Raw genomic sequence first — 115,343 nt, 5'->3', positions numbered from 1 at the left:
CTCCGTGAGGTCGGACTCCCTGAGGTCGGGCTCCCGGAGAGCGGCGAGGTGGGCCAGCACGGTGTCCGCGGCGGCACGGCGGCGGACCATCGCCGTGGGGTCGAGTGGCAGCGGCCATGCATGCTCCGCCGCAGTCTCCCTGAGTGCCGGGTTCTCCGCGTCCTCGTCCGGCTCGTCGGCCCATGCCTCGATCTCGCCGAAGCCTGCCACGCAGTGGTCGTACAGGGCGTTCAGGAACGCGGACGGGCCCCGGCGGCGCTTCTGGGTGGGCCCCCACCAGTGGGACGAGCCCAGAAGGAGGGAGCGGGGGCGGGTGAAGGTGACATAGCCCAGGCGGAGTTCCTCGATGTGCTGGTGGTCCTTCATGTCCGCCTTGAACGCCTTGAGGCCTTTCGCGTCCCAGGACGTGATGACCGGAAGCGTGTCGGCGTCGCCGCGCAGCGCATGCGGCAGGACCTTCGCCTGGGCGGTCCAGGATTCACGGGAGCGGGTGCTCGGGAACTGGTCCGCGACGAGCCCGGGGACGGCGACGACATCCCATTCGAGCCCCTTCGACTTGTGGGCGGTGAGGACCTTCACCGTGTTCTCGCCACCGGGCAGCGCGTTGTCCAGGCCCTTCTCGTACTGCTCGGCCGTGCGCAGGAAGCCCAGGAAGGCGAGCAGGGTCGCCTCGCCGTCCAGGGAGGCGAAGGATGCCGCGGTGTCCATGAAGTTCGCGAGGGTCTCACGGCGGCGCGCGGCCAGGGCGTGCGGGGAGGCGGAGAGTTCGACCTCCAGACCTGTGGTGGCGAGGACCCGGTGCAGGATGTCCATGAGGGGGTCGGCGAGGGAGCGCCGCAGGTCGCGCAGTTCCTGCGCGAGGCGGGCGAAGCGGACGCGGGCCTCGGCCGAGAACGGAAGACCGTCGTCCGGTCCACCGGGCTCCAGAAAGGTGTCGAGAGCGTCGGCCAGCGAGACCACTTCGGCGGGGTCGGTGCCTTCGACCGCGGCGGCCAGTCGCCGGTCGGGGTCCGTGCCGTCGTCCTCCTCCCGCGCGCGATGGACCAGGATGCGCGCGCGGCGGCCCAGCAGCGCGAGATCGCGGGGGCCGATGCGCCAGCGCGGACCCGTGAGCAGCCGTACGAGCGAGGCGTTCGCCCCGGGGTCCTGCAGCACCTCGCAGACGGCGACCAGGTCGGCGACCTCCGGCAGGTGGAGCAGCCCGGAGAGACCGACGACCTCCACGGGGACGTCACGGGCGACGAGCGCGCCCTGGATCTCGGCGAAGTCCCCGGCCGTGCGGCACAGGACCGCGATCCCGCCCGGCTCCTTGCCCGTACGGACGAGGTGGGCGATCGAGTCGGCGAGCCACTCGATCTCCTCCTCGTGGGTGGGGAGCAGCGCGATCCGCACGGAACCGTCACGCTCGGCGCCGGGCGCGGGCCGCAGGGCCTCGACTCCTTCGTGCATCGCTCTCAGCGGCTCGGCGAGGCCGTTCGCGAGATCGAGGAGACGGCCGCCGCTGCGGCGGTTCTCGCTGAGGGAGAAGCGGGTGGCGGGGCTGCCGTCCGCGAACGGGAAGTGCTCCGGGAAGTCGTCCAGGTTGGCCACGGACGCACCGCGCCACCCGTAGATGGCCTGGCAGGGGTCGCCGACCGCGGTCACTGCATGGCCCGTGCCCTCCCCGAGGGCTCCGTCCTGGGGAGACCTCTTGCCGAACAGGCCCGAGAGCAGCAGCCGCTGGGCAACGGAGGTGTCCTGGTACTCGTCGAGCAGGACGACCCGGAATTCGTCGCGCAGGATGCGGCTCACCTCGGGGCGGGTGAGCGCGAGCTCGGCGGACAGTGCGATCTGGTCGCCGAAGTCCAGGAGATCGCGCGCCTGCTTCGCGGCGCGGTAGCGGACGACGAGGTCCAGCAGCTCACGCCGGGCGGCTGCGGCCTCGGGGACCTTGCGCAGGTCGGCGTTGGTGAGTTCGGCGGACTCCAGGGCGCGCAGGAGCTCGGAGTCGTGGGCGGAGAGCAGCTCGGGACGCACAAGGTGTTCGGCCAGCTCCGCGTCCAGCGCGAGCAGATCGCTGACCAGCGCGGGGAAGGACTTGGTCAGCGCGGGATACGGCCCGGGGGCCTCGCGCAGCACACGGGCGGCGAGCTGGAAGCGGGTGGCGTCCGCGAGGAGCCGCGACGTGGGCTCCAGGCCGATGCGCAGGCCGTGGTCGGTGAGGAGCTGCCCGGCGAACGCGTGGTAGGTGGAGATGCGCGGTTCGCCCGGGGGGTTGTCCGGGTCGATGACGTCCGGATCGGTGACGCCGGCCCGTACGAGCGCCGTACGGACGCGCTCGGCGAGCTCACCGGCCGCCTTGTTCGTGAACGTCAGGCCGAGGACCTGCTCCGGGGCGACCTGTCCGGTGCCCACGAGCCACACCACACGGGCGGCCATCACCGTCGTCTTTCCCGAACCGGCTCCGGCCACGATGGCCTGCGGGGCAGGCGGTGCCGTGATGCAGGCCGTCTGCTCCGGGGTGAACGGGATGCCGAGGAGCTCCTTGAGCTGCTCGGGGTCGGTGATACGTGCGGACACCCCAGAGAGGCTAACCGGCCCCGCCGACAGTCCCGCCCGCTCCTCACTCCACGACGTGACGCCCTTCGGGCTGCGCACTGCACGAGGCCCGGAAGGCGCACCGACCGCAGTGGGTGCCTGCCGTGGGGGTGAACCGTTCGTCGAGGACACGTCCGGCCGCGGTGGCGAGCAGGTCGCCGATCCATTCGCCGGAGACGGGTTGCTGCGCCTGGATCCTCGGCAGGGCGTCCCCGCCCTCCTTCTTCGGGGCGGGCTGGCGCAGCTGGACGAGCTCGGCCCCGCCGGGCTCGGGGCGGCGGCCGTCGAAGGCCTCGTCCACCGCGCCCTCGCGGACCGCGAGTTGGTAGACGGCGAGCTGCGGATGGTGCGCGACCTCGTCCCTGGTGGGAGCCTGCTTCCCGGTCTTGAAGTCGACGACGTAGGCACGGCCCTGCTCGTCCAGCTCCACCCGGTCCATGGAGCCGCGGATCCGTACCTGGTACCCGCCCGCCTCAAGGGTGACGTCGAAGTCCTGCTCGGTGGCGGCGGGGGTACGGCCTCCCCGGTCCATCACATGCCAGCGCAGGAAGCGTTCGAGTGCGGTGCGCGCGTGCTCCTTCTCCTGCGCGGATTTCCATGGGGCGTCGAAGGCGAGGGCGTCCCAGACGGAGTCGAGGCGCTCCATCAGGACGGCGAGATCGGCGGGCGTGCGACCGGATGCGACCTCGTCGGCGAGCACATGGACCACATTGCCGAAACCCTGGGCGGCGGTGGCGGGGGCGTCGGCCCTGACCTCGCGGCCCAGGAACCACTGCAGCGCACAGGTGCCGGCCAGCTTCTCGAGCGAACTGGGCGAGAGCGCGACCGGATGGTCCCGGTCACGGAGCGGCACGCTGCTGCGGGTGGGTTCGTGCAGGCCCCACCAGCGGTACGGATGTGCCGCCGGGACCAGCGGCTGGCCCTCGTCGTCGGTGAGGGCGGCGAGGCGGGCAAGACGCCGGGCCGCCGCATCACGCAGTTCCTCGGACGCTCCCGGGTCGACGGTCGTGGCGCGCAGTTCGGCGACGAGCGGGGCGACGGCGAGGGGACGGCGGGGGCGGCCGGTGATGTCCTTCGGTTCGGTGCCCAGTTCGGTGAGGAAGCGGGAGGGCTGGTCGCCGTCGTCGGCGGGCGCCTTGACGGCGGTGACGACGAGACGATGGCGGGCACGGGTGGCCGCCACGTAGAAGAGGCGGCGCTCCTCGGCGAGGAGGGCGCCGGGGGTGAGCGGTTCGGCGAGGCCGTCGCGGCCGATGCGGTCGGCCTCCAGGAGCGAGCCGCGGCGGCGCAGATCGGGCCAGAGCCCCTCCTGGACTCCGGCGACGACGACCAGACCCCATTCGAGGCCCTTGGAACGGTGCGCGGTCATGAGCCGCACGGCCGCGGGGCGGACGGCGCGCCGGGTGAGGGTGTCGGCGGCGATGTCCTGCGCCTCCAGTTCCTCGATGAAGTTGAGTGCGCCGCGGCCGCCGGTGCGCTCCTCGGCGCGGGCGGCGGTCTCGAAGAGGGCGCAGACGGCATCGAGGTCGCGGTCGGCGTTGCGGCCCGCGGTGCCGCCGCGGAGGGAGGCGCGCTGGAGGCGCTGTGGCCAGGAGGTGCCGTTCCAGAGCTCCCATAGGGCCTCTTCGGCGGTGCCGCCGCCGTCGAGGAGCTCGCGTGCCTTGCGCAGGAGTGCGCCGAGGCGCTGTGCGCCGCGGGCGTAGGAGGGGTCATGTGTGGTGAGCCGCTCGGGCTCGGCGAGGGCACGGGCGATGAGGGTGTCGGACGGCGGTGGTACGCGACGGCCCGCGGCCCGCTCCTCGTCGCGGAGGGCGCGGCCGAGGCGGCGGAGGTCGGCGGTGTCCATACCGCCGAGGGGGGAGGTGAGGAGGGCGATGGCGGTCTCGGGGTCGAGGGGCGGTGCCGACCGGGTGCCGGACCCGTCTGCCGGCTGGTCGCCGTCCTCGCGTCGTGTTCCCCCGTCGCCGGGTGCGTCCGCGAGGTCGTCCTGCTGCGGTGCGTCCGCTCCCGGTCCGGGCTGCTGCGTTCGGAGCTCCGGTGCCGTGTGTGCGCTGTCGCCCCCCTCGCCCCGCGCCCCCTCGCCGCCCGGCCCCGTACCGGTTGCTGCGCCCTCGGCCGACGCAGCACCGTCACCGCCCGGGGCGGCCGGAGCCGGCCCGGACGCGGACGGCTCCTCGGCCTCCCGGACGGCCGGGCCGGGTACGGCCGCGGTGCGCAGGGCCGTCAGAAGGGGGGCCACCGCGGTCTCGTGGCGCAGGGGGATGTCGTCGCCGTCCGTCTCGACGGGGACCCCCGCGGCCATGAGTGCCCGGCGGGTGGCGGGGATGGTGCGGGCGCCGGCGCGGACGAGGACGGCCATGTCGTCCCAGGGGACGCCGTCCTCGAGGTGCGCGCGGCGGAGGATGTCCGCGATGTTGTCGGCCTCGGTGGAGGCCGTGGGATACGTGTGCACCTCGACCCGGCCGCCCTCCCGCACGGCGGTCAGCCCACGGTGGGCACGGACCTTGTCGGCAGGCAGCCGGGGCAGCGGCATACGCTGGGTGAGCAGCCGGGTCGCGGACAGGAGCGCCGCACCGGAACGCCGGGACGTGGTGAGCACCGCGACCGGCGCCGGGCGGCCGTCCGTACGCGGGAACGCCTCGGGAAAGTCGAGGATGCCGTTCACGTCCGCGCCCCGGAACGTGTAGATCGACTGGTCCGGGTCGCCGAAGGCGAGCAGGGTGCGTCCGCCCCCGGCGAGCTCCCGTAGCAGCCGGACCTGGGCCGGGTCGGTGTCCTGGTACTCGTCCACGAAGACGGCGTCATAGCCGGGAAGGGTGACGTTCCGGGCCAGCAGCACGGCCCGGTGGACCAGTTCCGCGTAGTCGATCACGCCCTGCATGTCGAGCACGTCCAGGTACTCGGCCAGGAACGCGGCCGCCGCCCCCCAGTCGGGCCGGCCCGTGCGCGCGGCGAAAGCGGCCAGGGAGTCCGGGCCGAGGCCCAGCTCCCGGGTGCGGGCGAGCACCGCGCGCACCTCGTCGGCGAACCCTCGTGTGGTGAGACAGGCGCGCAGTTCGTCGGGCCAGCGGACCCGCCCGGGCAGGCCGCCGCGCTCCAGGTCCGGCTGCCCGGCCAGCAGCTCACGCACCGCCACGTCCTGCTCGGGACCCGACAGCAGCCGCAGCGGCTCGGCGAACAGCTCCGCTTCCTGGTGGGCGCGGACCAGCGCGTAGCAGTACGAGTGGAAGGTGGTTGCCTGTGGTGCCCGCGCCCCGCCCACCCGCCGGGCCATCCGGTCACGCAGCTCGACCGCGGCCTTGCGGCTGAAGGTGAGCACCAGCAGACGTTCGGGGTCGGCGCCCCGGGCGATCCGTGCCGCCACCGCCTCGACCAGCGTCGTGGTCTTCCCCGTGCCCGGGCCCGCCAGAACCAGCAGCGGTCCGCGCGCATGGTCAACCACCGCGCGCTGGGGTGCGTCCAGGAGAGGGGGATCCACCGGGGCCGGCGTGGTACGCACCAGTCGGTACGCGCCCGGAGTCCGCTCCCCGCGCCCTTGCGGGCGTGGGGGGACCCCCTGCCGTACCCGACGGTGCGGTGTACGCCCGGTGGTGGAGGAGGAACTCACGTGGATCGCCGGTCCTGGTGGGTGTGCTGGTGGTGAGGGGTCCGGGGCCGGTGCGCAAGCGCGGGCCGCGTGGGTGCGGAGGTGCCGAAGACGGTTCCGTCGACGCTACGCCAGGTGCCACCGGCGTCGCAGGGAGTCCGCCCCGGACCGCTGCGGGTACTCCGAACGAGGTTTGTACGAGTCATCGCACCGCCGAATGGCGGAAGCTGTCAGGTGTGAGCTCCTGTGTCCGTCGCGTCCGCGACGCCGTCCCAGCGCGCCCGCCGTATGTCGAGGCGGGGCGCATGGCCGCGCGGGGCCTCCCGCAGCGGAGTGCCCTCGACACGGTAGTGCTCCAGCGCGCTCGGCTCGTGCCCGGGCAGGAGTACCCCGTCCGCACGAACCACGCGCCACCACGGCACCCCGCCCCCGAACAGCGCCATGACACGGCCGACCTGGCGCGGACCGCCCTCACCGAGCCACTCCGCGACATCTCCGTAGGTCATGACGCGACCGGGCGGGATACGCTCGGCGGCGTCGAGCACCCGCTCCGCGTATTCCGGCAGTTCCGGCTCTTCCGGCACATCGCCGCCCGTCCGGTCCGGCACGTCATCGCTCATCCGGCCCATCCTGCACCATGGCTCCGACAACGGGCAGGCACCCTGATGCCCCCCTCACCCGTTGCGACATGCCACCATCATGCGGGCGGTGACTGGTGATACGAGATCAAGAAGAGACCGACACGGCGAAGGAGCGGGGCGTGCAGCCAGCGGCAGCGGCGAGCACCTCCGGCTCGGAGCCGCGCCCGGAAACGCGCCGGCGGGGCCTCGGTGAGGACGCCGGTGGCGAGCCGGACGCGCCCGGGGCGAGTGGCCCCGACGAGTCCGGCACCCCGGACACCACCCGGCAGGACGCAGTCGGCGAGGCCGCGCCCGGTGCACCCCGCACGACCGCCCCGGACCCGTCCGGCACCCTGAACCCGTCCGGCACGGGTGCCGGCGGTCCCGACGCGGCCGTCGCACATGCCCAGGACGGCCCCCAGGACGGCCCCCAGGACGGGCAGAGGACGCGTGGGACCGGTCATCCCGAGCCCGCCGAGGGCCCGCACACAGCCGCTCACCCGCCCGGCGCCGACCGCGGCGAGGCCACCGCCGCCGAACGCGTGTCGGGCGACGAGCCTCTGCTGCCCGCCCGTGTGCACCGCCCCTCCGATCTGACGCGGCTGCTGACCGGCGTTCTCGCGATCGTCGTCGTCCTCGGCGTCGCCGCCTTCGCCCACGGCACCACGACCGGCCTGGAATCGGACATCTCCAAGGGCACCGGCCAGGCCCCCGACGTGCTGGTCAAGCTCGCCGGCCTGGTCTCCAGCATCGCCGTGCTCCTCGTCCCCGTCGCCTTCGCCATCGAGCGGCTGATCAAACGGGACGGCCTGCGGATCGCGGACGGCGTCCTCGCCGCCGTGCTCGCTCACGGTGTGACCCTCGCCACCGACCTCTGGGTGGCCGAGGCCGCTCCCGGGCAGATCCAGGACGCGCTGACCCAGCCGCAGACGGGCGGTGGGCTCACCGACCCGGTCCACGGCTACCTCGCCCCCGTCATCGCCTACATGACGGCCGTCGGCATGGCCCGACGTCCGCGCTGGCGCGTGGCGCTCTGGGGCGTTCTGCTGCTCGACGCCTTCGCCATGCTGGTCGCGGGCTACACCACCCCGTTCTCGATCATCCTCACCGTGCTGATCGGCTGGACCGTCGCCTACGGCACGCTCTATGCGGTGGGCTCCCCGAACGTACGGCCCACGGGGCAGACCCTGCTCGCGGGTCTGCGCCATGTCGGTTTCCGCCCGGTCACGGCCATGCGGGCCGAGGACGTGCCGGACTCCCCCGCCGGCGCCGCCGGGGGGAGCGCCGGCGACAACGGCGACCGCGGCCGCCGCTACCTGGTCACCCTGGAGGACGGTCCCCCGCTCGATGTCACCGTCGTCGACCGTGAGCAGCAGGCGCAGGGCTACTTCTACCGGGTGTGGCGCCGGCTGACGCTGCGCGGCATCACCACACGTCGCTCCATCCAGTCGCTGCGCCAGGCACTGGAGCAGGAGGCACTGCTCGCGTACGCCGCGATCGCCGCCGGGGCCAACGCACCCAAACTGATCGCCACGTCCGAGCTCGGCCCGGACGCGGTGATGCTGGTGTACGAGCACCTCGGCGGCCACTCGCTGGACTCGCTGCCCGACGACGAGATCACCGACGACCTGGTGCGAGGCGCGTTCGTGCAGATGCGTGCATTGCAGTCGCGGCGTATCGCACACCGCAGGCTCACGGGCGACGCGATTCTGGTGGATCGTTCCGGCAATGTGGTGCTGACGGACCTGCGCGGCGGTGAGATCGCGGCCGGCGATGTGGTGCTGCGCATGGACACCGCCCAGCTGCTGACCACCGTCGGCCTGCGGGTGGGCGCCGAGCGCGCGGTGGCCGCGGCCGTCGAGGTGCTCGGCACGGATGCGGTGGCGGACTGTCTCCCGCTGCTCCAGCCGATCGCCCTGAGCCGTTCCACCCGGGCGACCCTGCGCCGACTCGGGCGGGAGCGTTCGCAGCGTGAGCGCGAGGCGGTGCTGGCGGCGGCCGAAGCGGCCAAGCAGACCAGGGCCGAAGCGGCCGCCGAAGCCGGTGAGGAGGACGGGAGCAGCAGGAAGGCCACCCGCAAGTCGCTGCGCGCCGAGAAGCAGGCCGAGAAGCGGGCCATGGACGAGGCGCTGGACGAAGCACGCGAGGAGGATCTGCTCGCCCAGATCCGTCACGAGGTGCTGCGGATCCGGCCGCAGGCACCCGTCGAACCGGCCAGGCTGGAGCGGATCAGACCGCGCACCCTGCTCAGTCTGATCGCCGGGGCCATCGCGGCCTACTTCCTGTTGTCGCAGCTCACGAGGACCGACCTCACGGTGGTCAGCCAGGCGCACTGGGGCTGGGTGGCCGCGGCGGTCCTCTTCTCGGCGCTGAGCTATCTCGCGGCCGCGATGAGCCTGCTGGGATTCGTACCGGAGCGGGTGTCCTTCCTGCGGACGATCGTGGCGCAGATCGCGGGCTCGTTCGTGAAGATCGTCGCCCCGGCCGCCGTCGGCGGAGTCGCACTCAACACCCGCTTCCTCCAGCGCTCCGGCGTCCGCCCCGGGCTCGCCGTGGCGAGCGTGGGGGCCTCGCAGCTCTTCGGGCTCGGCGCACACATCATGCTGCTGCTCGCCTTCGGCTATCTCACGGGCACGGAGAAGACCTCCTCGTTCACACCGTCCAGGACCGTCATCGCGGGTCTGCTGACCGTGGCCGTGCTGGTGCTGGTGGTGACCGCGATCCCGTTCCTGCGGAAGTTCGTCTCGACGCGGCTGCGGTCGCTGTTCGCCGGCGTCGTCCCCCGCATGCTGGACGTGCTCCAGCGGCCGATGAAACTGATCACGGGCATCGGCGGGATGCTGCTGCTGACGGGTACGTTCGTGATGTGCCTGGACGCGTCGATCCGGGCCTTCGACAACGGCACCCAGCAGCTCAGCTACGCCAGCCTCGCCGTGGTGTTCCTCGCGGGCAACGCCCTGGGGTCGGCGGCGCCGACACCGGGCGGTGTGGGTGCCGTCGAGGGCGCGCTGACCTTCGGTCTGATCGCCGTGGGACTGCCCCCCGAGGTCGCGGCCCCCGCCGTGCTGCTCTACCGCCTGATGACGCTGTGGCTGCCGGTGCTGCCGGGGTGGGTGTGCTTCAACCAACTCACCCGTAAGGGCGCGCTCTGACGACGGCCGGCCCTGCCGTGGGGAGGGGGCCGGCGCCGGCCGCGGACGTGCCGGCACGGGCCGCCGCCGACAGGCGGACCGCCGCGGAACGCCGCACGATGGGCTCATGCCGACCTCGTCTCCCGACTGCCCCGGTTCCGCCGGCTCCTCGGCCGCCCGGCGCGCCGGTACCGCCCTGGCCGCCGCGACCGCCGCGGTGCTGCTGGTCACCGCCGGCTGCTCGGACTCCGGCAGCGGAGGTGGCGGTGAGGAGGAACAGGGCCGCGACCTCGGCGCCCAGAAGCTGGACTGGGAACCGTGTCCGCCTCCCTCGGAGGCGGAGGGCGGTGGTCAGGCGCCCTCGCCGCTGCCCGGCGGAACGAAGTGGGAGTGCGCCTTCATGGACGTACCGCGCGACTACGCCGACCCGGACGGCGAGACCCTCGAGCTGGCCCTCATCCGTGCGAAGGCCCGTGACCAGTCCCGGCGGATCGGCTCCCTGATCTTCAACTTCGGCGGTCCCGGCGGCTCCGGGGTCAGCGCCCTGCCCGCCTCCGCCAAGGACTACGAGAAGCTGCGCGAACGCTACGACCTGGTGAGCTTCGACCCGCGTGGCGTCGGCCGCAGCGAGCCCGTCGAGTGCGCCGACAACAGACAGCTCGACGAGTACTACGCCCAGGACGCCACCCCGGACACCCCCGCCGAGGAGGCGGCGTACCAGGACCGGCTCCAGTGGTACGCATCGGGCTGCAAGAAGAACTCCGGCGAGGACCTGCCGTACGTCGGCACCACGAACGCCGCACGCGACATGGATCTGATGCGGCAGGTACTGGGTGACGACAAGCTCCACTACCTGGGGTTCTCCTACGGCACGGAGCTCGGCGGCGTGTATGCGCACCTGTTCCCCAAGAACGTCGGCCGGGCCGTCTTCGACGCCGTCGTCGACCCCACGGGCAGCGCGGAACAGGGCTCGCTCGGCCAGGCCAAGGGCTTCCAGCTGGCACTCGACAACTTCGCCGCGGACTGTGTTGCGCGCGGTGACGACTGCCGGCTGCCGGGCAGCACCCCGCAGGAGATCGAGCAGTTCGTCATCGACCTGCTCGCGCGGCTCGAGAAGAAGCCGATCCCCGCTGTGGGCGACCGCGAACTGACCCAGACCCAGGCGACGAACGGCATCGCGCAGACCCTTTACTCCAAGGAGTTCTGGCCGCTGCTGGAGCAGGGCCTCGACGAGGCGGACGGCGGCAACGGCGCGCTGCTCCTCGCCTTCTCCGACGCGATGAACGGACGCGACCCGCAGGGCCACTACAGCAACATCCAGGCGGCCAACGCGGCGATCAACTGCGTCGACTTCAAGGAGCGGTACTCCATGGAGCAGACGAAGGCCGCGCTCCCCGAGTTCCGCAAGGTCTCACCGGTGTTCGGCGACTATCTCGGCTGGGGCCTGATGGGCTGCAGCGAGTGGCCGGTGCCGGGCCAGTGGGAGAACCCGGACGTGAGCGCGCCCGGAGCGGCCCCCATCCTCGTCATCGGCAACACCGGAGACCCTGCGACGCCCTACGAGGGCGCCAGGGCCATGGCCGAGGAGCTCGGCAAGGGCGTGGGAATCGAGATGACCTACCGCGGCGAGGGCCACGGGGCGTACGGCAGCGGGAGCGCCTGTGTGCAGTCCGCCGTGGACAAGTACCTCCTGGACGGCAAGGTCCCGGCGGCCGGGACCGTGTGCCAGTGACCCGCTGCGGCCGGAGAACCGGCACACCCACCCCCTTCACCCCGGCTCTGTTCGCTGTCGTCCCCTGAACGGGAGCCGGTTCCCCGATCACCGACTGCTGCGCGAACTCATCGGTGGACGCGGTCCTTTGGAGCGCAGTCACTTCGCCCGACCTCACTGTCGGTGACACCACCTAGGATGGCGGAGCAGTGGGATCAGTCTCATGGTTCACGGGGGCCTGGAATGACATGGCGGACGAGGGCGGGCACTGCGGCTGTCGCACTGCTGGTGTGCGGGGCACTGACGGCCTGTGATGTGGCCGGCGGCCGCGACACGGGCCGGGCGACGCCCGGCCCGGTGCGGGAGGGCGATGCCGCGCACGGGCTGCCCCGGGCCCTCACCGAGCAACGGCCCGACTGGCAGCCCTGTGAGGGCGGCGGCTGGACCTGTGCCGCGATCAGGGCCCCGCTCGACTACGACGACCCGGACGGCGCGACGATCTCCATAGCACTGATCCGCCGTGAGGCGCGGGACCAGGACGGGCGCCTCGGCTCCCTGCTCTTCAACTTCGGCGGCCCCGGGGGCTCGGGGGTGGACGGTCTGCCGGGCTTCGCCGACGAGTACGAGAAGCTCAACGCCCGCTACGACCTGGTGAGTTTCGATCCCCGTGGGGTTGCGGACAGCTCCGGGGTGGTGTGCCGCGGGGACGAGGAGCAGGAGGAGGCCACGACCCGCGTCGACCTCACCCCCGACACCCCCGCCGAGGAGGCAGAGTACTTCGCGGACGCCGAGAGCTTCGGAGCGGGCTGCGCCGCCCGTTCGGGGAAGGTCCTCGCCCACGTCGGTACGGCGGACGCCGCCCGCGACATGGACCTCATCCGTCATGTTCTGGGCGACCGCAAGCTCAACTACTTCGGCATCTCCTACGGCACGGAGCTCGGCGGCACCTACGCCCACCTCTTCCCGGGGAACGTGGGACGCACCGTGCTGGACGCGGTCGTCGACCCGACGGCCGATGCGGTCGGCCACGCCCGCAACCAGACCACCGGCTTCCAGCGGGCTCTGGACAACTACCTCACCAGCAGGGGCGAGGACCCGAAGGCGGGCTCGCAGCGGATAGCCGGCCTGCTGGAGCGCATCGACCGGCAGCCGCTTCCCGCCGAGGGAGAGCGCGAGCTCACCCAGAGCCTCGCCCTCACGGGCATAGCCATGTCGCTCTACTCCAAGAGCCTCTGGCCCGAGCTGACCCGGGGTCTCGAGGAGGCCGGGCAGCGCGGCAGCGGGACGAAGCTCCTTGCGCTCGCCGATCGCTACAACGACCGTGACAAGAACGGGCACTACAGCACACAGAGCCACTCGCAGCGGGCGATCTCCTGCGCGGACAACAAGCAGCGCCCCACTCCGGCGCAGGCGAGGGCACTGCTGCCGGAGTTCCGCGGGATATCCCCGGTGTTCGGCGAGTTCCTGGCGTGGGACACCGCCGGGTGGTGTGCCGAATGGCCCGTGCCGGGCGAGCGAGTGACACCGGACGCGAGCGCGAAGGGGGCGGACCCGGTCCTCGTCGTCGGCACGACCGGCGACCCGGCGACGCCGTACGAGGGCGCCCGGCGGATGGCGGACGAACTGGGCGAGGGGGTAGGCGTCCTGCTCACCAACAAGGGTGAGGGACACGGTGGTTACAGCCCACAGAACGGGTGCGTGACGGAGATCGTCGACGCCTATCTGCTGGACGGCAAGGTCCCAGAGGACGGCAGGAGCTGCGGATGACGCGGAAGGGCCCGGCCTCCGCGGCCGGCCCCTTCCGGTGGATCTCCCTGGGATCCGTGCGATCCGCCCGCGGTGTGCGTGGTGCAGGCAGCGGTCGACACGGATCGTCGAAGGGCATGGCAACCGCATCAAGATGCTCCGGCGCCAGTGTTCGGCCGAGCCGGTTTCAGCCTGCTGCGCGAGCGCGTATTGCTGGCCACCTGATCCCCCGCCCGGCTCTCGCTGACAGGACTTCCCTCCACGGAAAGGTGACGGGGGCGACAGCGTGGACGCAGTAGTGGCGATCAGCCTGATCCGCATGGCCGCTGCAGACTTGACCATGGAACCCTGGCAGCGCCCCTCGGACGCCTATCTGGTCCAGCTGGGCCTGGACGCCCTGATGGCCGACATCGAGGCTCCTTCGCTTCCCCTGCTGGCTGGGCTCGCGCGCGGTGAACACCCGCAGGCCCGCGAGCTGTTCGACCTTGTGCTGGAAGAGCTGGGTCTGCTGCCGCTGGCGCCGGAAGATCTTGCCGAGGCGCAATGGACCGCGGCTCGTTGGTGGGCCGCCCAGATCGTGGCGTGCCGGCTCGATCCCATAGACGGAGCCAAGCTGATCCATCAGGAAGCAGCAGCCGAACTCGACTACCCCGACGCGCTGCAACCCATCGTTGACCTGGCGAGAGCAATCGACCTGCTGAACGATCAGCATCCGGACCAGCAGCCCATCCGCGACCGGGTCACCTCCGCGGCGCGAGACTTTCTCGCCACGGAAGCGCACCGGAATTACAGCCTTTGAACTACGTCGCACGACCCACCGTGACCGGTTCACGGAAAGCGAGCCAGAACCCGAGAACTGACGGCATGGGCCCGACAGGGTGTTCTGGCGTCAGTGGAGTTCGTAGGTTCGGGCGAGAACCCCTACGGTCTCTGCCATGGCCAGGCGCAGTTCCGCCGGTGTGACGACCTCGACGTCGACGCCGAGCCGCAGCAGCTCGCCGCAGGCGTGTTCGGTGCTCTCGGTCGGGATGACCGCCTCGACCCATCCGTCGTCGCCGACGGCGGTCGCGGTGGAGTCGACCGCCCGCACCACCTCCGGTGGCACGTTGTCGGGCAGGCGCCGGCGTCCCCGAGGGGACAGACGGATGGTGGCTGTACCCGTGTAGCGGCGTGCCTGGAAGTCGTCGAGGTAGGAGGTCCAGTACGTGCCCAGGTCGAAGTCGCCCGGCCGGTCGAACACCTCGTCGCTCAGTACCGCGTCGAGGACTTGGGCGACGCGGTATGTCGCGACGCCCTTCTCCGTGGCGGCCACGAGGTACCAGGTACCGGACTTGAGGACCAGTCCGTAGGGGCGCAGGCGGCGGTTCACCTCCTGCGGGGCGCGCCAGCGGCGGTAGCGTGCGTCCACCGCACGCCGGTTGAGCACCGCGTCGACGAGAAGGGGGAGATGCGGTGTCTGTTCGGGTTCTCGGTACCAGCCGGGAGCGTCCAGGTGGAAGACCGCCGCGGTCTGCGCCGCCTCTTCACGTAGTCCCGTGGGCAGCGCGGCCAGCAGCTTCAGCCGGGCTGCAGCCACCTCGCCCGCGAGCCCCAGGTCCGCCGCCGGCCCGGGCAGTCCGGCGAAGAACAGTGCCCGCGCCTCGCCCTCACTCATCCCGGTCAGCCGGGTGCGGTAGCCGTCGAGGAGTTGGTAGCCGCCCCCGCGGCCCGACTCTGCGTAGACCGGAACCCCGGCAGCCTGCAGGCGCGTCAGGTCACGGTACGCAGTCCGCACCGACACCCCCAGCTCCTCGGCGATCGTTTGTGCGGACAGGCGGCCACGGGATTGGAGCAACAGCAGCACCGACAGCAGTCGACTGGCAGACATGGATGCATTTTCCTCGGAAACCCTGACAGCCTCTGTCACACGGCTCCCCTACCGTCGGTCCGCGTCCCGGCTCGGACCGAACCCGCCGGGATCGCGTACCCGAAGATGCACCGAACAGGAGCCGTGCTGTGCCACCGACCAACCTCGTCGGCCTGCCTGCCGTGATCGAGCTTCGCCAGTACACCCTGCGTCCGGGCCGGCGCGACGAGCTCATAGCGCTGTTCGACCGGGAGTTCGTTGAGCCCCAGGAAGAGGTGGGGATGACCGTGCTTGGCCAGTTCCGGGACCTCGACGACCCGGAGCGCTTCGTCTGGTTGCGCGGATTCCGGGACATGACGGCGCGCCATCGGGCGCTCACGGACTTCTACGGTGGCCCCGTCTGGGCCAGGCACGGTCCCCGAGCGAACGACACGATGATCGACTCCGACAATGTCCTCCTCCTGCACCCTGCGAGAGTGCGCACCGTCGACACCTCACCGACATGCGGGCCCATCCCCTGACACGGGGCGAGCTCCTGCCGGCCATCGAGCGAGAACAGACAGCGGCGCCCCGGAAACTCCGGCTGACGCCCACGGGCCGCTCACTCATCTCCTGACTCGTGGGCGGTATCTCCTGACTCGTGGGCGGTCAACTCAGGAGAAACGCACCGGGTCACCGAGACCGGCGTGCGAGGAAGCCCGGTGCTGCCAGTTCTCGGTTCTGGCAGATGTCCGGTCGTGCCGGCTTCCGGATTCTCCGGAAGCGAGCCCGGCCGGCGTGAGCTGACCTACAGCGCGTGCGGCCGTGCCATTGTCGGTGGCCCGGCCTACGGTGGGGGCGACACAGGATCCGTGACGACAACAGGAGTTCCCCTTGACGACCCTGCCCGATCGGCCCAATACCGCGCTGCTCGTCATCGACGTCCAGAATGAGGTGGTGGCAGGCGCCCATGACCGTGACAGCGTGATCGCGAACATCAACACGCTGGTGGGCAAGGCACGTGCCGAGGACGTGCCCGTGGTCTGGGTGCAGCATTCCGACGACGATCTCGCCCGGGACAGCGAGCCCTGGCAGTACGTGTCGGAGTTGGTTCGCCGAGATGCGGAGCCTCTCGTCCACAAGACCTACGGTGACTCGTTCGAGGGCACTGCGTTGGAGGCGCTGCTCGCCGAGCGCGGGGTGGGCCGGCTCGTCGTGACGGGTGCCCAGAGCGACGGTTGCATCCGCTCGACTCTTCACGGGGCCTTCGTCCGCGGGTACGACGTGACGCTGGTCGGCGACGCGCATACGACGCAGGACCTCGGCAAGTACGGCGCGCCGGCCCCGAACCAGGTGATCGCGCACACCAACCTCTACTGGCAGTGGCAAGGCGCACCCGGGCGCTGCGCAAAGACCGTCGATACAGCAGAGGTGACGTTCACGCCGGACGCGGGCTGACCCGTCCCTGATCAGATCCTGTTCTGCACACTCGTCTCCGGGCAGCTTCCACAGTTGTCACTCGGCGTGCACCACCACAGAAGTTGAGCCAGAACCCGAGCTTCGACAGCACTGTGGTTCTTCCAGGGCAGCATCGGGATGCTCCTGGTGCAAGGTGCTGGTCCTGCCGCAGATGTCGAAGGTCGAGCTGTACGCGGCGATCGGCCTGACCACCGAGTCGGCAACTGTTGAAGGCCGGTCAGGCCGACGTCATCCGAGCAGGAAATGCCCTGCAACCCGGGGACCCGAGTCCAGATGAGCAGCGATGCGGGTGATCGTTCCGGCATTGTCCTCGAACAGATGCGCCTGCATGCCCGCCGCCTGGGCGGCCTCGATGTTGACGGCGAAGTCGTCGATGAAGAGACAGCTCTCCGGCTCCACCTCCAGGCCGGCGCATGAGGCCTCGAAGGCACGTGGGTCTGGCTTCTCGATGCCGATCTCGTGCGAGTAGACGATCTGCTCGACCAGTTCGTCGAAGTGATACAGCGCCTTCTCCTTCTCCCGGGCACCGACGAAACTGTTGCTCAGGATGCCCAGCCTGCAGTTTCCTCGGAGCCCTCGAACATAGGCGATGAGTTCCTCGTTCGGCGTCCCCAGGTATTCCGTCCAGAGATCAGTCATGAAGGCTTCGACCTGAGGCGCGTCGAGCCCCAGGCGTGCTGCCACTTGTTCGTGCACCTCTCGTTCGCTGATGCTCCCGACGCTCCCGGCCTGCCACACGTCGCGCATCCGCTCATGCACAGTGCCCGGCGGCAGCTCCAGCCGCTCTTCCCACCGTTGCACCCACCCCGTCTCCGGCGTGATCTCCAGCACGCCGCCGATGTCGAGAATGACGCAGGTCGCCGTCACGCGAATTCCCCCTCTTCGTCCGGCCTGGCCGGCGAGCGCACACCGCCCGCTCAGTGATCAATGGAGACACTGTTGTCGTTCCCCCTGGGGCAAGGTCAAGCGATCTTGGACCCCTGTGACCGCCCTGTCGCGATCCGTCGACGCGACTCGGCCGCATCAGCAGGTGCCTTGAGAACTCGGGACGATCCGGGCAGTCCTGGGCCCGTTGGGCTCCGCTGTACGGCACGCCAACCCCGATCTGCGGAGCTGTTCCCCTGACACCAGGTCCGGGCACGATGGTCGGGCCGTCCCCGGGCCGTGCGGGGCCACTGAACGTCAGGCAACAACGACAGAAGCCCATGACATCCGAGCTGGTCGGAGCCATGGGCTTCTTCTGTTCCGCTGGTCAGCAGAAGGGGTGATCAGTAGATCGGCTTCTCCGGCTCGATCTGGTTGACCCAGCCGATCACGCCGCCGCCGACGTGCACGGCGTCCGCGAAGCCCGCGGACTTGAGCACGGCGAGGACCTCCGCGCTGCGGACCCCCGTCTTGCAGTGCAGGACGATCTTCTTGTCCTGCGGCAGGTCCTGCAGGGCATTGCCCATCAGGAACTCGTTCTTCGGGATCAGCCGAGCACCGGGGATAGCGACGATCTCGTACTCGTTCGGCTCGCGGACATCGATGATGTCGATGTTCTCGCCGTCGTCGATCCACTCCTTGAGCTGCTTGGGAGTGATCGTCGAGCCGAGCGCCGCCTCCTGGGCCTCCTCGGACACGACGCCGCAGAAGGCCTCGTAGTCGATGAGTTCCGTGACGGTCGGATTCTCGCCGCAGACCGCGCAGTTCGGGTCCTTGCGGACCTTGACCTGGCGGTACTGCATCTCCAGGGCGTCGTAGATCATCAGCCGGCCGACCAGCGGCTCGCCGATGCCGGCGAGCAGCTTGATGGCCTCGTTGACCTGGATGGAGCCGATGGACGCGCAGAGCACGCCCAGCACACCGCCCTCCGCGCAGGAGGGAACCATGCCCGGCGGCGGGGGCTCCGGGTAGAGGCAGCGGTAGCAGGGACCGTGCTCGGACCAGAAGACGGAGGCCTGACCGTCGAACCGGTAGATCGAACCCCACACGTACGGCTTGTTGAGCAGCACGCACGCGTCGTTCACCAGGTAGCGGGTCGCGAAGTTGTCCGTGCCGTCGACGATCAGGTCGTACTGGCTGAAGATGTCCATCACGTTCTCGGCCTCGAGCCGCTCCTCGTGAAGGACCACGTTCACGTACGGGTTGATGCCCTTGACGCTGTCACGCGCCGACTCGGCCTTGGAACGGCCGATGTCCGCCTGGCTGTGGATGATCTGGCGCTGCAGGTTCGACTCGTCGACCTCGTCGAACTCCACGATGCCGAGCGTGCCGACACCGGCCGCGGCCAGGTACATCAGGGCCGGCGAGCCGAGGCCACCGGCGCCCACACAGAGCACCTTGGCGTTCTTCAGCCGCTTCTGCCCGTCCATCCCGACATCCGGGATGATCAGGTGGCGGGAGTACCTGCGGACCTCGTCTACGGTGAGCTCGGCAGCCGGCTCGACCAGCGGTGGCAGCGACACGGAGACCTCATCAATACAGCTGGTGATCATGACGTCAGTACGGTTGTTCTCGCTGTAACACTGCCACGCGCCTCCTCATTCCGAGACACCTCGTCCAATCCGCGAGACAATTTCGTCCCAGTAGCCGGGCAAGGCGTCAAATGCCCCACTGTGTTCCGTGCGGTCGGTGAAGAAGACCGTGCCCGCCCCCTGCCACCGGGCGATCCGCATCGCCTCTTCCAGATGTGTCCGCGGCACGCCATGCACAAAGTGCACGAATCGCTCGGGCGGATGGTTCGCGGTCCACTCCGCGACCTGCGACCAGCGGTAGTCGGTCCAGACACCGGAGAATGTGACCAGCTGGTCGGCCGCCTCCGCGTAACCCGGATACGGGTGGATGCCGTGGCCCAGGACCAGATGCCCGCCGTCCAGGACCGTCTCCAGCGTGGCCGTGGTGCGCCGTACGGCGGGCAGGTCCGCGCGACCGGCCGGGCAGCGGTCCAGGTAGAAGCCCCCGACCCGGTACCACTCGAGGTAGTGGTGGGCGTCGGAGACGACGTCGGCGAACGGGCGGGTGCCGTGGGCCAGGTCGAGATGGCCGAGCACCCGGACACCCGCATTGGTGAGCCTGCCCGCTGCCTCCAGACAGTGGGGGTCCGGCCGGGTGCCGGGGCCTCCGTTCGCGACATTGAGCACGGCCCAGTGCAGTGGGGTGCCGGGACGGGTCAGCTCGGCCCATTCGACCGGGGCGAGAAGCGGGTGGGCGTAGCCCGGGACACCGAGGCCCAGCGCCCCCCAGGTCTCGTCCGGGGGCGCCTGCGCGGGGCCGCCGGCCGGCAGCCGGGGGTCTATGGGGGTCAGATGCGGCATGCCGCCTCCATCCAGATGTCCGCGAGGGACTCCTCCAGGTTGATCCGTGGCCGCCAGCCCAGCCGGTCCCGGGCCGTGCGGACGTCCGCCTGCTGCCAACTGCCGCATCCGTCGGGATACGGGAACGGGGTGGCGCCCAGCTGTTCGGTGAGGGACTCGGGACCACGGGGGGCACCGATGGAGGCATGGCCGGGGCGGATGGGCGACGCATCGAGCTCATGGAGTGCGCCCGCGTATCCGGCGACCCTGGCGAGCACGGCGGCGGCGTCGCGCAGCCGTACGGCCCGGCCGGTGCCGATGTTGACCACGCCCTGGGCCGCGGAGAGGGACGCGGCATGCACGGCGCGCGCCACATCGCGTACGTCGACGAAGTCGCGCTGCACCCCGAGGCCGCTGAGTTTCAGCTCGCCGTCGCCGCCCTGCATGGCGCGGCGCATGGCCTCCGCAAGCCTCCCGAGGGGGGATCCTGCGGGAGTCCCCGGCCCGACGGGCGAGAAGACACGGAGCACGACCGCGTCCAGTCCGGAGCCGAGCACCAGCTCCGTCGCGGCGAGCTTGGACACCCCGTAGGGGCCGCCCGGGCGCGGCACCGCGTCCTCCGCCGTGGACGAGCCGGGCTGCGAGGGCCCGTACTCGGAGGCGCAGCCGAGCTGGACGAGGCGTGCGCCGCAGCCGCTGCGGCGCAGGGCCTCGCAGACGGTGGCGACGGCGACGGTGTTGTGGCGGGTGAGGTCACGCGCGCCACCGCGGGTCGCCCCGGCACAGTTGATCACCACACCGGGATGGACGGCGTCCAGGAAACGGGTGAGCGCCCCCGGGCTGCCGCCCGCGAGGTCGAACCGTACGTCCGCGTCGTCGCCCCGTCCCAGGGCGGTGAGGTGCACGGCCGGGTCGGCCAGCAGCCGGTCGGCGACGAAGCGGCCGAGGAATCCATTTGCTCCGAGCAGCAGCACTCTCACAGCGCGGCTCCTCGGCGCCGACGGGCCGAACCGGACGCGGCCGGTGCTGGGTGGTACGGGGTCATGTCGTGCGTCTCCTCAGGGTGTTGCTCGATGTGTCGTTCCGATACGCCCGCGGCGTCGGCTCCGCGGGAGCGCGTGGGGGGCATGTGGGGGGTCATGGGGTGTGGGCCGACGCCCGCGAGAGGGCGGCGGTCGCGCGGACCAGCAGGCCGAGCGCGGCGGCTCCGCAGGCGAGGGCCGCCACGGCTCCGGGCCCCCAGAGCGTGACGACGGCCTCGGTGGGCCCGGCCAGGAAGGCCCAGCCGGGGAGGCGGCCGACGAGGACGGTGGCCAGGGCGAGTGCTTCGACGACGGCAGCGGCGGCCAGGCCGCATGCGGCGGACCGGGCGAACCCGTGGACGGTGAGCAGCCGTGCGAGGAACAGCAGGATGCCGAGAGCGACAGCGGGCACGGGATCGACGGGCAGCACCAGACCGGTGACCACCAGGAGGGCGGTGAGGGCTGCGGCGTACAGCGCGACGGACGACAGCAGGAGGGGTCGTACCCCTGCGGCGAATTCCTCGAGGCCACGGCTGCCGCCGAGCCTGCGCCGTGCCCGTACGGCGAACATCCGGGCGGCCAATGCGGCGGGGACGACGGCGAGGGCGAGGCCCACCAGCGGTCCTGGCTCGAGCGACCAGAACCCGGCCCCTGCCTGCGCCACGGACCCCTTCGGACCGGCGTCGGCGAGACGCGCCACCGGGCCGCCGCCGGCCACGGCGTACGCGAGGAGCCAGCACACGCACAGACGGCCACCGGGCACCGTGCGTCCCACCACCCGCAGGGGCCCGTGCCGGAGCCCGTACACGAGCGCAACGGCGAGCCCCAGGGCACCGGCCGCCGCTGCGCCGAGTCGTAATCCGCCCGTCGTGAAGTGAAGCGCAACGGCCGCGACGACCGCGACGGCGCCCGGCAGAAGCGCGGGAAGGGCGGAGGCGACGGGCAGCCCCCGTACGCCGGTGCCCGTCAGGGGCTCGTCCTCCGCGGCGGGTCGGGGACCCGTTTCCCCGCGCGGCACCCGCGCGTACATCTCCTCGGCGAGCGAGAACACGTCACGGTGCCGGAATCGCGCGGCGGTCCGGTCGGTCACCCCGTGCGCCTCCAGTCCGGCGGCGATCTCCAGGGGATCGACGGCCCGTTCGCACAGGTCGCGGTGCCGGTGCATGAGCGCCTTGACGGGATCCGCGGGCCCCCGCCGGACCGTCGCCGGTCTGCGGGTCGCGGCCGGCTTCCTCGCGGCCGCCGCCCCTCCCTGTGCCGGATCCGGCTGTTCCTCCCGGGAGTCGGGCGTGGCGGTCACCGCGGCGGGTCTTTCGGATGTGGTGTCAGGCATCGGGAGCTCCTGGGGTGGCCGTGCCGGCCAGGGCCGCGTCCGCCCAGGCGGGACGGGCGCGGGAGCCGGTCCAGTGACCGGGGACGTGGGCCTCCGCGGGGGTGGCGAACGGATGGGGATCGGCGTCGGTGTCGCGGGACGGCGAGCTGTGGGAAAGAAGCTCCAGGTAAATGCCGCGAAATGCCGCCAGATTCTGCTCGACGGTGAAGAGTTCGAGTGCCCTCGCCCGCGCCGCCGCGCCGAGCCGCTCACGGCGCTCCGGGTCGCGCAGCAGCGCAAGACAGGCATCGGCCAGCGCGCGCGGGTTGCGCGGGGGCACCACGAGACCGGTACCGCCGATGACTTCGACGACCGCACCGACATCCGTGGAGACGGTCGCCCGCCCGCAGAACATTGCTTCGACGAGGCTGATCGGGAAGCCCTCGACGACACTCGACAGGACGATCACCGCTCCGGCGGCGTAGGCGTCGGCGAGCTCCGGTGCCTCGGGGCCGCCGATCTCCTCGAAGGAGACGGGGTTGTCCCCGACCGCATGTGCGTCCACGGCCTCGTCGGGGAAGAGCTGTGCGGCCAGCCCCCGGCAGTGCGCGAGATAGGTGGTGGCCTCCGGGCCCTGCGCTGGCGCACCGATGATCCGCAGCCGGGCGTCCGTCTCCTCCTTGCGCACCTCGGCGAAAGCGTGCAGCAGGGCGATCAGGTCCTTGGCGGGTTCGATCCTTCCCACCCAGACGAGGGTGTGTGGATCGCCGTCGAACTCTCCCTCCCCCACTTCGTTGAAGCGCCCTGCTTCCATCCCGGGGTAGACCGTGCGCAGCCGGGAGGGGTCGGCGCCGCACCGCTCCTGCCAGCGCCGGGCGTGGGTGTTGCCGGGCGTGATGGTCGCGGCCTGCCGGTACACCTCGGCGGCCAGCAGCCCGTGGAAGGCCGCCAGCAGGGCACGTACGGGCGGGCTGGCGGCGCCCGCCTCCTCGGACGCCGCGAGGTAGTGCGCCCTCAGCTGGACGCCGTACTCCGTGACCAGCAGCGGGACTCCGAAGAAGCGTTTGGCCAGAAGCCCGGGCAGCGCCGCGGAGCCACCGGACGTCGCATGGCAGAGGTCGACCGCGCCGAGCGAGTCGTTCCCGTACCAGTCGAGGGACAGCGGTCTCAGCGCCCGCTCCAGCTCGTCGGTGAACGCGAGGTAGTCGGGCACGGTCGCCGCGTGGAGTGCCCTGCGGGCGCCGGGCGCACGGCAAGTGGATTCCAGGATGCGCACGGCCAGTTCGGAGCGCAGGGCGGCGTACAGCCCTCCGTGCTCCCTGGCCAGCTCGGCAAGTCCGTACAGCCCGTCGGCGAACCGGCCCTCGTCGCTGCCGCACACCGCCGCCGCCAGGTCCCTGAAGTGCCCGGCGAACCGCTTCCGCTCGCGCCGGGCGTGGCTGCGGCCGTCGTCCTCGGGCGCCCAGAGCGGCGCCGTGTGCACCCGCTGCACGTGGGGCGGCAGCGCGATCCAGCCCTGGTCCTCCTGCTGGGCGCTGCGGCTGAGGGCGTAGACGTCGAAGTCGTGCTGTGCGAGCCCGCGCACGAGGCGGTCGCACCACAGCCTGGAATCACCCGTCGCATACGGATAACCACCATCCGTAAGCAGTCCGATCCGCACGAACGCACCCCCGATCTCCCTTGTGGGCGGCCACCGTAGGTCCGGCGGCTCGCGGCGGGACGACGTTATGCGGATACGAAGGTGGCGCGATGGACGGTTGTCCGTCGCGCCACCGGAAGGGGTGAATGCACGTAACTTTCCAGGCCCCGTGGCGTTCGATCGCGCTACGGCTCCGGCCCGTCACACCTCGTCAGTCGTCGGGGTGCACCCAGGGGTTGGGACGGCACTTGATCCCGTCGATGTCGAGGGACTTGGTCTGCTGCTGCATCACGGGAGCGAGAGCGCCCGGCGTTCGGCAGTTCACATGGCCGTACCCGAGCCGGTGGCCGACCTCGTGGTTGATCAGCATCTGGCGATACGTGAGCATCGCCTTGGGGCCGTACGACTCCGCACCCTGGGCCCAGCGGTACGCGTTGATCATCACGCGATCGGTGGACGCCGAGTTGCACGAGACGTTGTCGACGGCGGTGTCCAGATCCGACTTGGCGCACCAGATCGCGGTCGTTTTCGGACTGGCCAGGGTGATCACGAACTGCGGCTCCCCCGAGGAGATCCGCTCGAAGGTCATGGCACCGTCGTGCGCCCAGCTCCGGTCGTCGTTGAGGGTCTGCTGGACCGCCTGGGCGAAGAGCTTGCCGTCCAGGCCCAGCCCCTTCTCGACGTCGATGCGGTAGCGCACCGTCTTGCCCTTGCCCGGAGCCTTGTCGAGACCCGGCACCGCTGCGAAGGTCCCGGGGCCGGCCAGCTCGGGGTCGAGCGGGAACTGTCTGGCCATCAGCTGGGCGTAGGTGGGCGGCGCGGCCGGCGGGCGCTGCACGGCCGGTCCCTGCGGGATGGCCCGGTTGTCCGAGCGGGAGGCGGAGCCGTCTTCCGTGCCCCGGTCCGCCTCGCCGGTGGCCCGGGAACCGCTCGCATCGTCTCCGGCGTCCGTGACCTGCCCCGCGACGACGACCGCGAGGACCGTGGCGACGGCCGCGGCGGCGATCCCGGTGACGGTGCGGCCCTTGGGGGGCCTGGCCGGGGCCTCGGCGTCGAGCGACCCCTCCGGCGATGCCTGGCCTGCCGCGGACCGCTCCGCTCCCGTGGCCGGTGAGCGGAGGCCGCTCCGGGTGGCCTCGGACCCCGGTGCCCATTCCTGGGGCCCGGTCTCGTCGAAGGCGGCGACGAACTCCCGCCGCGGGCCGGGGATCCGGGCGCCGGCGCCCACCGGGGGACCCTGGCGCGGGGACTGCGGCGGGGTCACGACCGGGTGCTGGCCCGTGGTGGAGGCGGTCCTTCCACGGGGGACGCCCTGCCAGTCCCCGTATCTGGCACCGCCCTGCGGGTCGCCCCAGGCACCGCCGGGCTCACGCTGCTCGGGGTGCCCGCCGCGCACCTGGGGCACACCGTGGGCGGGGGTGCCGTACGCGGGTGTCCCGTGCGCCGGAGTGGCGTATCCCGCGGCCCCCTGGTGCTGCTCGGGCTCGGTGGCGGCGGACCGCCGGCGGCGGCCCGTGCCCGTGGGCGTCGTGGCGGCCGGCGACGCGCCCGTCGCGCCCGCCGCCCTGCCGTCGGTGGCCTTGGGTGCGGGGCCCTTGCGGCTGTGTCGTCCCACGCCCCGGATCAGCTCCTACCGCTGTCGTCGACAAGTTCCCTGACGGCCTGGGCGACCGCGTCCGGATACTCCATCATGGCGACGTGCCCGGCGTCCGGAAGCGTCAGCAGACGTGCGTCGCGGAACGCCGCGGCCGCCTTGCGCGCCATCCGGTACGAGACGAGCTGGTCCTTGCCGCCGTACACGAGCAGCGTCGGCGCGAGCACCCGCTCGGCCAGCCGCCACAGCCCGTGCTGTCCGCCGAGCGTATAGGCGTCGACGATGCCGCGGGAGGTACGCGCCATGACGTCCCAGAAGTAGGGCAGTTCCAGTCTGCGTTCCATCTCCTCGACGGCGTCGCGAAGGCCCTCGTCCGACACCCGGCCCGGGTCGCCGTAACAGAGTGCCAGCACCCCGCGGACACGCATCTCCGCCGTCCAGTCCCTCGTCAGCCGGGTGAACAGCCGCGCGGCCCCGGGCACCGCGAGCAGTGCGGTGGGCCATGCCGAGCGCTGTGCACGGAGCTCCGGCAGGGCCGGCGAGACCAGCGTGAGGGTACGGACGAGGTCGGGGCGTATGGCGGCGACGCGCGTACAGACGGCGCCGCCCAGGGAGTTCCCGATCAGATGCACGGGGCCGCGACCGCCGGCGTCGAGCAGCCGGATCACCGCCCGGGCATGTCCCCTGATCGAGTAGTTGCCGTCGTCCGGCGGCGGGGAGTCCCCGAAGCCGGGCAGGTCGACGGCCTCACCGTCCACCCGGTCCTCGAGCAGTCGCATCAGCGCGGACCAGTTCAGCGAGGAGCCGCCGAGACCGTGGACGTACAGCGCGGACGGCAGTCCCGTGCGGGCCGGGGGCCTGGCACGCACGGTGAGCGTCAGTCCGGACAGCGCGACCGAACGCAACTCCTCACCAGCCGCGACCCGTACGGCGCGGACCCGCGGAGCCGGTCCGGCGGCACGGGTTTCCGGCAGCTCGGTCGAAGACATGGGGGCAATGTTACGAGACGATCACGCCGCGAAACCTGTGTTCGCCGTCACACACCACACAAGCGCAGCGCTTTCCCCGGCACACCGATCGGCACCGAATCGGCACAGCTCACCGCATAGCGCCGGGGAGGCGAAACTCCTAGGCTCGTAGTACAAGGGCACCCGCCCCGGCCCCTGCTGCACCGAATCGCACAGGAGAGGGATCCAGATGGCTGTCGATCCGACGGACCCGGAAACCTTCGCAGAAGACGATCAGGGCCGAGCAAACGCTCGCGACGAGCTCGCCGAACTCGAGGAACTGGACCAGGAGGTCCCCGAGGCCGACGCCGCGGAGCAGCACACGGAGCTGCAGCAGCGGAGGGACGACCGTCTGACCCGTATCAATACGGGCGCCGCGAACGAGGCGGATACCGTGGAACAGGCCCGGGTGGTCACCATCGACGAGGACGACTACCGCTGATTCGTTCGGTTTACATGGGCCTTCGGCTACCGCGGGCGTCCGGTACGTGAAATTCTGCGCTCGCACCGCGCACACCATGGTTACCCAAAAGTACGATGGCGGACGCGGCGCACGGACCGCGGCACGGGACACTGTGCATGTGACATCGAACGTGGGAGGCGGCGTGACAGCCATCGAGCAGACAGAGGCGGCGCGCCCGAGAGGGACCCGCCTGCCACGCCGTGCCCGACGCAACCAGCTGCTGGGCGCAGCACAGGAAGTGTTCGTCGCCCAGGGCTATCACTCGGCGGCGATGGACGACATCGCGGAGCGGGCAGGCGTCAGCAAGCCGGTGCTGTACCAGCACTTCCCGGGGAAGCTCGAGCTCTACCTCGCACTGCTGGACCAGCACTGCGAGTCATTGCTGCAGGCCGTGCGCGGTGCGCTGGCGTCGACGACGGACAACAAGCAGCGCGTCGCGGCGACGATGGACGCGTACTTCGCGTACGTGGAGGACGAGGGCGGCGCGTTCCGTCTGGTCTTCGAGTCCGATCTGACGAACGAGCCGGCGGTGCGCGAGCGCGTGGAGCGGGTGTCGCTGCAGTGCGCGGAGGCGATTTCGGACGTCATCGCCGAGGACACCGCGCTGTCCAAAGAGGAATCCATGCTGCTGGCCGTGGGGCTGGGCGGGGTCTCCCAGGTGGTGGCGCGGTACTGGCTCTCGAGCGAGTCGGCCATTCCGCGTGAGACGGCGGTGCAGCTGCTGACGTCGCTGGCCTGGCGGGGTATCGCGGGATTCCCGCTGCTCGGGGCCGAGAGCCCCTGAGGCGCGGCGCGTGTTCGCTGCGGGCGTGCGCGGCCGAGCCGTGCGGCATCCCCTCACCGGGCTAATGTGTGCAGCGTACGGCGCGGCTGACCGCGCATCGCTGACCGTTCGGAGGGACATAGCCGTGGAGGTCAAGATCGGCGTGCAGCACGCGCCCCGGGAGATCGTTCTGGAGAGCGGCCAGACCGCCGAGGAGGTCGAGCAGGCCGTCGCGGACGCGCTCGCCGGCAAGGCGCAGCTGCTCAGCCTGACGGACGACAAGGGTCGCAAGGTGCTCGTACCGGCCGACCGGGTCGCATACGTCGAAATCGGCGAGCCGGCCACGCGGCGCGTCGGGTTCGGCGCGCTCTAGGACCCCAGCCATACGTGAAGGGCCCGGCGGGATCGACCGCCGGGCCCTTCACGTATCCGGGACTTCTCCGGACCTCTCCGGGACTTCGCGTATCCGGGCTCTCCCGCCCCGCGCCCGTCGCGACCTCTCCGTTCGTCCGGCCTCGTGCCCGACCTCTCCCGCCTGCATCAGGACTCACTGTGCCGGAGGGCACGGCCTGGCTCCCGGTCGCCGAGTTGCGGGGAGGGTTGCGCCGTGGTGGGTTCGGGTAGGACGGGCTACGACCCGATTTGCCCGGCCGGCGCGCACGTGAGGTGATCCGTGGTGATCCTGGAAGCTCTCGGCTCCGCCCTGCTCGGAATCGTTCTCTCCTGGGCGGCCGTACGACGGTTCTCCGACCGGCTTCCGGCGCCCCGTACGGTGTACACGACGGGGATGCTCGGTGCCCTTTTCGGGGCCTATCTGACGCACTCGGCGCTCGGGCCCGGCCATCTTCTCGGGACGCTGCTGGGTGCCCTGCTCGTCGGGGCCGTGACGCTTTCGCTGCTGATCCGCCCGGCGGCCCGCCGGCTGCGGCGATCAGCCGCCGCCTGACGCGGGCCCCGGGCAACGCCCGGCTTCGCCGGAGGGCCTGAATCAGGCCGCCAGTCCCAGCGCCGCCATCCGCTTGGTGTGCGCCTTGGTGATACGGGTGAACATCTCGCCGACCGCAGCCAGGTCGAACCCGTCCGCGACCCCGCCCACCAGCATCGTCGACAGCGCATCCCGCTCCGCGACGACCCGCTGCGCCTGCGACAGCGCCTCGCCCATCAGCCTGCGCGCCCACAGCGCGAGCCGGCCGCCGACCCGCGGGTCCGCCTCGATGGCGGCGCGCACCTTCTCGACCGCGAAATTGCCGTGCCCGGTGTCGTCGAGCACGGACAGCACCAGCTTGCGGGTGTCCGAATCCAGCCGTACCGCGACCTCACGGTAGAAGTCACTGGCGATCGAGTCGCCGACGTATGCCTTGACCAGGCCCTCCAGCCAGTCCGACGGTGCCGTCTGGCGATGGAACTCGTCGAGTGCGGCGGCGAACGGTTCCATGGCAGCGGTCGGCTCCGCCTCGATCGCGGCCAGCCGGTCCCGCAGCTGCTCGAAGTGGTGGAACTCGGCGGAGGCCATCTTCGCCAGCTCCGCCTTGTCCGCCAGTGTCGGCGCCAGCTTCGCGTCCTCGGCGAGCCGCTCGAAGGCCGCCAGTTCGCCGTACGCGAGCGCGCCCAGCAGGTCCACGACCGCGGCGCGGTACTGGGGGTCGGCGGAGGCCGCGGCCCAGTCCTGGGCGGCGATCCCGGTCAGTTCTTCGTTGGTGTCGGTCACCGCAGCGGTGGCGTTGTCAGGCGTCTCCATGCAGCGCACAATAGCCCGCCGCCGGGGCCGCCGAAGGGCCTGGTCAGCACCTGCCACGACATGCCTCCTGGGAATTCGCCCAACACACATGCGCGATTCCGGGGTACAGTGGTATTGAGCCTGCCAAATATTTCGGCGGGCCAAATGAATGAGGATGCCCGGTCGGTGGCCCGATCGGCTCCGACCCGACAGCCCTCTGTGCGCACTTCGCCACACGAGGGGCCCTCAGCGGCACGAGCGCTCGAGCGACGGCAGTGGTCCCGCGCCTTCCGGCCAATCCACGGCCGGCCACCAGTACCCCAGGTGCGGTAGGACCCCCAGCGTTCGCCTCGCGCCGCGTCTCACAGAAGAGGCAACACCCTGACTACGCAGCCCAAGACTTTCCGAGAGCTCGGGATTCTTCCCGAGACCGCCGAGGCCCTGGAGGCCGTCGGCATCACGTCCCCCTTCCCCATCCAGGAGATGACCCTCCCCGTCGCGCTTTCCGGCACGGACGTCATCGGACAGGCCAAGACCGGCACGGGCAAGACCCTCGGTTTCGGCCTTCCGCTTCTCGAGCGCGTCACGGTTCCCGTGGACGTCGAGGCGGGCCGGGCGAAGCCCGAGCAGCTGACCGACACTCCGCAGGCACTCGTGGTCGTCCCCACCCGCGAGCTGTGCCAGCAGGTCACCAACGACCTGCTGACCGCCGGCAAGGTGCGGAACGTCCGCGTTCTCGCGATCTACGGCGGCCGTGCGTACGAACCGCAGGTCGAGGCCCTGAAGAAGGGCGTCGACGTCGTCGTCGGCACGCCCGGGCGCCTTCTCGACCTGGCCGGCCAGAAGAAGCTGAACCTGTCGCACGTGAGGGCGCTCGTCCTCGACGAGGCCGACGAGATGCTCGACCTCGGCTTCCTGCCCGACGTCGAGAAGATCATCCAGCTGCTGCCGGCCAAGCGCCAGACCATGCTGTTCTCGGCGACCATGCCGGGCGCGGTCATCGGCCTCGCCCGCCGCTACATGTCGCAGCCCACGCATATCCGCGCGACCGCGCCGGACGACGAGGGCGCGACGGTCGCGAACATCACACAGCGCGTCTACCGCGCCCACTCCATGGACAAGCCGGAGATGGTCGCACGCATGCTGCAGGCCGAGGGCCGCGGCCTTGCGATGATCTTCTGCCGTACGAAGCGGACGGCCGCGGACATCGCGGAGCAGCTCGCCCGGCGTGGCTTCGCGTCCGGCGCCGTCCACGGCGACCTGGGCCAGGGTGCGCGCGAGCAGGCGCTCCGTGCGTTCCGCAACGGCAAGGTCGACGTCCTGGTGTGCACCGACGTCGCCGCTCGCGGCATCGACGTCGAGGGCGTCACGCACGTGATCAACTACCAGACGCCGGAGGACGAGAAGACCTACCTCCACCGCGTGGGCCGTACCGGCCGCGCGGGTGCGTCCGGCACGGCCGTCACGCTGGTCGACTGGGACGACATCCCGCGCTGGCAGCTGATCAACAAGGCGCTGGACCTCGACTTCAACGACCCGGTCGAGACGTACTCCACGTCCGAGCACCTCTTCGAGGAACTGGGCATCCCCGCCGGCACCAAGGGCGTCCTCCCCCGCGCCGAGCGCACCCGCGCCGGTCTCGAGGCGGAGGAGCTCGAGGACCTCGGTGAGACGGGCGGCCGCGGGTCGCGCTCCGCGGGGCGCACCAAGGCCACCGAGAGTGCGGAGCGTCCGGCCCGTACGCGTACGCCGCGTCAGCGGCGCCGCACGCGGGGCGGCACCGCCCTGGACGAGGCGGCCACGCCGGTGGAGGCCACGGAGCCCGTCGGCTCCGACGCCACCGGGGAGGCGTCCGAAGCCCCGCGCCGCCGTCGGCGCACCCGTACGGGTGCCGCCGCGGCGACCGCCACCATCGAGGCCGTCGAGGTTGTCGAGGCCGTCGCGGAGGAGCCCGCGAAGCCGCGCCGCCGGCGCACGCGTTCCGTCGCCAAGACCGCCGCTGTGGCCGTCCAGGCCGAGGCCGCGCCCCTGACTGCCGCTCCGGCCGAGGCCGTCGCGGAGGAGCCCGCGAAGCCGCGCCGCCGGCGCACGCGTGCGAAGGCCGTGACGCAGCCGGAGGCCTGAGCCGGTCACCGGCTCACCCGAGCGACGAGGGCCCGTACCCCTGGGGTACGGGCCCTCGCCTCGTCATCGGTAACCTCCTCGCATGAGTCGGCCGCCCACCTTCGTGCCCCCCGCCTGCGCCCGTTCCCGGATGCTCGAGACCTCGCGCGGAGCGTTCGCCGTGCTGGATGCCGAGCCGGCCGAGCCGGTCAAGGGCACGGCGATGCTCCTGCCGGGCTATACGGGGAGCAAAGAGGACTTCATCGCCATGCTGGAGCCGCTGGCGACCGAGGGGTACCGGTGCGTCGCCGTCGACGGCCGCGGCCAGTACGAGAGCGAAGGCCCCGAATCACAGGATGCCTACGCACAGAGCGAGCTGGCTCTGGATGTGCTCGCGCAGGCCGAGGCGGTCGGCGGCCCGGTCCATCTGGTCGGTCACTCGCTCGGCGGGCAGATCGCCCGGGCGGCCGTGCTCCTGGACGAGGAGCCTTTCATCACGCTGACCCTCATCTCGTCGGGGCCGGCCCGGATCACCTCCGGGCAGCGCAGCAAGGTCGAGCTGCTGAGCAATGCGCTCGGCGTCATGAGCATGGCCGAGATCTGGGATGCGATGCGTGCGATGGACCCCCCGGAGGAGGTCGAGGCGAACGGCGGCCGGGAAGACCTGCGGCGCCGCTGGATGCGTCACAACCCGGCCCAGCTCCTTGCCACCGGCCGTCAGCTGACGGTGGAGCAGGACCGTGTCGCTGAACTCTCCGCCGCGCCGCTGCCCAAGCATGTGCTGTCCGGCGTGCGCGATGACACCTGGCCGGTTCCGCTGCTCGACGAGATGGCGGTACGGCTCGGGGCACATCGTTCGGTCATCGAGGGGGCCGAGCATTCACCCAACACCGACCGGCCGGCGGAGACGGCTGCTGCGCTGGCCGGGTTCTGGAGCAGGTACTGACTCACCCGAGAGGCGGGGCGCCGGTTCTCGGCTCCCTGCCGTGCCCGGGACGCGGGTCGTTGCGCCAACGCCGTCAGTACTGGCCCTGGAGGTGCTGCCAGAAGCCGTCGCGCAGGGCGCGCCGGAGGTGTGCATAGCCGCGCAGCGAGTGCTGGAGCAGCTTCTCCGCCTCTATGAGCAGATCCTGGTCCACCGGGCCGGGCAGATAGGGGTGTCCGGGAAGCAGCTCCGCCATGGTCGCCCTGCCGCGTTCGGCGAGCCAGGTCGCCGCGATCTGTGCGCCGACGAAACGGACGTCCTCGCGGGACGGCGGCGGGGTGTCGTCCTCATAGGTGGTGACGGGCCGCCGGGTCACGTACGGGCGGCAGAAGTCGAGGTCGAAGGTGCGCTGGCTGTCGACCTCCCAGAGCAGCGGCTCCGCCTGGTTGCGGCCCTCGGCCGCCTCGATGCCCCAGAGGTGGACACGAGCGCCGTACCCCTGGGCGGCCTCGACGGCGGAGACGAGGTCCTCGTCCCCGCCGATGAGTGCCGCGTCGCTGATCGACCGGTGCCGGGCGAGTGACTCCAGGTCGGTGCGGATGAGGGAGTCCACACCCTTCTGCTGGTTGTTGGCGTTGAGGTTGCCCAGCCGGACCTTGACGTCGGGAAGCTCGGCTATGGCCTGCTGTTCGGCCGTGTGAATACGGCGTCTGGCGCCGTCGTACCAGTAGACGCGCAGCAGACGGCTGTCAGCGAAGATCGTGCGGGCCTTGTCGATCAAGGCCTCGATGAGCCCTTCGGCGTCGAGGTCGAAGGAGCGCCGGTCCTCGGTTCCCGCCACAAGCAACCCGGCCGCAGCATAGACGTAACCGGCGTCGACGAAGATGGCATGCGTGGACGGGGTCTTCGCGACCTCGGCGAGCATGCGCTGGAGCAGCTCGTTGGTGCGCTCCAGGCGGGCGCTGATGCGGATGAGCTCATCGTCGTCTCTCATATGGACCTCATTGTGGGCAGGCCCGGCGACACTCGCCAGTAGTTAGCCATCCAAAAATTTTCCTTAGCGTAGGGAATGTTTGCCCTCTACATCCCGTTGGAAGGGATGGAACAGAGACGGACAGAAGGGAGAAGCCCTTTATGCGCTTCGAGATCATGCGACTCGACGATGCGGACGGCACGGCCGTGGACAGCACCGTTGTGGACGCCGCCTCCGTCAACCGGATGGTGCTGCAGGCCGCAGCGGTCGGCCAGCGTATTTACATCCGCCCGACCATGGCGCCGGCCTCGTAACCCCCTGACAGCAGCCCTGCAGCGCGTCGCCCCCGTACGGAAGGAACGTACGGGGGCGACGTGCTGTCGGTCTCGAGCCGGCGACGTGCTGTCGGTCTCGAGCCGGCAGGGGTCAGGAGCTCTGGATCACCTGGGTGACACCGTTGATGATCTGCTGCACGGCGATGGCCGAGAGCATCATGCCCGCGAGCCTGGTCACCAGGACCACACCGCCGTCCTTGATGAGGCGGATGATCAGCAGTGAGTAGCGCATCGTCAGCCACAGGACGACGTGCATGGCGACGATCGCCGCCCACACCGAGATCTGCTCCCCGGCCCCTCTGGCGTGCTGCACAGCGAGGATCACCGAGACGATCGCACCCGGACCCGCCAGCAGTGGCATGCCGAGCGGTACGAGGGCCACATTGACGTCCTTGGTCTGCTGGGGCTCGTCGGTCTTGCCGGTCAGCAGATCAAGCGCGATCAGCAGCAGAAGGAGACCGCCCGCGATCATCAGGGCGGGAACGGAGACATGGAGGTACGCCAGGATCTGCTGGCCCAGGATGCCGAAGACGGTGATGACGCCGAAGGCGACCGCGACGGCCTGCCAGGCCATCCGGCGCTGGACCTTGGCGGGGCGGCCGGAGGTGAGGGCGAGGAAGATCGGAGTGATCCCCGGGGGATCCATGATCACAAAGAGGGTGAGGAAGAGGGAGCCGAAGACGGCGACGTCGAACACAGGGGAGCCTTGCAGGTGGTAGCGGGGTGTGAAGGGAAAGAGCGAAAGTGCTGGACGGGCACGGCGGCGCAAGGACGCCAGGCGTGGCCGGACGGACGGTCGGGCCCGGTGGGCCGCTCCGGGGAGACCCGGGTCAGCGTCGGGGCGCTCCACCCGTGCCGGGGACCGGGAACGCGCCGGTTGCACGGCGCGTGATCTCGCCGTAGATCTCCGGGTCGGTCGTGAAGTCACCGAGCCGGCAGGTCTTGCGGCTTCCGTGGTAGTCGCTGGACCCGGTGGCCAGGAGGCCGAGGTCGGCGGCGAGTCCGCGCAACCGGGCACGGGCCGGCTCGTCGTGGTCCATGTGATCGACCTCTATGCCGTCGAGGCCCGCCGCGGCCAGCCGGGCGATCGCGTCCTCGGGCACGACCTCGCCGCGCTTGACCGCGAGCGGGTGCGCGAAGACCGTGACACCGCCGGCCGCCTTGACCAGACGGATCGCGTCGAAGGGGTCGAGCTCGTGCTTCTCGACGTACGCGCGGCCGCCGTTCGCCAGCCAGTCGGGGGTGAAGGCTGCGGAGACATCCGGGACCACACCGAGCTCGACGAGCGCGGAGGCGACATGCGGACGTCCGACGGCCACCCCGCCCGACGCTCCGCTGCTTCCCCGGCCGGGCCCAGGCGCCGCTTCCGACGTCCCGCGCGACCCGGCCGCCTCGGCCGCGTCGTCCGGGACACCCGCGATCCGGGCCACCTGTTCCCAGGTGACCGGCACCCCCAACTCCTGCAACTTGGCGACCATGCCCTGGGCGCGTGGCACCCGGTCGTCCCGGACGAGCTCACGCTCGCGCGCAAGCTCGGGTTCCTCGGGGTCGAAGAGGTACGCCAGCATGTGCAGGCTCACACCGCCGAGACGGCAGGACAGTTCGGCACCGGTGACCAGGGTCAGCGGTGCGGGGAGCGCGGCGACCGCCTCGATCGCCTCGGCGTGACCGCCGACGGTGTCGTGGTCGGTCAGTGCGACGACGTCGAGGCCCGCGGCTGCGGCATTGCGGACCAGTTCGGCCGGGGTGTCCGTACCGTCCGAAGCCGTGGAGTGAGTGTGCAGATCGATGCGCACGACGCGTGACTCCAGAGCTCGGGGTGGACAGGGGGACGTTTCATCGTAACGGGGAATCGAACATTCCCCGGACCACCGCGTCCCCCCAAGGCCGTCACGACAGCAGCCGCGGCGACAGCGCACCGCAGGGCAGCAGGTCCACCTCCGAACCCGCGTCCCGCAGATCAGTGAGTATCAGCTCGTCGTACATCAGCAGGCCCGTCGACTCGGGCCAGACGATGGCCCACAGCCACAGCCCCCGCGCCTCGCCGGCGAAGACCGCGCGGTCCTCTGGTGCGTCGTCGACGTGCCACAGCGGTGTCGGCCGGCCGGCGGCGAGCACCTTGGCCTGCGGGGGCTTGTCCACGGTCATGTGCGGACCGGGGTCGGGTCCGTCGATCCCGGCGAAGCGTGCTCCGAGTCCGACGCCGAGCTCCTCGGCGACCAGCAGCAACTCCCCCACTCCGCCCAGCAGTCCCGGTCCCGAGCAGGCGACCGCGGTCGCACGGCCACCGCTGCGGTCGTCCCCCGCGTACGCGACGCCGGTGAAGAGCCAGCCGACCGGAAGCGGCCAGGGCATCCACACCGGGACCTTCGCACGGGCCACGACCACGCTCAGGGCTTCGACGCTTGGCGGGATCACCGGCTGCAGTGGGTGCACGGAACCGTGTACATCGCACTGCCACGTGTCGGCGAAGAGACCGGGCGCCCTGACCCGGCCACCGCACTTCGGGCAACTGGGTTCGCCCCTCATAGCGCTCAACGGTCCTACCCGCTCGGCGTCGCGTCAAGGACGATCACCCGTCCGGTACGGCGGTTTCACCCGGCTTCACCAGGGCCGAATGGATGTTCCATGCATTTATTGGGCCGGTCACCGTACGGACGGAGGCCCGTCCACCATGACCGGGACGCCGTCCACGGGCTTCGCCGAACCGGTCCCGTGCAAGATGCCTGGGGCACTCAACTCGGGCATGAGATAAGTCACTTCACAGCGTCTGACATCACGTCAGGGGCACGGACCGGCGCAGGGGGTCCCGGAGGTCGGTGCCGTGCTTCAGCCACCGCGCCTGGAGCTCCGCGGCGCCGTGCACCCGCTTCCACGCGGCCTCGTTCGCCGTCATCGGCAGCAGCGGCAGAAAGCGCACCGGATCCATGGGCTCGTCCAGTTCGAGGTCCTCGACCAGACCGCCGGGCTCGGCGACCAGGACCGAGGAGAACGGTGCCTGCGGCCACAGCGGTTCACCGGTGTCCATGGAATTGCCCGGCGCCACGACCAGCCCCTCCACCTGCGGCGACGATGCGAAAACGGCGAGCGGACGCAGCACCTTGTCGGTGTCGGCGAGCCCGGCCCGCACCGAGAGGAGGAGCTCCGCGCGGGGCCCCTTCACCGGGTCGGCGAGCGCATCGGTCGGATCGTTCATGGGCTGGGCGGACATGCCCAGCGTGGCGTACCGGACGATGTCCCCGTCGAGGAAACGGAGAACCTCCATCCGGTCCGTACCGAGAAAGGTCACCGCGGCGCGCGCGTCCGGTTCCCCCAGTGCGCTGAGCAGCCGGGCCTCGACCAGAGCAAGAACTTCTCCCATCCTGCGAGCATAGATCGCATCAGGAACGGGCAAAGAAAGGGATTGACCCTCAGTCGGCTGATAGGCTTGGCCGCCTGATCGGGGCAGCACGCAGACGGGAACAACTCCCGGCGGTGACTGTGGGAGTGACTCCCGGGACCCGATGACACGTCATCCCCCACGGGGGACCGGCCGGAGGAGGTGGGGCTGCGGTGGATCGAAGTCGACCGTGCAGTACTAACCGCTCTTCCGCGCGACCCCACACCGTCTGACAGACCCTCCGGCCTGTCCGACCCCAAGGGCCTCCCGCACCGTTTCATGGCACCGCGCACGACGGAAGAGCACATCGCCCTTGCCTGACTGTCTGTAGCGAACGCCGTCACCGCGTCCCGCGGTGCCGCCCGCTTTGCGGACGTGTGGAGACAACGTCCTCATTCCGGGCTGCGCCACGCCCCGCACCGGCGGCCTCTCCGTGAAGGAGCCTGCCATGTCGATGATCCGTGACCTGCGCGAAGCGGTCCGTCCCACGCTGCGCAAGAGCAGCGGCCCGTACAGCACCTACGACACCACCCGCGACCCCTCCGCCTCCAGCGCGGTCGTCGACTGCGCCGTCTACCGCGACGGCAAGCGTGTGCTGGACGAGCCGTGCCTCACGCCGCACGAGGCGATGCTGCGGGTGCGCGAGGGGGGCGGCTTCGCATGGATCGGGCTGCACGAGCCCACGGAGGAGGAGTTCTCCGGGATCGCCGCGGAGTTCGGACTCCACCCGCTGGCCGTGGAGGACGCCGTCCACGCCCATCAGCGTCCCAAGCTCGAGCGGTACGACGACACCCTGTTCACGGTGTTCAAGACCATTCACTACGTCGAGCACGCCGAGCTCACGGCGACCAGCGAGGTCGTCGAGACCGGCGAGGTGATGTGCTTCACCGGGCCCGACTTCGTCATCACCGTGCGGCACGGCGGTCAGGGCTCGCTGCGCAATCTCCGGCACCGGCTGCAGGACGACCCGGAGCTGCTCGCCAAGGGTCCGTCGGCGGTGCTGCACGCCATCGCGGACCATGTCGTGGACGGCTACATCGCGGTCGCGGACGCCGTCCAGGTCGACATCGACGAGATCGAGATCGATGTCTTCTCGGCACCCTCGAAGGGCAGCAGCCGCGGTACGGACACCGGTCGGATCTACCAGCTCAAGCGCGAGGTACTGGAGTTCAAGCGGGCGGTGACACCGCTGCTGCGGCCCATGCAGCTGCTGAGCGAGCGGCCCATGCGGCTGGTGGACCCGGACATCCAGAAGTACTTCCGCGACGTCGCCGACCACCTGGCGCGGGTGCAGGAGCAGGTCATCGGCTTCGACGAGCTGCTGAACTCGATCCTCCAGGCGAATCTCGCGCAGGCGACGGTCGCGCAGAACGAGGACATGCGCAAGATCACGTCCTGGGCCGCGATCATCGCCGTGCCGACCGCGGTCTGCGGCATCTACGGAATGAACTTCGACCACATGCCCGAGCTGCACTGGAGGTACGGGTACCCGATGGTGCTCGTCGGCATCGTCGGGATCTGTCTCACCATTCACCGCACGCTGAAGCGCAACGGCTGGCTCTAATAGGCTGCGGGCATGAACGACGCTCTGCTCGGCCAGGCCCTTGTCGAGGAAGCCACCAAGAAGTCCGGTCTCATCTGGGTTCGGGGAACCGAACCGGCCCGGGCACTGTGGCACGTGTGGCACGAAGGCGCGGCGTATGTCGTGGGCGACGGGCCGGGCGAGCAGCCGCTGCCCGGGCTGGCGGACGGTTCCACCGCCGAGGTGACCGTACGCAGCAAGGACAAGGGCGGCCGGGTGGTGTCGTGGACGGCCGGGGTGAGGGAACTGGCCCCGGGCACGGACGCATGGGAGGCCGCGGTCGCCGAGCTGAAGGGCAAGCGGCTGAACGCGCCGGACGGCGAGCGGATGACGGAACGGTGGGCACGTGAGTGCCGGGTGCTGTGCCTCGAGCCGCGCGAGTCGACGACCGAGCACCCCGATGGCTCTCTGGCGAGCACCCCGCTGCCCACGCCGGCCACGACGCGCCGCCCGATCCCGGCGGCACTGCCCCGCCTGCTGCTGCGCCGCGGCCGCAGGCGCCCGCACTGACCCGGCGATCGGACACCGGAGCCCCGGGCACCCCACACCCTGCACCGCCGGAACGCACGGTCGGCCGGGCAGCCCCGTGACCGCCGCCTGCGGGGATAGGGGGCGCGGGGTGCAAGGGCTTGCGGAGGAGGGCCGCCGCAGGTCACCCGGGCCAGGGCCGACCGGACATCAGTCGCTCGTGCGCGGCAGCTGGCGGCCGTAGTCGACCGTCTCCTCCTTCGTCGGGGGCGTCAGGTCGAAGTCCTTGTTCCATTCGGCGAGCGTCAGCACTCCCGCGCCTCCGGCGCGCGCGAACCGCAGCGGATAGGGCGTCTCCTCCAGGGACACGTCGAGCGTGCCGCCGCTGCCGTCGCTGCCGAGCACCTTGATGGTGCGGACGCCCCCGACCTTGTCCCGGTCGCCCTTGCTGCGCTTCCCGTGCAGTCCGAGCAGGCCGTCCAGCAGCACGTCCATCTCGGTGAAGCCGCGCAGCTGCTTGTACGAAGGATCGTCCTCCGGGACCTTGACGTACATGTCGTCGAGCTTGTCCGCGGCGGACTTGTCGTCCTTGCCCGACGGCTCCGAGCCGCCGTCGCCCTTGGAGTCCGCATGGCTCCAGAAGCCGGCGTCCGCCTTCAGATAGAGCGCGTCCTCGACCCGCAGCAGCTCGAAGGTGGAGTTCTTCGTGACGACCGAGCCGATCCCGCCGCTCTTCTTGAGCCGCATGTTCAGCTTGTACGTGCCGCCCTTGGAGACCAGTGTCCCGGCGAGCCGTACCGCCGCGGCCCCGTTCGCCGCCGATCTGGCCTTCGCCTCGATCGCGGTCGCCTCCAGCCTGCCCACCCCGTTCGTCCCCGCGTCCGGGTCCTCGCTGCAGCCCGTGAGAGCGGCGGCCAGCCCCACGCAGAGCGCGACGGGGAGTGCGGCCCGGCGGGCCCGGGCTGCGGCGGCCGGGGTGAGAGCGGTCACGTGCGCACTGCCTCTCGTACAGGTGGGGGGTGGCAAGAGGGCAGCGTACCTGTGGTCACCTCGCCGTCGAGAGGGGAGCCGTACGGACGGATCTCGGGGGCAGCATGGACCTGCACGGGCTAGCCTGAAGCCGTTGAAAAGCGGCATTTACGAATAATTACCGGCACGTAGGAGGCCCACGGAGCATGGCGGCAGGCGCCCCTCGGATCTTTGTCTCGCACCTCGCTGGAGTCCCGGTCTTCGACCCCAACGGCGACCAGGTGGGGCGGGTACGGGACCTCGTCGCCATGCTTCGGGTGGGCGGGCGTCCGCCCCGGCTGCTCGGCATCGTCGTGGAGGTGCACGGCCGCCGCCGGATCTTCCTCCCCATGACCCGCGTCACCGGCGTCGAGTCCGGCCAGGTGATCACCACCGGTGTCGTCAACATGCGGCGCTTCGAGCAGCGACCGACCGAGCGCCTCGTGCTCGGCGAACTGCTCGACCGGCGGGTCCGCCTCGTCGGGTCCGACGAGGAGGTCACCGTCCTGGACGTCGCCATCCAGCAGCTTCCCGCCCGCCGCGACTGGGAGATCGACAAGGTCTTCGTCCGCAGAGGCAAGGGCGGGGCCCTGCGGCGGAAGGGTGAGGCGCTGACCGTCGACTGGTCCGCCGTCACCGGCTTCTCACTGGAGGAGCACGGGCAGGGCGCGGAGAGTCTGGTCGCCACCTTCGAACGGCTGCGGCCGGCGGACGTCGCCAACGCCCTGCACCATCTCTCCCCCAAGCGGCGTGCCGAGGTGGCCGCGGCTCTCGACGACGACCGTCTCGCCGATGTGCTGGAGGAGCTGCCCGAGGACGAGCAGGTGGAGATCCTCGGGAAACTCAAGGAGGAGCGGGCTGCGGACGTCCTGGAGGCGATGGACCCGGACGACGCGGCCGATCTGCTCTCGGAGCTGCCGGAGGAGGACAAGGAACGGCTGCTCATGCTGATGCGCCCCGATGACGCCGCCGACGTGCGGCGCCTGATGTCGTACGAGGAGCGTACGGCCGGGGGCCTGATGACGACCGAGCCGATCGTGCTGCGCCCGGATGCGACGGTGGCCGACGCCCTGGCCCGGGTGCGCCAGCAGGACCTCTCCCCCGCGCTCGCGGCGCAGGTGTACGTGTGCCGGGCCCCCGACGAGACACCGACGGGCAAGTACCTGGGCACGGTGCACTTCCAGCGGCTGCTGCGGGATCCGCCGTTCACGCTGGTCAGCTCGATCGTCGAAACCGACCTGCCGCCGCTTGCCCCGGACACCCAGCTGCCCGCGATCACCAGCTATCTGGCCGCGTACAACATGGTCGCCGCACCGGTCGTGGACGCGAGCGGATCGCTTCTGGGGGCGGTGACCGTGGACGACGTACTCGACCATCTGCTGCCGGAGGACTGGCGCGAGGCCGAGTTCGACGGGACCGCTGCGGTGACGGGGGCCTCCGATGAGTGAGTACGGGCTGACCGAACGAGGCGAGGGCAGGGACCGGGAGCGGCCGGGGGGCCAGCGCCCGCGGGTCCGTCTCGACCTCCCGCGCGCCCCTCGGCGCAAGGTGCTGCCGGAGTACGACCCCGAGGCCTTCGGACGGCTCTCCGAGAAGATCGCCCGCTTCCTGGGAACGGGGCGCTTCATCGTCTGGATGACCCTGACGATCATCGTCTGGGTCCTGTGGAACATCTTCGCGCCGCCCGGGCTGCGCTTCGACGAGTACCCGTTCATCTTCCTGACGCTCGCACTCTCGCTCCAGGCGTCGTACGCGGCTCCGCTGATCCTGCTCGCACAGAACCGCCAGGACGACCGGGACCGCGTCAACCTGGAGCAGGACCGGGCGCAGAACGAGCGGTCCATCGCCGACACCGAGTATCTGACCCGGGAGATCGCCGCGCTGCGGATGGGTCTCGGCGAGGTGGCGACCCGCGACTGGATCCGCTCGGAGTTCGAGGACCTGCTCAGGGAGATGTCGGAGCGGGACCGGGTATTCCCGCCCGAAGCCCGACGCGGACGTGACGAAGGCGACCGCTGACAGGGGCCCCCTGGGCAGGACCGGGCGCCGTACCATCGTCCGTATGGTTACGGAAGACGCGGTGCGCGAAGCACTGGCGACGGTGAACGACCCGGAGATCAACAAGCCGATCACAGACCTCGGCATGGTCAAATCGGTGGAGATCGGGGACGACGGCGCGGTTGCCGTCACGGTCTATCTCACCGTCTCCGGCTGTCCGATGCGCGACACCATCACCCAGCGGGTCACCGACGCCGTCTCCCGCGTCGAGGGCGTCACCCGAGTCGATGTGTCGCTGGACGTGATGAGCGACGAGCAGCGGCGCGAACTCGCGGCCTCGCTCCGGGGCACGACCGCCGAGCGAGAGGTGCCCTTCGCCAAGCCCGGCTCCCTGACCCGGGTCTACGCGGTGGCGTCCGGCAAGGGCGGTGTCGGCAAGTCCTCCGTGACCGTGAACCTGGCGGCGGCGATGGCTGCCGACGGGCTGAAGGTCGGTGTCGTCGACGCGGACATCTACGGGCACAGTGTGCCGCGCATGCTGGGCGCCGACGGTCGGCCCACCCAGGTCGAGAACATGATCATGCCTCCGTCGGCGAACGGTGTGAAGGTCATCTCGATCGGCATGTTCACCCCGGGCAACGCACCGGTGGTGTGGCGCGGCCCGATGCTGCACCGCGCTCTGCAGCAGTTCCTCGCGGACGTCTACTGGGGTGATCTCGACGTCCTGCTGCTCGACCTGCCCCCGGGCACCGGCGACATCGCGATCTCCGTGGCCCAGCTGGTGCCCAACGCGGAGATCCTGGTCGTCACCACCCCGCAGCAGGCCGCGGCCGAGGTCGCGGAGCGAGCCGGTTCCATCGCCGTGCAGACCCATCAGAAGATCGTCGGCGTCGTCGAGAACATGTCGGGCCTTCCCTGCCCGCACTGCGACGAGATGGTCGACGTCTTCGGTACCGGTGGTGGCCAGGTGGTGGCCGACGGTCTGACGAGGACGACCGGCGCCACTGTGCCGGTGCTGGGTCAGATCCCGATCGACGTCAGGCTGCGCGAAGGCGGCGACGAGGGGAAGCCGGTCGTGCTGACGGACCCCGAGTCCCCGGCGGGTTCGGCGCTCCGTGCGATCGCGGGCAAGCTCGGCGGCCGTCAGCGCGGCCTCTCGGGCATGTCGCTAGGCATCACTCCGCGCAACAAGTTCTGATCCGGGCAGCGCGGCGGTCGCCGCGCCCCGCCCTGCGACGAAGGGGCACCGCTCATGGTGAGCGGTGCCCCTTCGTCGTTGCAGATCGCCGTCGCGGTCCGTCCTCGCGCATCCTCGCGCCGCAGTGGGGTCCGGCCGCCCGGACAGGACGCGACCGTACGGCTCGACCCGGCCGCCGCCGGCGAGGAGCCGTGGGCTGAGCTGCGGCGGGCCCTGGAACTACGTGTACGCCGCCAGGTCCTGCACCCTCGAGAAGCCCAGCCCGTATGCGCTCATCCCGCGCCCGTACGCCCCGATGTGGACGCCGCTGCCCCCCGCCGACCCGGCCAGCACCCAGCCGAACTCCGATTCGCGATAGTGGAACGGCATGGGCACCCCGTCCACCGGCAGCGAAAGTTCGGACCACGCGGGACCGGCCAGGTCGTCCGCCAGCTCGAACGCGGTCTCGGTCTGCTGGTTCAGCCAGTCGTCCCGCAGCGCATGGTCCAGCTGCGCGGGCCAGGTGTACGCCAGCAGACCCGAACCGGCCAGCCAGGCCGCCGAGGACGCCGTCGTGGCCTCCAGGACGCCCGTACCGTCGGCACTGTGCTGCACGGGGCTCGCAGCGATCGTCACGACCACCGCGAAGCGTTCCTTCTCGGCGCCCGAGGCGTCGGACTTTATCGACGGCTCGTCACCGTGCCCCATGGAGCCGTGCTGCACCGTGCCGTCAGCGGTGGCGCCGACCTGCATCAGCCAGCGCGGCCCGGTGAAGGCCTCGTCCAGTCCGTACCAGGGGAACGGTGCGCGCAGATAGCCGTCGACCGTACGCCGGGCCGCGGGCACCTCCTCGGTAGCGGATGTGCTGGGCGCGCTCTGCGCCGCCCCTACCCGACTCGTCGTCTCCATCTATCCGGCCGCCTCCTCGATCACCAAGGTCCGGAGCGGCCCGCCCCCCGCGGGCGTCCTCGCTTCCGGACAGATGGAGGATAGCCACCTCGCACCGGCTCGTAGGGATTGATGCCACTCGGGTGGCTCAGGTGGCGTCTGCGTCGAAGGGTGGACGCTCGCCCTTGTCGACGGTTTCGCGCTTCTTGAGCAGGTCCGCGGTTCCCCCGACAACGGCCGATGCGGAAGTGCCGGGCTCCTTGCCGTTGACCGCGTCCGCGACCTCGTCCAGGTCCTTCCGCAGATCGAAACCGTTGCGGATCTCCTTGAGATCCTGGTTCTCGGTGAGCTGCTTACGGACGAACGTCTTGGGATTCAGGTCCTCGAACTCGAAGTCCTTGAACTCCGGGCCCAGTTCGCTGCGGATGTCGTGCTTCGCATTGTCCGAGAACTCGCGGACCTTGCGGATGAAGCGCGAAACGTCCTGGACGACCTTGGGCAGCTTGTCGGGGCCGAAAACGAGCACGGCGAGGACCACGAGCGTGACCAGCTCGAGTGCGCCTATGTCGTTGAACACCTTGCTGCTCCTTGTGTTCGTGTTCTCCGTGCCCGCTGCCGGGTCGTCCCGTGGTGTCGGACCGACCGGGTGGAACCGGCTCCACGGTACCCGGCCAATCTGTCCGGGCGGTACCTTCGGGTGTCCGTCACGTGCCGCTCGACGACCCGAGCGTCAGCGTCTTGGTCTGCTCTTTACCGCCCCGCACCACGGTCAGCTCGAGCCGGTCGCCGGGCCGGTGGGCGCGGATCTTGACGATCAGCTCCTCACCGCTGTGCACCCGCTGGCCGTCGACCTTGGTGATCACGTCGCCGGGGCGGATACCGGCCTTGGCGGCCGGGCCGCCGGCGGTGACGGAGGGCGACTCGCCCTTGCCCTTCTCGCCGATCCTGGCGCCGTCGCCCGTGTACTTCATGTCGAGGCTGACGCCGATGACCGGGTGTGTGGCCTTGCCGGTGTTGATGAGCTCCTCGGCGACCCGCTTGCCCTGGTTGATCGGGATGGCGAAGCCGAGCCCGATGGAACCGGCCTGCCCCCCTCCTCCGTCGGGACCGGCGCCGCTGCCGGCGGCGCGGATGGCGCTGTTGATGCCGATCACCCTGGCCTTGGCGTCGACGAGGGGGCCGCCGGAGTTTCCGGGGTTTATCGGGGCGTCGGTCTGCAGGGCGTCGACGTAGCTGATGTCACTGCCGTCACCCTTCTCGCCACCCGCGGTGATCGGGCGCTCCTTGGCGCTGATGATTCCGGCGGTGACGGTGTTCTGGAGGTCGAAGGGGGCTCCGATGGCGACGACCGGGTCACCGACGCGGACGTTGTCGGAGTTTCCGAGCGGCAGCGGCTTGAGCCCGGAGACTCCGGTGACCTTGACGACGGCGAGGTCGTAGCCGCTGTCCTTGCCGATCAGCTTGGCGCGGGCGGTCTCCCCGCCGCTGAAGGTGACGGAGATGTCCCCGGAGCTTCCGGCGGGGTCGACGACATGGTTGTTGGTGAGGATGTGGCCCTGTTCGTCGAGGACGAAGCCGGTGCCGGTGCCCTGCTCACCGCTGCCGCTCACATGCAGCGTGACGACGCTGGGGAGGGCGCTGGCGGCAATGCCCGCGATGCTGCCGGGGGCGCGGTCGGAGTCCTCGGGACCGGCCTGGGGCAGCTCGATCGTGGTGAGGCCACCGTGCCGCTCCACATACGCGCCGACTCCGCCGCCGATTCCGCCGGCGAGCAGCGCGAAGAGCAGCGCTCCGGTAAAGACCGTTCCCCGCCGGGACTTCTTCTTCGCGGGCTCCCCCGGCCGGCTCAGGGCGGTCGCTCCGGGGGCGCTCCAGGGGTCGTAGTGGGTCCACTGGGCGGGCACGGTTGCGGGCGGGGCGGGCAGTGCCGGAGCGGGTGGGGCCGGTGTCGGATGGGGCGCGGAGTATCCATGGCCCACCGGTGGCTGCGCCGGCACGGGCGTCCCGTGCGCAGGAGTCCCCATGGGCCGCTGCACCGGCGGGGCGGGGGCCCACGGCCCGGGGCCGCCGTAGGGCGGCGTCCGGTACTCGTCGGGCTCATGGAGCGGCTGTACGCCGGTACCCAGGGCCGGTACGGATGCCTGATCGGATGCCGGGGCAGGTCCCGGTGCGGGTTCGGACGCGGGGGCCGGTTCGGCGGCGGGCCCGGGGACGGACGCAGTCGCAACCGTCGAGACGGGTGCCGGTGCCGCGAGGGTGTACTCGGACTGCTCGTCTGAGATGCCGACGCGCGTCGCCGGCCCCTCGTCGGCGGGCAGGGCAGCGGGGGCCTGAGCCATGCCGAGAACGCCGTGCTCCGGGGACGTGTCCGAGGACGTGTGGCGCGGTCGGCTCCACCACTTCGGCCTGGGACCCGTCTGCTTCCCGTTTTCCATGCTCTCCCCGCAACAGCCGTTCCGCGCGCGCCCCGCCGGACACTCTTCCCTGGATTCAATCAGGTTTGCGGACGGTGGCACACAGCACGGCGACCGCCGGCGTCATCGTCGGTCCGGGGCCGCAAGCTGGGTCGGGTACGGGGTGGGCGTGGGAGGCACGGAGGCCGTGGCGAACCGGAACTCCGGGCCCGATGGCCGTATCAAGGCCGGTGTGGCGCCCGTGAGCAGGCTCGATGCCGAGAACGGGTGCGCCGGTGACTCCACCTGCACCGCACTCCGGGGGACCGGGCCCACCGCCTGCTCGCCGCCGGCCACGTGGCCACGCCGACGGCCCTCCGTGCCCGTCCCGGTCGAGGCCGTCGCGCTCCGCTGCGGTGTCACGCTGTTCCCCCGCTGGTCCCCGCGGGCAGCGGCGTCGCCCGCGGCCAGCGGTAGCGTGCCGCCCAGGGCGATCGCCGCGAAGGAGACCGCGCTGGCCGCCGTGAGGGCGAATCTACGGCCGCGCCAGAGCGAACGCTCGGCCTCTTGCCGCCCCACGTCATGGATGCGGAACCCCGGGCCGTGCTCCGGGGCGTAACCGAAGTCGTCCGGGGTCACGCCGAAGGCGCCCTGGCCGAGGCGCCCCCCGTCGAACGGTCCCCGTCTGTCGTCGTCAGCGGCGGGACGCCCTTCGGGCGGCCCGCCGGGCAAGCCCTGCAGCCGGGCGAGAAACCCTTCGGACGGCGGCGGAGGTGCGGTCGCCGCGAACACGCTCTTCAGCCGGCGCTGCGCGTCGGCCTCGGCCTTGCATTTGGCGCAGGTCGCCAGATGCGCGAGGACACGCTCACGCGCATCGTGATTCAGCTCGCCGTCGATGAGAGCAGCGAGCCGGTCCCCCAGGTGCTGCTCTGCAGGGGTCGGGCCGATGCCACTCACGCCGTACCGCCCTCCCCGGCCACGCCCGCGAGCGCGCGCTGCTCCGCACGTGCTTCGGGAGAGCGGTGCTGGAGAGCCTTGCGCAGATGCGAGCGACCACGGTGGATACGACTGCGGACGGTGCCGAGCTTGACACCGAGCGTGGCCGCGATCTCCTCGTACGACAGTCCCTCGATGTCGCAGAGCACGACGGCCGCGCGGAACTCGGGCGCCAGGGTGTCCAGCGCCTGCTGGACGTCGGCGTCGAAGTGCGTGTCGTGGAAGACCTGTTGCGGCGAGGGCTCACGGCTGGGCAGGCGCTCGGCCGCGTCGTCGCCGAGCGCGTCGAAGCGGATCCGCTGCTTGCGGCGGACCATGTCCAGGAAGAGGTTCGTCGTGATGCGGTGCAGCCAGCCCTCGAACGTCCCCGGCGTGTACGTGGACAGGGAGCGGAAGACACGGACGAAGACCTCCTGGGTGAGGTCCTCCGCGTCGTGCTGGTTTCCGGTCAGACGGTAGGCGAGACGGTAGACCCGGCCGCTGTGCGTGCTGACGATCTCCTCCCAGGAAGGAGGAGTCCACGCCTGGGCTTCCGCATCCGATGCGAATGTCGCGGTGGCTGCGGAGTCGGCACGGAGAGAACGGGCGTCAGCGGTGTCTGTCACGGATTTCGGCTCACCCGCCGATCCGAGAAGGCGCTTCAGCAGCCCTCTCCGATCCACAGGCGCAGCCGCACCTCCCCTGTCGGCTCTGGTGGTGTCCAGTGGAGCCCCTACCATAGCCACCTCGCCCGTTAGCTCCGGATAAGAATCTTTACGCGAATTTGGGGCCGCTCCGGCAGCCGCCGTGAATTCCTTCGCGCCTCTTCTTAACGCCCGGTCCCATCTCCGGGTTCCCGGGCACAGCGGATACAGTCACCGTTGCGCCAACTACGGGGACAGGAGAGGGTCATCACCGCCAACCGGCAGACGAACTGGGCGTTCGCCGACGCCTTTGTCGCCGAGGACGAAGCACTGCACTGGGCCCGCGAGCGGTCCCGGGAGACAGCGCTGCCCTCGGTGTCACCGGGCACCGGCGCCGCGCTGCGACTGCTGGCCGCGGCGGCGGACGCCAAGGCGGTGGCGGAGATCGGCACCGGAACAGGCGTTTCCGGGATCTATCTGCTGCAGGGCATGCGGCCCGACGGTGTACTGACGACCGTGGACCCCCAGCCGGAGCGGCAGCAGTTCGCCCGGCAGGCGTTCCGCGCCGCGGGCTTCGCGGGAAACCGGGCGCGTTTCATCCCCGGCCGCGCCCTGGACGTACTGCCGCGGCTTGCGGACGGCGGATACGACCTGGTGTTCTGCGACGGAGACCGGATGGAGTCGCTGGACTACCTCGCTGAATCGTTGCGCCTGCTGCGACCTGGGGGGCTTGTCTGCTTCGAGGGTGTCTTCGCGGACGGCCGGACGGTCGATTCGGCGGCCCAACCGGCGGAGGTGCTGCGACTGCGGGAGCTGCTGCGGGCCGTACGCGAGAGCCAGGAACTGGTGCCCTCACTCCTGCCGGTGGGTGACGGGCTCCTCTGCGCGGTCCGCCGCGGCTAAGGGCTGTCCCGTAATCTCCGGTGGATCAGCGCGCGGCGTCAGATGCGGTGCATCGTAAGGCGGAGGGGTGTCCTCATACTGGGCGTATTCGGGCACTCCGACAACGCAGCGAGGTGCCGTAGCTGTCGTCGTGCGCCCGCCGGGGATTACGGGACAGCCCTTAGGCCGTCACCCGGGGTCCCGTACCCGGCACGAATACGACACTGCCCCAGCACGGTCGTAGCCGTGCCGGGGCAGTGCAGAAGAAAGGTGGTGGGCGCTCTCCGCGTCAGCCGACGACCTTCTTGAGGGCGTCGCCAAGGGCGTCGGCCTCGTCCGGAGTCAGCTCGACGACAAGCCGACCGCCGCCTTCGAGCGGAACGCGCATGACGATGCCCCGCCCCTCCTTGGTCACCTCGAGCGGGCCGTCGCCCGTCCGCGGCTTCATGGCCGCCATGCTCGTTCCCCTTCCTGAAACCAGCTCATCGTCAGCCGACGGCCCCCTGGGTGGGCACACGTCACCGGCATCGAACACATTGCTTCCCAGCCATTATCCCGCATGTCGGGACCCGATGACCAACATCGGTCTGCATCGCTTGCGCAACGCGCTCTCTCAAAACCACCCAATTCGGCGATCCGGCTGAGATACTTCGCCGTCGCACTCGCCCCGCGCACCGGCATTTCTTTGACGCAGGTCACATACCGGTGCGTATGTCGGGCTCGGCGATCTCCGCCATGCTGGGCTCGACACGAGCACATCGCCCGAGCCGCAAAGGGGACACCACATGGCCGACACCGTGCTGTACGAGGTGAAGGACGGACTCGCGACCATCACGATCAACCGGCCCGAGGCCATGAACGCGATGAACATCGAGGCCAAGGAAGCCCTCAGGGACAGCGTGCGTGCCGCTGCGGCGGACGAGGCGGTACGGGCGGTGCTGCTGACCGCGACGGGACGCGCATTCTGCGTGGGCCAGGACCTGAAGGAGCACATCTCCCTGCTCGTGTCCGACCGTGAGAAGGGCACCAGCCACACGATGAACACGGTGCGCGATCACTACAACCCCATCGTGCAGGCGCTCACCGAGATGCCGAAGCCGGTCGTCGCCGGGGTGAACGGTGTCGCGGCCGGCGCCGGGTTCGGCTTCGCACTGGCCGCGGACTACCGGGTCGTCGCCGACTCGGCGAAGTTCACGACCTCCTTCGCCGGGGTCGCCCTGACCGCCGACTCGGGCGTCTCCTGGACGCTGCCACGGCTGATCGGGTCGAGCCGTGCCGCCGACCTCCTGCTCTTCCCGCGTTCGATCTCTGCCCAGGAGGCCTTCGACCTGGGCATCGCGAACAAGCTGGTACCGGCCGACGACCTCGCCGAGGAGGCGGCCGCGGTCGCCCGTGCTCTCGCCGAGGGCCCGACCCTCGCCTACGCCGCGATCAAGGAGTCCCTCGCCTACGGCGCCGGTCACACGCTCGGCGAGACGCTGGCGAAGGAGGACGAGCTGCAGACCAGGGCGGGCGCCTCGGAGGACCACGCGATCGCGGTCAAGGCGTTCGTCGCCAAGGAGAAGCCCAAGTACCTCGGACGGTAGCCCGGCCGACGGGTGGTCGGGGCGCCGGTGACGCGGACGTCGCCCGCCCCGACGTGCCCCCGCCGCCCGGGCGGGGTCATTGCGCCCGGGGCGTCATGCTGCTCCGGGCGCCCTGCGGGCCACGCAGTCGGCGAGGTGGTCGTCGACCAGGCCGCACGCCTGCATCAGGGCGTACGCCGTGGTGGGGCCGATGAAGCGCAGACCCCGCTTCTTGAGGTCCTTGGACAGAGCCGTCGACTCGTCCGTGACCGCCGGGACGTCCGCGAGGGTGCGCGGCGCCGGCCGGTTTGCCGGGTCCGGCGCGTACGACCAGATCAGCCTGTCCAGCTCGCCGTCCGGCCAGTCGGCCAGCACCCGGGCGTTGGCGAGGGTGGCCTCGATCTTGGCGCGGTTGCGGATGATCCCGGGGTCCATGAGCAGCCGCTCCTCGTCGGCCCCGGTGAAGGACGCCACCGATGCGATCCTGAAGCCCTGGAAGGCCTTCCTGAAGGTCTCGCGGCGACGCAGGATCGTGATCCACGACAGCCCGGACTGGAACGCCTCCAGGCAGAGCCGCTCGAACAGCGCGTCGTCCCCGTGGACCGGCCGGCCCCATTCCTCGTCGTGGTAGGCCACGTAGTCATCGGTGGACAGGCCCCAGGGGCAGCGCAGCCGCCCGTCCGGGCCGGCAACCGCGCCGCCACTCACCGCTCCTGCCCCTCGGCGTTCCCGCCGCCCGACCGCTCGTCCGGCTCCTCGCCGGACCGCTCGCCGGGCTCCGCGTCGGACTGCCCGGCCGGGCGCGCGTCGTGCCGCTCGGCCGGCGGCTTGTCGACCATGCCGCCGCGGCGGTCCTCCGGCGCTTCGAACAGCCCGGGCCGCCCCACGGCCGTCGCCTGCTGCCCGGCCAGCACGGATTCCAGTTCCGCGATCCGGGCGTCCCGCTCCGCGAGCTCCGCGCCCAGGCGGTCGAGGACGTCGTCGACCTCCGCCATCCGGTAGCCCCGCGGCACCACCGGCAGCCGGAGCGCCTCGATGTCCGCGCGGCCCACCGGACGCGCCATCGGCAGCGGGTCCACCAGCTGCTCGGGCGCCGCATCCGGAAGAACGGCGCTCTCACCGCCGCCGACCACCGCGAGGGTGACCGCGGCGACCACCACAACCATCGCGATCAGCAAGAACCAGAACACAGCGCGCCTCTCCCCGGAGCAGGAAACCGTCCGGTGCCGATCGTGCCATGCGCCACGGACGGTTAAGGTCACAGGCGACGGAACGCGAGGAGGAAACACGGGATGCGCAGCGGGACTCTGCGGCTTGGCCGGCGCGAATTCGATGCGCACGAACCGGTGATCATGGCGATCGTGAACCGGACCCCCGACTCCTTCTACGACCGGGGGGCGACGTTCCGCGACGAGCCCGCACTCGCCCGCGTCGAGCACGCGGTGTCGGAGGGTGCCGCCATCATCGACATCGGCGGGGTGAAGGCCGGTCCCGGGGAAGAGGTCTCGGCCGAGGAGGAGGCCCGCCGCACCGTCGGTTTCGTCGCCGAGGTGCGCAGGCGCTTCCCCGACGTGGTGATCAGTGTGGACACCTGGCGGCACGATGTGGGCGCCGCGGTCTGCGAGGCGGGCGCCGACCTGCTGAACGACGCCTGGGGCGGCGTGGACCCGAAGCTGGCCGAGGTGGCGGCACGGTACGACGTCGGTCTGGTGTGCACGCACGCCGGCGGGGCGGAACCGAGGACGCGACCGCACCGGGTCGCGTACGACGACGTGATGGCCGACATCCTGCGGGTGACGACCGGGCTGGCCGAGCGGGCGGTGGAGCTCGGGGTGTGCAGGGACCGGATCCTCATCGACCCCGGCCATGACTTCGGGAAGAACACCCGCCACTCTCTGGAGGCGACCCGCCGCCTCGGCGACATGGTCGAGACGGGCTGGCCGGTGCTGGTCTCCCTGTCGAACAAGGACTTCGTCGGCGAGACGCTCGATCGACCGGTGAAGGAGCGCCTGATCGGCACGCTCGCGACTACGGCGGTGTCGGCGTGGCTCGGGGCGCAGGTGTACCGCGTGCACGAGGTGGCCGAGACCCGTCAGGTGCTGGACATGGTGGCGTCCATCGCGGGGCACAGGCCCCCGGCGGTCGCCCGCAGGGGGCTGGCCTGAGCGACGGGGGCCGGCCCGGACCGGCGAGAACGCCGGTACCGGGCCCTCCGGGGCGCCTCCTCCGGATCTCGCCGGTCGGGCGGGGTCCGGCGAGGACGACGAAGCCGGCCTATGCCTCGTAGCCCTCGAAGGCGAGCGGCTCGGGCGGGCCGGTCTCCTTCGTGACCAGCCCCACGGCCTCCTCCACGTCGTCCGTGACGTGGAAGAGCAGCAGGTCGCGCCCGGACGCCTTGCCCTGGGCCACCACGGTGTCCCGGAGCCAGTCGACCAGGCCGGACCAGTACGCCGTACCGAAGAGCACGATCGGGAAGCGGGTCACCTTGCGCGTCTGGACAAGGGTGAGGGCCTCGAAGAGCTCGTCGAGGGTTCCGAAGCCGCCCGGCATGACCACGAAGCCCTGTGCGTACTTCACGAACATCGTCTTGCGGACGAAGAAGTAGCGGAAGTTCACCCCGATGTCGACGTGCGGGTTGAGCCCCTGCTCGAAGGGCAGCTCGATACCCAGCCCGACGGAGATCCCCCTGGCCTCCCGGGCACCCCTGTTCGCGGCCTCCATCGCGCCCGGCCCCCCGCCGGTGATCACGGCGAAGCCCGCTTCGACGAGCGCCCTGCCGATACGGACACCCGCGTCGTACTCCGGAGTGCCGGGCGCGGTCCGGGCGGAGCCGAAGACGCTGATGGCACTGGGCAGTTCGGCGAGGGCTCCGAAGCCTTCGACGAACTCCGACTGGATGCGCATGACCCGCCAGGGGTCCGTGTGCACCCATTCCGAGTCGCCCTCGGTGTCCAGCAGCCGCTGGTCCGTGGTGCCGGGCTGGATCTGGTCTCTGCGGCGCAGCACCGGCCCCAGCCGCTGTTCCTCCGGCTGCCGTGCTTCGTCGGGGTTGCCCATGACCTGCTCCCTCCGCTGCTGTGCTCGTTCCAGGTCAGGGTAGGTCGACAGAGATGGCCGGGAGCGAAATTCCGAAGGTCGGACAGGAGGAGGTCAGGCCGTGAGCCAGTCCCGGAGCCGCTGCTCGCAGTGCGTGATCCTGTCGACGGCCACATGCTCGTCCCGCTTGTGGGCGAAGAGGGCGTCGCCGGGTCCGTAGTTGACCGCGGGAACGCCGAGCGCGCTGAACCGCGAGACGTCCGTCCAGCCGAACTTGGGCTGTGCGGTGCCACCCACGGCCTCCATGAAGGCGGCTGCGGCCGGGTGGGAGAGCCCGGGCAGGGCCCCGCCCGTGTGATCGTCGACGATGAACTCGGCGACTCCGCAGTCCGCGAAGACCTCGCGGACGTGGGCCTCCGCGTCGGCCATGCCACGGTCCGGGGCATAGCGGTAGTTGATCACCACGGTGCACTCGTCGGGGATGACGTTGGTGGCGACGCCGCCCTGGATCCCCACGGCGCTGAGGCCCTCGCGGTACTCGAGCCCGTCGATCACCGGACGGCGCGGCTCGTACGCGGCGAGGCGGGCCAGCACCGGCCCTGCGGCGTGAATGGCGTTTGACCCCATCCAGCTGCGCGCGGAGTGTGCGCGTTCACCGGTCATGCGCAGATGGACCCGCAGCGTGCCCTGGCAGCCGCCTTCGACCTGGGCGTCCGACGGCTCCAGCAGCACGGCGAAGTCGCCCTCGAGCCAGTCGGGGTGTGCGTCGGCCAGATGCCCGAGGCCATTCAGGTGTGCGGCCACCTCTTCGTTGTCGTAGAAGACGAAGGTCAGGTCGCGGTTGGGCACCGGGACGGTCGCGGCGATGCGCAGCTGGACGGCGACGCCCGACTTCATGTCCGAGGTGCCGCAGCCCCACAGGATGCCGTTGTCGTCCAGCCTGGAGGGGACGTTGTCGGCGATCGGCACGGTGTCGATGTGCCCGGCGAGGACGACCCTTTCGGCACGCCCGAGGTCCGTACGGGCGACGACGTTGTTGCCGTGACGGTCGACCGTGAGGTGCGGCAGGGTGCGCAGGGCCTGCTCGATCGCGTCGGCGAGAGCCTTCTCGTTGCCGCTGACCGAAGGGAAGTCGACGAGCCGGGCGGTCAGCGCGGGGGCGTCCAGGGAGAGATCAAGCGCGGTTTCGGGCATGCCCCGACCCTAGCGTCCCGCTTGTCCGGCCCCCGGCGGGGCGGCTGTCGGAGGCCGGTACCGTGGGCAGCGTGACCGAGACCGCCTCCCCCGTCCGGCGCGGCCGGCTCATGCGAGCGGCGGCCGCGTTCGCCGTGCTGCTGGCCCTCGTCGCCTATGTGGTCGTGCAGTACGTGACCGGGGGCGCGCCGCGCTGCGTCGTGCGCTCGGCCGGAGGTCCGGGATCCGGCTCCGGTGCGTCGTACGAGCTCACCCCGGAGATGGCCGCCAATGCCGCCACGATCTCGGCGGTGGGCACCACACGCGGGATGCCGGAGCGCGCGGTCACCATCGCCCTGGCGACCGCGCTCCAGGAGTCCGCGCTGCGCAACATCAGGCACGGCGACCGGGACTCGCTGGGTCTCTTCCAGCAGCGGCCCTCGCAGGGCTGGGGAACCCCCGGCCAGATCCTCGACCCGGTGTACTCCGCGGGGAAGTTCTACGACCATCTCGCCAAGGTGCCGGGCTATTCGCGTCTGCCCCTGACCGTGGCGGCCCAGCGCGTCCAGCGCAGCGGCTTCCCGCAGGCGTACGCGAAGCACGAGCCGGACGCCTCGCTTCTGGCTGCCGCGCTCACCGGCCGCGCCACCGCGTCGCTGACGTGTTCGGCGGGGCAGGGGACCGGACCGGGCGACACGGCGAAGGTGCGCTCCGAGCTGAAGCGGTCCTTCGGTGCCGAGGTGCTGCCCGCCTCCGCCGGTTCGGGCCGCTCCGGCGCGCCGCGCCCCGCCGAGCTGGTGCTCCCGGTGAGCGCGGCCACGGCCGAGGGCGGCGGATCCGCTGCCCGGCGCGGCTGGGAACTGGCGCACTGGGCGGTGGCCCGGGCGACCGAGCTGCGCATCACGGAGATCTCGTACTCGGGCCGGGTGTGGAGCGCCGATGAGGCGGACGAGGGGTGGCGTGCCGCAGGACCGGAAGCCGGCGGCGGCGTGGTCCGGATCCGTCTCGCCCACTGAGGGCTGTCCGTGATCCCTGGTGGATCAGCACGTGGCGTCGGATGTGCGGGGTCTCACCGGGCCCGCCAGGGCCGAGGGGAAGCATCGCAAGGCGGAGGGGTGTCCTCATAGCGAGGGGTGTCCTCATAGCGGGGGAGGCGTATCCGGGCGCTCCGACAACCCGGCGTGGGGGCGCCTCCCAGCGGTGGCCGGTGGAGTGCCTTACGCCAGTCGTCGTCCTTCGCCTGCCGGGGATCACGGGAGCACCCTTGGCCCGGCGCCGGGCGTCTCCCGCCGACCCGGACGGTCTCGCCGGGGGCACGTGTGCGCGCCTGCGGGGAGGGACGCGAACGGCATGCAGACGGAACGCGTCAAGAGCACGGTGGAACAATCCGCCCCGAATTTCATTTCGCGCAGGCGTCCGCTCCTTCACTCACCCGTGGGGCGTATCCCATGGCCGGGCGATATTTCTCCGGCCCGTTCGGACACGTTCGAGAGCGTTCCCCAATTCCCTTGGGATTGAAGAGAAGTGACGGTTCGGCACATCGCCGGAGCACGTATTGTTCGCCCGCGTTTGTCCCCAGCCGATTATGCGATGCATTGCCAACTCTTTACCGATGGTCACCGCAACCATTCCGGGCCCAAAGGCGGTTGTCACTGCGTCCGACTGCCGGACAGGCAACACCCCCGTCCGACTGCCGGACAGGCAACACCCAACGTTCTCTCGTCGAAGGAGCACCATGTCCCTCCCCCTGACCCGTCGGATCGCCCGTGCCGCGCTGCTCGTCGCAGCGGGCGCAGCTCCCGTGGTCGGTGCGGCCGGCTCCGCAAGCGCCGTGGACCTTGCACCCGCCCAGAACATGGGCGGCGGGCTGACCCAGCTCGACGGCGCCGCAGTCGGCGACACCGCGGACGGCACCGCGCAGCAGGCCGCCGGCCAGGCGAACGAGGCGGGCGGCAGGCTGGTCGGCACGGCCCTGCCGGCCGCGAGCAAGACCGTCGGCGAGGCGGCCAGGACGGGCGCCCCCGCCGCGCAGGAGACGGCGGGCGAGGCCGCAGGCTCCGCGGCCGGTGTGGTGGGCGGCACCGCGGGCACCGCTGCCGAGCAGGGCCTCCCGGCGGCCGATTCGCTCAGCGGCGGTGTCCCGACCGCAGCGGCGCCCCTGCCGGCCGCACCGCTCCCCGGCGACGGGCTCGCCGCCCCCCTGCCGGCCGACCAGCTGCCCGCCGACGGGCTGCTCGGCCAGTAGAACCGGATACACGGAAGGGCCCTCGGGAGCACAAGCTCCCGAGGGCCCTTCCGTCCGCTGTCCGCGTCCGCGGGTCCATGTCGCCCGTCGACCATGTGCGACCGATCGCCCCGCCGGACGCCGGCCGTTCCCCGCCGACCGTCCGGCCGGGCGATCGGTCCGGGCGTCCGGAGATCAGCCGAGGCGCTTGACAGCAGCCTCGACCCGCTCGTCGGTGGCTGTGAAGGCCACACGGACGAACCGCTCACCAGCGGGGCCGTAGAAGTCTCCCGGCGCGACGAGGATGCCCAGTCCGGCCAGATGCGCGACCGTGTCCCAGCAGGGCTCGTCGCGGGTCGCCCACAGATAGAGGCTCGCCTCGCTGTGCTCGATACGGAAGCCGTGCTTGAGCAGGGCCTCGCGCAGTGCTCCGCGCCGGGACGCGTACCTGGCCCGCTGCTCCGCCACGTGGGTGTCGTCGCCGAGCGCCGCGACCGTCGCCGCCTGCACCGGAGCGGGTGTCATCATCCCGCCGTGCTTGCGGATCTGGAGGAGCTCGCCGAGGACAGCCGCGTCACCCGCGATGAACGCCGCGCGGTAGCCCGCGAGGTTCGACCGCTTGGAGAGCGAGTGGACGGAGACGATGCCCTCGTACGAACCACCGCAGACGTCGGGGTGCAGTACGGACACGGGTTCGGCGTCCCAGCCCAGTTCCAGGTAGCACTCGTCGCTGAAGAGCAGTACGCCGTGTTCGCGCGCCCACGCGACCGTCCGGGTCAGCTCGTCCTTCGACAGGACCCGGCCCGTGGGGTTCGACGGGGAGTTCAGCCAGAGCAGCTTGAGGCCGGCGGGGTCGAGCTCCGTGGGGTCGTCGTACACGACGGGCGTCGCACCGCAGAGCCGTGCGCCGACCTCGTACGTCGGGTAGGCGAGCCGCGGATACGCGACCTTGTCGCCGGCGCCCAGGCCGAGCTGGGTCGGCAGCCAGGCCACCAGCTCCTTCGACCCCACTACCGGAAGCACGTTGGTGTGCGCGAACGACACCGCGCCGAGCCGCCGCTCACACCATCCGACCAATGCGTCACGCAGGGCCGTGGTCCCCCACACCGTGGGATAGCCGGGGGCGTCCGCGGCCGCGACGAGGGCCTGCCGGATCAGGTCCGGAACCGGGTCGACCGGCGTGCCGACGGAAAGGTCGACGATGCCGTCCGGGTGGGCCGCTGCGGTCGCCTTGTACGGCTCCAGCCTGTCCCAGGGAAAGACCGGGAGACGCGAAGAGACTGCGGACACGGTGCTCACTTTCTCGTACGTACGGCGCGGACCGGCTCGAACGGCGCGGGCTTGGTCGAACGCCGCGGCCCCGCACGGCGGACGTGCCGTACGGGACCGGGTTCGGCGCGATCAGCCGTTCTGCGGCGGCAGTGCGGCGATGAAGGGGTGGTCACGCTCGATCAGCCCCAGCTTGGAGGCGCCACCGGGCGAACCGAGCTCGTCGAAGAACTCGACGTTCGCCTTGTAGTAGTCCTTCCATTCCTCGGGGGTGTCATCCTCGTAGAAGATCGCCTCGACCGGGCAGACCGGCTCACAGGCACCACAGTCGACGCATTCGTCCGGGTGGATGTACAAGGACCGCTGGCCCTCGTAGATGCAGTCGACGGGGCACTCCTCGATGCACGCCTTGTCCTTGACGTCGACACAAGGCTGCGCAATGACGTAGGTCACGCTGTCGTTCCTCCTCGGTAGGGCGCGGCGTCCGTTCTGCGGCTCGCCGCGGGGCTGCGCGGGAGCGCGGCGTCGTCGATGCCCGCACCTAGTATCTCCGTTCCTGGGGATGATCCGAACAGGAGGGGCGGACTGAGCTGTGGAATTCACTGCGAGCGGACAACCAGAGGTCCGTATCACCCCCTCTGACGTGGGAAAACGTGTCTCGGTGCGACGGCTCGCCGATGCCGGTGCGACTGGGGAGAAGTACACCGACACGGTCGGGGTTCTCACATCATGGGACAACGATGTGCTGCTGATCACACGCCGTACCGGCGAGACCGTCCGCATCGCGGAATCGTCGCTGGTCGCGGGCAAGGTCGTGCCGCCCGCACCGGCGCGCAGACGGGGTCTTCCGGCGGCGTCGTTCGAGGATCTGGCCCGGGTCTCGGCCCGGGCTTGGCAGCCGGTGGAGAGCGAGCGGCTCGGCGAGTGGATGCTGCGGTCGGCGTCCGGGTTCACACGACGTGCGAACTCCGTGCTGCCGCTGGGTGAGCCGGGGATACCGCTGGACGACGCACTCGAGCGGGTGCGGGGCTGGTACGCCGAGCGGGACCTTCCGGCCTACGTCCAGACGGCGACGGGCGCCGAGGGCACGCAGGAGGCGCTCTGCGCGGAGCTGGAGCGGCGCGGCTGGGCGCGCGAGGTGTCGGCGGAGCTCCGCATCGGCGGGCTGGCGCCGGTCGGGGACCTGGCCGCGGATGTGTCGCGGGTGCGGCTGGGACGGTCGGTCGACGAAGCATGGCTGCGGCGCTACCAGCGGACCGGTGTGCCTGGCCCTCATATGCTGCACGTATTGTCCAGCGGCCCCTCGGTGTGGTTCGCCACCGTACCCGGTGAGTCGGATGTTCCCTCCGCCATCGGCCGCTGTGTGGTCGACGGACGTTGGGCGGGCTTCATGGCAGTGGAGGTCGACCCCGCCTGCCGCAGACAGGGCCTGGCGACGGCCGTGATGGCGGCGCTCGCGCGACAGGCACTGGACGAGGGCGCCTCGGCCGCGTGGCTGCAGGTCGAGTCGGACAACGACGGGGCTCGGCAGATGTACGAGGGGATGGGATTCTCGGTCCATCACCTCTATCACCATTTCCGCTGCTCCCGATCTTCCTGAGCGGGTACGAGACGCATATGCACCCGCCACAGCCCGGGGCCTCCCCCTGGCGCCGCAGGTTCGCCGAGGAGGTCCGCTCCGAGCGGCCCGACCTTGCGACGCTCTGCCTGCTCGTGGGCGGGGAGGCCGATCCGGCACTCGACGAGGCGGCACTCGACGCGGCGCAGATCGAGCTGGACCGGCTGGCGGGCCTGCTGCCGTACGGAATCGCCGGTCCTGAGTCATGGATGGCGGCCCTGGCGGGTCTCCTCGGGGAACGCTGCGGCTTCCACGGCACGCCGGGCTGCTACCAGCGGCTGGAGTCCTCCCTCCTCCACGAGGTCCTGCGGCGCCGCCGCGGCCTGCCCATCCTGCTTTCCGTCGTCTGGCTCGAGGTCGCCCGCCGCGCCGGCGCGCCCGTCTACGGTGTGGCCCTGCCCGGCCACTTCGTCGTCGGTATCGGCGACCCGTCCCAGCCCGTCCTCGCGGATCCGTTCGCGGGCGGCCGCCTGCTCACCGGGGCCGACGCAGAGCTCCTCGTCGTCGGCGCGACCGGCGAACCCCTCGATCCGTCGATGCTGGTGCCGGCGAGCCCTCTGGAGATCGTCCTGCGCATCCTCAACAACATCCGCGCCTGGTCCGCGGCCCGCCCCGAGCGCACGGACGTGGGCCTCTGGGCCGTCGAACTCTCCCTCCTCCTTCCCTCCCATCCGGCCCGCCTCCGCTTTGAGCGCGCCCAACTCCTCGTCCAGCGCGGCGACTTCCGGGCCGGGGCGGCGGAGATGGACGCGTATGCGGACATCGTCTCGGAGGTGGAGCCCTCGACGGCCGCTTCGATCAGGAGGAAGGCTCATGCGGCCCGGTCGATGCTGAACTGAGTGCGACTGATGTCCGGTCGACCGGCTTTGCTCCCCCGGAGCCGGGAGCCGGGCGCCGGGCCGGTCGGAGGCCCGGTGCACCTACAGGGAGAAGGCGGGCGATTCCGGCACGAGGGCCCCTCGGCGCGGTCACGCTGGGCAGGGCCCCGCCACCCGTGACTCGTCGCGTCGAACGCCTCCCCGGGGATGGCGGGCCTGCCGTCGGCGCAGCAGCGCCGGACCTGTGACGCGCGGCCTGCTCGCCCACAGCGCCGAGGTTGTCGTCGGCGCCGTGGAGCGACGAGCCGGCGCCCGCGGGGAGCGGGCCCGGGGATTCGGCGCGTGCCGCGGACGGCGCACGCGACGGACCGAGTCGTACGCACAGCCGGCCACCGCGTCGCGCTCTTCAGCCGCCGGCCCCGAACCCTCGCGGGCCCCTGCGCCCGCCGTGGCGGGCGCAGGGGCCGCGAGGTCGACGCTGCGGTGAGGGCGGCGTCCCTCAGCCCTGGGGGTCGAGTTCGATCGTCCCGGTGCGCTCCGCCGGGGTCTTGCCCAGCAGTGCCTTCTGCATCGCGGAGGCGACATCGGTGGCCGACAGCGGATGCTGCTTGCCGTCGCCCTTGGTGATCAGGATGCCGTCGAAGACACCGTCGAGCAGTTCCTCGATGGCCTGCTTGTTGTAGACCTCGACGAGGCGGCCGTCGACCGGCCGCATCGAGAGGATCTTGGGCAGGGACCGGGCGGGGCCGAACTGGATCTGCTTGTCGCCCGCCTTGATCGTGATCAGGCCGGACATGGCGGGCTCGGCGAATTCCTTCATCGCCCGGTCCAGTTCGGCCTTGTTGATGGTGGGCTCGCGGGTTCCGACAGGCAGTTCGACCGAATTCGACCGGCCCGTCTCGACCATGGCGCGGTAGGCGTCCTTCACCGAGATCATCGACTGCTGCACGTCGAGCGACATGCCCGCCTTGCCCGGTACGGCTACGGCCTTGCCGGGCTCGAACCTGATCGTTCCCTCGGTGGCCGAGCCGGAGGATCCCGCCAGGTCGGTGAGCGCGACCTGGAGCTTCTCCTCGTCCACCGGGATGACCGGCTGGGCGACCCGCTCGCCGCCGAAGAGGGAGCCGATCACGGAGACCGGGTTGTAGTCGCTGCCCGCGGCGGCGCGCACGGTCGCCTGGCTGTCCAGCGCGAGGCCCGCCTTGTCCGGGGCGAGCTGCGCCTTCTTGGCTCCCACCGTGAGCTGGAGGGGAGCGGCTGCGCGATCGCCCAGAGCGGCCTCGAGCTTGACGACCCCGTCCTCCTTGGAGCCACCGCCGATGTCGACGCCGAGCACCGTGGTGCCCTTGGGGACCTCGGAGTGGTTGAGCAGCAGCCCGGCGCCGTACGCGACGACGAGCAGACCGAACACACCCGCACCCAGGAGAACCAGTTTGGACCTGCCCTTCCTGACCGGAGGGGCCGAGGGCGACGCGGCCGCCGGTGCGGGCGTCGAAGGTCCGGAGGCGGCGTGGTCCGGGGCGGACGGTCCGGGGAAGTCTGCCGAGAAGTCCGTACCGGGGCCGCCGGGGGGCCAGGGGCTCGCGGCGGGGCCGCCGCCGCGCGGGCCGGCCGGGCCCGAGGGCGCGAACGGCGAGCGGTGCTGCGGCGGGACCACCGGGATGCCACTGGTCAGCGTGTCGCCGGAGACATTGGTGCCGGAAGCCGTCGGACCGGGCGCGGACCGGTCGGGCGCCGAACGCCCCGGCACTGAGGGACCCGGGTCGGGGAAGGCCGACCCGGGAAAACCGGGCCCGGGCGCGGGGCTCTGCGGCGTCAGGACCGCCGTGTCGTCGCTCATCCGCGGCACCCCGTCGGCGGCTCCCGCCGCGAACGGGGAGGTGCCGGTGACCGGACCCGTCGTGGGGCCGGTCGGGGCCGCGGACCCGGAGGCACCCGGCCGGCGCTGGCCGAGCGGAGGTGTGGACGGTCCGGCAGCCGGGGTCTCCGCGGGGGTGCCGGGCGAGCCGGCGGGGCGCGGGGCGGCGGCGCCGGGTCCGGTCGGCCCGCCCGGTGCCTCCGGGGCCGGGGCCTGGGCCGGAACAGGAGTCGGCGACTTACGCGGCGCGAACCAGTCGCTCGTCTTCTCCTCGGCCGGCTTCTCCGCGTTCCCGTCCGCCGCGGCGGGGGCGCCCTCGCTGGGACGCACCGGCGCGGAGGGGGCCTCCGTGGTCGACGCAGCAGGCCGCGGCGTACTGCCCGTACGCTCGGCTGCCCGTTCGACCTTGGGCTGACCGTTCGCCCCCGCGGCTCCGCTCGCCTTCTCGCGCGCGTTCACATCGCTCATCGGCGTGCGCATGACGACCGGCGGGATCGGCCGCGAACCCGGGATGTTGATCCGGATGCGGGTGGTCAGCGTGGTCTCGGTCCTGGGCTCGTCCGGCTGCGTGGTGGACGCGGGCTCGGCTCTCTCGTCCGGAGCGTCCTGCGTCGGGTGCAGCGACGGATACTGGCGGGATCCGTACGGCGGTGTCCCCGAGGGGTACGCAGCTCCACCGTGCCCCTGGGGGCCGGAGGACGAACTGTCAGTTTCACGACTCAAAGCAGGTTCTCCCGGTTGGCTCCGCCGCCCGTTCTTACTGGTACCACTGCTTCGGGCGGCTCGGCAGCGCGCACCACCATACTGGCCGCCGCCGAATCGCACCCGGGGACTGCCGGAAGCAGAGCCCCGCATGCACCCCCCGATGCGGGGTCATTTCGGCCCGAGACAGGACACGTCACATGCCAAGTCGGCCTGTTCATCCGCCTGGTCGCGGAGACCGCGCGACGGTGGCGCAGATCACAGCCACCAGCATTCCGCCCAGCAGGAAGACGATCTCGCCGATACCGCCGGCGAAGAGGCCGTCACCTTCCGGGCGTCCACCGCTGAGCAGCAGCACGGCCACGATCCAGCCGGCGGCGGGGACGAGCGCGCCGAAGTGGGTACTGGTGGCGCGCACACCACCGTAGAACAGGCCCGCGGAACCGAGCAGGGCCAGGGCCAACCCCGCGGGGAACCATGCGGCTTGGACCAGCGAGCCCGCGGTCCCCACCACAAGTCCGAGGACGAGAAGGCCGAGATATCCGGCGATCCGTCCCGGTTTCAGGGACTGTGTCATCCAGGCTCCGGGCTCGCTCATGGGGCCACTCCCTCGAACAGGTCGCGCTCACGCTCACCGGCAGGTGTGCCGGATTCGCCACGCGCCAACTGGTAGTACTCGGTGGTGAACACCGGCTGGCCGAGATCGTTGGAGAGTGCGAAGAAGGCACCGTCGACCACGATCTGGGTGGCATGGGCGCGCATCGCGGCCGCCTTCCGGTCGGCGTACGCACTGCCGTCGATCTCGGCAGTGACCATCGAATCATCCACAACGCCGGGGATGTCACCGATGTCCGCGACACCGGGGAAGCCGCGCTTGTCCATGTCGGCGCTGTCCATGTCGGCGCGCAGCCGGGCGAATCCGTCCTCCGCGACCGACCGCGGCACCCGGTTCCAGTAGATCTTGGTGATGGAGTGCGGGCTGCCGAGGTCGGGCCGGAAGGCCGGCTCCGCGGCGAGGCCGGCCGCCCGCATCGCGACGCGGTGCGCCTGGATGTGGTCGGGGTGGCCGTAGCCGCCGTGGGGGTCGTACGTCACGAGGACCTGCGGCCGTGCCGAACGAATCACCTCGACGAGGTACGGCGCAGCCTCGTCCACGTCGGCGCTCCAGAAGGCGCGGGGGCGGCGGTTCTGGGGCAGTCCCATCATTCCGGAGTCGCGGAAACGGCCGGGACCGCCGAGGAACCGGTGGTCGGTGACACCCAGCTCGGCCATGGCAGCGGCCAGTTCGCCGATCCGGTGGGCTCCCAGGCCGTCCTCCTGGTCGGCGGTCAGATGGGCCAGTTCGGGCGGGATGACCTCGCCCTCCTCGCCGAGGGTGCATGTCACCAGCGTGACGTGGGCGCCCTCGGCGGCGTACCGCGCCATGGTGGCGCCATTGTTGATCGACTCGTCGTCGGGGTGCGCGTGCACCAGGAGGAGACGACGGGCTGCGAGGTCCTTCATGCCCCCAGCCTACGAGGCCCCCGGCCGGGGCAGCGGGCCGCACGGGATCGCCCCGGCCGACCACCGGAACCCGAGGCCGTGCGGTGCGGGACGGCGCGCCCCCGGACCCGCCGGCCTAGAACTTGAGCCCGCCGATCATGCCCGCCACATTCGTGGTCACCTCGCTGATCGTCGGGGCGATGGAGGAGCTGGCCAGATAGAACCCGAGCAGCATGCAGACCGCCGCGTGACCCGCCTTCAGGCCGGATTTCTTGACCAGCAGGAAGACGATGATCGCCAGCAGCACCACCGCCGAAATCGAGAGTGCCACGGCGGTTCACCTCCATAGATATTCGGTCGGTAACAGGCAGCACGCATGTGCCGGAGGAGTCATACCCACCTGGCGTTAGGGATCATAACTATCCGCACCCACGCATCGATCGGTGCACGGCAGCACACGGGGGCGCACGGCACTAGATTCGGCCATATGACATCGAGGCAGCAGCACCCCATCCCGCTCTCGTTCCCTCGTCAGTACGCCAGGACCCAGCGCTTCGGACTCGGTGCTCCACGTGCGTTCACGGTGTCGCCGGACGGCTCGCGCGTCGTGTTCCTCCGCTCCCCCTCGGGCACGGAACGCGCCCACCGGCTCTGGGTGCTGGACCTGGAAGGGGAGGTACGCGAGCGGGTGGCCGCCGACCCGGACGCACTGCTGGGCGGCGAGGCCGAGGAGTTGCCCACCGAGGAGCGGGCCCGGCGGGAGCGCAGCCGCGAGGGCTCCGGGGGCATCGTCGGCTATGCCGTCGACAGGGAGGTGGAGTTGGCGGCGTTCGCGCTGTCGGGGCGGCTCTTCACGGCCGAGCTGAGGGCGGGGACGGCACGTGAACTGCCCGCGGCGGGAGCGGTGATCGACCCCCGCCCCTCCCCTGACGGGCGGTTCGTCGCCTATGCGGCACAGGGTGCGCTGCGGGTGATCGGCGCGGAGGGCGACGGGGACCGCGCGCTGGCCGAGCCGGAGGACGCCAGGACGACGTACGGCGTCGCGGAGTTCGTGGCGGCCGAGGAGATGGGCCGCACGCGCGGGTTCTGGTGGGGACCCGACAGCGACAAGCTGCTGGTGGCGCGTGTCGACGAATCCCCCGTGCAGCGCTGGTGGATGACGGATCCGGCGCACCCGGACCGGGAGCCGGCTCAGGTTCCCTACCCGGCGGCGGGGACGGCCGACGCGGACGTCCGGCTGTATCTCGTCGGACTCGACGGAGGGCGGACCGAGGTCGTCTGGGACCGGGAGCGCCATCCGTATCTCGCCCGCGTGCACTGGTCACCGTCCGGGGCGCCGCTGCTGCTCGTGCAGTCACGGGATCAGCGCACGGCGCTGCATCTCTCCGTGGACACCGATACGGGTGCGACGCGCACCCTGCATGTGGACGAGGACCCCGCGTGGGTCGAGTTGCCGTCCGGGGCGCCCGCCCTGACCCCGGACGGGCAGCTCGTGCGGATCGCCGACGAGGACGGTGCGCGGGTGCTGGTGGTGGGCGACGGGCCGCTGACCGGAGCCCGGTTGCATGTGCGGGCGGTGCTGGACGTCGGTGAGTCGGACGTCCTCGTCTCGGCGTCGGCGGGTGAGGATGCCGTGGAGCGGGAGACCGGCGAGATCCATGTGTACCGGGTGGGCGAGCTGGGTGTGCAGCGGGTCTCCGAGGGCGTGGGGGTGCACTCCGCCGTGCGTTCGGGCACGGTGACGGTGCTCTCTTCGTCCAGGCCGGAAGTGAGCGGTTCCACGGTGCGCGTGCTGCGGGACGGAAAGCCGCTCACCGTGATCGCCTCGTACGCGGAGAAACCGGTTCTCACCCCGCGCGTGCGCCTCACGGAGGCGGGCGCACGGCGCGTTCCGTGCGCCGTGCTGCTTCCCTCCGACCGGCAGGAGCCGGAGGGACCACTTCCGGTGCTGCTGGATCCCTACGGCGGACCCCACGGTCAGCGGGTGCTCGCCGCGCACCATGCGCATCTCACTTCGCAGTGGTTCGCCGACCAGGGCTTCGCGGTGGTCGTCGCGGACGGCAGGGGTTCCCCGGGCCGTTCCCCGGCGTGGGAGAAGGCGGTCAGAAACGATCTGGCACTTGCGCTGGACGACCAGATCGAGGCGCTGCAGGAGCTCGCCGGTCGTTTCCCGCTGGACCTCGGGCGGGTGGCGATCCGCGGATGGTCGTTCGGCGGATACCTGGCCGCGCTGGCGGTGCTGCGCCGGCCGGACGTCTTCCACGCGGGCGTCGCGGGTGCGCCGGTCAGCGACTGGCGGCTGTACGACACGCACTACACCGAGCGCTATCTGGGTATGCCGCAAGAACACCCGGAGGTGTACGCCGCAAACTCCCTCGTCACGGATGACGGCCTGAGCGCTCCGGCAGAGCCGTCGAGGCCGTTGATGATCATCCATGGTCTTGCGGACGACAATGTGGTGATGGCACACAGTCTCCGGCTGTCATCGGCGCTGCTGGCCGCGGGCCGGCCCCATGAGGTGCTGCCGCTCAGCGGAGTCAGCCATATGACGCCGCAGGAGCAGGTCACCGAGAACCTGCTGCTGCTCCAGGTGGAGTTCTTGAAGCGTTCGCTGGGGATGGGCCAGCCGTAACGGCTCCCGCCGTCCCGCGAACGGTCGTGACCTGCGGCCGGCCGCCGCTACGGCGGCTCCGGTCTCGTCGCCCGGGCCACTCCGCGGACGAGGAGCGACAGCACTGCCGCCCGGCCACCGGCCGGGGTACGGCGGCGGCGACCGGCCGGAGCGGCATGACGCCCTCCGGCCGGTCTACGGCACCCGCACGGCCGTACGAAGTTCAGCGTGACCCGTTCGTATATCGGTGCCGCTTCGGTGAAGTTGCCTCGGTGTTAACGAGATTGACGGCCCATCGGGGTGACCCGCACGACGGTCAGGCAGCGCGCCAGTACCCCAGCGCGTTCACCCGGTCCTTGGGGAGGGCGAGTTCCTTGCGCAGGTACGAGGTGAGCGTGCGGGTGGTCGCGGTGTCGCAGGCGATCCAGAAGAACGTTTTTGCAGGGTCGTCGCCGAGCAGGCCCGGCAGCGCGGCCCGCACCTCCTCGACCAGATGCGCACCGGCGTCCCGACGGGGGACCCTGCGCAGCTCATGGTCGCCGCGCACCCGCACCGGGAGCCCCGCGTCGGACTCGTACGGGGTCTCGAACCAGACGGTGGCCGGGGTGCTGGGCATGGCGTCGAGCAGCGAGTTGATGGCCGGCAGCGAGGCCGGGTCGCCGATCACGAACAGCTGCGACGGGAGCGGATCGGGCACGGAGAAGCCGGTGCCCTGGACGGTCGCCTCGATCGTGTCACCGGGCTGCGCCCCCCGTGCCCAGTCACTCGCGCATCCGTCGTGCAGAGCGAACTCCAGGCTGAACGTGCCGGCCTCCGGGTCGGGGTCCACGAGGGTGTAGGCGCGCTGGTGCGGCTTGCCCGCATCCTCGAACCAGAGGCGCACCCACATCGTCGGGTGCACTCCGGTCGCACGGAGCATGCCGCCGTCGGTGAGATGCACCCGCCGGTACTGCTCGCCGACCTGCTCCGCCCCGGTCACCGTGAATGCGAAGTCCTTGCCCCGCATGAGCTTGAGGACGACGCCCTCCCAGCCGTGTCCCACCGTGTTCCCCTCCCCGTCGAGCATCAAAGTTAGGTCACCCTAACCTAAAGATCGGGTGGTGTGAGGATCCCTCCGCGTCCGCGTGCGGCACGGCCGGTGCCGGCACGCCTTCCCGGCCACGGCTCTACGACGTCGGTCCGGTGGGACTCCCCTGCCCGTCGAACTCCCCCTCCCCCGGAACCACATGCTTCTCCTCGGCGAAGTGGCAGGCCGAGTCGTGTGCCGCGGGCCCTTCGCTCAGCCTGAACACCGTGGGTACCGCGAGCTCCGGCACCTCGAGCGCACACCGCTCCTGTGCCTTCCAGCAGCGGGTGCGGAAGCGACAGCCCGAGGGGATGTCCGTAGGTGACGGCACATCCCCGGCGAGGATGATCCGCTCCCGGTGATCACGTGCCTCGGGGTCGGGCACGGGGACCGCCGACAGCAGGGCCTGGGTGTACGGATGCGTGGGGTGTTCGTAGATCTGCGCGTCCTCGCCGGTCTCCACGATCCGACCCAGGTACATCACGCCCACCCGGTCGGAGATATGACGGACGATCGACAGATCATGGGCGATGAACACATAGCTCAGACTGAACTCGCTCTGCAACCGTTCCAGCAGATTGATGACCTGCGCCTGGACGGACACATCGAGCGCCGACACGGGTTCGTCCGCCACGATGATCTCCGGCCGCAGCGCAAGACCGCGGGCGATGCCGATGCGCTGGCGCTGACCGCCGGAGAACTGGTGCGGATAGCGGTTGATGTACTCCGGGTTCAGACCGACGACGTCCAGCAGCTCCTGCACCTTGCGGCGCCGGTCGCCCTTCGGGGCCACCTCGGGGTGGATGTCGAAGGGCTCACCGATGATGTCGCCGACCGTCATACGCGGGTTCAGCGAGGTGTAGGGGTCCTGGAAGACCATCTGGATGTTCCGGCGGACCGCCTTCAGCGCCCGCCCGGACAACCTGGTGATGTCCTCGCCCCGGTAGCGGATCTCGCCGGCCGTCGGCCGCTCCAGATTGACCAGCATCCTCGCGAGTGTGGACTTGCCGCAGCCGGACTCACCGACGATGCCCAGGGTCTCGCCCTGGAACAGGTCGAGATCGACCCCGTCGACCGCCTTGACCGCACCCACCTGCTTCTTGAACAGAACACCCCGGGTGAGCGGATAGTGCTTGTACAGCCCGCGCACCTCGATGATCGGCCCGCCCGTGCCGTACGGCGGGGCATGTCCGGTCGGATCAGCCACGGAGGCACTCCCTCCAGAAGAAGCAGGCGCTGCCGCGGTCCCGGCTCACGTCGAACAGCTCGGGTTCGTCCGTCGTGCACACGTCCCGGGCCATCGGGCAGCGCGGGTGGAATGCGCAGCCGGGTGGGATGTTCATCAGGTTCGGCGGCAGACCCCTGATCGCGTACAGCTCCTGGCCCTTCTGGTCCAGACGGGGGATCGAGTCGAGCAGTCCGCGCGTGTACGGATGGGCGGGCGCCTTGTAGATGTCGTGCACGGGCGCGGTCTCCACGATCCGGCCCGCGTACATCACCGCGATTCTGTCGGCGACGTCGGCGACGACACCGAGGTCGTGGGTGATCAGGATGAGCCCCATGCCGAGCTCGCGCCGGAGCTCCGCGAGCAGCTCCATGACCTGGGCCTGCACGGTGACGTCGAGGGCGGTCGTCGGCTCGTCGGCGATGATCAGGTCCGGCTCCAGGGCGAGGGCCATGGCGATCATGATGCGCTGACGCATCCCGCCGCTGAACTGATGGGGATACTGCCCGATGCGCTCCTTGGCGGCGGGGATGCGCACCCGGTCCATCAGTTCGACCGCCCGAGCGCGGGCGTCCTTCCTCGACATGCCGCGGTGCACGGCGAACATCTCGCCGAGCTGGTCGCCGACGGTGAGCACCGGGTTGAGCGAGGAGAGCGCGTCCTGGAAGATCATCGCCATGCCGGCGCCCCGGATCTTCCGCCGCTCCTCCTCCTTAAGTTCCAGCAGGTTCCTGCCCCGGAAGAGGATCTCGCCGCCGGTGATCCGGCCGGGCGGTACGTCGAGAATGCCCATGACGGCCTGCGCGGTGACGGACTTCCCGGACCCGGACTCGCCGAGCACGGCAAGCGTCTCGCCTGCGTCCACCGCATAGGTGACGCCATTGACGGCCTTGGCCACCCCGTCCCTCGTCCGGAACTCCACGTGCAGGTCGCGCACTTCGAGAAGCATCGCGTCCACCGCCTCCTCAGCGCAGCTTGGGGTCGAGGGCGTCGCGCACCGCGTCGCCGAGCATGATGAACGCGAGCACGGTGATGGCGAGCGCGCCGGCCGGCCAGAGCAGCATGTGCGGGGCGTTGCGGATGTACGGGGAGGCGGCGGAGATCTCGATGCCCCAGGACACCGCGGGCGGGCGCAGGCCCACGCCGAGGTACGAGAGCGTCGCCTCGAGCGCGACGTACGTACCGAGGGCGATGGTCGCCACGACGATGACCGGTGCCACCGCATTGGGCGCGATGTGCCGCAGCAGCATGCGCGGGTGGGAGGCGCCAAGGGCTCGTGCGGCCTGCACATAGTCGTTCTGCTTGGCGGTGATCACCGAGCCGCGGGCGATACGGGAGATCTGCGGCCAGCCGAGCAGCACCATGAATCCGATCACCGGCCAGACGGTGTTGCTGGTGACGACGGACAGCAGCACCAGACCGCCGAGGACCACCGGGATGGCGAAGAAGACGTCGGTGAGCCGGGAGAGCACCGAGTCCGGGAATCCGCCGAAGTATCCGGCGATCCCGCCGAGTACCGCGCCGAGGAGCGCCACTCCGACCGTCGCACAGACACCGACGGCCACCGAGGTGCGGGCCCCGTAGACGACCCGGGTGTACACGTCGCATCCCTGGCCGTCGAAGCCGAAGGGGTGGCCCGGCTGGGAGCCCTGCTGGGCCTTGGCGAGATCGCAGTCGAGCGGATTGCCGGAGGCGATCAGCGAGGGCCAGATCGAGATGACCACCAGAAAGAGGATGACCAGGGCGGAGACGAGGAAGACAGGATTGCGGCGCAGATCGTGCCAGGCGTCGGACCAGAGGCTGCGGGGCTTGCCTGAAGGGCCGGTGCCGAGCGGTCCGCCCGGTGTCCTCTCCAGGGTCGCGCCCTCGCTCGTGGCGAGGTCCATTGCACCGCCGGCGCCCGTCGAGGCGATGGCGCCCCCGTCGTCGTACTGCGGCTCAGGCATAGCGGATCCTCGGGTCGAGTACGGCGTACAGCAGGTCGACGAGCAGATTCACCACCAGGAACACCAGGACCAGCACGGTCACGAAGCCGACGACCGTCTGGGTGTTCTGGCGGAGGATGCCCTGGTACAGCTGGTAGCCGACGCCGTGGATGTTGAAGATGCGCTCGGTGACGATGGCGCCGCCCATCAGGGCTCCGATGTCGGCGCCGATGAAGGTGACCACCGGGATCAGCGAGTTGCGCAGCAGATGGCGGCCGACCACCCGTCGGCGGGGAAGTCCCTTGGCGATGGCGGTGCGGACGTAGTCGGCACGTCTGTTCTCGGCGATCGATGTCCTGGTCAGCCGGGTGACATAGGCGAGTGAGACCGAGGCGAGGACCAGGCCGGGGACGACGAGTTCGCCGAGCGGTGCCTCGGAGGAGACCGAGGGTCTGATCCAGCCCCATTCGACGCCGAGCAGCAACTGGAGCAGCAGACCGGTGACAAAGGTGGGAACGGAGATGACCACCAGCGTGAGCAGCAGCACGCCGGTGTCGACGGGGCGGCCGCGCCGCAGTCCGGTGATCACGCCCAGGGTGATGCCGATGACGATCTCGAAGAAGATCGCGACGAGTGTGAGGCGGATGGTGACCGGGAAGGCCGTGGCCATCAGCTCGGTGACTGGCTGGCCGTTGAACGCCGTACCGAAGTCGCCGGTGAAGACATTGCCCATGTACGTCAGGTACTGCTGCCAGACCGGCTTATCGAGGCCGAACTCCTTGCGCAGCTGCGCGGCGGTCGCGGGGTCGCATTCGCGCTCGCCGCACAACCCTGCGATGGGGTCGCCCATGACGTTCACCATCAGGAAGATCAGCAGTGTGGCGCCGATGAAGACGGGGATCATCTGCAGCAGACGCCGGATCACATAGCGTCCCATCAAGGACTCCTGGGGGTACGGGGCCGGGCGGGCATGGCCCGGTCAGCCGTCAGTTGACCGTGATCTCGTTGTAGACGGGGACGCTGAACTGGTTCAGCGAGACATTGCCGATCCGGTCCGAGTAGCCGGCGCTGCCGTTCTGGTACCAGAGCGGGATCGCCGCCATCTGGTCCCGTACGACCTCCTCGGCCTGCTTGAACGTGTCGACGGCCTTCGCCGGGTCGGTCTGGGCGTTGGCCTCGTCCACGAGCCGGTCGAAGTCCTCGTTGGTCCACTTGCCGTCGTTCGACGAGGCGTTGGTGTAGTAGAGCGGCTGCAGGAAGTTCTGGATGAGCGGGTAGTCCATCTGCCAGCCGGCCCGGAAGGGACCGGCCATCTTGTGCTGGGTGATCTGGTTGCGGTAGTCGGCGAAGGTGCCGACCGGGTTGCCGACACAGGCCCTGTCGTTGCCGAGCGCGTTGTTGATCGAGTTGCAGACGGCGTCGATCCACTCCCTGTGCGACCCGGTGTCCGCGTTGTACGTGATCCTCAGCCGGCCGCCGGGGATGCCGCCGCCCTCCGCCACCAGCTTCTTCGCCTGGGCGGGGTTGTACGTACAGGCATCGCCGCACAGCGACTCGTCGTAGCCGCCGTCGGGGCCGAGTACCGGCGAGGTCCAGTCCTTGGCGGGGGTGCGGGTCCTCCGGAAGATCGTCTCGGTGATCTGCTCCCGGTTGATGGCCATGGACAGTCCCGTGCGGACCTTCTCCAGGCCCGGCTTGTTCCAGGCCGGGTCGTAGTAGGGGAAGGCGATGGTCTGGATGATTCCGGCGGGGGTATTGATGTACCGGTCGCCGAGGTCGGCCTCGACGTTCTTGAGCTGTGACGCCGGGACGTCGTCCACGAGGTCGAGGTTTCCGGCCGTCAAAGAGGTGTAGGCCGTGTTGTTGTCCGTGTAGACCACGAGATCGATGCCGCCGTTGCGGGCCTTGTCGTCGCCCGGGTACTGGTCCCAGCGGCGCAGGGACATCTGGGAGCCCCTCGCGTACGAGTCGACGGTGTAGGGGCCGTTGCCGACAGGCTTGGCCAGCCAGGCGTCGTGGTCGGTGAAGAAGGCCTTGGGCAGCGGGGCGAAGGCCGCGTAGCCGAGGGTCTCGGGCCAGGTGGAGAACTTCTGGGTGAGCTTGACGGTGAAGGTCAGAGGCCCTGTGACCTTGAGGCCCGACATGGTCCGGGCGGTGGGCCGGCCGGACTCGGGATGGACCTGGTCGTACCCCTCGATGTAACCGAAGAAATAGGCGTTGCGCTGGTTGTTCCTGAGGTCGGCACCGTAGTTCCAGGCATCGACGAAGGACTGCGCGGTGACCGGTTCGCCGTTGGAGAAGGTCCAGCCGTCCTTGACCGTGACCCTGAATTCGGTCGAGTCGGTGGTCTCGATCTTCTCGGCGAGCATGTTCTGCGCCTCGCCCGTCTTCGGGTCGTAGCGCTTGAGGCCGCGGAAGATCATGTCGAGGACCTTGCCGCCCTGGACCTCATTGGTGTTCGCCGGCTCCAGCGGATTCTGCGGGTCCCCCCAGGAGGAGCTCACGATGCCGTCGGCCCCGCTGCCGCCGCTCCCGCTCCCACCGCCGCAGGCCGTCACCGCGAGCACGACGGCGGCCGCACACACGGCCCACTTCGCGTGTGTGACTCCGCGCATGGGGTGCCTCCTCGGGTCCGTGGGACTACAAGTAGAACGCAATATCACCCCAAAACCTGACATAACGCGCGGCAGTCGTGCCGGGATGGTCCGGCCGGGCCGGGGCACGCCATGGGCTGCGAGGCACGGCAGGCCGGGCGTACCACGGGCTTTGAGGGCTGTCCCGTCATCCCCGGCGGGCGCACGACATGCATCCGGCCGCCGCGCGCTGTTCCCCTCGGGACCACGGGACAGCCCTCAGGCCGTAGGCACCGTCAGTTCCCAGGTGTCGGCGGCGTAGTAGAGGGACATCCCGCTGCGCTCGTACAGCCGCAGTGCGCCCGTCGCATTGCCGGTGTCCACCGCGAGGCCCACCGTCGTGCGCCCCCGCCGGGCGAACTCGGCGAAGGTGTGGCGCAGCAGCAGCCCTCCGTACCCGCGGCCTCGCGCGGGCCGCAGCACGGCGAGGGCGCGCACCCAGCCCATGGTCTCCCGGTCGTCGCGGGCCAGGATCGCTGCCGTGTCGCCCAGGTCCTCGGCACGGGCGATCCGGACGAGGGACCAGTCGATGGGGCTGCCCTGCTCCAGCCTCTCCAGCCACTCCTCGTATGCACGCACCCGGTGGTCGTAGTGGTCGGCGAACGCCTCCTCGATGAGGGCGTGGACCAGTCGGCGATCGGCCTGCGTACGGCACTCGCGGAGGCTCAGTCCGGCGGGGAGCTCGGGCGGGGCGAGGGTCGGGTCGACCTCGCGCGTGAGGACGTTGTACCGGCGCACGGGCCGCCAGCCGCGGGACCGCACCAGACCGGTGTCCACGCTGGTGGTGGTCGTCAGCCCCAGATGGACGACCGCACGCGAGGCCCCGGCCGCCTTGGCGAGCCCGGCGGCCCTGCCCTCCATCGTGGTGAGCAGCGCGGTGGTCGCGGCGATCCGCCCCGGGAGCGCATACAGATCCGCGTCGATCCGCTCCGTGCCCGGGTCCTGTGCGTCGACCGGCTCCCCGGTGTCCCGCAGGACCATGCCGAGGGCGACGGGCTCGTCGCCCTCCTCGACGAGCCAGACGTCGGTTTCGGCGAGATCGGCCTCGACGGTGTGGAGGTCGGTCTCGGGACGGCCGACCTCGACCACGTCGATGGCGTTGAGGAGCCGGTGGACGGCTGCGGCATCTTGGGGGCGGGCCGGCCTGAGGCCGGTGTGAATGGCGTCCATGAGCAGCACCCTGGCGCGAACGTGCGGTGGCCTGCAACGCCTTTCGGCGCGGGTCGACCACCGTCCCGCCGCCCGTCTCGCAGGGCTCGGCGGCCGGCGGCCGCCCTGCACGGCACTCCCCCGGCCACCGCCGGGAGGTACCCCACGCCGCGTTGTCGGAGCCACCCGGGTACGGCCGTGACAAGGGCGGTTTCCCCCTCCGCCGGGTGGGGGGCTCACCCCGGCGGAACCAGGGGGAGTGCCCCCACCCCCTGGCGGTCCGACGCCACGGGCTTCCCGGCACCCCTTCGCCGCCGCGCCGCAGACGCGGCCTCAGCGCAGGGAGGAACGACGAAGGCGCCCGGAACCGTTGGGTTCCGGGCGCCTTCACGCCTTACGGGCCGCGGCCCGAGCCGAGAGGACTACGCCGCGTGGACGACGTCCTTCTCCTCGGCGAAGTGGCACGCCGACTCGTGCGCCGCCGGGGAGTCCTGGCCGACGAAGCGCTCCGGGACCGCGAGCAGCGGGACCTCGGTCGCGCACTTGTCCTCGGCCTTCCAGCAGCGGGTGCGGAAGCGGCAGCCGGACGGCGGGTTCGCGGGCGACGGCACGTCACCGGTGAGGATGATCCGCTCGCGGCCCTCACGCGCCTCGGGGTCGGGGACCGGGACCGCCGACAGCAGCGCCTGGGTGTAGGGGTGCGTCGGGTGGTCGTAGATCTGCACGTCGGTGCCGATCTCGGCCATCTTGCCGAGGTACATCACGCCGACCCGGTCGGAGATGTGACGGACGATCGACAGGTCATGGGCGATGAAGACGTAGGACAGGTTGAACTCGTCCTGGAGCTTCTCCATCAGGTTGATGACCTGGGCCTGCACGGACACGTCGAGCGCCGAGACGGGCTCGTCGCAGATGATGATCTCCGGGTTGAGGGCGAGGCCGCGGGCGATGCCGATGCGCTGGCGCTGACCGCCGGAGAACTGGTGCGGGTACCGGTTGATGTACTCCGGGTTCAGACCGACGACGTCCAGCAGCTCCTGCACCTTGCGGCGCCGGTCGCCCTTCGGGGCCACCTCGGGGTGGATGTCGAAGGGCTCACCGATGATGTCGCCGACCGTCATACGCGGGTTCAGCGAGGTGTAGGGGTCCTGGAAGACCATCTGGATGTTCCGGCGGACCGCCTTCAGCGCCCGCCCGGACAGCCGGGTGATGTCCTGGCCCTTGTAGAAGACCTCGCCGGACGTCGCCGACTCCAGCGACATCAGCAGCTTGGCGACCGTGGACTTGCCACAGCCGGACTCGCCCACGATGCCGAGGGTCTCGCCCTGGTAGAGGTCGAAGGAGACCCCGTCCACGGCCTTGACCGCACCGACCTGCTTCTTGAACAGAATGCCCTGGGTCAGCGGGAAGTGCTTGACCAGATTGCGCACCTGGAGGATCGGTTCACCACGGTCGACCGGGGCCTCGATGGCGGCGACGGCCTCCTCCTCGGAGGCGGCGTCGACGGTCTCGACCTCGGTGACGTTCGGTGTCGCGTCCACGGCGTCGTCCTTCTTGTCCAGCTCAGCCATGGATCGTCTCCTTCCAGAAATGGCACGCGCTTCCGCGGCCGCGCAGCTCGGTGCCGTCCTGCTCGGTCACCGGGTGCAGGGCCGGGACCTCCGTACGGCAGATGTCATCCGCCTTCGGGCAGCGCGGGTTGAAGGCGCAGCCGGACGGCACGCGCAGCAGGTTGGGCGGCAGACCCTTGATCGCGTACAGCTCCTGGCCCTTCTGGTCCAGGCGCGGGATCGAGTCGAGCAGACCCCGGGTGTACGGGTGGGCGGGGCGCTTGTACAGCTCATGGACGGGCGCGGTCTCGACGATCCGGCCCGCGTACATCACCGCGATCTTGTCCGCGACGTCGGCGACGACGCCGAGATCGTGGGTGATCAGGATGAGGCCCATGTTGTACTCGCGCTGGAGCTCCGCGAGCAGGTCCATGACCTGGGCCTGCACGGTCACGTCGAGCGCGGTGGTCGGCTCGTCCGCGATGATCAGGTCCGGCTCCAGCGCCAGTGCCATGGCGATCATGATGCGCTGGCGCATACCGCCCGAGAACTGGTGCGGGTAGTCGCCGACCCGGGCCGCGGCGGCCGGGATCTTGACCTTGTCCATCAGCTCGATGGCCTTGGCCTTGGCATCCTTCTTGGACAGGCCGTGGTGCACCCGGAACATCTCGCCGAGCTGGTAGCCGACGGTGAGCACCGGGTTGAGAGAGGAGAGCGCGTCCTGGAAGATCATGGCGATCTTCCGGCCGCGGATCTGGCGGCGCTCCTCGTAGGACATCTTCAGCATGTCCTCGCCGCGGAAGAGGATCTCGCCCTGCGGGATCTTTCCGGGTGGCATGTCGAGGATGCCCATGATGGCCTGTGCGGTGACGGACTTGCCCGAGCCGGACTCACCCAGCACGGCGAGCGTCTCCCCGGCGTCCACCGAGTAGTTGACGCCGTTGACCGCCTTGGCCACACCATCTCGGGTGTGGAACTCCACATGCAGGTCACGGACTTCGAGCAGCGGACCTTGGTGGCCCTCTCCGTCCCTCGGTGCGGGGACGGGCGCGGTCTTGTCGATGATGGTCACGTACGCCCTCCTCAGCGCAGCTTGGGGTCGAGGGCGTTGCGGACGGCTTCGCCGAGCATGATGAACGCCAGAACGGTGAGGCTCAGCATGATCGAGGGGAACAGCAGGATGTGCTGCGCCGTGCGGATCTGCTGGACACCGGCGGAGATGTCGACACCCCAGGAGACGATGGGCGACGAGAGCCCCAGGCCCAGGTACGACAGGGTCGCCTCGGCGGAGATGTAACCACCGAGCGCGATCGTCGCGACGACGATCACCGGAGCCATGGAGTTCGGCAGGATGTGCCGGAGCAGGATCCGGGTCGTGCCGGCGCCGAGTGCCTTGGCCGCTTGCACGTAGTCGGCCTGCTTGACGGTGATCACGGCACCGCGCATGACACGGGTGATCTGGGTCCAGCCGAGGAACGCCAGGGCGAAGACGACCACCCAGATGGTGCGCTCGGTGAAGGACTGCAGGACGACCATGGCACCGAGCAGGAACGGGATGCCGAAGAAGATGTCGGTGATCCGGGAGGCGACGGCGTCGACGATGCCGCCGAAGTAACCGGCGATCATGCCCGTAATACCGCCGACGATCGTGACGATCAGCGTGACGCAGATACCGACGATGATCGAGGCACGCGTGCCGTGGATCAGTCGGGCGTAGACGGAGCGGCCCTGGCCGTCGAAGCCCAGCCACCCTTCCGAACCGACCTTGCCCAGCTCCGGCTTGCCGAGGTAGTGGTGCACCAGGTCGCCCGCTGTGGGCGAGGCGCCGGTGAACCAGGTCGGGAAGGCCGTGATGACCAGCAGGAGGAAGATCAGGACGGACGACACCAGGAAGTACGGGTTGCGACGGAGGTCGGCCCAGGCGTCGCCCCAGAGACTGCGCGCCTTCTCCTTCGCCTTGGCCGGCTCGGCTTCCGCCACGATGGCCGCGTCGACGGCTTCCTTCGACGGGGCGGCGGTCTTGGTCACGTCAGGCATAACGGATCCTCGGGTCCAGGACCGCGTACAGCAGGTCGATGAGGAGGCTGGTGACGAGGTAGACGAGCACCAGGATGGTGACGAGGCCGACGAGGGTGGTTCCCTCACGCCGCGTGATGGACTCGTAGATGAGACCACCGACGCCCTTGACGTTGAAGATGCCCTCGGTGACGACCGCGCCTCCCATGAGGGCGCCGATGTCGGTGCCGAGGAAGGTGACGACGGGGATCATCGAGTTGCGCATCAGGTGGACACCGATCACCCGGCGCCTGGGCAGGCCCTTGGCGACAGCCGTGCGCATGTAGTCGGCGCGCAGGTTCTCCGCCATGGAGGTACGGGTGAGCCTGGCCACATAGGCGAGCGAGAGACCACCCAGCACGATGGCCGGGGCGATCAGCTCGGAGAACTTCTGGTCGTTGCTGACGTTCGGTTCGATCCAGCCCAGCTGGAAGGCGAAGACGAGCTTGACGATGTAGCCCAGCACGAAGACCGGGATCGCGATGATCAGCAGCGTGAAGATGAGGATCGCGTTGTCGGCGAGACGGCCGGCCCGCAGGCCTCCGATGATGCCGAGGGCGATGCCGAACGTGAGCTCGAAGACAAAGGCCAGGGCCGCGAGCTGCAAGGTGATGGGGAACGCATCGCCCAGCACTTCGGTGACCGGCCGCCCATTGCGGATCTGGTTACCGAAATCGAAGTGCAGGATGATGTTGGTCATGTAGTTCCAGTACTGCTGCCAGATCGGCAGATCCAGCCCGAGTTCCTGTCTCTTCCTGGCCAGAGTCGCCGGGTCGACGCCCTTGTCGCCGAACAGGCCCAGCACGGGGTCGCCGGGCAGGCTGTAGACCATGAAGAAGATCAGAAAGGTTGTCCCGAGGAATACCGGGATCATCTGGAGCAGTCGTCGTGCGACATAGCGCCCCATCATGCCTCCGTTGAGATGTGACAGCCGCAGCCGACGGGCCCTCCCCCGCCGCCCGGTACCCGAATGAGCACACGGACTTCGTGGAAGGGCCCCCCGGCCACTGCGTAAGGCACCGTCACGGGGATGACGAACCGTCATCCCCGTGGCGGCTTGCGGACCACGCCTGGGTGATTACTTCTTGACCTCGACGCCGGTCAGGATCGGGTCGCCGTCCTGGCCGTACTTGACGCCGGAGACCTTCTCCGAGTAGCCCGCGTTGACCTTGTAGTACCAGAGCGGGATCGACGGCATGTAGTTGACCAGGTCCTTCTCGATGGCCTGGAACTGCTTCACCGACTCGTCGAGAGACGCGGCGGTGTCGGCGGCCGCAATCTTGGCGTCGAGCGCCTTGTTGGAGAATCCACTCTGGTTACCCGCCGCATCCGTACGGAACAGGTCACTGATGAAGTTGGAGTTGACGGGGTAGTCGAGCACCCAGCCGGACCGGTAGATCGACTTGACCTGCTGGCTCTTGCGAGCGGTGAGGTCTGCCTGGAAGTCGGGCTTGCTGTCACCGGTGCACTTGACGCCGGTCGACTGCGTGATGCTGTTGCAGACAGCGTCGACCCACTCCTTGTGGCCGCCGTCCGCGTTGAACTGGATGGTGATGGCGTTGTTCGGGACGCCACCGCCGGCCTTGATGAGCTCCTTGGCCTTGGCCGCGTCGAACTTGGTGATGTCGCCCGCAGCGTTGTCCTGGTAGCCCACAACACCCTTGGCGACCCAGCCGGTGGCCGGCTCACGGGTGCCCTGCAGCACCGTCTTGGTGATGGTGTCGCGGTCGATCGCCATGGACAGACCCTGGATGACCTTCGGGTCGACCGCCTTCGGCTTCTTCCACTGGTCCGCGTAGAAGGCGATGGCCAGCGTCTGGACGGCCGAGTACGCCTGGTCCACGGCGCGGTCACCGAGGTCCTGGCGGTAGACCGGGAGGTCCTTCGGGCCGATCTGGCGCAGGACGTCGACGTTGCCGGACTTCAGGTCCTCGTAGGCGGCCTCGAGGGTGGTGTAGTTCTTGAAGACCACACCACCGTTCTTCGCCTTGTTCGGGCCCTTGTAGTCGTCGTAGCGGACGATCTTGATCTGCTTCTTGTGGTCCCAGCTCGCGAACTTGTAGGGACCGTTGCCGACCGGCTTCTCCGCGGCAGCCTTCGGGTCCTTGTAGAAGGACGCCGGCAGCGGGGCGAAGACGATGTAGGCGAGCTTGTGACCGAAGGCCGGAACGGCCTTGTTCAGCTCGATGGTGAAGGTGCTGTCGTCGACGACCTTGAGGCCCTCCATGGCCTCGGCGGTCGGCTTGGCGCCTTCCTTCTCCGGGTGGACGGCCTCGAAGCCCTTGATGTCCGCGAACCACGAGGACAGGCCCATGGCGTTCTTGATGTTCGCGTTCCAGTTCCACGCGTCCACGTAGGACTTGGCGGTCACCGGAGTGCCGTCGTGGAAGTTCCAGCCCTTCTTGAGCTTGACCGTCCACGTCTTGGAGTCGGTGGTCTCGACCGACTCGGCGTTGATCATCTCCAGCGAGCCGTCGGCCTTGTAGTCGACGAGCTGCGAGTACAGACCCGCCATGACCGCGGAGCCGTTGGACTCCATCGTGTCGCCGGTGTACAGGAGCTTCTCCGGCTCGCCGAGCTCGACGGAGAAGATGCCGTTCGGGTCCACCTCGCCCTTGGCATCCGAGCCACTGTCATTGCCACCGCCGCAGGCGGTCGCTGCCAGGGCGACGACGATTGCGCCCGCTACCCACTTGGCGCTCTTGGCACCGCGCATGGGTTCCTCCTCATGAGTCCACTAGTCACTACAAGAAGGGCATCGATCTACGCGCGCTGACACCCCTGACAGCGTGCTTGTCAAGTACCCAGAGTGTGCTCGTGAGTCGGCGCTCCCCACCGCGCGTGACCCATTGACCCGAGCTCAATGGAGCCAACTATTAAGGAGGTGGGGGCTGTAAACCACACTTAAAGGGTCTCGTTTTGACAACATCGACGGAACCGCCCGGTCCGAAATCCGGACAAAGCGATCACAGACAGACACCCGCGAAACGGACCGTTAACACATGTTCCGGAGAGCTACGTCCGATAAACGGACGTTACGGGTCGGATCAAGGACCGAAAAATGGTTGACGAAGGGTCCGGCCCCCCGCAGTGTCTGCGGATGGCCGGACCCTTGTCGATCAATTGACCGGAAGTTGACCCGGATCAGCCGTGCTTGGCGCGCGACGCCGCACGGGCACGCTCACGGGCGTCCAGGTTGACCTTGCGGATGCGGACCGCCTCCGGGGTCACCTCGACGCACTCGTCGTCGCGGCAGAACTCCAGCGACTGCTCCAGCGAGAGCTTGCGCGGCGGCACCACGTTCTCGGTGTTGTCCGCGGAAGCCGCACGCATGTTGGTGAGCTTCTTCTCCTTGGTGATGTTCACGTCCATGTCGTCGGAGCGCGAGTTCTCGCCGACGATCATGCCCTCGTACACCTCGGTGCCGGGCTCGGTGAACAGGACGCCGCGCTCCTGCAGGTTGATCATCGCGAACGGCGTGACCGCACCCGAGCGGTCGGCGACCAGGGAGCCGTTGTTGCGCGTCACCAGCGGGCCGAACCACGGCTCGTGGCCCTCGTGGATCGAGTGGGCGATACCGGTACCGCGGGTGTTCGTCAGGAACTCAGTACGGAATCCGATGAGACCGCGGGACGGGACGACGAACTCCATGCGGACCCAGCCGGAGCCGTGGTTCGACATGTTGTCCATACGGCCCTTGCGGACGCCCATGAGCTGCGTGACCGCGCCCATGTGCTCCTCGGGCACGTCGATCGTCATGCGCTCGACCGGCTCGTGCACCTTGCCGTCGACGACCTGGGTGACCACCTGAGGCTTGCCGATGGTCAGCTCGAAGCCCTCACGGCGCATCTGCTCGACCAGGATCGCCAGCGCCAGCTCACCGCGGCCCTGCACCTCCCAGGCGTCCGGGCGCTCGGTGTCCAGGACCCGCAGCGAGACGTTACCGATCAGCTCGCGGTCGAGACGGTCCTTGACCTGGCGGGCGGTGACCTTGCGGTCCTTGACCGCGGCCTTGTTGTCCGCGCCCTTGCCGGTGCCGCCGCGGCCGACCAGCGGGGAGGTGTTCGTACCGATGGTCATGGAGATCGCCGGCTCGTCGACCGAGATCAGCGGGAGGGCGACCGGGTTCTCCGGGTCGGCCAGCGTCTCGCCGATCATGATGTCGGGGATACCGGCGACCGCGCAGATGTCACCCGGGCCCGCCATCTCGGCCGGCTTGCGGGTGAGCGCCTCGGTCATCATCAGCTCGGTGATGCGGACGTTCGAGATCGAGCCGTCGCGCTTGATCCACGCGACCGTCTGCCCCTTGCGCAGCTCGCCCTGCTCGACGCGGAGCAGCGCGATACGGCCGAGGAAGTTGTCGGCGTCCAGGTTGGTGACGTGCGCCTGCAGCGGGGCGCTCTCGTCGAACTCGGGGGCCGGGACGTGCTCGAGCAGGGTGGAGAAGAAGGGCTCCAGGTTTTCGCTGTCGGCCGGGACCGTGCCGTCCTCCGGCTTGGTCAGCGAGGCGACACCGTCACGGGCGCAGGCGTAGACGATCGGGAACTCGATCTGGTCCTCGTCGGCGTCCAGGTCCAGGAAGAGGTCGTAGGTCTCGTTGACGACCTCGTCGATACGTGAGTCCGGGCGGTCCGTCTTGTTGATGCAGAGGATGACGGGCATCCGGGCCTGGAGGGCCTTGCGGAGCACGAAGCGGGTCTGCGGGAGCGGGCCCTCGGAGGCATCCACGAGCAGCACCACCGCGTCGACCATGGACAGGCCGCGCTCGACCTCGCCGCCGAAGTCGGCGTGGCCGGGGGTGTCGATGATGTTGATCGTGATCGGGTCCCCGCCGTCCTTCGGGTGATACTTCACCGCGGTGTTCTTGGCGAGGATCGTGATGCCCTTCTCACGCTCCAGGTCGTTCGAGTCCATCATGCGGTCGTCGAGCTGCTGGTGGGCGGCGAAGGCGCCGGCCTGCTTCAGCATGGCGTCGACCAGGGTGGTCTTGCCGTGGTCGACGTGGGCGACGATGGCGACGTTGCGGATGTCGTGGCGCGTGGGCATGGGTGGCTTGCGCTTCTCTCGGATCGTGGGATGCGGCGTCTGTTTGCTCGTACGCCCGCCGGGCGGACGCGCCACGGCTGTGTCCCATGGTACGGGGCCGCCGCGGAAGGGGCTTCCCGGCCCGATCCGAGGGCGGGCTCAGGGTGGTAGGAGCAGACGGGAGCAGGGGTGGGTACAGACATGAGCCCGGGTCATGGGCAGAACACGACCTTGCCCGCCGGGGGCTCCGGCGGGCAAGGGACTTGAGTTGGTTCTGAGGTTCCCGGGGGTACGAAGCCCGGACGCCATGATTCCGCAGACCATCCCCGTGGCGCTGACCTGCTACTTCTTACCGTTCATTGTGGTTTCTCAGCGTTTGAAGCCGATGTCCTGATAGCGCGGTGCGCTGAATCCGAAGGCACCCGCGTTCACAAGATCCTTCTTGACCGCGACCAGCTGTGGGCGCTGATACAGGGGGATGGAGCCGGCGGTGGCCCAGATTCTGGCATCGACCTCCTTCATCAGCTTCAGGGCCTCCTTCTCGTCCAGCTCGGCGACCGCCTGGGCGAAGAGCTGGTCGATGCGGTCCGTACCGACCCGGCTGTAGTTCTGCTCCACGAGCAGCGAGCCGTCGGTCGCGGGCAGCGGCTTGGCGAAGATCGGGCGGGCGTCGGTCGCCGGGTAGGCGGTGGCGGGCCAGGAGTAGAGGGCGAGGTCGTAGTCGCCGGATGCGATGTGGTCCTTGAAGTAGCTTTCGTCGGCGACCTTGGTGATCTCGGTGCGGATGCCGATCCCGTCCAGCATCCGGGCGATCCGGTTGCCCACCGCGCGCAGGGCCTCGGAGCCCGGCCCCGACGGGAGCACAAATCTGAGGGCGAGCGGCTTGCCGTCCTTGCCCAGCGAGCCGCGGGCAGCCGCGCCCATCGGCGCGGGGGCACGAGTGCCGACCGGGGCGTACGCGCCGGCGACACCGCCCTGTTTCCCGTCCCCGTGGGCAGCGTCGTACCGGAAGCCCGTCGTGGTGCGCGCCCGCCCGCCGGGGCCGTCGAGGGCATCGGCCTGACGGCGCAGGGCCGCGCGCTGGAGGGCTGCGCTGCGGGCGGGGGCGAGGATGTTCCAGCCCGCATCGCGACCGGGGACCACATCGCCCGGTTTGCCGTCACCGACGATGTACAGGCCCTCGTCGGATGCGGAGTCCGGCTGACGGGCGCCCGCCAGGTCCTCGTCGGTGGAGCTCCCCGGAGCGGCGCCCGGTGCAGTGGGGCTCGCCACGGTGGAAGTCGGCACCGTGGGACTCGACGGCTGGGGGTCCGGGAGCGATGGAGACGCGGCAACCGTGCCGTTCGTCGCCGGGACGCTCGCCGCGGGGCTGCCGGCGCCGGGTGCGGCAGGGCCGTTGGCGGCGGGGCTCGCGGGGCTCTTGGCCGCAGGGCTCTTGGCCGCGGGACTGGTGTCCGCGTCCGCACCCGCCCCCGCCTCGGTCCCGTCCGGCGCCTTCTGACGTGCGCCTTCCGGCGTCCAGCCGGCGTCGGCGAGCAGCGCCCGTGCCTCCTGGGTGTCATGTCCGCCGAGCGCGCCGCTGCTGTCGGCGTACGCCGGCTGCCCTGCGAGTGCCAGATGGCTGCCGACCGGATATGCGGGCAGCCCCAGCGGCTTCAGCACCATCTCCGCGAGCTGCTTGCGGTCGAGCGCGCGGGCCACGGCGCGGCGTACCCGCTCGTCAGCGAGCGGCCCGGACTCACCGTTCAGGGCGAGCTGCGTGTACGCGGGCTCCAGGGTCTTGCGGACGACGAAGGCACGCAGCGCGATCTGCTCGGTGGCGTACCGACCGATCGCGGCCTGGTTCTGTCCCCGGGCGAGCTGGACGGCCTCGGCCTGGTCCTCGTCGGAGCCGTACGCCTTCGCCAGGGACTTGATCGCCGAGGACGACGAGCCTGCGGCGCCCGCGGAGCCTCCGTGCCCCGCGGCCCGGTCGTTGCCGTCCCGTACCGCAAGGGCGATACGGTCCGCGACGGCGCGGTCGATCTCGGCCATGTCGACGGCTCCGGTGGCCAGCGCTGCGGCGCGCTGGTCGCGCGGGACCGCACGCAGCACGAGCGAGTCCAGCTTCGCCGGCTCACCCCACCAGCGCGGGTTGCGCACCAGCGTCACCGTGCCGGCCTTGCGGTCGAGTTCCTGGAGCTTGAAGGGCCCGGCGGTGGACGCCAGCGCGCCCCGGGCGTCGTCGTTGAAGGCCGTCGGGGTCCCCATCACCTCCCTGGGGTAGAGCGGAGTGAAGAGCGACTGCCAGTCGGCGTACGGCTTGGCGAAGGTGACCCGGACCTCCAGGTCGTTGGCACCGCGCTCGATCTTCTCGATCCGGTCGTAGCCCGCGTTGCGTGCAGTCCAGTACGCCGAGTCCTTCCCGCTCAGCGCACGCCACTGGGCAACGAAGTCGGGGGCCCCGATCTCCCGGCCGTCGCTCCAGACCGCCTGCTGGTTGAGCTTGTAGCGGACGACCTGCCGGGGCTCACGCGCCACGACCTCCGCCGACTCCAGATAGTCGGGGTTGCGCTGGGGACGGCCGCGCTGGTCCAGGGTGAAGAGGGACGGGAGCACCGCGCCGGCGATGCGGGACGTGGCGCCGTCGGCGTCGGCCTGGAAGGTGTTCAGCGTCGTGGGCATGGCGTCGACGGCCCAGCGCAGGGTGCCGCCGTCCTCGACCAGGTCACGGGCGGCCGGGCCGATGTCCATCGGTACCGGCTTGTGGTCGGCACCGGGCTCCGCCGTGCTGCAGCCGGCCAGTACGGGCAGCGCGAGAACGCCGCCGGTGAGAAGGGCGACGGAACGCAGGGTCCTGCGGCGTGAGGCGACGACGTAGGGCATGGCATGTACCTCTTCGTCCTGGTACGAGAATTTGGAGATGATCACACCTATTGCGCCTACACTGAAAGGCACGGCGGGCAGGGGCGTGATGCCGACACGGCGACGCGGCTCGTAAACCCACCCATGCGGCTCATCGGGAACGCCCCCTTACGGGTGGCGCGCGCGGGGAATCGGTGCACACGCCTTCACAACAAGGGATGTGACGCGCAACACTCGCAGGCGCACACAGAGCCCTCTGGGGAGCGACCCCAGACACCCGCATGCCACCCGCGACCGCGGAAGTGAGGGCAATACATGTCCCTGCAGGACGATTTGACGGCGGTCAAGCGCTGTCTCGACGACCTGGTCCGTACGGTCGATCGGCTGGAGCGGAGCCTCACCCACCTGCGTGAGGACGACACCCGTGCCCAGTCGGCCAACCGCCCCGAGGACCTGGTCTCCATTCCCGACACTCCGTACGACAGCACGCTGTGGACGGACTCGGACGACGAGGGCCTGGGTGCGCGCGACCGGCACGCGCCCTAGGAGATCTCGTTGGCCACAGGCACCGAATCCCACCCCGACACAGGCGTGCACGGCGCCTCGCGCGCCGCCATCGCCCCCCGGCATCTCAGGACGGACCGCTGGTGGCTGGCGCCGGCGACAACCGCCGCCGGTCTGCTCGCCTTCATCGTCTACTCGACCTGGCGCGCCTTCGCGAACAGCGACTACTACGCCGCGCCGTACGTCTCACCGTTCTACTCGCCCTGTCTCGCGGAGAACTGCGAGCCGATGCGAGGCGGCCCCAACTGGGAGATCTTCGGCAGCTGGTGGGGTCTGTCCCCGGCGCTGCTGATCCTGATCTTCCCGCTCGGCTTCCGGCTGACCTGCTACTACTACCGCAAGGCCTATTATCGGGGCTTCTGGGCGTCGCCGCCGGCCTGCGCGGTCGCCGAGCCGCACAAGAAGTACACGGGCGAGACCCGCTTCCCGCTGATCCTGCAGAACATCCACCGCTACTTCTTCTACGCGGCTCTGCCGGTGGCGGGCATCCTCACCTACGACACCGTGCTCGCCTTCCGCGACGAGCACTACGCGTGGGGACACATGGGGCTGGGCACAGTCGTCTTCCTCGTCAACATCGTGCTGATCTGGGCGTACACCCTCTCCTGCCACTCCTGTCGGCACATCATCGGCGGACGCCTCAAGCACTTCTCCAAGCATCCCGTGCGCTACCGGCTATGGGGGTGGGTCGGCAAGCTGAATGAGCGTCACATGGTGCTCGCCTGGACGTCGTTGATCAGCGTCGCGCTCGCCGATCTCTATGTGTACCTCCTTGCCACCGGCGCCTTCGACGATCCGCGCTTCTTCTAGGGAAGGTGCTCATCGATGACCGAGCTGGAACGGCAGGAGTGGGACGTCGTCGTGGTGGGCGCGGGCGGCGCGGGACTGCGCGCCGCCATCGAGGCGCGCGAGCGGGGCGCCAGGACCGCCGTGATCTGCAAGTCGCTCTTCGGCAAGGCCCATACGGTCATGGCCGAAGGCGGCATCGCCGCGTCCATGGCCAATGTGAACACCCACGACAACTGGCAGGTCCACTTCCGCGACACCATGCGCGGCGGAAAGTTCCTCAACCAGTGGCGGATGGCGGAACTGCATGCCCAGGAGGCGCCCGAGCGGGTGTGGGAGCTGGAGACCTGGGGAGCCCTCTTCGACCGCACGAAGGACGGGAAGATCTCCCAGCGCAACTTCGGCGGACATGAATACCCGCGGCTGGCCCATGTCGGCGACCGCACCGGCCTGGAGCTGATCCGGACCCTCCAGCAGAAGATCGTCTCGCTGCAGCAGGAGGACGAGGCCGAGTACGGCGACCACGAGGCCCGGCTGAAGGTCTTCCAGGAGTGCACGGTGACCCGGGTGCTCAAGGAGGGCGAGCGAAGCGGGGGGACGGGCGGCCCCCGGGGCAGAGGGCTCGGGGGACGTGTCTCCGGTGTGTTCTGCTACGAGCGGGAGTCCGGCCGCTTCTTCACCCTGGAGGCGCCCGCCGTGGTGCTGGCCACGGGCGGCATCGGCAAGTCCTTCAAGGTGACGTCGAACTCGTGGGAGTACACGGGCGACGGGCATGCGCTGGCGCTGCTCGCCGGAGCCCCGCTGCTCAACATGGAGTTCGTCCAGTTCCATCCGACCGGGATGGTCTGGCCGCCGTCGGTGAAGGGGATCCTCGTCACCGAGTCGGTGCGTGGCGACGGGGGGGTGCTGCGCAACAGTGACGGCAAGCGGTTCATGTTCGACTACGTCCCGGACGTCTTCAAGGAGAAGTACGCGGAGTCGGAGGAGGAGGGCGACCGCTGGTACGAGGACCCGGACAACAACCGGCGCCCGCCCGAGCTGCTCCCCCGTGACGAGGTCGCCCGCGCGATCAACGCCGAGGTGAAGGCGGGCCGGGGATCCCCGCACGGCGGTGTGTTCCTCGATGTGTCGACCCGGATGCCGGCGGAAGTGATCCGGCGCCGACTGCCTTCGATGTACCACCAGTTCAAGGAACTGGCCGACGTGGACATCACGGCGGAAGCCATGGAGGTCGGGCCCACCTGCCACTATGTGATGGGCGGGATCGCGGTCGAATCCGACACCGCTTCCGCGGTCGGGGTCCCCGGGCTGTACGCGGCGGGCGAGGTCGCCGGCGGTATGCACGGCTCCAATCGGCTCGGCGGCAACTCGCTCTCCGATCTCCTGGTCTTCGGCCGGCGCGCGGGACTGCACGCCGCGGAGTACGCCTCCGGGCTCGCCGGGGCACGGCCGCTCGTGGACGAGGCGCAGATCGATGCCGCGGCGGCGGAGGCGCTGCGTCCGTTCAGTGCGGAGGGACCGGAACCCGGCACGGCCCCGGAGAACCCGTACACGCTGCACCAGGAACTCCAGCAGGCGATGAACGACCTCGTCGGCATCATCCGGCGCGAGGCCGAAATGGTGCAGGCCCTGAAGAAGCTGTCCGAGCTCAGGGTCCGTGCACGTCGGGCCGGGGTGGAGGGACACCGCCAGTTCAACCCCGGTTGGCATCTCTCGCTCGACCTGCGGAACATGCTGCTCGTCAGCGAATGCATCGCCCGGTCCGCCCTGGAACGCTCCGAGAGCCGCGGCGGCCACACCCGTGAGGATTGTCCCGGGATGGAACGCGATTGGCGCCGGATCAATCTGCTGTGCCGGCTCGCCGACGCCACGGGGGGCCTCGCGGCCACGGACCCGGCACGCGGCCAGATCGATCTCGAACGGAAGACCACCGAGCCCATCCGCAACGACCTGCTGGCCCTCTTCGAGAAGGAGGAGCTGGTCAAGTACCTCGCCGAAGAGGAGCTGTACGAATGAGCACGTACGACGCTCGATTCAGGGTGTGGCGCGGCGACCAGGAGGGCGGGGAGCTCAGGGACTTCACGGTCGAGGTCCATGACGGTGAGGTCGTCCTCGACATCATCCACCGGTTGCAGGCCACTCAGGCATCCGATCTCGCGGTGCGATGGAACTGCAAGGCGGGCAAGTGCGGCTCGTGCAGCGCCGAGATCAACGGCCGGCCCCGGCTGCTGTGCATGACCCGCATGTCGGTCTTCTCGCGCGACGAGACGATCACGGTGACTCCGCTGCGGGCCTTCCCCGTCGTGCGCGATCTCGTCACGGACGTCTCCTTCAACTATGCCAAGGCCCGTGAGATCCCTTCTTTCGTCCCGCCCCCCGGGGTCGCCGCGGGCGAGTACCGCATGCAGCAGATCGATGTGGACCGCTCGCAGGAGTTCCGGAAGTGCATCGAGTGCTTCCTCTGCCAGGACACCTGCCATGTGGTGCGTGACCACGAGGAGAACAAGGCGGCGTTCGCCGGGCCCCGTTTTCTGATGCGGGTGGCCGAACTGGACATGCATCCCCTGGATGCGGCGGCCGAGTCCGGCCTGGACCGTAAGCGCACAGCTCAGGACGAGCACGGTCTGGGCTACTGCAACATCACCAAATGCTGCACAGAGGTGTGTCCCGAAGGCATCAGGATCACCGACAATGCGCTGATCCCGCTGAAGGAGCGGACGGTCGACCGAAAGTACGACCCCCTGGTGTGGTTGGGCAGCAAGATCCGGCGCCGGACGGAATGACGCCGTTTTCCGGGCGGGCGTGCGGGTGGCCGATGCCGCCCGCCCGGGACCGGCGCCTCGGGGGCCGCCTTCGGACGTTGGCGCCTCGTGGGTCGGCCGCGGGGGCGGTGCCCCTGACGCACCGGGCACGGGGCCGGTACTCCCCACTCCTCACGGGCAGGGCACGGGCCGGTGCTTCCCGGAGCCGGCTGCGTGCCGGTGCCCCCGTCCCGGCCGCCTCGGGGCCGCGGCGCCCCTCGTACTCGCGCTGCGCTCAGTGCCACCCTTCCCGGTACGCCGCCCAGTCCCGCTCCTGCGCCGCGAAGTCGACGTAGAGCGCCACCCCGAACCGCTCCCGGTCACGGTCCGTGCGCCCGAGCCCCAGTCGTGTGCCCCGGATGGCCGCGGACACCGTCTCCGCGTTCTCCCAGTGCCCGAGGTCGTCCTCGTGGAAAAACGGCAGCCCCATCAGCAAATCCGTGCTCTGCGGCGTGACTTCGAGCGCAAGGGAGGTCTGCTGGGCGACATACCCGCCGTACAGGCTCTCCAGGGGCATCCAGGTGTCGTACGACATGACGGCTATCTGGTCGACCCGGCGGGCCACTTCCCCGAAGTACTCCTGCGACCACCACTTGGGGCTGCCGGTCACCGCACCCGCGGCGGAGTGCGCGGCCGGCATCGGGTCCATCTGGTGAGCGGCGACCGAGAGCGGCACCCGGCGCTCACGGGTGAGCGCGCGCAGATCGTCGAGGAGCGACAGATAGTCACGGTCGCCGGAGTGAAGCGGCTCCAGGTCGAAATGGACCCCGTCGAAGCCCGCGTCCAGTATGCGGCCCGTCGAACGCACCACGGCGGCCCTCGAGGCGGCCCGCTCGAGGTGCAGCCCGTCCGGTGACTCCGTGGCCAGTCTGTCGCCGAGCCATGCCTGCACCCGCACACCCGGGATCCTGCGGTGGACGCCGTCGATCAGCCATCGCGCCCGCGGATACCTGTCGGCAGGCAGTGCCCCGTCGTGCTCCAGCGGCCCCGCGTGCACATACAGGTCCCGTATCCCGGTCCCCCGTATGCGCGCGGCGAAGGCGTCGAGGTCGGCATCCTTCCTACGGCCGTCCACCCAGGCATGACCGAGCCAGACGGCGTCCTTCCCTCGTGTCTTCGTGCCCTTCCCGTACTCCCCCGCGTAGTTCAGGCGCAGGGCGGCGGCCCCGGTCAGGGCGGGCACGACGAGCAGCAGAACGAGCGCGAGCGCGATACGCCGCGGCCATCGCAGCCTCGGTCCCCCGAGCCGCGCGAGCGCTCGGCTCAGGGTGTGGCGCGGTTGTACGTTCACCGGATTCCCCCGTCAGCGATGCCGTAAGGTCCCCCACCCTAGAGGCAGCCACTGACAGTGACGGTCACGCGCTGTGCACGGTACGCTCGGCGGCGGCCGGCCAGCGCACGTACGAGTCGGCGAATCCGAGGCCCCTGGGCGGGACCCCCGCGTCGGCGGCGCGTACGTCGTCCCAGATCGTGCCGCGGTGCTCCCCCCGCCATGACCAGCAGCGTGCAGGAGCCGCAACCCTGTTCTCCGATGTGGACGGCTCCGTGCGTCTGGGCGTCGTACAGCTCCTCTTGCCGGTCGTCCCAGGCCCGGTGGGCCCGCCGGAACTCCTCCTCGTCCGCGAACGCGTCCCGCTCCGGCTCCTCGCCGTCGTGCGCGTCGAGCCGGCGCTGAATCCCGTCGGGGGCGAGGTCCCGGCCGGCGTCGGAGACGGCCGTGCCGATCCCCTCGTACGCCAGACCCGCACTGCTCCAGGCCCAGCGGCCGTCCGTGCACCGCGGTGTGGTCAGCCCGTAGTCCCGCCTGGCGCCTTCCCGCCCCCACCATCAGCAGAAAGTCCCTGTACTCGGCCGGCAGCCCCGCGCCGAGCGCCGTCTCGAGGGCGCTGACGTCCTGTTCACTCAAACGGGGGCGTAGCTCGAAGCCGTACCCCGCGGCGCCGAAGACCTGGTGCGCACGGCCGCTCCCGCGCAGCGCCGTCACCCGCTCGCGCACTCCCGCCCATATGTCCCGCGTCCCCTCTCCCATGCCCCCAGGGCAGGGAGGACGTGGCACCGCAGGCCCGGGGACTTCCGGTGGGCCCTCGACTCGTCCGGTCGCGCGGCCCGAGTGGCGGACATAGCCTCCCCAACGTGACGCGAACAGCCACTCGGGCTCTGCTCGCCGTGATGGTGGCGGCATGGTGGCTCGTCGTGCCCGTCGCCCAGGGCGCCCGGGCCGAGGACCCGGTGAAGCTGTCGGGCCAGGGCCAGATCACCGACCGGGTGGACGCGCTCGGTGACCTGGAGAGCAAGGTCGCAGCGGCCCTCGACCGGCTCTACGACGACCAGCGCCTCCAGCTGTTCGTGGTGTACGTGCGCGACTTCTCCGGCCGCCAGGCGCAGAGCTGGGCCGACGAGACCGCGACGAGGAACGGGCTCGGCAGCAACGACGTACTGCTCGCCGTGGCCACGCGCGACCGGCAGTACGCGTACTCCGCCGAGGCCGGCTCACGGCTCACCCAGGCCCAACTCGACGACGTGGCGCAGACCGCGATCGAGCCGGCCCTCCGGCAGAACGACTGGGCGGGGGCCGCCATCGGGGCGGCGAACGGCTACGACGCGGTGCTCTCCGGGCGGCCCGTGCCCACACCGACGATCACGCCCGGAGCGGCCGACCCCGGCGGCGGCGCAGAGGGTGTCTCGGCCACCGACCTCGTCGTCCCGGTCGCCGTCCTGGGCGGGGCGGGCGCCCTCGCCGTCTACGTCTACAGCCGGCGCAGGAGCCGGGCCGCCGGGCATCCGACGGCCACGGGCGGCCGGCAGACCTGGCAGGGGCCCGGGCGGCCGGCGGAGCCCTCGGCCGCACCTCTGCCCGCGCTGGACGAACTGGACGCCCGGGCCAAGCGGACGCTCGTGGCCACGGACGACGCGCTCCGCACGAGCCAGGAGGAACTCGGTTTCGCCACCGCCCAGTTCGGCGAGGCGGCCGCGAAGCCCTTCACGGAGGCCGTGGCGTATGCCCAGGGCGAGCTGACGGCGGCGTTCCGGCTGCGTCAGGCACTGGACGATGCGTACGTCGAGGACGACGCGTCCCGGCGGCAGATGCTGGACGAGATCATTGCCCGGTGCGCGGAGGCCGATCGGCGGCTGGACGCGGAGTCGGACGCCTTCGACCGGCTCCGTGCCCTCGAGGAGAACGCTCCGCAGGCCCTCGCCTCGGCCGAGACGGCCTATCAGGAACTCGGGGGACGGGTGGGGACCGCGGAGGCCACTCTCACCGTGATGCGCGAGCGATACGCCGGTTCGGCCTCCGCGCCGGTCATGAGCGATGTCGAACAGGCCAAGGACCGGCTGTTGTTCGCGTCGACGGCGCTCGACGAGGCGCGCGGATCGGCCGACGCGGGGGACAACGCGACCGCCGCGGTCCACATCCGGGCGGCGGAAGGCGCGGTCGACCAGGCCGCAAGGCTCATCGACGCCGTCGACCGGCGCGCCCAGGACCTGGCGGAGGCCGCGGGGAAGCTGCCGGGTGCGCTCACCGAGACGGAGGAGGATCTCGCCGATGCCCGCGGGCTGCTGAAGGGCACGGCGGCCGGTGTCTCCACGGCAGATCTCCAGGGCCGGATCGCGCGAGCGGAGACCGTGGTCACGGATGTGCGCCGGTCGACGGAGGCCGGACCGTACGACCCGATCGACGCGCTGAGGCGGGTCGAGCAGGCGGACGCCGCGCTGGACGAGGCACTGGCGGGAGCACGGGAGCGCGAGCAGGGGGCACGGCGGGCCCGTGCGCTGCTGGATCAGGCGACGCTCACGGCCCGTTCGACGGTCGGGGCGGCCGGTGACTTCATCACGACGCACCGCGGCGCGGTCGGGGCCCAGGCCCGCACCCGGCTCGCCGAGGCACAGCGGCGGCTCGATCGCGCACGGGAACTCGCGGAGGTGGGGGAGGCGCAGGCCGCCCTGGCCGACGCGCAGCAGGCGGACGCGCTCGCCCGGGAGGCGCAGAGCCTCGCCGAGCAGGACGTCCGGTCGTTCGGGAACCCGTTCGGCTCGGGCGGTGTACAAGGAGGTGGAGGTGGGCTCGGCGGTGCCGTGCTCGGCGGAATCATCCTCGGCGGGCTGTTCGGCGGCGGGGGCGGACACAGAGGGGGCGGGGGCTATGGCGGGGGGCCGGGGGGCGGGGGCTTCGGCGGCGGTCCGGGCAGTTTCGGCGGCGGTGGCACTCGCGGCCGGCTGGGCGGCGGTGGCCGTTTCTGACGGAGTGTGCTTCCTCATCCGAATCCGACTCACATCGACTCGCGTCCCGCACAAGGAGAGGTGTCATGACCAAGCAGACCATCATCGGCCGTGTCGCCCAGCTGGCGAAGGCCAACATCAACGCGCTCCTGGACCAGGCCGAGGACCCACAGAAGATGCTCGACCAACTGATCCGGGACTACACGAACAACATCGCGGAGGCAGAGCAGGCCGTGGCGAGCACCATCGGCAATCTGCGCCTGATGGAGCAGGACCACCGGGAGGACGTGGAAGCGGCCGAGGAGTGGGGCGGCAAGGCCAGGGCGGCGAGCAGGAAGGCCGACGAGCTGAGGGAGTCGGGGCACGGCGCGGAGGCCGACAAGTTCGACAATCTCGCAAAGGTGGCCCTGCAGCGGCAGTTGCAGTCCGAGCGGGAGGCGAAGACCGCGGAACCGACGATCGCCGCGCAGACACAGGTCGTGGACAAGCTCAAGTCGGGTCTCGACCAGATGAAGACGAAGCTCGGCGAGCTCGGGGCGAAGCGGGACGAGCTGGTGGCCCGGAGCAAGTCCGCCCAGGCACAGAACCAGATGATGGACGCCGTCAAGAACGTCAATGTGCTGGACCCGACGAGCGAGCTGAACCGCTTCGAGGACAAGGTACGCCGGGAAGAGGCCAAGGCCATGGGCAAGCAGGAGCTCGCCGCCTCGTCACTGGACGCCCAGTTCGAGCAGCTGGACACCCTTGGCGACAGCGCGGAGATCGAGGCCCGGCTGGCTGCGCTGAAGGCCGCGTAGCGGCCCCGGGCCCGGGCGGCAGGCCCCGGGGCACCGTGCCCCGCCGCACAGGCTCCCGGCTCCGCCCTCCGCCCCCGGCCCCGCCCGGCGGCGCGGCGGGCCGCCTGCCCAAGGGGGCCGACGGCGGACCCGAGCCCGGGTCAGAACATGCTGAGCAACTGTTCCGCGCTGGGCTCGGCCGTCGAGTCCCCGTCCGGCAGGGCGAGTTCGAACCACACGGTCTTTCCTCGCGGGGTGCGGCGCGAGCCCCATGCCGCACTCAGCAGGCCGACGAGCTGGAGTCCGCGGCCGCCCTCGTCGGTGTCCCGGGCGCGCCGCCGCCGCGGTTGTACGAGACCGGCGTCCCACACCTCGCAGACAAGGGTGCGGTCACGCAGCAGCCGCAGGCGGATCTCACCCTCGCCGTAGCGCAGCGCATTGGTGACGAGTTCACTGACGAGCAGCTCGACCGTGTCCACGAGCGGTTCGAGTTCCCAGGCCACCAGCTGGGCCCGCGCGAGCTCACGGGCCCTGCCCACGGAGCGCGGCTCCCGGGGCAGCCTCCAGTCACCCACGGCCTCGGAGGGCATCCCCTGGATCCGTGCCATCAACAAGGCGATGTCGTCCTCGCCGTGCCGGGTGTCGAGGGTGCCCAGGACGTGGTCGCAGATGTCCTCGAGCGAGCCCAGGGTGCCTCCGCCGCCGGTGTCCGGCGAGATGTCGGCGCGCAGCACGGACGTCGGCGGCCGGTGGCCCGGCAGCGGACGGGAGGGGTCGGTGAGTGCCTTGCGCAAGGCACTGAGGCCCTCGTCGAGGGGATGGTCACGGGATTCGACGAGCCCGTCCGTGTAGAGCGCGAGCAGCGCCCCCTCCGGAAGGTCGACCTGGACCTCCTCGAAGGGCTCCCCGCCGACTCCGAGGGGCATCCCCGGGGGTACGTCGAGCAGCAGGGCCTCCTCACCGGGTTCGACGAGGATCGGCGGCAGATGCCCGGCGTTGGCGAAGGTGCAGCGCCTGGTCACCGGGTCGTAGACGGCGTACACACAGGTGGCCAGATACACCTCGGAGAGCTCGGGACCCCGGGACTTGTGGGCGACGCGGGACGCCTGCTGGGCGCCGCTGGGGGTGCCCAGACCGCGGGCGATCTCGTCAAGTGCGGAGAGCACCTCGGCGGGTTCCAGATCCAGCAGCGCCAAGGTCCGCACCGCGGTGCGCAGTTCGCCCATGGCCACAGCCGCGCGCAGCCCGCGGCCCATGACGTCCCCGACGACAAGTGCGGTGCGGTGGCCGGGGAGTTCGATGACGTCGAACCAGTCGCCGCCGACCTCTGTGGCGGTGTTGCCGGGCAGATAGCGGCAGGCGATGTCGAGGCCCGCGGCTTCGGGGTCGCCGGGCGGCAGGAGACTGCGCTGCAGTATCAGGGCCCGTTCGTGCTCCCGCCGGTAGAGGCGCGCGTTGTCGATGCAGACCGCCGCGCGGGCGGCGAGCTCGACGGCGAGCGCCCGGTCCCTTTCCCCGAAGGGCTCGCTGCCCTTCGCCCGGGAGAACTGGACGAGCCCGACGACCGTGTCGTGCGCGACCATCGGAACGGCGAGGGTGGACTGGACGAGACCTCCCTCCTCGCCCGGGACGGCCTGGACGCGAGCGGTGCGCAGGGCGACTGCGGACGGGGAGCTGAAGGGGTAGCGGTGGACCGCGCCGACACGGGGCGAGGCAGGCGACCCTGCACCGGTTCCGCCGGAGCCTTCGGAATCACCGACCGTGAGGGCACCGGCGACCGCGCTTGCGAAGGCGACGCGGCGCAGCTCTGCGCTGCCGCCGCCGTAGCCCTCGGAGGGGGTGGAACTCCAGCGTCCCGGCGGGGCTTCGTCACCCGTGAGGAGACCCTGGTAGAGGTCGACGGATGCAAGGTCGCAGAAGCCCGGCACCGCGACATCGAGAAGTTCGCGGGCGGTGGTCTCCAGGTCCAGGGAGTTGCCGATCCGGGCACTGGCCTCGTTGAGGATGGCCAGGTTGCGGCGGGCACTTGCAGCCTCGCGGGCGGCGATGTGGCGGCGGGTGACATCGGTGCCCACTCCCGCGACGCCGATGGGGCGGCCCGAACCGCTGTGCACGCGGTAGAGGTTGACGGACCAGTGGCGGCGTTCGGTGCTGCCCGGGACGCTGCCGACGATCTGCAGATCCGTGACGGCCTCCCCGGTCTCCAGGACCCTTCGGAGCGCGGCGGTCATCCGCTCGGCCTCGGGCCGGGAGAGGTAGTCGTGGACGCTGCGGCCACGATGGTCCGCAGCCGCACCGCCGAACACGGTCGCGAAGCGTTGATTGGCGCGCACGACGGTGAGGTCGGGGCCGAACAGAAGGAAGCCAAAGGGAGATTGACCGAAAATTGCCTGCGAAGCGGCAAGATCCGTCTCAATTCCCCGCAGTGCGCGGACGTCGACGACGATGCAGAGGGCGGCGCGCTCGCCGCTCTCGGTCTCGCTCGGCATGACATAGACCTCGGCCAGGCCATGGGCTCCGCCCTCACGGGGCATCCGGAAGGGGACGAGACCTGTCCACTCCTTGCCGTCGAGGATCTCTGCGATCTTGCGGTGCCCCCGGGAGCGCAGCTCGGCAGGCATGAAGACCTCGATCGGGTCCTTTCCCCTGACCTCGGCGGGCTCGATACCGAACTGCTCGGCGGCGCGCCGACTCCACTGTTCGACCAGCCCGTCGGGGCCTATCGAGAAAGACGCGACCTTGATGTAGTCGTATATCGAGCCGGGCGGACTGCTCTGCCACACCACGCTGCTCGCCGTCTCAGGTATCTCGCTCACGCGACCGTCCCCTCCAGCTCACCGCACCGGACCGGCCATGCCCGCAGTATTCAGCACTACGGCTCCTGGCGACACGGCGTTCACGATCACAGAGCGGTCTCGTTCATTTTGAGCCGGGACCGCAATGATCGTTGTCCCTTCACACTCCTAACCAGGGAGGGGCAGCTCGAACCACACGGTCTTGCCGGTTCTGCCGCGCCGCGTCCCCCACCGCCTGGCCGTGCAGGCCACGAGCTGGAGTCCGCGCCCGCCCTCGTCATCGGGGCCGGCGGGGCGCTCGAGGGGCGGATCCGGAAGCGGATCGGAGACCTCCACCAGCAGCGCGGACTGGGGCGGGACGGCCGCGCCGTCGGGATGCAGGCGCACCAGGCGAACGCCGATGGGGCCGGAGGCATACCGAAGGGAATTGGTCACGAGCTCGCTGACCAGGAGAACGGTCACATCACCTATGGCGGTGTCCATTCCCCAGGCCCGGAGGGTGTCGCGAACGGCGTGGCGTGCGGTGCGTACGGCACCGGGATCGCCAGGCAAGGTCCACTCGGCGGCGTCGCCATCGGTGTCGATCACGCCGATCACTTCCCAAGGCCAGCCGGGGCCGCTGACCCATATCCTTTTTCGGGCGGTTAAACAGCACATACCCGATATTCCGGGCATGCTATCGCCGCGAGTGGCGCAGGGTGGCACGGATGGCGTACGACCCTCAGCCGGTGGCACCATCCACGGGATCCGGGGAGTCCGCGGATGGCGCCGGGCCCGGAGCCCCACGCGAATCCGGGGGCAGTCGGCGCACCGCGGCTTCGACCGCGGGCCGGTCCTGCGGCAGCCAGTCGACGAGGTCCAGCTCATCGGGCGCGAGCCAGAGCAGTTCGTCGTGGTCCTCAAGAGGCCGCGGCTCCCCCGTGAGCAACCGGGCCGTCCAGACATGGAGCACATAGCCGGGCCCCAGGGGCCACTCGCCGGGCACCCGTTCGATCGGTTCCGTCTCGACACCCAGCTCTTCGCGCAGTTCGCGCACGAGTGCCTGCTCGGGAGTCTCACCGGGCTCCAGCTTCCCGCCGGGAAGCTCCCAGCGACCGGCCAGCTCGGGCGGGGCGCTCCTGCGCGCGGCGAGCAGCTTCCCCTGGTCGCACACGGCCCCGGCCACCACGACCCGGGTGGTCCCACGATCTGTCATGCGCCGGAGCGTAACTTGCGCGACGATCCACTCCGCCCACTGCACAACGGGCGACAGCGCCCCCGCGCGCCGGGCGCGGAAGCCCCGGTGTCCGCACCATGGTCCGCGGGGACCTCGATGGACGGGCGGGACCCCATGCGGGGGGGGCGGGCGGCGGGACCTACGTGGTGGTGGCCTGACCCACGCGCTCCACCCAGTAGAGCTGCTTGTGACCACGGGCGCCGAGACTGTCGGCGATCTGTTGCGCCTCGTCCTCGGTGGCGTACCTGCCGACGCGGTAGCGGTTGCCGTTGTCGTCCTGGCGGATCACCAGCCAGGAAAGCATCGCGCCACCGTCATTCATCGCGCCCCTCCCGCTGCCGGCCTGCACATCCTTGACGATCCCCAGGAAACCGCACTCTGCATATGCCTGAGCTTACGCCTGACATTTACGCAGCGGATACGTGTTTTTACAAAGAGGTACGGATCCGGCCAGGGTCCGGGCAGCAACAGGGGGCGCACCTGGCCGGGTGCGCCCCTCGGAACTCTCGCAACCGCCCGCGCCCACCAAGGAATTCAGGCCCGCCGAGACCATCGGGCGGGTCGCGAGTGATGGGGTACATCGCGGGTGATGGGGTACGTCGCGAGTGATGAAGGAAGGCGGCATCGGAAGCCCGGCTGCTGCTGCGTGCACCGGGTCGGCCGCTGCCTCAGCGGCGAGGCATACGCCGCGAGGATCCCGTCTGCCGGCGAATCGGGTCGCTGCCACGAACGGGCGAGGCGGAGTCAGGTGATGACGGCCCGGCAGAGGAGGCGGCTGTCGGTCCCCTGTGCACCACGACCCCGGCGCAGGCGTCGACGAGCGGTGCGGACGGCGGACGGCATGTCCGCCGGGCGGTCACCGCACCGGCAGGTGGTAGGAGATCCGGTAACGGTCGGCCGGCACGACCACGTCCGCCGTCTCGACGGCCAGCCCCGACGCGTAGTAGGTCCGCTGAATGACCATGACCACATGACCGGGTACGCCGCCGAGCGTCAGCAGCTCCTCCGCCAGCCCTGGTCGCGCGCCGACCTCCTCCGCCACGTTGTCCACGACCACATCGATGGCACCCATCCGCTCGACGACCCCGCAGCCGCCGAGCGGGCCCTCCTCGGGCAGCATGACGGGCGTGCGCCCCGTGATGGCGAGCGGCTCCCACGAGGTCGACAGCATCATCGCCTCGCCGGCGTCCCGGAAGACGTACTGCGTGCGCATCACCCGCTCGCCGGCGGCGATCCCCAGCCGTGCGGCGACCGCCGCGTTGGCCTCCACCTGCTCGCTGCTGGACTCCCAGGTGCCCCGGGCACCGTCCGCCGACTGCTCCTGCCGGAAGGGACTGGCGCCGGCGACCGACCGGTACCCGGAGCGGGCGATCCGGCGCGGCACAGGACGCTCGCGCACATAGGTGCCGGATCCGGAACGGCCCTCGACCAGTCCCTCGGCCATCAGTACTTTGCGCGCCTCGAGCGCGACGGTGTCCGACACCCCGTACTCCTCGCGGATACGGGCCTGCGAGGGAAGGCGGGTGTGCGGGGGCAGCGAGCCGTTGACGATCTTCCGGCGGAGATCGCTCGCAACGCGCAGATAGGCGGGCTGCTCACCGAATGTCACTGGCCACTCCCAACAGGTTGACAGACAGCAACAGCGTGGCAACCGTCGGTTGTCCGCCGCAAGCGTAGGCCAGAGTTTCACCAGGCGCGATGACTGCTTATCGCGCTGGGCTTTACCGGGGGTATGACATCCGTCCCCGCCCAGGAGTGCGCCGAATCCTTGTCCCAATGGCCCGGGCCAACGCTTTCGGTTCGTATCGCGGCGATGGCAGGCATGCGCTGCCCCATGGCTCCGTCCGGTCGTCCGGCCGTCCGGGCGTCCGGGCGTCCGGGCGTCCGGGTGGACGTGCCGGTCACCTCGTCCCGGTCGTCCGGATGGACCCCATGGCCAGCCCGTGTCCGCTCCGCTGCCGCACGCTTCGCCACCTCTCTCCCGAGCGGCTGCTCGCCCTGCTCGAGGACGCGGAGCCGGCTGGTGATGCCGCGGCGAACCCTGCCCTCCCGCTGCCCGTGATGCACCAGATGCTCGGGGAGACACGAGGAAGGGGCGGCCGCTCGGCGCGGCCGCCCCTCGTTGCTCATGGCTCATGGCTCATGGTTCGGCGGGGTCAGAACTGCAGGCCCCAGGAATCGATCTTCCCGGTGTCGTAGCGGGCGTTGTCGCTGACCCGCAGCTTCCAGGTGCCGTTCGCGGCCTCCGAGGAGGCGTTGACGGTGTAGGTGGTGTTGATGTTGTCCGAACTGCCGCCGGTGCCATAGCCCTTCAGGGTGTACACCGTGCCGTCCGGGGCGACGAGCTGGACCCTGAGGTCACCGATGTAGGTGTGGACGATGTTCACGGGCACCTGGAGGGCGGACGGCGCGTTGCCGGTGAGCCCGCTGACGGTGACGGGCGATTCGACAGTGGTGTTGTCGTTGATCGCGAAGTCCGTGGTGTTCTCGAACTTCTTGCCGGGCGGCTGGGGGTCAGTGCCGCCTGCACCGACGAACAGCAGGCGGTTCGGGGAACCGGAGCCGGGGTTGCCGACCACGTTCGGGGTGGCCGCCGACGTCAGGGCGGCGGAGACCTGCGCCGGGGTGGCTGTCCGGTTGCCCGCCAGGTAGAGCGCGGCCGCGCCGGCGACGTGCGGGGTTGCCATCGACGTACCGGAGATGGTGTTGGTGGCGCTGTCGCTGCTGTTCCAGGCCGAGGTGATGGAGGAGCCCGGCGCGAAGATGTCGAGCACGCTTCCGTAGTTGGAGAAGCTGGAGCGCGCGTCGGTGCTGGTGGTCGAGCCGACGGTGATCGCCTCGGTCACCCGGGCCGGAGAGGTGCTGGACGCGTCGGACCCGTCGTTGCCCGCGGCGATGGCATAGGTGATGCCGGAGGCGATGGAGTTGCGTACCGCCGTGTCGAGCACCGTGTCGATGCCGCCGCCGAGACTCATGTTGGCGACGGCAGGCTTGACGGCGTTCTGCGTCACCCAGTCGATACCGGCGACGACCTGTTCGGTGGTTCCGGAGCCCTGGTTGTTGAGCACCCGCACACCGACGACCTTGGCCTTCTTCGCCACCCCGTAGGAGGAGCCGGCGACCGTGCCGGCGACATGCGTGCCGTGCCCGTGCCCGTCCTGCGCCGTGTTGTCGTTGTCGATGGCGTCGTAGCCGTACGAGGCCCGGCCGCCGAAGTCGCTGTGGGTGATCCTGACACCGGTGTCGATGATGTAGGCCGTGACGCCCTCGCCCGCCGAGTCGGGGTAGGCGTAGCTCTGGTTGAGCGGGAGCGCCTTCTGGTCGATCCGGTCCAGGCCCCAGGACGGCGGGTTCGGCTGTGTACCCGAGATCGTGAGGACACGGTTCTGCACGACGGACTCCACGGCGGGGTCCGCGGCGAACTTCCTGGCCTGCGCGTCGGAGAGCTCGACGGAGTATCCGTTGAGGGCGGCGTTGTACGTCTTCCTGATCTTCGCTCCGTACTCCGCGGCGAGGGCCTTGCCCGCCTTGGAGCCGGCGTCGGCGGCCGACTCGTCGAGAGTGACGATGTAGCTGCCGGCGATGGCGCCGGGTGCTCCGGCGTTCTCGATGACGCCTTCCGGCGCAGCCTCGGCGGCGGTGGCCGGCAGGGCGGAGGCAGTGCCGAGCGCGAGGGCGGCGACGGCTATCGCGGTGGCCGCGGACAGTCTTCGCTGCGAATGACGCAACACGGACATGTGAGGGGTCCTCCTCATTGGCGGTGCGCTGATGTGGGGGAGATCGACAGGGTCATGACAAGTCATGGGGTCGGTGTCCGCACGGTTGCCGTGCGTTGCCACGCCCCTGCCGACCGAAAGATTGACCGATCCGCAGGAAACTCACAAGAGCCTTGACGGCCGCGTAACACATGTGCCACACAACTGCCATCCTGGATCATGTGACGGAATATCACTGCCCCATGTGCGAAGTAAGTTCCCCCGTCGAGGCACTCACCTGGCGCTGTCCGCAGTGCCGGGGTCCATGGGACCTCGACTTCACCTCCTCTGCAGTGGCGTACAACTCCCTTGCCGAGCGCGTAAATTCACTCTGGCGTTACGAGGAGGCCCTGCCACTGCCCGCATCGGGGGCGCGCGCCACGGTCTCCCTCGGCGAGGGCCGTACCCCGCTCGTGCCGCTCACGGACACCGTCACCGCCAAGCTTGATTTCCTGATGCCGACGCTGTCCTTCAAGGACCGTGGCGCCGTGATGCTCGCCGAGCTGGCACGGCAGTTGAAGCCGCGTCGGGTGATCGCCGACAGCAGCGGCAATGCGGGCACAGCGATCGCGGCGTACTGCGCCCGCGCCGGACTCGACTGCACCGTATACGTTCCTGCGGCCACCTCCGCGAAGAAGGTGGAGCAGATCGGAGCACACGGGGCACATCTAGAGATCGTGCCCAGTGACCGCGAGGCGACGGCACAGGCGGCACGCGCCGCCGCCGACGAGGACGGGGTCTTCTACGCCTCGCATGTATTCAACCCGTACTTTCTGCACGGCACGAAGACCTACGTGTACGAGATCTGGGAGGACCTCGGCGGCCGACTGCCCGAAGCCCTCGTCGTTCCCGTCGGAAACGGAACCCTGCTGCTCGGCGCGGCGCTGGCGATCGAGGAGCTGTACACGCACGGGCTCATCGACGAGCGCCCGGCCCTGATCGCGGTGCAGGCGGCCGCCGTCGCACCACTTGCCTTCGCGTTCCGGGCCGGAGCGGACGATGTGCTGGCCCCGGCGTTCACGGCCCACACCCTGGCCGAGGGCATCGCGATCCCCCAACCGCCCCGTGCCCGCCAGATCCTCACCGCGGTGCGCGCCACGGGCGGCACCTTCCTGACCGTGACGGAGGACCAGATCCGCGCAGCGCAGCTGGACCTCGCCGGGCGCGGACTGTACGTCGAATCGACGGGAGTCGCGTGCTGGGCCGCGGTCGGGGCGTACGGGCTGAATGACCGCACGGCCGTACTGCCCCTGTGCGGGGCAGGACTCAAGACCGGCCTGGCGGCTGCGCCCTAGGGTCTTTCGTTTGGTTCAGGCCGGGCTCGCGTGCCCCGGCACGCACGCTCGCCGCGTTGTCGTCGGTCGCCCACGCTCCGCGTGGGCTCCTTCCTCCGCCTTGCGGGGCGCCGGACAGAAACCTCGGCACCCGGGGGCGAACTCTTGCCCACCGTCCCGCCGGACCGGAACCGTCGCGGTGCCCGCGACCGGCCTGCCCTGGTGCGCGTGATGCCGTCGCCGGGCGAGGTGTCGCCGCGAAGGGGTCGGCAGCCGGTTCCGGAACCCCGGGTGGGGCCTCCCGGCGGAAGCAGGATGCGCTCGACCCACAGCGCGAGTTGTGCCGGGCGGACCCGCCTGGGGCCGAATGCCCACATCGGGCGCGGACCCCGGGGTCCGGGCAGGACGCTCCCGCAGTGCCGTTCCGGGTGATGCCGTCCCCGGTCCCGCTGGTTCGGCCCCCAGGAGCGATGCGGTGCGGCACCGGGCCTCTCCACCCGTGGCGGGGCACCTCACGGTGATCTCCGTCGGCACGCCCTGTCGTTGCCCCTTGGCAGGGGTACTACGAAATCGTATAGTCCGATATCGTGAAAACCGAAATCGCAGTACCTGAATGGTCCGCCCTGCTCGCGCTCCAGCGGGCCACCCACACGACTCTTCAGCTGCTCGCAGCGGAACTCGTCGACCTCAACCTGACCGCGTCCGAGATCAACGCCCTGGCCAACCTGGCGGACGGCCGCGGCCGGACCGTGTCCGAGCTGGCCGCGGCGGTGGGTTCCCGGCCCACCACCTTGACCAGCGTCCTGGACCGTCTGGAGCGGCGCGGCCACATCACCCGGGGTACCCGCCGGGGAGACCGCCGGGTGGTGCTCATCGAACTCACCGCGTCGGGGCGACCGACCGCCGCCACGATCCGCGAGGCCATCACCCGTCTTGAGCGCCGGGCGCTCGGCAGCCTGCCGGACGACGCGATCTCCGGCCTGCGCACCGCACTGCAGGCCCTGACGGAGGTGCCCTCATGACCGCGCACGACTCGGACATGCACACGGGCCAGGGAACGCGTACGGGTCCGTGCCAGGCCGAGGATCTCTTCGGCTCCCTGGTCGCCGAAGTGATGGCGGGCGCCGATCACTTCGGCCACCGCGAACACGTCCACGTGACCTGGCTGGCCGTGGTCCGCCACGGCGTACCGGAGGCGATCGGGCTCGTCAGCGAGGGAATCCAGCGCACCGCCCGGTACGCGGGTGCCCCGCAGAAGTACAACGCAACGGTCAGCCGGGCCTGGGTGGAACTCGTCGGGCACCATGCGGCGGAGCACGGCGAGGACGACTTCGCCACGTTCGCCGATCGCCACCCCGCCCTGCTCGACAAACGCCTGCTCACCCGCTTCTACCGCCCGGCGACGCTGGCCGGCCCCGCGGCGAGGACCGGCTGGGTGGCTCCCGACCTCGCCCCGTTCCCCTGGCAGGAGCCGTCTCGTCCGCAGTAGTCGGCTCGTCCGCAGTAGTCGGCCACGGTCCCCGCAGAGGTGCCGGCGCAGCCGCCGCACAGTGAATCAGCTCTTCGGGCAGGGGGGCACTTCGCTGCGACGCCGGTCACGGGCGTAGTCCGCTCCCGTCTGTTCGTACCATGTGTCCGGCGTGTGGGAGCCGGGATGCGCACAGGCAAGGGGAGGGAAATAGACGTTCCGGTAGCCGGACGTGTCGCGCAGTTCTCCGGTCAGCTCGAAGGGGTCGCCCTGGGGACCACTGAGTGTCATCTCGGCTGTACTGCCACCGACTTCGTAGTACACGCGGTAGCGCCAACGGCAGTAGCCCTTCTCGGACGTCGCATGGACGAGGAACGCCTCGGTCTCGTTCTGGTTCAACGTGATGTGTTTGGCCTTGGGCCCGGTGAAGAACGGCTCCGCCGGCCCGCCGCCCTTCCCGGACGCCTTGAGGCGTGGCCGTGCCGAGTCCACAGCCACCTCCAGCGGGATGACATCCGTGACGCCCTGCGAGGGAAAGTGCACGAGGCTGCCGCCGAGTGGCGCCTTGCACGAGCCCCCCTCCAGCTCGGGGACAATGTCGGTGATCCGGACCTGCTGGGCGGCGCGGCCCTGCAAGGTGATCATCCATTCCGCGTGCCTGACATCGACGACTCGCCGCCCCTGCCGCCAGGAGGTGTCCGCGGACAGCGCCTCGAGGAGCTGCCCGTCCGCGTCGCCACGAACCACGTACCACCCGGTGTCCTTGACGTCCTTGACCTCGACCACGTCGATGGCGTCCTGCGGCGAGAGTCGGTCCGGCACCCGGTCCAGCGGCAGGATCGTCTTCACCGACATGGCCAGCACGTCCTGGAAGGTCACGGTTGCCACCGTCAGCAGAATGCCCACCAGCCAGGCGGCCGGGCTCCTGAGGTACCGCAGCCGACCCGGTGCCTCCTCGGCCTGCCCCGGGCGCGGCCGACTGCCCCGGCGCACGCTCGCCCGGGTGAGCGCGCCCGTCGTACGGGCAGCACGTCGCTTACTGCGCATCGCTCAGTTGCTCCTCACCCATGTCCGCACCCGGTGCCGCGCGGGCCCCGCGGCGCATCATCAACAGAACGGCTCCCAGGCACACGAGTCCCGTGGCCCACCCCCACGCGGTGCCGAACCGGACGGCGTCACCGAGTGCCGCCCCCAGGGGTTGGTCCGGCGCGGTGGCGGCCCGGCGCGGAGCAAACCAGTGCAGCAGCCAGCCGTCCACGACCGCTGCGGCAACGGCCGCCAGCAACGTTGCGTACCAGCCGTTCATGACCAGACGAACGAGCACCACCGCGCGCCGCTGCGGGGCATCCGGCGCGCGCCTGGCCACGGAGCGAAGCGCCACTGCCGACGCCACGAGGAAGACGACACAGACAGCGAGAGTCGCGAGCCAGCCACCGATCCGTTCGGTGCTGACCGGGCGCAGGCGCAGTGCCGGGTAGAGGAGGCCGCTCCACTCGTCGACCAGGGCCGGCGGGCGGTACGAGACCCACAGGTCCGGATCAAAGGTGATCGACGTCGTCTGGGCCAACGACCGCACCCGCGTGTGCCGAAGGAAGGGGCCGCCGGCCACGGCCAGCAACACCGGCGGGATCAGCCCGGCGCACACCAGATCCCGCCGCTCCCGGGCGGCGACGAGCAGAGGAACGGACGCCTCGTTGCTCTCGACGCCTTCCGAAGTTCCGAAGTACTCCCGCAGGGGCTGCCATTGCCGGTACCGCCACACCAGGAGCCAGACAGCGACCGGCAGCCAGACGGTGCACAGCGCAAACTGTGCGGCCGCAGCCGGCACCGCGCCCAGCTGGGCTTTCATCAGCCACTCGCCGTACGTGGGCACAGCCGAGCCCGCGTCAGGATCCAGAGCCGGGCCCATCAGCGTCGCCACGCCCGCGGCCAGCAGCACGGCTGCGTTCAGAGCCAGAACTGTCCTCAGCTGCGGCTTGAGGCCCGGCGCCCCGCGTAACACGCCGTAGGTCAGCAGGCCGCTCAGCACGGTGAAGACAAGCTGCGGCAGCCACCCCTCGACGTGGTGAAGGTCGCGCACCGCGAAACCGTCCAGCGACAGCCCCAGCACCCGGACATCCTGGATGCTCGCTCCAGGAGCGAACGCGCCTGTGACCCACTGCTTCATCGGATCGAACAAGAACAACAGGATCGCCTGATTCCAGGCCCCGTATGCGGCCAGCGCCATGGACAGGCGGCGATTCACTGTCGGACTCCCCCGAGTCGCCTGGGCACGGCAACGAACTCCGCCCGCAATTCTGCCGTACCGACACCGCCGTACCAACGGCTTTACGGATACCGACCACCAGCGGCGGTCGGGTACAGGTCCCCTCCGAGCGGAGTCAGTACGCCCTTGCCCGGGACTGTCGGGCGACTGCCGGAGGTATCGGCGTACTGGGGGGCGGGTTCCCACACCGGAAGATGTCCGCCGTGGCGATCTGGACCGATGAGTCGCTCATGGCCGGATGCCAGGCGGGTGGCCGGTTGTGGCGCGGCACGTTGCCCAAAACCCCGGGCCGGGATCGTTGGCCCTCCACCCTGAGCTGCGGGCCGCTACCGTGAAGCCATGACCGCACTGCCCGACTGGATGCGCCCGCCACGCGCGGAAGGCTGGTTCGCGGAGGACCTCGACCGCCTCCCCGAGGCGCCCCGCCACACCGAGCTGATCGACGGAGCCCTCGTCTTCATGATGGCGCCCCAGAGGTGGTGGCACGGCCACCTCGTCACCATGCTGACAGTCGCACTCATGGAGCAGGTGCCCGCCGACACCAGAGTCGGCCGCGAGATGACCATCAAGCTCGACCCGCGCAACCGTCCCGAACCAGACCTGCTGGTGACGACGGCCGACTTCGACGGTGACCGTACCTGGTTCGCGCCGGAGGACGTCCAGCTCGTCATCGAGGTCGTCTCCCCCGAGTCCGCCCACCGTGATCGCACAGTAAAGCTTCGCAAGTACGCAGAGGCCGGCATCCGGCACTACTGGTGCATCGAGGACGAGGACGGCGCCCCCGTCGTCCACGTCTACGAACTCGACGAACCCACCGGCGTCTACGCGCCTGCCGGCATCTTCCGGGGCACCCTGAAGCGCCCTGTGCCTTTCGAGATCAGCCTGGATCTCGACAAGCTCACCCCGCCGCGGGGCAACTAGAAGTCAGCACGGGCACACAGAAGGGGCCGGGCTCTGGCGAGCTCGGCCCCTTCTGTGTGCCCGCTTGACGAATTACCTTGCGTACAGCAACCAACCCGTCACACGTTGAAGCGGAATCTATAGTGCAGAGCTCCCACCTGCGAGAACGCGGTTTCCCGGGTACTCATCCAGCACAGATCCAGCACGGTCGGGACCTATCCAGCACATCCAGCACGCACGATCACCGCGCGGGGAGTCGGCGCACCGCCACAGCTGCATTGTGTACACATGAGACACTCGGTACACTTGAGCGTATGACGCAGCCACTACCCATAGAGTCCATCCGCGACGTGCGCGCACACTTGGCGGAAGTCGTGGAGCGCGCAGACCGCGACGATGTACCCACAGTGATCACGCGCCGAGGCAGGGAAGTCGCCGCGGTCGTCTCCATCGAGATGCTGCGCAAGTACCAGGAGTGGGAAGAGCGCGAGATCAATCGGATCATCGACGAGCGCATGGCCAGCCCCGCACCCGGCATCCCGATCGAGGACATCATGAGGGAGACGCTGGCGCGCAGTGAGTGAGTACCGAACCGTCTTCCGCCCCGAGGCGCAGGCCGAACTTCGGAAGATCCCCCGCGATATGGCGCTGCGCATCCTGGCCAAGCTGACCGAGCTGGAAAGCGATCCACTCGGCTTCAACACCACTGCACTCGTGTCCCAGCCAGACCGCCGCCGCCTACGGGTCGGCGACTACCGCGTCGTCTACACGATCGACAACGGGGAACTGGTGATCTGGGTCGTTCACGTGGGACACCGGTCCACCGTTTACGACACCTGATTGCTGCTGACCTCACGTCAGCATATCCAGCACGGTGACGACGAAGGGGTCGGACTCGACAGAGCCCGACCCCTTCTGACCTGCTCGGTTGACGCAATGCCTAACTTATAGTATGCGTACGACTACACATTGAAGCGGAACTCCACCACGTCGCCGTCCTGCATCACGTAGTCCTTGCCCTCCATACGCGCCTTGCCCGCCGCGCGGGCGTCGGCCACCGAGCCCGTGGCGACCAGCGCGGCGAAGGAGATGACCTCGGCCTTGATGAAACCCTTCTGGAAGTCGGTGTGGATCACACCGGCCGCCTCGGGAGCCGTCGCACCCTTCTTGATCGTCCAGGCGCGGGACTCCTTGGGGCCTGCCGTGAGGTAGGTCTGGAGGCCGAGGGTGTCGAATCCGACGCGAGCCAGTGTGGCGAGGCCCGGCTCCTCGGCGCCGACGGACTGGAGGAGTTCCATCGCGTCCTCCTCGTCGAGCTCGGCGAGGTCGGCCTCGAGCTTGGCGTTGAGGAAGATCGCCTCGGCGGGGGCGACCAGGGCACGCTGCTCGTTCTTGAAGTCCTCGTCGACCAGCTCGTCCTCGTCCACGTTGAAGACGTAGAGGAACGGCTTGGTCGTGAGCAGGTGCAGGTCGTGCAGCAGCGCCGCCTTCTCGGAGCCCTGGACGATACCGGCGGAGAAGAGGGTGTTGCCCTCCTCGAGGATGGCCTGCGCGGCCTCGACCGCCGCGACCTTGGGAGCCACGTCCTTCTTGATCCGGGCTTCCTTGGACAGGCGCGGCAGAACCTTCTCGATCGTCTGGAGGTCCGCGAGAATCAGCTCGGTGTTGATCGTCTCGATGTCGTCCTTGGGCGAGACCTTGCCGTCGACATGGACCACGTTCTCGTCCTTGAAGGCCCGGATGACCTGGCAGATCGCGTCGGACTCCCGGATGTTCGCCAGGAACTTGTTGCCGAGCCCCTCGCCCTCGCTCGCGCCGCGGACGATGCCGGCGATGTCGACGAAGTCGACGGTCGCGGGCAGGATCCGCTGGGAGGCGAAGATCTCCGCCAGCTTGGTGAGCCGCGCGTCGGGGACGCCGACGACGCCCACGTTGGGCTCGATGGTGGCGAACGGGTAGTTGGCCGCCAGCACGTCGTTCTTGGTCAGGGCGTTGAACAGGGTCGACTTGCCGACATTCGGCAGTCCGACGATTCCGATCGTGAGCGACACGTTGGCGACTTCCTGGGTGAGGACTGGCTGAGGGCCGGGGGCCCGGACCCGGGTGGGCCGATCCCCCAGTTTACGGGCGTGCCGCAGGGGCCGACGACGGGGAACCCGGGGACCGGCCAGGACCCGGACGCCCGTGTGGGGGTCAGGAATGCGTCGAACTCACGGCCAAGGTCGCTCAAAGGGCGTGTCCTGTGACGGAACACGCACGTCGTGCGACCTACGTTGGTTCCGTGGAGCACAGGACAGGTCCCTCGAAGCAGCGGCCACGGCCGCAGGCCCCTCTTTCCGGTCAGGGCGCTCTCATTGAGGGCGCCACTGTGTACCGGGTCGCGGCCAAGCCCGGCCGTTCGGGCCCGCCCGACCGGTCCGGCCGGACAGGCAAGCCGGGAGGGCCCGGTCGGCCGGGGCGGCCCGGCCTGAGGCCCGGGCGGCAGGTGCCACCGGTGGTCCAGGCCCTGCGCAGGCTGCCGAATCCCCGGCTGACCGGCATCGGCGCCGGGCTCTTCGCCTCCGCCGTGATGCTGCTGATCGGCTCTCTCGACCAACTTCTCTTCGACGGCTCCGCAGTCGTGTACGGCGTGCTTTTCCTGCCTGTCAGCGCCCTGACCGCGCTGTGGGTACGCAGCGCCGACCTGGTCACTGCCCCCATCAGCGTGCCGATCGCGTTCGCCGTCGGGGTCATCCCGATCTCCGGCGGCCCCGGCGGATACGGCGGGCAGATCATGGCGGTCGTCACGGCTCTGGCCGTGAACGCCGGGTGGCTGTACGGAGGCACACTCATCGCCGGGCTCATCACGACCGTACGGAAGGTCCGGCTGATGCTCCGACGCCGGCCGGGCACCCGCCCCGGCACTCGGGCGGGCACCGGACGGCCGGGGCAGTTGCCGCGCAGGCCGGGGGGCCGCGCCTAGGGTCTTTCGTTGGGATCGGGCTGGATCGGTTACTGGGGCACGCGAGCCCGGCAAGATCCCAACGAGAGGGCCCCAGGTCCAGCCCTGGCGATCTTTGAGGATCGGCCCGCGGCGCCGGATGCATGGGGCCTCTCCCCGGCCCGCCAGGGCCGAGGGGCATCGCAAGGCGGTGGGGGCACTCCCCCTGGCTCCGCCGGGGGTGCCTCCACCCGGCCGGAGGCCGGGGGTATGCGCGCCGGGCGCCGCCCCGGCCCCGTCCGTTCCTATCGCTGCGCCGCCGTCATCGCCGCCCCGACGATCCCCGCGTTGTTCTGGAGCTCGGCCGGAACGATCTCCGCGCGGACCTTCTTGATCAGCGGAATGAACCTGTCCGCCTTCCGGCTCACCCCGCCGCCGATGATGAACGCCTCCGGCGAGAACAGCATCTCCAGATGGACCAGGTACTTCTGGACGCGGCGCGCCCAGTGCTCCCAGCTCAGCTCCTCGTCCTCCTTGACCTTGGTCGAAGCGCGCTTCTCCGCCTCATGGCCCTGCAGCTCCAGATGGCCCAGCTCGGTGTTCGGCACGAGCCTGCCGTCGAGGAAGAGGGCGCTGCCGATGCCCGTACCGAACGTCAGCAGCATCACGGTGCCCTTGCGTCCGCGGCCCGCGCCGAAGGTCATTTCGGCAACGCCCGCCGCGTCCGCGTCGTTCATCACGGTCACCGGCATGTTCAGCCGGTCGCCCAGAAGCTTGCCGCCGTCCAGGTCGATCCAGCCTTTGTCGACATTGGCCGCCGTGCGGATGATCGAGCCGGTGACCACACCGGGAAAGGTGATCCCGACCTGTCCCGACCAGCCGAAGTGCTCCACCACCTCGGCAACGCAGTCGGCCACGCCGTCGGGCGTGGCCGGGTGCGGTGTGAGTACTTTGTGGCGGGGCTCTGCGAGGTCGCCGCGGTCCAGGTCCACGGGAGCGCCTTTGATCCCCGACCCGCCGATGTCCACTCCGAAGACGTTCATGGACACAACGTTACGAGGAACCGCGGACGGTTACTCCTCGACGAGCGAGGACGCCTCGGAACGAAGATCGCGACGGAGCTCCTTCGGCAGCGAGAAGGTGATCGACTCCTCGGCGGCCTTGACGATCTCCACGTCCTCGAAGCCCCGCTGTCCCAGCCACTCCAGGACCTCTTCGACCAGCACCTCCGGCACGGAGGCTCCCGAGGTGACGCCGACCGTGGAGACGCCCTCCAGCCAGGCCGGGTCGATCTCGTCCGCGTAGTCCACCAGGTGGGCGTCACGGGCACCCGCGCCCAGGGCGACCTCGACGAGCCGCTTGGAGTTGGACGAGTTCTGCGAGCCGACGACGATGACGAGGTCCGCATCGGCGCCCATCTGCTTGACCGCGATCTGACGGTTCTGCGTGGCGTAGCAGATGTCGTCGCTCGGCGGGGAGACCAGCAGCGGGAACTTGGTCTTCAGCTTGTCGACGGTCTCCATGGTCTCGTCGACGGACAGCGTGGTCTGGGAAAGCCAGACGACCTTGGACGGGTCGCGGACCTCGACCTTCTCGACGTCGTCCGGGCCGTCGACCAGGGTGATGTGCTCGGGGGCCTCACCCGTGGTGCCGATGACCTCTTCGTGGCCCTCGTGGCCGATGAGGAGGATGTCGAAGTCCTCCTTCGCGTACCGGACGGCCTCCTTGTGGACCTTGGTCACGAGGGGGCAGGTGGCGTCGATGGTCGCGAGCTTCCGCTCGGCGGCCTCCTCGTGCACGATCGGCGCGACGCCGTGCGCGGAGAACATGACGATCGACCCTTCGGGGACCTCCGCCGTGGCCTCGACGAAGATCGCGCCCTTCTTCTCCAGGGTCTGTACGACGTACTTGTTGTGGACGATTTCATGGCGGACGTAGATCGGGGCGCCGTACTGCTCGAGGGCCTTCTCCACGGCGATCACGGCACGGTCCACGCCCGCGCAGTAGCCACGGGGAGCGGCGAGCAGGACGCGGCGGGCGTTCGTTGCAGTCATGCCACCCATCGTAAAGGCGCCCCGAACACGCCAACGATCGCCCACAGGGCTGAGACGGATGCGCATATGCGATCAACGTTGTGCGTAGTTGTGCGTACGCGTACGGAGTCCCCCGACGAACGGACCCCCTGCCGTGTCGGAGCGGGCCGATACGCTCGCGTGCATGGGTCTCAATACGTCTGCCGAAGCACCGCTGCCCGTCGGCGAGGTGTCGCGGCTCATCGGGGGATGGATCGACCGGCTGGGGGCCGTGTGGGTGGAGGGGCAGATCACCCAGCTGTCCCGCAGGCCGGGGGCGGGGGTCGTGTTCCTGACCTTGCGCGACCCTTCGTACGACATCTCGGTGAGCGTCACCTGCTACCGCCAGGTGTTCGATGCGGTGGCCGACGTCGTGGCCGAGGGCGCACGGGTGGTCGTCCACGCCAAGCCCGAGTGGTACGCACCGCGGGGCCAGCTCTCCCTCCGGGCCGTCGAGATAAGGCCCGTCGGCATCGGTGAGCTGCTCGCGCGGCTGGAACACCTGAA

General features: G+C 70.3%; 101 protein-coding genes (2 of these 101 cut by a window edge). 40 read left to right on the top strand and 61 right to left on the bottom strand.

The window, feature by feature from the left end:
- From AC068D_RS21675 to AC068D_RS21665, 3 genes are all read right to left on the bottom strand, one after another.
- Window positions 1-2,559: the 5' portion of a UvrD-helicase domain-containing protein gene (locus AC068D_RS21675; RefSeq protein ID WP_478824661.1), read on the bottom strand. The gene continues 1,131 nt to the left of window position 1, outside the view; 2,559 of the gene's 3,690 nt are visible here — the first part of the coding sequence; the start codon lies at window positions 2,557-2,559; its stop codon lies beyond the left edge, outside the window.
- A 43-nt stretch (window positions 2,560-2,602) separates the two neighbouring features.
- Window positions 2,603-6,184 carry an ATP-dependent helicase gene (locus AC068D_RS21670; protein WP_478824660.1) on the bottom strand — a complete coding sequence of 1,194 codons (3,582 nt, stop codon included), beginning with the start codon at window positions 6,182-6,184 and terminating at the stop codon, window positions 2,603-2,605.
- A gap of 209 nt (window positions 6,185-6,393) precedes the next feature.
- Window positions 6,394-6,783 (bottom strand): MGMT family protein, encoded by a 390-nt coding sequence (locus AC068D_RS21665; RefSeq protein ID WP_478824659.1) that lies wholly within the window; start codon window positions 6,781-6,783, stop codon window positions 6,394-6,396.
- 95 nt (window positions 6,784-6,878) lie between these two features.
- Here AC068D_RS21665 and AC068D_RS21660 point away from each other — a divergent pair, with 95 nt between their 5' ends.
- The 4 genes from AC068D_RS21660 to AC068D_RS21645 all read left to right on the top strand — a co-directional run bounded on the left by AC068D_RS21660 (window position 6,879) and on the right by AC068D_RS21645 (window position 14,170).
- Entirely contained in the window at window positions 6,879-9,935 is a 3,057-nt protein-coding gene (locus AC068D_RS21660; protein WP_478824658.1) for a lysylphosphatidylglycerol synthase domain-containing protein, read from the top strand.
- A gap of 106 nt (window positions 9,936-10,041) precedes the next feature.
- Complete coding sequence (locus tag AC068D_RS21655) at window positions 10,042-11,646, top strand: alpha/beta hydrolase (protein ID WP_478824657.1); 1,605 nt, start codon at window positions 10,042-10,044, stop codon at window positions 11,644-11,646.
- A 222-nt stretch (window positions 11,647-11,868) separates the two neighbouring features.
- On the top strand, window positions 11,869-13,392 hold the full coding sequence (locus AC068D_RS21650) for an alpha/beta hydrolase (RefSeq protein ID WP_478824656.1): 1,524 nt from the start codon (window positions 11,869-11,871) through the stop codon (window positions 13,390-13,392).
- 265 nt (window positions 13,393-13,657) lie between these two features.
- Complete coding sequence (locus AC068D_RS21645) at window positions 13,658-14,170, top strand: hypothetical protein (RefSeq protein WP_478824655.1); 513 nt, start codon at window positions 13,658-13,660, stop codon at window positions 14,168-14,170.
- Window positions 14,171-14,260: 90 nt separating this feature from the next.
- Here the strand turns inward: AC068D_RS21645 and AC068D_RS21640 are convergent, their stop codons facing one another.
- Window positions 14,261-15,238 (bottom strand): helix-turn-helix transcriptional regulator, encoded by a 978-nt coding sequence (locus tag AC068D_RS21640; protein ID WP_478824654.1) that lies wholly within the window; start codon window positions 15,236-15,238, stop codon window positions 14,261-14,263.
- Window positions 15,239-15,366: 128 nt separating this feature from the next.
- Between AC068D_RS21640 and AC068D_RS21635 the strand changes: the two genes are divergently transcribed.
- Window positions 15,367-15,738 carry an NIPSNAP family protein gene (locus AC068D_RS21635; protein ID WP_478824653.1) on the top strand — a complete coding sequence of 124 codons (372 nt, stop codon included), beginning with the start codon at window positions 15,367-15,369 and terminating at the stop codon, window positions 15,736-15,738.
- A gap of 352 nt (window positions 15,739-16,090) precedes the next feature.
- On the top strand, window positions 16,091-16,654 hold the full coding sequence (locus tag AC068D_RS21630; protein WP_478824652.1) for an isochorismatase family protein: 564 nt from the start codon (window positions 16,091-16,093) through the stop codon (window positions 16,652-16,654).
- Between the two features lie 249 nt (window positions 16,655-16,903).
- Here AC068D_RS21630 and AC068D_RS21625 read toward each other — a convergent pair whose 3' ends face one another.
- The 8 genes from AC068D_RS21625 to AC068D_RS21590 form a co-directional block, all read right to left on the bottom strand.
- Complete coding sequence (locus AC068D_RS21625; protein ID WP_478824651.1) at window positions 16,904-17,542, bottom strand: HAD family hydrolase; 639 nt, start codon at window positions 17,540-17,542, stop codon at window positions 16,904-16,906.
- 401 nt (window positions 17,543-17,943) lie between these two features.
- Window positions 17,944-19,122: an adenylyltransferase/sulfurtransferase MoeZ gene (gene moeZ / locus AC068D_RS21620; RefSeq protein ID WP_478824800.1), complete on the bottom strand. Its 1,179-nt coding sequence runs from the start codon at window positions 19,120-19,122 to the stop codon at window positions 17,944-17,946.
- 75 nt (window positions 19,123-19,197) lie between these two features.
- Window positions 19,198-19,971, bottom strand: a complete 774-nt coding sequence (locus tag AC068D_RS21615) for a spherulation-specific family 4 protein (protein ID WP_478824650.1) — start codon at window positions 19,969-19,971, stop codon at window positions 19,198-19,200.
- On the bottom strand, window positions 19,959-20,930 hold the full coding sequence (locus tag AC068D_RS21610) for an NAD-dependent epimerase/dehydratase family protein (RefSeq protein WP_478824649.1): 972 nt from the start codon (window positions 20,928-20,930) through the stop codon (window positions 19,959-19,961). Before AC068D_RS21610 ends, AC068D_RS21615 begins: the two co-directional genes overlap by 13 nt.
- Window positions 20,931-21,087: 157 nt before the next feature.
- Window positions 21,088-22,305 (bottom strand): hypothetical protein, encoded by a 1,218-nt coding sequence (locus AC068D_RS21605; RefSeq protein ID WP_478824648.1) that lies wholly within the window; start codon window positions 22,303-22,305, stop codon window positions 21,088-21,090.
- Window positions 22,298-23,944: a GT4 family glycosyltransferase PelF gene (gene pelF, locus AC068D_RS21600; protein WP_478824647.1), complete on the bottom strand. Its 1,647-nt coding sequence runs from the start codon at window positions 23,942-23,944 to the stop codon at window positions 22,298-22,300. The genes AC068D_RS21605 and pelF overlap by 8 nt, the downstream gene beginning before the upstream one ends.
- A 190-nt stretch (window positions 23,945-24,134) precedes the next feature.
- Window positions 24,135-25,538 carry a DUF3152 domain-containing protein gene (locus AC068D_RS21595; RefSeq protein WP_478824646.1) on the bottom strand — a complete coding sequence of 468 codons (1,404 nt, stop codon included), beginning with the start codon at window positions 25,536-25,538 and terminating at the stop codon, window positions 24,135-24,137.
- Window positions 25,539-25,546: 8 nt separating this feature from the next.
- Entirely contained in the window at window positions 25,547-26,506 is a 960-nt protein-coding gene (locus AC068D_RS21590; protein WP_478824645.1) for an alpha/beta fold hydrolase, read from the bottom strand.
- A 208-nt stretch (window positions 26,507-26,714) separates the two neighbouring features.
- Here AC068D_RS21590 and AC068D_RS21585 point away from each other — a divergent pair, with 208 nt between their 5' ends.
- The 4 genes from AC068D_RS21585 to AC068D_RS21570 all read left to right on the top strand — a co-directional run bounded on the left by AC068D_RS21585 (window position 26,715) and on the right by AC068D_RS21570 (window position 28,696).
- The gene (locus AC068D_RS21585; protein ID WP_478824644.1) at window positions 26,715-26,966 is read left to right on the top strand and encodes a hypothetical protein; all 252 of its coding nucleotides are present in this window, start codon (window positions 26,715-26,717) and stop codon (window positions 26,964-26,966) included.
- A gap of 163 nt (window positions 26,967-27,129) precedes the next feature.
- Window positions 27,130-27,771: a TetR/AcrR family transcriptional regulator gene (locus tag AC068D_RS21580; RefSeq protein ID WP_478824643.1), complete on the top strand. Its 642-nt coding sequence runs from the start codon at window positions 27,130-27,132 to the stop codon at window positions 27,769-27,771.
- A 124-nt stretch (window positions 27,772-27,895) separates the two neighbouring features.
- A complete protein-coding gene (locus tag AC068D_RS21575; protein WP_384237877.1) occupies window positions 27,896-28,123 on the top strand; it encodes a DUF3107 domain-containing protein in 228 nt (75 codons plus the stop codon).
- Between the two features lie 303 nt (window positions 28,124-28,426).
- Window positions 28,427-28,696, top strand: coding sequence for a hypothetical protein (locus AC068D_RS21570; RefSeq protein ID WP_478824642.1), 270 nt, complete (start codon window positions 28,427-28,429; stop codon window positions 28,694-28,696).
- A 42-nt stretch (window positions 28,697-28,738) separates the two neighbouring features.
- On the opposite strand, the gene AC068D_RS21565 is transcribed toward AC068D_RS21570, so the two are convergent.
- Window positions 28,739-29,488: a ferritin-like fold-containing protein gene (locus tag AC068D_RS21565; protein WP_478824641.1), complete on the bottom strand. Its 750-nt coding sequence runs from the start codon at window positions 29,486-29,488 to the stop codon at window positions 28,739-28,741.
- A gap of 462 nt (window positions 29,489-29,950) precedes the next feature.
- On the opposite strand from AC068D_RS21565, the gene AC068D_RS21560 reads away from it, so the two are divergent.
- Both AC068D_RS21560 and AC068D_RS21555 read left to right on the top strand, forming a co-directional pair.
- A complete protein-coding gene (locus AC068D_RS21560; RefSeq protein ID WP_478824640.1) occupies window positions 29,951-31,591 on the top strand; it encodes a DEAD/DEAH box helicase in 1,641 nt (546 codons plus the stop codon).
- 82 nt (window positions 31,592-31,673) lie between these two features.
- Window positions 31,674-32,516 carry an alpha/beta fold hydrolase gene (locus tag AC068D_RS21555; protein ID WP_478824639.1) on the top strand — a complete coding sequence of 281 codons (843 nt, stop codon included), beginning with the start codon at window positions 31,674-31,676 and terminating at the stop codon, window positions 32,514-32,516.
- Window positions 32,517-32,589: 73 nt separating this feature from the next.
- On the opposite strand, the gene AC068D_RS21550 is transcribed toward AC068D_RS21555, so the two are convergent.
- The gene (locus AC068D_RS21550; protein ID WP_478824638.1) at window positions 32,590-33,489 is read right to left on the bottom strand and encodes an NYN domain-containing protein; all 900 of its coding nucleotides are present in this window, start codon (window positions 33,487-33,489) and stop codon (window positions 32,590-32,592) included.
- Window positions 33,490-33,629: 140 nt separating this feature from the next.
- Here AC068D_RS21550 and AC068D_RS21545 point away from each other — a divergent pair, with 140 nt between their 5' ends.
- Window positions 33,630-33,782 (top strand): hypothetical protein, encoded by a 153-nt coding sequence (locus tag AC068D_RS21545; RefSeq protein ID WP_478824637.1) that lies wholly within the window; start codon window positions 33,630-33,632, stop codon window positions 33,780-33,782.
- A 112-nt stretch (window positions 33,783-33,894) separates the two neighbouring features.
- Here the strand turns inward: AC068D_RS21545 and AC068D_RS21540 are convergent, their stop codons facing one another.
- The 4 genes from AC068D_RS21540 to AC068D_RS21525 all read right to left on the bottom strand — a co-directional run bounded on the left by AC068D_RS21540 (window position 33,895) and on the right by AC068D_RS21525 (window position 37,164).
- A complete protein-coding gene (locus AC068D_RS21540; protein ID WP_478824636.1) occupies window positions 33,895-34,500 on the bottom strand; it encodes a MarC family protein in 606 nt (201 codons plus the stop codon).
- A gap of 133 nt (window positions 34,501-34,633) precedes the next feature.
- Window positions 34,634-35,599, bottom strand: coding sequence for a PHP domain-containing protein (locus tag AC068D_RS21535; RefSeq protein ID WP_478824635.1), 966 nt, complete (start codon window positions 35,597-35,599; stop codon window positions 34,634-34,636).
- Between the two features lie 94 nt (window positions 35,600-35,693).
- A complete protein-coding gene (locus AC068D_RS21530; RefSeq protein ID WP_478824634.1) occupies window positions 35,694-36,332 on the bottom strand; it encodes a DUF6758 family protein in 639 nt (212 codons plus the stop codon).
- Between the two features lie 247 nt (window positions 36,333-36,579).
- Entirely contained in the window at window positions 36,580-37,164 is a 585-nt protein-coding gene (locus tag AC068D_RS21525; protein WP_478824633.1) for a suppressor of fused domain protein, read from the bottom strand.
- A gap of 466 nt (window positions 37,165-37,630) precedes the next feature.
- On the opposite strand from AC068D_RS21525, the gene AC068D_RS21520 reads away from it, so the two are divergent.
- Window positions 37,631-38,746 carry a magnesium and cobalt transport protein CorA gene (locus AC068D_RS21520; protein WP_478824632.1) on the top strand — a complete coding sequence of 372 codons (1,116 nt, stop codon included), beginning with the start codon at window positions 37,631-37,633 and terminating at the stop codon, window positions 38,744-38,746.
- 12 nt (window positions 38,747-38,758) lie between these two features.
- The gene (locus AC068D_RS21515; RefSeq protein WP_478824631.1) at window positions 38,759-39,274 is read left to right on the top strand and encodes a hypothetical protein; all 516 of its coding nucleotides are present in this window, start codon (window positions 38,759-38,761) and stop codon (window positions 39,272-39,274) included.
- Window positions 39,275-39,442: 168 nt separating this feature from the next.
- On the opposite strand, the gene AC068D_RS21510 is transcribed toward AC068D_RS21515, so the two are convergent.
- Window positions 39,443-40,222, bottom strand: coding sequence for a hypothetical protein (locus AC068D_RS21510; RefSeq protein WP_478824630.1), 780 nt, complete (start codon window positions 40,220-40,222; stop codon window positions 39,443-39,445).
- 185 nt (window positions 40,223-40,407) lie between these two features.
- On the opposite strand from AC068D_RS21510, the gene AC068D_RS21505 reads away from it, so the two are divergent.
- From AC068D_RS21505 to AC068D_RS21495, 3 genes are read left to right on the top strand one after another with little or no spacing between them, the layout of a single operon-like run.
- On the top strand, window positions 40,408-41,688 hold the full coding sequence (locus AC068D_RS21505; protein ID WP_478824629.1) for a magnesium transporter MgtE N-terminal domain-containing protein: 1,281 nt from the start codon (window positions 40,408-40,410) through the stop codon (window positions 41,686-41,688).
- Complete coding sequence (locus AC068D_RS21500) at window positions 41,681-42,259, top strand: DUF1003 domain-containing protein (protein WP_478824628.1); 579 nt, start codon at window positions 41,681-41,683, stop codon at window positions 42,257-42,259. The genes AC068D_RS21505 and AC068D_RS21500 overlap by 8 nt, the downstream gene beginning before the upstream one ends.
- A 43-nt stretch (window positions 42,260-42,302) precedes the next feature.
- A complete protein-coding gene (locus AC068D_RS21495; protein ID WP_478824627.1) occupies window positions 42,303-43,436 on the top strand; it encodes an Mrp/NBP35 family ATP-binding protein in 1,134 nt (377 codons plus the stop codon).
- A 219-nt stretch (window positions 43,437-43,655) separates the two neighbouring features.
- Here the strand turns inward: AC068D_RS21495 and AC068D_RS21490 are convergent, their stop codons facing one another.
- The 5 genes from AC068D_RS21490 to sigE form a co-directional block, all read right to left on the bottom strand.
- Window positions 43,656-44,324, bottom strand: coding sequence for a hypothetical protein (locus tag AC068D_RS21490; RefSeq protein ID WP_478824626.1), 669 nt, complete (start codon window positions 44,322-44,324; stop codon window positions 43,656-43,658).
- 127 nt (window positions 44,325-44,451) lie between these two features.
- A complete protein-coding gene (locus AC068D_RS21485; RefSeq protein ID WP_478824625.1) occupies window positions 44,452-44,880 on the bottom strand; it encodes a sec-independent translocase in 429 nt (142 codons plus the stop codon).
- Between the two features lie 127 nt (window positions 44,881-45,007).
- Window positions 45,008-46,642 (bottom strand): S1C family serine protease, encoded by a 1,635-nt coding sequence (locus AC068D_RS21480; RefSeq protein ID WP_478824624.1) that lies wholly within the window; start codon window positions 46,640-46,642, stop codon window positions 45,008-45,010.
- 198 nt (window positions 46,643-46,840) lie between these two features.
- Window positions 46,841-47,653: an anti-sigma factor family protein gene (locus AC068D_RS21475; protein WP_478824623.1), complete on the bottom strand. Its 813-nt coding sequence runs from the start codon at window positions 47,651-47,653 to the stop codon at window positions 46,841-46,843.
- Window positions 47,650-48,411, bottom strand: a complete 762-nt coding sequence (gene sigE / locus AC068D_RS21470; RefSeq protein WP_478824622.1) for an RNA polymerase sigma factor SigE — start codon at window positions 48,409-48,411, stop codon at window positions 47,650-47,652. The genes AC068D_RS21475 and sigE overlap by 4 nt, the downstream gene beginning before the upstream one ends.
- Window positions 48,412-48,552: 141 nt before the next feature.
- On the opposite strand from sigE, the gene AC068D_RS21465 reads away from it, so the two are divergent.
- The gene (locus AC068D_RS21465) at window positions 48,553-49,218 is read left to right on the top strand and encodes an O-methyltransferase (RefSeq protein ID WP_478824621.1); all 666 of its coding nucleotides are present in this window, start codon (window positions 48,553-48,555) and stop codon (window positions 49,216-49,218) included.
- 268 nt (window positions 49,219-49,486) lie between these two features.
- Here AC068D_RS21465 and AC068D_RS21460 read toward each other — a convergent pair whose 3' ends face one another.
- Window positions 49,487-49,654 (bottom strand): DUF3117 domain-containing protein, encoded by a 168-nt coding sequence (locus tag AC068D_RS21460; RefSeq protein ID WP_003966491.1) that lies wholly within the window; start codon window positions 49,652-49,654, stop codon window positions 49,487-49,489.
- 328 nt (window positions 49,655-49,982) lie between these two features.
- On the opposite strand from AC068D_RS21460, the gene chcB reads away from it, so the two are divergent.
- Complete coding sequence (gene chcB, locus AC068D_RS21455) at window positions 49,983-50,783, top strand: 2-cyclohexenylcarbonyl CoA isomerase (RefSeq protein ID WP_478824620.1); 801 nt, start codon at window positions 49,983-49,985, stop codon at window positions 50,781-50,783.
- A gap of 93 nt (window positions 50,784-50,876) precedes the next feature.
- Here chcB and AC068D_RS21450 read toward each other — a convergent pair whose 3' ends face one another.
- Together AC068D_RS21450 and AC068D_RS21445 are read right to left on the bottom strand one after the other, a co-directional pair.
- Window positions 50,877-51,470, bottom strand: a complete 594-nt coding sequence (locus AC068D_RS21450; protein ID WP_478824619.1) for a DNA-3-methyladenine glycosylase I — start codon at window positions 51,468-51,470, stop codon at window positions 50,877-50,879.
- Window positions 51,467-51,952, bottom strand: a complete 486-nt coding sequence (locus AC068D_RS21445) for a DivIVA domain-containing protein (protein ID WP_478824618.1) — start codon at window positions 51,950-51,952, stop codon at window positions 51,467-51,469. The genes AC068D_RS21450 and AC068D_RS21445 overlap by 4 nt, the downstream gene beginning before the upstream one ends.
- Before the next feature lie 102 nt (window positions 51,953-52,054).
- Between AC068D_RS21445 and folP the strand changes: the two genes are divergently transcribed.
- The gene (gene folP, locus AC068D_RS21440) at window positions 52,055-52,927 is read left to right on the top strand and encodes a dihydropteroate synthase (RefSeq protein WP_478824617.1); all 873 of its coding nucleotides are present in this window, start codon (window positions 52,055-52,057) and stop codon (window positions 52,925-52,927) included.
- Window positions 52,928-53,036: 109 nt separating this feature from the next.
- Here folP and AC068D_RS21435 read toward each other — a convergent pair whose 3' ends face one another.
- Together AC068D_RS21435 and dapE are read right to left on the bottom strand one after the other, a co-directional pair.
- Window positions 53,037-53,819, bottom strand: a complete 783-nt coding sequence (locus AC068D_RS21435; protein WP_478824616.1) for an LOG family protein — start codon at window positions 53,817-53,819, stop codon at window positions 53,037-53,039.
- Between the two features lie 93 nt (window positions 53,820-53,912).
- On the bottom strand, window positions 53,913-54,992 hold the full coding sequence (dapE, locus tag AC068D_RS21430) for a succinyl-diaminopimelate desuccinylase (RefSeq protein ID WP_478824615.1): 1,080 nt from the start codon (window positions 54,990-54,992) through the stop codon (window positions 53,913-53,915).
- Window positions 54,993-55,063: 71 nt separating this feature from the next.
- On the opposite strand from dapE, the gene AC068D_RS21425 reads away from it, so the two are divergent.
- Together AC068D_RS21425 and AC068D_RS21420 are read left to right on the top strand one after the other, a co-directional pair.
- Complete coding sequence (locus AC068D_RS21425; protein WP_478824614.1) at window positions 55,064-55,987, top strand: VldE C-terminal domain-containing protein; 924 nt, start codon at window positions 55,064-55,066, stop codon at window positions 55,985-55,987.
- Window positions 55,988-56,706: 719 nt separating this feature from the next.
- Entirely contained in the window at window positions 56,707-57,216 is a 510-nt protein-coding gene (locus AC068D_RS21420; RefSeq protein WP_478824613.1) for an ATP-binding protein, read from the top strand.
- A gap of 174 nt (window positions 57,217-57,390) precedes the next feature.
- On the opposite strand, the gene AC068D_RS21415 is transcribed toward AC068D_RS21420, so the two are convergent.
- Window positions 57,391-58,485 (bottom strand): bifunctional succinyldiaminopimelate transaminase/glutamate-prephenate aminotransferase, encoded by a 1,095-nt coding sequence (locus AC068D_RS21415; RefSeq protein ID WP_478824612.1) that lies wholly within the window; start codon window positions 58,483-58,485, stop codon window positions 57,391-57,393.
- Window positions 58,486-58,596: 111 nt separating this feature from the next.
- Entirely contained in the window at window positions 58,597-58,917 is a 321-nt protein-coding gene (gene fdxA / locus AC068D_RS21410) for a ferredoxin (RefSeq protein WP_010474859.1), read from the bottom strand.
- Between the two features lie 139 nt (window positions 58,918-59,056).
- On the opposite strand from fdxA, the gene AC068D_RS21405 reads away from it, so the two are divergent.
- Complete coding sequence (locus AC068D_RS21405) at window positions 59,057-60,064, top strand: GNAT family N-acetyltransferase (RefSeq protein ID WP_478824611.1); 1,008 nt, start codon at window positions 59,057-59,059, stop codon at window positions 60,062-60,064.
- Window positions 60,065-60,081: 17 nt separating this feature from the next.
- Entirely contained in the window at window positions 60,082-60,921 is an 840-nt protein-coding gene (locus AC068D_RS21400; protein WP_478824610.1) for a transglutaminase family protein, read from the top strand.
- Window positions 60,922-61,399: 478 nt separating this feature from the next.
- Here the strand turns inward: AC068D_RS21400 and AC068D_RS21395 are convergent, their stop codons facing one another.
- The 4 genes from AC068D_RS21395 to AC068D_RS21380 all read right to left on the bottom strand — a co-directional run bounded on the left by AC068D_RS21395 (window position 61,400) and on the right by AC068D_RS21380 (window position 65,273).
- A complete protein-coding gene (locus tag AC068D_RS21395) occupies window positions 61,400-63,481 on the bottom strand; it encodes a hypothetical protein (protein WP_478824609.1) in 2,082 nt (693 codons plus the stop codon).
- 196 nt (window positions 63,482-63,677) lie between these two features.
- Entirely contained in the window at window positions 63,678-64,058 is a 381-nt protein-coding gene (locus AC068D_RS21390) for a DUF6113 family protein (RefSeq protein WP_478824608.1), read from the bottom strand.
- Window positions 64,055-64,963 carry an N-acetyl-1-D-myo-inositol-2-amino-2-deoxy-alpha-D-glucopyranoside deacetylase gene (gene mshB / locus AC068D_RS21385; RefSeq protein ID WP_478824607.1) on the bottom strand — a complete coding sequence of 303 codons (909 nt, stop codon included), beginning with the start codon at window positions 64,961-64,963 and terminating at the stop codon, window positions 64,055-64,057. The genes AC068D_RS21390 and mshB overlap by 4 nt, the downstream gene beginning before the upstream one ends.
- 115 nt (window positions 64,964-65,078) lie before the next feature.
- Window positions 65,079-65,273, bottom strand: a complete 195-nt coding sequence (locus tag AC068D_RS21380) for a hypothetical protein (protein WP_478824606.1) — start codon at window positions 65,271-65,273, stop codon at window positions 65,079-65,081.
- A gap of 156 nt (window positions 65,274-65,429) precedes the next feature.
- Between AC068D_RS21380 and AC068D_RS21375 the strand changes: the two genes are divergently transcribed.
- Window positions 65,430-67,574: a S9 family peptidase gene (locus AC068D_RS21375; protein ID WP_478824605.1), complete on the top strand. Its 2,145-nt coding sequence runs from the start codon at window positions 65,430-65,432 to the stop codon at window positions 67,572-67,574.
- A 295-nt stretch (window positions 67,575-67,869) separates the two neighbouring features.
- Here the strand turns inward: AC068D_RS21375 and AC068D_RS21370 are convergent, their stop codons facing one another.
- The 14 genes from AC068D_RS21370 to AC068D_RS21305 form a co-directional block, all read right to left on the bottom strand.
- On the bottom strand, window positions 67,870-68,619 hold the full coding sequence (locus tag AC068D_RS21370) for a siderophore-interacting protein (RefSeq protein WP_478824604.1): 750 nt from the start codon (window positions 68,617-68,619) through the stop codon (window positions 67,870-67,872).
- A 100-nt stretch (window positions 68,620-68,719) separates the two neighbouring features.
- Window positions 68,720-69,826 (bottom strand): ABC transporter ATP-binding protein, encoded by a 1,107-nt coding sequence (locus tag AC068D_RS21365; protein WP_478824603.1) that lies wholly within the window; start codon window positions 69,824-69,826, stop codon window positions 68,720-68,722.
- Window positions 69,819-70,793, bottom strand: a complete 975-nt coding sequence (locus AC068D_RS21360) for an ABC transporter ATP-binding protein (RefSeq protein ID WP_478824799.1) — start codon at window positions 70,791-70,793, stop codon at window positions 69,819-69,821. Before AC068D_RS21360 ends, AC068D_RS21365 begins: the two co-directional genes overlap by 8 nt.
- A gap of 16 nt (window positions 70,794-70,809) precedes the next feature.
- The gene (locus AC068D_RS21355; RefSeq protein ID WP_478824602.1) at window positions 70,810-71,790 is read right to left on the bottom strand and encodes an ABC transporter permease; all 981 of its coding nucleotides are present in this window, start codon (window positions 71,788-71,790) and stop codon (window positions 70,810-70,812) included.
- Window positions 71,783-72,706, bottom strand: a complete 924-nt coding sequence (locus AC068D_RS21350; RefSeq protein WP_478824601.1) for an ABC transporter permease — start codon at window positions 72,704-72,706, stop codon at window positions 71,783-71,785. The genes AC068D_RS21355 and AC068D_RS21350 overlap by 8 nt, the downstream gene beginning before the upstream one ends.
- Before the next feature lie 49 nt (window positions 72,707-72,755).
- Entirely contained in the window at window positions 72,756-74,384 is a 1,629-nt protein-coding gene (locus AC068D_RS21345; RefSeq protein ID WP_478824600.1) for a peptide ABC transporter substrate-binding protein, read from the bottom strand.
- 237 nt (window positions 74,385-74,621) lie between these two features.
- Entirely contained in the window at window positions 74,622-75,572 is a 951-nt protein-coding gene (locus tag AC068D_RS21340; RefSeq protein WP_478824599.1) for a GNAT family N-acetyltransferase, read from the bottom strand.
- A 401-nt stretch (window positions 75,573-75,973) separates the two neighbouring features.
- A complete protein-coding gene (locus tag AC068D_RS21335) occupies window positions 75,974-77,122 on the bottom strand; it encodes an ABC transporter ATP-binding protein (RefSeq protein ID WP_478824598.1) in 1,149 nt (382 codons plus the stop codon).
- A complete protein-coding gene (locus AC068D_RS21330) occupies window positions 77,115-78,173 on the bottom strand; it encodes an ABC transporter ATP-binding protein (protein ID WP_478824597.1) in 1,059 nt (352 codons plus the stop codon). The genes AC068D_RS21335 and AC068D_RS21330 overlap by 8 nt, the downstream gene beginning before the upstream one ends.
- Window positions 78,174-78,184: 11 nt before the next feature.
- Entirely contained in the window at window positions 78,185-79,138 is a 954-nt protein-coding gene (locus tag AC068D_RS21325; RefSeq protein WP_478824596.1) for an ABC transporter permease, read from the bottom strand.
- On the bottom strand, window positions 79,131-80,063 hold the full coding sequence (locus AC068D_RS21320) for an ABC transporter permease (RefSeq protein WP_478824595.1): 933 nt from the start codon (window positions 80,061-80,063) through the stop codon (window positions 79,131-79,133). Before AC068D_RS21320 ends, AC068D_RS21325 begins: the two co-directional genes overlap by 8 nt.
- Before the next feature lie 171 nt (window positions 80,064-80,234).
- The gene (locus tag AC068D_RS21315) at window positions 80,235-81,872 is read right to left on the bottom strand and encodes a peptide ABC transporter substrate-binding protein (RefSeq protein WP_478824594.1); all 1,638 of its coding nucleotides are present in this window, start codon (window positions 81,870-81,872) and stop codon (window positions 80,235-80,237) included.
- 428 nt (window positions 81,873-82,300) lie between these two features.
- On the bottom strand, window positions 82,301-84,202 hold the full coding sequence (typA, locus tag AC068D_RS21310) for a translational GTPase TypA (protein WP_478824593.1): 1,902 nt from the start codon (window positions 84,200-84,202) through the stop codon (window positions 82,301-82,303).
- Between the two features lie 348 nt (window positions 84,203-84,550).
- Complete coding sequence (locus tag AC068D_RS21305) at window positions 84,551-87,046, bottom strand: ABC transporter family substrate-binding protein (RefSeq protein ID WP_478824798.1); 2,496 nt, start codon at window positions 87,044-87,046, stop codon at window positions 84,551-84,553.
- A 294-nt stretch (window positions 87,047-87,340) separates the two neighbouring features.
- On the opposite strand from AC068D_RS21305, the gene AC068D_RS21300 reads away from it, so the two are divergent.
- From AC068D_RS21300 to AC068D_RS21285, 4 genes are read left to right on the top strand one after another with little or no spacing between them, the layout of a single operon-like run.
- The gene (locus AC068D_RS21300; RefSeq protein WP_478824592.1) at window positions 87,341-87,571 is read left to right on the top strand and encodes a hypothetical protein; all 231 of its coding nucleotides are present in this window, start codon (window positions 87,341-87,343) and stop codon (window positions 87,569-87,571) included.
- Between the two features lie 9 nt (window positions 87,572-87,580).
- Entirely contained in the window at window positions 87,581-88,399 is an 819-nt protein-coding gene (locus tag AC068D_RS21295; protein ID WP_478824591.1) for a hypothetical protein, read from the top strand.
- 15 nt (window positions 88,400-88,414) lie between these two features.
- Window positions 88,415-90,391, top strand: a complete 1,977-nt coding sequence (locus AC068D_RS21290; RefSeq protein WP_478824590.1) for a fumarate reductase/succinate dehydrogenase flavoprotein subunit — start codon at window positions 88,415-88,417, stop codon at window positions 90,389-90,391.
- Window positions 90,388-91,158, top strand: coding sequence for a succinate dehydrogenase/fumarate reductase iron-sulfur subunit (locus tag AC068D_RS21285; protein WP_478824589.1), 771 nt, complete (start codon window positions 90,388-90,390; stop codon window positions 91,156-91,158). Before AC068D_RS21290 ends, AC068D_RS21285 begins: the two co-directional genes overlap by 4 nt.
- 253 nt (window positions 91,159-91,411) lie before the next feature.
- On the opposite strand, the gene AC068D_RS21280 is transcribed toward AC068D_RS21285, so the two are convergent.
- Window positions 91,412-92,443: a glycoside hydrolase family 18 protein gene (locus AC068D_RS21280; protein ID WP_478824797.1), complete on the bottom strand. Its 1,032-nt coding sequence runs from the start codon at window positions 92,441-92,443 to the stop codon at window positions 91,412-91,414.
- Between the two features lie 902 nt (window positions 92,444-93,345).
- Between AC068D_RS21280 and AC068D_RS21275 the strand changes: the two genes are divergently transcribed.
- Window positions 93,346-95,415 carry a TPM domain-containing protein gene (locus AC068D_RS21275; RefSeq protein ID WP_478824796.1) on the top strand — a complete coding sequence of 690 codons (2,070 nt, stop codon included), beginning with the start codon at window positions 93,346-93,348 and terminating at the stop codon, window positions 95,413-95,415.
- A gap of 65 nt (window positions 95,416-95,480) precedes the next feature.
- Window positions 95,481-96,191 carry a PspA/IM30 family protein gene (locus AC068D_RS21270; RefSeq protein WP_478824588.1) on the top strand — a complete coding sequence of 237 codons (711 nt, stop codon included), beginning with the start codon at window positions 95,481-95,483 and terminating at the stop codon, window positions 96,189-96,191.
- Window positions 96,192-96,331: 140 nt separating this feature from the next.
- Here the strand turns inward: AC068D_RS21270 and AC068D_RS21265 are convergent, their stop codons facing one another.
- The 6 genes from AC068D_RS21265 to AC068D_RS21240 form a co-directional block, all read right to left on the bottom strand.
- Window positions 96,332-98,986 (bottom strand): SpoIIE family protein phosphatase, encoded by a 2,655-nt coding sequence (locus AC068D_RS21265; RefSeq protein ID WP_478824587.1) that lies wholly within the window; start codon window positions 98,984-98,986, stop codon window positions 96,332-96,334.
- Window positions 98,987-99,133: 147 nt separating this feature from the next.
- On the bottom strand, window positions 99,134-99,562 hold the full coding sequence (locus tag AC068D_RS21260) for an ATP-binding protein (RefSeq protein WP_478824586.1): 429 nt from the start codon (window positions 99,560-99,562) through the stop codon (window positions 99,134-99,136).
- A gap of 124 nt (window positions 99,563-99,686) precedes the next feature.
- The gene (locus tag AC068D_RS21255) at window positions 99,687-100,160 is read right to left on the bottom strand and encodes a (deoxy)nucleoside triphosphate pyrophosphohydrolase (RefSeq protein ID WP_478824585.1); all 474 of its coding nucleotides are present in this window, start codon (window positions 100,158-100,160) and stop codon (window positions 99,687-99,689) included.
- A gap of 160 nt (window positions 100,161-100,320) precedes the next feature.
- Complete coding sequence (locus AC068D_RS21250) at window positions 100,321-100,503, bottom strand: SPOR domain-containing protein (RefSeq protein ID WP_478824584.1); 183 nt, start codon at window positions 100,501-100,503, stop codon at window positions 100,321-100,323.
- Window positions 100,504-101,037: 534 nt separating this feature from the next.
- A complete protein-coding gene (locus tag AC068D_RS21245; RefSeq protein WP_478824583.1) occupies window positions 101,038-101,790 on the bottom strand; it encodes a GntR family transcriptional regulator in 753 nt (250 codons plus the stop codon).
- 547 nt (window positions 101,791-102,337) lie between these two features.
- On the bottom strand, window positions 102,338-103,918 hold the full coding sequence (locus tag AC068D_RS21240; RefSeq protein ID WP_478824582.1) for a S8 family peptidase: 1,581 nt from the start codon (window positions 103,916-103,918) through the stop codon (window positions 102,338-102,340).
- Window positions 103,919-104,139: 221 nt separating this feature from the next.
- Here AC068D_RS21240 and AC068D_RS21235 point away from each other — a divergent pair, with 221 nt between their 5' ends.
- The 3 genes from AC068D_RS21235 (at window position 104,140) to AC068D_RS21225 (ending at window position 106,699) form a co-directional block, all read left to right on the top strand.
- A complete protein-coding gene (locus AC068D_RS21235) occupies window positions 104,140-105,231 on the top strand; it encodes a threonine synthase (protein ID WP_478824581.1) in 1,092 nt (363 codons plus the stop codon).
- 566 nt (window positions 105,232-105,797) lie between these two features.
- Window positions 105,798-106,232: a MarR family winged helix-turn-helix transcriptional regulator gene (locus AC068D_RS21230; RefSeq protein ID WP_478824580.1), complete on the top strand. Its 435-nt coding sequence runs from the start codon at window positions 105,798-105,800 to the stop codon at window positions 106,230-106,232.
- Window positions 106,229-106,699, top strand: a complete 471-nt coding sequence (locus AC068D_RS21225; protein WP_478824579.1) for a hypothetical protein — start codon at window positions 106,229-106,231, stop codon at window positions 106,697-106,699. The genes AC068D_RS21230 and AC068D_RS21225 overlap by 4 nt, the downstream gene beginning before the upstream one ends.
- Window positions 106,700-106,765: 66 nt before the next feature.
- Here AC068D_RS21225 and AC068D_RS21220 read toward each other — a convergent pair whose 3' ends face one another.
- A complete protein-coding gene (locus AC068D_RS21220) occupies window positions 106,766-107,725 on the bottom strand; it encodes a hypothetical protein (RefSeq protein WP_478824578.1) in 960 nt (319 codons plus the stop codon).
- Window positions 107,715-108,923, bottom strand: coding sequence for a hypothetical protein (locus tag AC068D_RS21215; protein ID WP_478824577.1), 1,209 nt, complete (start codon window positions 108,921-108,923; stop codon window positions 107,715-107,717). The genes AC068D_RS21220 and AC068D_RS21215 overlap by 11 nt, the downstream gene beginning before the upstream one ends.
- 360 nt (window positions 108,924-109,283) lie before the next feature.
- Here AC068D_RS21215 and AC068D_RS21210 point away from each other — a divergent pair, with 360 nt between their 5' ends.
- From AC068D_RS21210 to AC068D_RS21200, 3 genes are all read left to right on the top strand, one after another.
- Entirely contained in the window at window positions 109,284-109,865 is a 582-nt protein-coding gene (locus AC068D_RS21210; RefSeq protein WP_478824576.1) for a Uma2 family endonuclease, read from the top strand.
- Window positions 109,866-110,158: 293 nt separating this feature from the next.
- Window positions 110,159-110,428, top strand: a complete 270-nt coding sequence (locus AC068D_RS21205; protein ID WP_478824575.1) for a type II toxin-antitoxin system Phd/YefM family antitoxin — start codon at window positions 110,159-110,161, stop codon at window positions 110,426-110,428.
- Window positions 110,421-110,684 carry a type II toxin-antitoxin system RelE family toxin gene (locus tag AC068D_RS21200; protein WP_478824574.1) on the top strand — a complete coding sequence of 88 codons (264 nt, stop codon included), beginning with the start codon at window positions 110,421-110,423 and terminating at the stop codon, window positions 110,682-110,684. The genes AC068D_RS21205 and AC068D_RS21200 overlap by 8 nt, the downstream gene beginning before the upstream one ends.
- A gap of 122 nt (window positions 110,685-110,806) precedes the next feature.
- Here the strand turns inward: AC068D_RS21200 and ychF are convergent, their stop codons facing one another.
- Window positions 110,807-111,895, bottom strand: coding sequence for a redox-regulated ATPase YchF (gene ychF, locus AC068D_RS21195; protein WP_478824573.1), 1,089 nt, complete (start codon window positions 111,893-111,895; stop codon window positions 110,807-110,809).
- 416 nt (window positions 111,896-112,311) lie between these two features.
- Here ychF and AC068D_RS21190 point away from each other — a divergent pair, with 416 nt between their 5' ends.
- The gene (locus tag AC068D_RS21190) at window positions 112,312-112,806 is read left to right on the top strand and encodes a DUF6542 domain-containing protein (protein WP_478824795.1); all 495 of its coding nucleotides are present in this window, start codon (window positions 112,312-112,314) and stop codon (window positions 112,804-112,806) included.
- A gap of 263 nt (window positions 112,807-113,069) precedes the next feature.
- Here AC068D_RS21190 and ppgK read toward each other — a convergent pair whose 3' ends face one another.
- Together ppgK and AC068D_RS21180 are read right to left on the bottom strand one after the other, a co-directional pair.
- Window positions 113,070-113,807 (bottom strand): polyphosphate--glucose phosphotransferase, encoded by a 738-nt coding sequence (ppgK, locus tag AC068D_RS21185; RefSeq protein ID WP_478824572.1) that lies wholly within the window; start codon window positions 113,805-113,807, stop codon window positions 113,070-113,072.
- Window positions 113,808-113,837: 30 nt separating this feature from the next.
- A complete protein-coding gene (locus AC068D_RS21180) occupies window positions 113,838-114,818 on the bottom strand; it encodes a 4-hydroxy-3-methylbut-2-enyl diphosphate reductase (protein ID WP_478824571.1) in 981 nt (326 codons plus the stop codon).
- Between the two features lie 163 nt (window positions 114,819-114,981).
- On the opposite strand from AC068D_RS21180, the gene xseA reads away from it, so the two are divergent.
- Window positions 114,982-115,343, top strand: partial view of an exodeoxyribonuclease VII large subunit gene (gene xseA, locus AC068D_RS21175; protein ID WP_478824570.1) — the 5' end (the start) only. It continues 853 nt past the right edge of the window; the window shows 362 of its 1,215 coding nt (coding positions 1-362); the start codon lies at window positions 114,982-114,984; its stop codon lies off the right edge, out of view.

The sequence above is a fragment of the Streptomyces sp. NPDC043861 genome, assembly GCF_056435905.1.
The sequence above is the reverse complement of the archived record's forward strand: the minus strand, read 5'-3'. Positions and strand labels throughout refer to the sequence as shown.

What these genes read in the sequence shown, in the direction of transcription:
- AC068D_RS21665 (WP_478824659.1), bottom strand. Translation starts at nt 6,783, where the DNA reads ATGAGCGATGACGTGCCGGACCGGACGGGCGGCGATGTGCCGGAAGAG.
- AC068D_RS21655 (WP_478824657.1), top strand. Translation starts at nt 10,042, where the DNA reads ATGCCGACCTCGTCTCCCGACTGCCCCGGTTCCGCCGGCTCCTCGGCC.
- AC068D_RS21650 (WP_478824656.1), top strand. Translation starts at nt 11,869, where the DNA reads ATGACATGGCGGACGAGGGCGGGCACTGCGGCTGTCGCACTGCTGGTG.
- AC068D_RS21640 (WP_478824654.1), bottom strand. Translation starts at nt 15,238, where the DNA reads ATGTCTGCCAGTCGACTGCTGTCGGTGCTGCTGTTGCTCCAATCCCGT.
- AC068D_RS21615 (WP_478824650.1), bottom strand. Translation starts at nt 19,971, where the DNA reads ATGCCGCATCTGACCCCCATAGACCCCCGGCTGCCGGCCGGCGGCCCC.
- AC068D_RS21605 (WP_478824648.1), bottom strand. Translation starts at nt 22,305, where the DNA reads ATGCCTGACACCACATCCGAAAGACCCGCCGCGGTGACCGCCACGCCC.
- AC068D_RS21590 (WP_478824645.1), bottom strand. Translation starts at nt 26,506, where the DNA reads ATGTCTTCGACCGAGCTGCCGGAAACCCGTGCCGCCGGACCGGCTCCG.
- AC068D_RS21585 (WP_478824644.1), top strand. Translation starts at nt 26,715, where the DNA reads ATGGCTGTCGATCCGACGGACCCGGAAACCTTCGCAGAAGACGATCAG.
- AC068D_RS21565 (WP_478824641.1), bottom strand. Translation starts at nt 29,488, where the DNA reads ATGGAGACGCCTGACAACGCCACCGCTGCGGTGACCGACACCAACGAA.
- AC068D_RS21560 (WP_478824640.1), top strand. Translation starts at nt 29,951, where the DNA reads ATGACCCTCCCCGTCGCGCTTTCCGGCACGGACGTCATCGGACAGGCC.
- AC068D_RS21555 (WP_478824639.1), top strand. Translation starts at nt 31,674, where the DNA reads ATGAGTCGGCCGCCCACCTTCGTGCCCCCCGCCTGCGCCCGTTCCCGG.
- AC068D_RS21550 (WP_478824638.1), bottom strand. Translation starts at nt 33,489, where the DNA reads ATGAGAGACGACGATGAGCTCATCCGCATCAGCGCCCGCCTGGAGCGC.
- AC068D_RS21545 (WP_478824637.1), top strand. Translation starts at nt 33,630, where the DNA reads ATGCGCTTCGAGATCATGCGACTCGACGATGCGGACGGCACGGCCGTG.
- AC068D_RS21530 (WP_478824634.1), bottom strand. Translation starts at nt 36,332, where the DNA reads ATGAGGGGCGAACCCAGTTGCCCGAAGTGCGGTGGCCGGGTCAGGGCG.
- AC068D_RS21525 (WP_478824633.1), bottom strand. Translation starts at nt 37,164, where the DNA reads ATGGGAGAAGTTCTTGCTCTGGTCGAGGCCCGGCTGCTCAGCGCACTG.
- AC068D_RS21520 (WP_478824632.1), top strand. Translation starts at nt 37,631, where the DNA reads ATGTCGATGATCCGTGACCTGCGCGAAGCGGTCCGTCCCACGCTGCGC.
- AC068D_RS21515 (WP_478824631.1), top strand. Translation starts at nt 38,759, where the DNA reads ATGAACGACGCTCTGCTCGGCCAGGCCCTTGTCGAGGAAGCCACCAAG.
- AC068D_RS21505 (WP_478824629.1), top strand. Translation starts at nt 40,408, where the DNA reads ATGGCGGCAGGCGCCCCTCGGATCTTTGTCTCGCACCTCGCTGGAGTC.
- AC068D_RS21500 (WP_478824628.1), top strand. Translation starts at nt 41,681, where the DNA reads ATGAGTGAGTACGGGCTGACCGAACGAGGCGAGGGCAGGGACCGGGAG.
- AC068D_RS21495 (WP_478824627.1), top strand. Translation starts at nt 42,303, where the DNA reads ATGGTTACGGAAGACGCGGTGCGCGAAGCACTGGCGACGGTGAACGAC.
- AC068D_RS21490 (WP_478824626.1), bottom strand. Translation starts at nt 44,324, where the DNA reads ATGGAGACGACGAGTCGGGTAGGGGCGGCGCAGAGCGCGCCCAGCACA.
- AC068D_RS21480 (WP_478824624.1), bottom strand. Translation starts at nt 46,642, where the DNA reads ATGGCTCAGGCCCCCGCTGCCCTGCCCGCCGACGAGGGGCCGGCGACG.
- sigE (WP_478824622.1), bottom strand. Translation starts at nt 48,411, where the DNA reads ATGGTAGGGGCTCCACTGGACACCACCAGAGCCGACAGGGGAGGTGCG.
- AC068D_RS21460 (WP_003966491.1), bottom strand. Translation starts at nt 49,654, where the DNA reads ATGGCGGCCATGAAGCCGCGGACGGGCGACGGCCCGCTCGAGGTGACC.
- chcB (WP_478824620.1), top strand. Translation starts at nt 49,983, where the DNA reads ATGGCCGACACCGTGCTGTACGAGGTGAAGGACGGACTCGCGACCATC.
- folP (WP_478824617.1), top strand. Translation starts at nt 52,055, where the DNA reads ATGCGCAGCGGGACTCTGCGGCTTGGCCGGCGCGAATTCGATGCGCAC.
- AC068D_RS21435 (WP_478824616.1), bottom strand. Translation starts at nt 53,819, where the DNA reads ATGGGCAACCCCGACGAAGCACGGCAGCCGGAGGAACAGCGGCTGGGG.
- dapE (WP_478824615.1), bottom strand. Translation starts at nt 54,992, where the DNA reads ATGCCCGAAACCGCGCTTGATCTCTCCCTGGACGCCCCCGCGCTGACC.
- AC068D_RS21420 (WP_478824613.1), top strand. Translation starts at nt 56,707, where the DNA reads ATGTCCCTCCCCCTGACCCGTCGGATCGCCCGTGCCGCGCTGCTCGTC.
- AC068D_RS21400 (WP_478824610.1), top strand. Translation starts at nt 60,082, where the DNA reads ATGCACCCGCCACAGCCCGGGGCCTCCCCCTGGCGCCGCAGGTTCGCC.
- AC068D_RS21390 (WP_478824608.1), bottom strand. Translation starts at nt 64,058, where the DNA reads ATGAGCGAGCCCGGAGCCTGGATGACACAGTCCCTGAAACCGGGACGG.
- mshB (WP_478824607.1), bottom strand. Translation starts at nt 64,963, where the DNA reads ATGAAGGACCTCGCAGCCCGTCGTCTCCTCCTGGTGCACGCGCACCCC.
- AC068D_RS21375 (WP_478824605.1), top strand. Translation starts at nt 65,430, where the DNA reads ATGACATCGAGGCAGCAGCACCCCATCCCGCTCTCGTTCCCTCGTCAG.
- AC068D_RS21370 (WP_478824604.1), bottom strand. Translation starts at nt 68,619, where the DNA reads ATGCTCGACGGGGAGGGGAACACGGTGGGACACGGCTGGGAGGGCGTC.
- AC068D_RS21360 (WP_478824799.1), bottom strand. Translation starts at nt 70,793, where the DNA reads ATGCTTCTCGAAGTGCGCGACCTGCACGTGGAGTTCCGGACGAGGGAC.
- AC068D_RS21355 (WP_478824602.1), bottom strand. Translation starts at nt 71,790, where the DNA reads ATGCCTGAGCCGCAGTACGACGACGGGGGCGCCATCGCCTCGACGGGC.
- AC068D_RS21350 (WP_478824601.1), bottom strand. Translation starts at nt 72,706, where the DNA reads ATGGGACGCTATGTGATCCGGCGTCTGCTGCAGATGATCCCCGTCTTC.
- AC068D_RS21345 (WP_478824600.1), bottom strand. Translation starts at nt 74,384, where the DNA reads ATGCGCGGAGTCACACACGCGAAGTGGGCCGTGTGTGCGGCCGCCGTC.
- AC068D_RS21340 (WP_478824599.1), bottom strand. Translation starts at nt 75,572, where the DNA reads ATGGACGCCATTCACACCGGCCTCAGGCCGGCCCGCCCCCAAGATGCC.
- AC068D_RS21335 (WP_478824598.1), bottom strand. Translation starts at nt 77,122, where the DNA reads ATGGCTGAGCTGGACAAGAAGGACGACGCCGTGGACGCGACACCGAAC.
- AC068D_RS21325 (WP_478824596.1), bottom strand. Translation starts at nt 79,138, where the DNA reads ATGCCTGACGTGACCAAGACCGCCGCCCCGTCGAAGGAAGCCGTCGAC.
- AC068D_RS21320 (WP_478824595.1), bottom strand. Translation starts at nt 80,063, where the DNA reads ATGGGGCGCTATGTCGCACGACGACTGCTCCAGATGATCCCGGTATTC.
- AC068D_RS21315 (WP_478824594.1), bottom strand. Translation starts at nt 81,872, where the DNA reads ATGCGCGGTGCCAAGAGCGCCAAGTGGGTAGCGGGCGCAATCGTCGTC.
- typA (WP_478824593.1), bottom strand. Translation starts at nt 84,202, where the DNA reads ATGCCCACGCGCCACGACATCCGCAACGTCGCCATCGTCGCCCACGTC.
- AC068D_RS21305 (WP_478824798.1), bottom strand. Translation starts at nt 87,046, where the DNA reads ATGCCCTACGTCGTCGCCTCACGCCGCAGGACCCTGCGTTCCGTCGCC.
- AC068D_RS21300 (WP_478824592.1), top strand. Translation starts at nt 87,341, where the DNA reads ATGTCCCTGCAGGACGATTTGACGGCGGTCAAGCGCTGTCTCGACGAC.
- AC068D_RS21290 (WP_478824590.1), top strand. Translation starts at nt 88,415, where the DNA reads ATGACCGAGCTGGAACGGCAGGAGTGGGACGTCGTCGTGGTGGGCGCG.
- AC068D_RS21285 (WP_478824589.1), top strand. Translation starts at nt 90,388, where the DNA reads ATGAGCACGTACGACGCTCGATTCAGGGTGTGGCGCGGCGACCAGGAG.
- AC068D_RS21275 (WP_478824796.1), top strand. Translation starts at nt 93,346, where the DNA reads ATGGTGGCGGCATGGTGGCTCGTCGTGCCCGTCGCCCAGGGCGCCCGG.
- AC068D_RS21270 (WP_478824588.1), top strand. Translation starts at nt 95,481, where the DNA reads ATGACCAAGCAGACCATCATCGGCCGTGTCGCCCAGCTGGCGAAGGCC.
- AC068D_RS21255 (WP_478824585.1), bottom strand. Translation starts at nt 100,160, where the DNA reads ATGACAGATCGTGGGACCACCCGGGTCGTGGTGGCCGGGGCCGTGTGC.
- AC068D_RS21250 (WP_478824584.1), bottom strand. Translation starts at nt 100,503, where the DNA reads ATGAATGACGGTGGCGCGATGCTTTCCTGGCTGGTGATCCGCCAGGAC.
- AC068D_RS21240 (WP_478824582.1), bottom strand. Translation starts at nt 103,918, where the DNA reads ATGTCCGTGTTGCGTCATTCGCAGCGAAGACTGTCCGCGGCCACCGCG.
- AC068D_RS21235 (WP_478824581.1), top strand. Translation starts at nt 104,140, where the DNA reads ATGTGCGAAGTAAGTTCCCCCGTCGAGGCACTCACCTGGCGCTGTCCG.
- AC068D_RS21225 (WP_478824579.1), top strand. Translation starts at nt 106,229, where the DNA reads ATGACCGCGCACGACTCGGACATGCACACGGGCCAGGGAACGCGTACG.
- AC068D_RS21220 (WP_478824578.1), bottom strand. Translation starts at nt 107,725, where the DNA reads ATGCGCAGTAAGCGACGTGCTGCCCGTACGACGGGCGCGCTCACCCGG.
- AC068D_RS21210 (WP_478824576.1), top strand. Translation starts at nt 109,284, where the DNA reads ATGACCGCACTGCCCGACTGGATGCGCCCGCCACGCGCGGAAGGCTGG.
- AC068D_RS21205 (WP_478824575.1), top strand. Translation starts at nt 110,159, where the DNA reads ATGACGCAGCCACTACCCATAGAGTCCATCCGCGACGTGCGCGCACAC.
- ppgK (WP_478824572.1), bottom strand. Translation starts at nt 113,807, where the DNA reads ATGAACGTCTTCGGAGTGGACATCGGCGGGTCGGGGATCAAAGGCGCT.
- AC068D_RS21180 (WP_478824571.1), bottom strand. Translation starts at nt 114,818, where the DNA reads ATGACTGCAACGAACGCCCGCCGCGTCCTGCTCGCCGCTCCCCGTGGC.